The 115343-nt window shown below is 69.9% G+C and carries 100 protein-coding genes, 5 tRNA genes and 4 pseudogenes (2 of these 109 running past the window's edge); 78 read left to right on the top strand and 31 right to left on the bottom strand.

The window, feature by feature from the left end; translation table 11 throughout:
- Positions 1-257, bottom strand: the 5' portion of a protein-coding gene (locus B6R96_RS10835; protein ID WP_030708442.1) for a roadblock/LC7 domain-containing protein. The gene continues 157 nt to the left of window position 1, outside the view; only the first 257 of its 414 coding nucleotides appear in the window; it begins with the start codon at positions 255-257; the stop codon falls past the left edge of the window.
- 9 nt (positions 258-266) lie between these two features.
- Positions 267-3911 carry a sensor histidine kinase gene (locus B6R96_RS10830; RefSeq protein WP_081522359.1) on the bottom strand — a complete coding sequence of 1215 codons (3645 nt, stop codon included), beginning with the start codon at positions 3909-3911 and terminating at the stop codon, positions 267-269.
- Between the two features lie 578 nt (positions 3912-4489).
- On the opposite strand from B6R96_RS10830, the gene B6R96_RS10825 reads away from it, so the two are divergent.
- The 10 genes from B6R96_RS10825 to B6R96_RS10780 all read left to right on the top strand — a co-directional run bounded on the left by B6R96_RS10825 (position 4490) and on the right by B6R96_RS10780 (position 9155).
- A complete protein-coding gene (locus tag B6R96_RS10825) occupies positions 4490-4678 on the top strand; it encodes a hypothetical protein (protein ID WP_030009260.1) in 189 nt (62 codons plus the stop codon).
- A 97-nt stretch (positions 4679-4775) separates the two neighbouring features.
- Complete coding sequence (locus B6R96_RS10820; protein ID WP_053177543.1) at positions 4776-5564, top strand: fumarylacetoacetate hydrolase family protein; 789 nt, start codon at positions 4776-4778, stop codon at positions 5562-5564.
- The gene (gene gltX / locus B6R96_RS10815; RefSeq protein WP_053702005.1) at positions 5557-7032 is read left to right on the top strand and encodes a glutamate--tRNA ligase; all 1476 of its coding nucleotides are present in this window, start codon (positions 5557-5559) and stop codon (positions 7030-7032) included. Before B6R96_RS10820 ends, gltX begins: the two co-directional genes overlap by 8 nt.
- A 128-nt stretch (positions 7033-7160) precedes the next feature.
- Positions 7161-7832: a DUF4241 domain-containing protein gene (locus B6R96_RS10810; protein WP_053702004.1), complete on the top strand. Its 672-nt coding sequence runs from the start codon at positions 7161-7163 to the stop codon at positions 7830-7832.
- A 10-nt stretch (positions 7833-7842) separates the two neighbouring features.
- Entirely contained in the window at positions 7843-8571 is a 729-nt protein-coding gene (locus B6R96_RS10805; protein WP_081522358.1) for an HAD family hydrolase, read from the top strand.
- An 86-nt stretch (positions 8572-8657) separates the two neighbouring features.
- Positions 8658-8729: transfer RNA gene (locus B6R96_RS10800), tRNA-Gln, on the top strand.
- 27 nt (positions 8730-8756) lie between these two features.
- Positions 8757-8829 (top strand) — tRNA-Glu (locus B6R96_RS10795).
- Between the two features lie 61 nt (positions 8830-8890).
- Positions 8891-8963 (top strand) — tRNA-Glu (locus tag B6R96_RS10790).
- A gap of 24 nt (positions 8964-8987) precedes the next feature.
- Positions 8988-9059: transfer RNA gene (locus tag B6R96_RS10785), tRNA-Gln, on the top strand.
- Positions 9060-9082: 23 nt separating this feature from the next.
- A tRNA-Glu gene (locus B6R96_RS10780) sits at positions 9083-9155 on the top strand.
- 191 nt (positions 9156-9346) lie between these two features.
- Here the strand turns inward: B6R96_RS10780 and ndgR are convergent.
- Entirely contained in the window at positions 9347-10063 is a 717-nt protein-coding gene (ndgR, locus tag B6R96_RS10775; RefSeq protein WP_007266782.1) for an IclR family transcriptional regulator NdgR, read from the bottom strand.
- Positions 10064-10247: 184 nt separating this feature from the next.
- Here ndgR and leuC point away from each other — a divergent pair, with 184 nt between their 5' ends.
- The 4 genes from leuC (at position 10248) to B6R96_RS10755 (ending at position 13459) form a co-directional block, all read left to right on the top strand.
- Positions 10248-11672, top strand: coding sequence for a 3-isopropylmalate dehydratase large subunit (leuC, locus tag B6R96_RS10770; protein ID WP_030386443.1), 1425 nt, complete (start codon positions 10248-10250; stop codon positions 11670-11672).
- Between the two features lie 3 nt (positions 11673-11675).
- Positions 11676-12269: a 3-isopropylmalate dehydratase small subunit gene (leuD, locus tag B6R96_RS10765; protein WP_030386442.1), complete on the top strand. Its 594-nt coding sequence runs from the start codon at positions 11676-11678 to the stop codon at positions 12267-12269.
- Positions 12270-12406: 137 nt separating this feature from the next.
- Positions 12407-12634 carry a hypothetical protein gene (locus B6R96_RS10760; protein ID WP_030009267.1) on the top strand — a complete coding sequence of 76 codons (228 nt, stop codon included), beginning with the start codon at positions 12407-12409 and terminating at the stop codon, positions 12632-12634.
- 144 nt (positions 12635-12778) lie between these two features.
- Entirely contained in the window at positions 12779-13459 is a 681-nt protein-coding gene (locus B6R96_RS10755; protein WP_030386441.1) for an HU family DNA-binding protein, read from the top strand.
- 314 nt (positions 13460-13773) lie between these two features.
- On the opposite strand, the pseudogene cofC reads toward B6R96_RS10755, so the two are convergent.
- A pseudogene (gene cofC, locus B6R96_RS10750) lies at positions 13774-14448 on the bottom strand (2-phospho-L-lactate guanylyltransferase); the annotation flags it as partial.
- 166 nt (positions 14449-14614) lie between these two features.
- On the opposite strand from cofC, the gene B6R96_RS10745 reads away from it, so the two are divergent.
- From B6R96_RS10745 to B6R96_RS10735, 3 genes are read left to right on the top strand one after another with little or no spacing between them, the layout of a single operon-like run.
- The gene (locus B6R96_RS10745; protein ID WP_030386439.1) at positions 14615-15367 is read left to right on the top strand and encodes a lysophospholipid acyltransferase family protein; all 753 of its coding nucleotides are present in this window, start codon (positions 14615-14617) and stop codon (positions 15365-15367) included.
- A complete protein-coding gene (locus B6R96_RS10740) occupies positions 15364-16374 on the top strand; it encodes an NAD(P)H-dependent glycerol-3-phosphate dehydrogenase (protein ID WP_081522357.1) in 1011 nt (336 codons plus the stop codon). The genes B6R96_RS10745 and B6R96_RS10740 overlap by 4 nt, the downstream gene beginning before the upstream one ends.
- 39 nt (positions 16375-16413) lie before the next feature.
- A complete protein-coding gene (locus B6R96_RS10735) occupies positions 16414-17571 on the top strand; it encodes a D-alanine--D-alanine ligase family protein (protein ID WP_030386437.1) in 1158 nt (385 codons plus the stop codon).
- 97 nt (positions 17572-17668) lie between these two features.
- Here B6R96_RS10735 and B6R96_RS10730 read toward each other — a convergent pair whose 3' ends face one another.
- A complete protein-coding gene (locus B6R96_RS10730; RefSeq protein WP_053177533.1) occupies positions 17669-18160 on the bottom strand; it encodes a DUF3515 domain-containing protein in 492 nt (163 codons plus the stop codon).
- 23 nt (positions 18161-18183) lie between these two features.
- Positions 18184-18417 (bottom strand): Lrp/AsnC family transcriptional regulator, encoded by a 234-nt coding sequence (locus tag B6R96_RS10725; RefSeq protein WP_030386435.1) that lies wholly within the window; start codon positions 18415-18417, stop codon positions 18184-18186.
- 245 nt (positions 18418-18662) lie between these two features.
- On the opposite strand from B6R96_RS10725, the gene B6R96_RS10720 reads away from it, so the two are divergent.
- A complete protein-coding gene (locus B6R96_RS10720; RefSeq protein ID WP_030386434.1) occupies positions 18663-19646 on the top strand; it encodes a thiamine-phosphate kinase in 984 nt (327 codons plus the stop codon).
- The gene (gene thiD / locus B6R96_RS10715; RefSeq protein WP_053702002.1) at positions 19643-20443 is read left to right on the top strand and encodes a bifunctional hydroxymethylpyrimidine kinase/phosphomethylpyrimidine kinase; all 801 of its coding nucleotides are present in this window, start codon (positions 19643-19645) and stop codon (positions 20441-20443) included. Before B6R96_RS10720 ends, thiD begins: the two co-directional genes overlap by 4 nt.
- An 87-nt stretch (positions 20444-20530) precedes the next feature.
- On the opposite strand, the gene rpmB is transcribed toward thiD, so the two are convergent.
- The gene (gene rpmB / locus B6R96_RS10710; RefSeq protein ID WP_007266795.1) at positions 20531-20716 is read right to left on the bottom strand and encodes a 50S ribosomal protein L28; all 186 of its coding nucleotides are present in this window, start codon (positions 20714-20716) and stop codon (positions 20531-20533) included.
- Positions 20717-20956: 240 nt separating this feature from the next.
- Here rpmB and B6R96_RS10705 point away from each other — a divergent pair, with 240 nt between their 5' ends.
- The 9 genes from B6R96_RS10705 to mutM all read left to right on the top strand — a co-directional run bounded on the left by B6R96_RS10705 (position 20957) and on the right by mutM (position 29974).
- Positions 20957-22645, top strand: a complete 1689-nt coding sequence (locus B6R96_RS10705; protein WP_081522356.1) for a DAK2 domain-containing protein — start codon at positions 20957-20959, stop codon at positions 22643-22645.
- Between the two features lie 26 nt (positions 22646-22671).
- Positions 22672-24864, top strand: coding sequence for an ATP-dependent DNA helicase RecG (gene recG / locus B6R96_RS10700; protein ID WP_081522355.1), 2193 nt, complete (start codon positions 22672-22674; stop codon positions 24862-24864).
- A 73-nt stretch (positions 24865-24937) separates the two neighbouring features.
- Complete coding sequence (rsmD, locus tag B6R96_RS10695; protein WP_053177525.1) at positions 24938-25516, top strand: 16S rRNA (guanine(966)-N(2))-methyltransferase RsmD; 579 nt, start codon at positions 24938-24940, stop codon at positions 25514-25516.
- Positions 25517-25530: 14 nt separating this feature from the next.
- Positions 25531-26010, top strand: coding sequence for a pantetheine-phosphate adenylyltransferase (gene coaD / locus B6R96_RS10690; protein ID WP_030386429.1), 480 nt, complete (start codon positions 25531-25533; stop codon positions 26008-26010).
- A gap of 103 nt (positions 26011-26113) precedes the next feature.
- Positions 26114-27151, top strand: coding sequence for a DivIVA domain-containing protein (locus tag B6R96_RS10685; protein ID WP_081522354.1), 1038 nt, complete (start codon positions 26114-26116; stop codon positions 27149-27151).
- Positions 27152-27219: 68 nt separating this feature from the next.
- Positions 27220-27930 (top strand): YceD family protein, encoded by a 711-nt coding sequence (locus B6R96_RS10680; protein WP_081522353.1) that lies wholly within the window; start codon positions 27220-27222, stop codon positions 27928-27930.
- Positions 27931-27932: 2 nt separating this feature from the next.
- Positions 27933-28106, top strand: a complete 174-nt coding sequence (rpmF, locus tag B6R96_RS10675) for a 50S ribosomal protein L32 (RefSeq protein WP_003965982.1) — start codon at positions 27933-27935, stop codon at positions 28104-28106.
- Between the two features lie 19 nt (positions 28107-28125).
- Complete coding sequence (gene rnc / locus B6R96_RS10670; protein WP_053177518.1) at positions 28126-28974, top strand: ribonuclease III; 849 nt, start codon at positions 28126-28128, stop codon at positions 28972-28974.
- 115 nt (positions 28975-29089) lie between these two features.
- On the top strand, positions 29090-29974 hold the full coding sequence (gene mutM / locus B6R96_RS10665) for a bifunctional DNA-formamidopyrimidine glycosylase/DNA-(apurinic or apyrimidinic site) lyase (RefSeq protein WP_081522352.1): 885 nt from the start codon (positions 29090-29092) through the stop codon (positions 29972-29974).
- Here the strand turns inward: mutM and B6R96_RS10660 are convergent.
- Complete coding sequence (locus tag B6R96_RS10660; RefSeq protein ID WP_030386424.1) at positions 29947-30351, bottom strand: winged helix-turn-helix transcriptional regulator; 405 nt, start codon at positions 30349-30351, stop codon at positions 29947-29949. The two genes, mutM and B6R96_RS10660, sit on opposite strands and share 28 nt — an antisense overlap.
- Positions 30352-30478: 127 nt before the next feature.
- Between B6R96_RS10660 and B6R96_RS10655 the strand changes: the two genes are divergently transcribed.
- On the top strand, positions 30479-31090 hold the full coding sequence (locus B6R96_RS10655) for a flavodoxin family protein (RefSeq protein WP_052872277.1): 612 nt from the start codon (positions 30479-30481) through the stop codon (positions 31088-31090).
- Positions 31091-31122: 32 nt separating this feature from the next.
- Here the strand turns inward: B6R96_RS10655 and B6R96_RS10650 are convergent, their stop codons facing one another.
- Positions 31123-32091 (bottom strand): CAP domain-containing protein, encoded by a 969-nt coding sequence (locus B6R96_RS10650; RefSeq protein ID WP_081522351.1) that lies wholly within the window; start codon positions 32089-32091, stop codon positions 31123-31125.
- Between the two features lie 137 nt (positions 32092-32228).
- On the opposite strand from B6R96_RS10650, the gene B6R96_RS10645 reads away from it, so the two are divergent.
- The 4 genes from B6R96_RS10645 to B6R96_RS10630 all read left to right on the top strand — a co-directional run bounded on the left by B6R96_RS10645 (position 32229) and on the right by B6R96_RS10630 (position 38692).
- The gene (locus tag B6R96_RS10645; RefSeq protein WP_030386421.1) at positions 32229-32510 is read left to right on the top strand and encodes an acylphosphatase; all 282 of its coding nucleotides are present in this window, start codon (positions 32229-32231) and stop codon (positions 32508-32510) included.
- A 349-nt stretch (positions 32511-32859) separates the two neighbouring features.
- Complete coding sequence (locus B6R96_RS10640) at positions 32860-33078, top strand: hypothetical protein (protein WP_081522350.1); 219 nt, start codon at positions 32860-32862, stop codon at positions 33076-33078.
- Between the two features lie 206 nt (positions 33079-33284).
- Positions 33285-37046, top strand: a complete 3762-nt coding sequence (locus B6R96_RS10635) for an AAA family ATPase (RefSeq protein ID WP_081522349.1) — start codon at positions 33285-33287, stop codon at positions 37044-37046.
- Positions 37047-37261: 215 nt separating this feature from the next.
- A complete protein-coding gene (locus B6R96_RS10630) occupies positions 37262-38692 on the top strand; it encodes a sugar porter family MFS transporter (RefSeq protein ID WP_053701996.1) in 1431 nt (476 codons plus the stop codon).
- A gap of 41 nt (positions 38693-38733) precedes the next feature.
- Here B6R96_RS10630 and B6R96_RS10625 read toward each other — a convergent pair whose 3' ends face one another.
- Together B6R96_RS10625 and B6R96_RS10620 are read right to left on the bottom strand one after the other, a co-directional pair.
- Positions 38734-39720: an LLM class flavin-dependent oxidoreductase gene (locus B6R96_RS10625; RefSeq protein WP_081522348.1), complete on the bottom strand. Its 987-nt coding sequence runs from the start codon at positions 39718-39720 to the stop codon at positions 38734-38736.
- 62 nt (positions 39721-39782) lie between these two features.
- A complete protein-coding gene (locus B6R96_RS10620) occupies positions 39783-41237 on the bottom strand; it encodes a cytosine permease (RefSeq protein ID WP_081522347.1) in 1455 nt (484 codons plus the stop codon).
- 143 nt (positions 41238-41380) lie between these two features.
- On the opposite strand from B6R96_RS10620, the gene ftsY reads away from it, so the two are divergent.
- Entirely contained in the window at positions 41381-42592 is a 1212-nt protein-coding gene (gene ftsY / locus B6R96_RS10615; RefSeq protein WP_053177506.1) for a signal recognition particle-docking protein FtsY, read from the top strand.
- 99 nt (positions 42593-42691) lie between these two features.
- On the opposite strand, the gene B6R96_RS10610 is transcribed toward ftsY, so the two are convergent.
- Positions 42692-43363 carry a bifunctional DNA primase/polymerase gene (locus B6R96_RS10610; protein ID WP_081525059.1) on the bottom strand — a complete coding sequence of 224 codons (672 nt, stop codon included), beginning with the start codon at positions 43361-43363 and terminating at the stop codon, positions 42692-42694.
- A gap of 420 nt (positions 43364-43783) precedes the next feature.
- Here B6R96_RS10610 and nsdA point away from each other — a divergent pair, with 420 nt between their 5' ends.
- The 6 genes from nsdA (at position 43784) to ftsH (ending at position 53623) form a co-directional block, all read left to right on the top strand.
- On the top strand, positions 43784-45274 hold the full coding sequence (gene nsdA / locus B6R96_RS10605) for a transcriptional repressor NsdA (protein ID WP_030386414.1): 1491 nt from the start codon (positions 43784-43786) through the stop codon (positions 45272-45274).
- 379 nt (positions 45275-45653) lie between these two features.
- The gene (locus B6R96_RS10600; protein WP_030386413.1) at positions 45654-46997 is read left to right on the top strand and encodes an ammonium transporter; all 1344 of its coding nucleotides are present in this window, start codon (positions 45654-45656) and stop codon (positions 46995-46997) included.
- Entirely contained in the window at positions 46994-47332 is a 339-nt protein-coding gene (locus B6R96_RS10595; RefSeq protein ID WP_030009357.1) for a P-II family nitrogen regulator, read from the top strand. The genes B6R96_RS10600 and B6R96_RS10595 overlap by 4 nt, the downstream gene beginning before the upstream one ends.
- Positions 47333-47349: 17 nt before the next feature.
- Positions 47350-49776, top strand: coding sequence for a [protein-PII] uridylyltransferase (locus B6R96_RS10590; RefSeq protein ID WP_081522346.1), 2427 nt, complete (start codon positions 47350-47352; stop codon positions 49774-49776).
- A 207-nt stretch (positions 49777-49983) separates the two neighbouring features.
- Positions 49984-51555 (top strand): signal recognition particle protein, encoded by a 1572-nt coding sequence (gene ffh, locus B6R96_RS10585; RefSeq protein WP_030386411.1) that lies wholly within the window; start codon positions 49984-49986, stop codon positions 51553-51555.
- 91 nt (positions 51556-51646) lie between these two features.
- Positions 51647-53623, top strand: coding sequence for an ATP-dependent zinc metalloprotease FtsH (ftsH, locus tag B6R96_RS10580; RefSeq protein ID WP_081522345.1), 1977 nt, complete (start codon positions 51647-51649; stop codon positions 53621-53623).
- Between the two features lie 9 nt (positions 53624-53632).
- Here the strand turns inward: ftsH and B6R96_RS10575 are convergent, their stop codons facing one another.
- Complete coding sequence (locus B6R96_RS10575; RefSeq protein ID WP_030386409.1) at positions 53633-54319, bottom strand: SAM-dependent methyltransferase; 687 nt, start codon at positions 54317-54319, stop codon at positions 53633-53635.
- Positions 54320-54450: 131 nt separating this feature from the next.
- Here B6R96_RS10575 and proS point away from each other — a divergent pair, with 131 nt between their 5' ends.
- From proS to B6R96_RS10485, 18 genes and pseudogenes are all read left to right on the top strand, one after another.
- Positions 54451-55863: a proline--tRNA ligase gene (proS, locus tag B6R96_RS10570; RefSeq protein WP_030386408.1), complete on the top strand. Its 1413-nt coding sequence runs from the start codon at positions 54451-54453 to the stop codon at positions 55861-55863.
- A gap of 207 nt (positions 55864-56070) precedes the next feature.
- The gene (locus tag B6R96_RS10565; protein ID WP_030386407.1) at positions 56071-56667 is read left to right on the top strand and encodes a hypothetical protein; all 597 of its coding nucleotides are present in this window, start codon (positions 56071-56073) and stop codon (positions 56665-56667) included.
- 347 nt (positions 56668-57014) lie between these two features.
- Complete coding sequence (rpsP, locus tag B6R96_RS10560) at positions 57015-57455, top strand: 30S ribosomal protein S16 (protein WP_030386406.1); 441 nt, start codon at positions 57015-57017, stop codon at positions 57453-57455.
- Between the two features lie 2 nt (positions 57456-57457).
- A complete protein-coding gene (locus tag B6R96_RS10555) occupies positions 57458-57697 on the top strand; it encodes an RNA-binding protein (protein ID WP_030011889.1) in 240 nt (79 codons plus the stop codon).
- 125 nt (positions 57698-57822) lie between these two features.
- Complete coding sequence (rimM, locus tag B6R96_RS10550; protein ID WP_081522344.1) at positions 57823-58452, top strand: ribosome maturation factor RimM; 630 nt, start codon at positions 57823-57825, stop codon at positions 58450-58452.
- A complete protein-coding gene (gene trmD, locus B6R96_RS10545; RefSeq protein WP_030386404.1) occupies positions 58452-59273 on the top strand; it encodes a tRNA (guanosine(37)-N1)-methyltransferase TrmD in 822 nt (273 codons plus the stop codon). Before rimM ends, trmD begins: the two co-directional genes overlap by 1 nt.
- A 133-nt stretch (positions 59274-59406) precedes the next feature.
- Positions 59407-59757: a 50S ribosomal protein L19 gene (gene rplS, locus B6R96_RS10540; RefSeq protein WP_030386403.1), complete on the top strand. Its 351-nt coding sequence runs from the start codon at positions 59407-59409 to the stop codon at positions 59755-59757.
- Positions 59758-59801: 44 nt separating this feature from the next.
- Complete coding sequence (gene lepB / locus B6R96_RS10535; protein ID WP_081522343.1) at positions 59802-60539, top strand: signal peptidase I; 738 nt, start codon at positions 59802-59804, stop codon at positions 60537-60539.
- A pseudogene (gene lepB, locus B6R96_RS10530) lies at positions 60532-61578 on the top strand (signal peptidase I). Before lepB (B6R96_RS10535) ends, lepB (B6R96_RS10530) begins: the two are co-directional and overlap by 8 nt.
- Positions 61526-62434, top strand: coding sequence for a signal peptidase I (gene lepB, locus B6R96_RS10525; RefSeq protein ID WP_030386401.1), 909 nt, complete (start codon positions 61526-61528; stop codon positions 62432-62434). Before lepB (B6R96_RS10530) ends, lepB (B6R96_RS10525) begins: the two are co-directional and overlap by 53 nt.
- A 45-nt stretch (positions 62435-62479) precedes the next feature.
- On the top strand, positions 62480-63262 hold the full coding sequence (gene lepB, locus B6R96_RS10520) for a signal peptidase I (RefSeq protein ID WP_081522342.1): 783 nt from the start codon (positions 62480-62482) through the stop codon (positions 63260-63262).
- The gene (locus B6R96_RS10515; protein ID WP_081522341.1) at positions 63252-63758 is read left to right on the top strand and encodes an NUDIX hydrolase; all 507 of its coding nucleotides are present in this window, start codon (positions 63252-63254) and stop codon (positions 63756-63758) included. Before lepB (B6R96_RS10520) ends, B6R96_RS10515 begins: the two co-directional genes overlap by 11 nt.
- Before the next feature lie 55 nt (positions 63759-63813).
- Positions 63814-64122 carry a DUF2469 domain-containing protein gene (locus B6R96_RS10510; protein WP_005311352.1) on the top strand — a complete coding sequence of 103 codons (309 nt, stop codon included), beginning with the start codon at positions 63814-63816 and terminating at the stop codon, positions 64120-64122.
- A gap of 109 nt (positions 64123-64231) precedes the next feature.
- The gene (locus B6R96_RS10505) at positions 64232-64603 is read left to right on the top strand and encodes a YraN family protein (protein WP_081522340.1); all 372 of its coding nucleotides are present in this window, start codon (positions 64232-64234) and stop codon (positions 64601-64603) included.
- Positions 64603-64764 (top strand): annotated as a pseudogene (locus B6R96_RS10500) (magnesium chelatase); the annotation flags it as partial. The gene B6R96_RS10505 and the pseudogene B6R96_RS10500, both read left to right, overlap by 1 nt.
- A 181-nt stretch (positions 64765-64945) precedes the next feature.
- Entirely contained in the window at positions 64946-65494 is a 549-nt protein-coding gene (locus B6R96_RS10495) for a DUF6932 family protein (RefSeq protein WP_159396312.1), read from the top strand.
- Positions 65491-66456, top strand: a complete 966-nt coding sequence (locus tag B6R96_RS10490) for a hypothetical protein (RefSeq protein ID WP_081522337.1) — start codon at positions 65491-65493, stop codon at positions 66454-66456. The genes B6R96_RS10495 and B6R96_RS10490 overlap by 4 nt, the downstream gene beginning before the upstream one ends.
- Positions 66457-66659: 203 nt before the next feature.
- Positions 66660-67181 carry a hypothetical protein gene (locus B6R96_RS10485; RefSeq protein ID WP_081522336.1) on the top strand — a complete coding sequence of 174 codons (522 nt, stop codon included), beginning with the start codon at positions 66660-66662 and terminating at the stop codon, positions 67179-67181.
- Between the two features lie 240 nt (positions 67182-67421).
- On the opposite strand, the gene B6R96_RS10480 is transcribed toward B6R96_RS10485, so the two are convergent.
- From B6R96_RS10480 to B6R96_RS10455, 5 genes are all read right to left on the bottom strand, one after another.
- A complete protein-coding gene (locus B6R96_RS10480; RefSeq protein ID WP_159396311.1) occupies positions 67422-68636 on the bottom strand; it encodes a hypothetical protein in 1215 nt (404 codons plus the stop codon).
- Between the two features lie 21 nt (positions 68637-68657).
- A complete protein-coding gene (locus B6R96_RS10475) occupies positions 68658-71030 on the bottom strand; it encodes a CHAT domain-containing protein (protein WP_159396310.1) in 2373 nt (790 codons plus the stop codon).
- Between the two features lie 837 nt (positions 71031-71867).
- Positions 71868-73187: a UDP-glucose dehydrogenase family protein gene (locus B6R96_RS10465; protein ID WP_081522333.1), complete on the bottom strand. Its 1320-nt coding sequence runs from the start codon at positions 73185-73187 to the stop codon at positions 71868-71870.
- A 73-nt stretch (positions 73188-73260) separates the two neighbouring features.
- A complete protein-coding gene (locus B6R96_RS10460; protein WP_081522332.1) occupies positions 73261-73698 on the bottom strand; it encodes an NUDIX domain-containing protein in 438 nt (145 codons plus the stop codon).
- A 28-nt stretch (positions 73699-73726) separates the two neighbouring features.
- The gene (locus B6R96_RS10455; protein WP_081522331.1) at positions 73727-75493 is read right to left on the bottom strand and encodes an asparagine synthetase B family protein; all 1767 of its coding nucleotides are present in this window, start codon (positions 75491-75493) and stop codon (positions 73727-73729) included.
- Between the two features lie 335 nt (positions 75494-75828).
- On the opposite strand from B6R96_RS10455, the gene B6R96_RS10450 reads away from it, so the two are divergent.
- The 6 genes from B6R96_RS10450 (at position 75829) to B6R96_RS10425 (ending at position 85538) form a co-directional block, all read left to right on the top strand.
- Positions 75829-77220: a sporulation protein gene (locus B6R96_RS10450; RefSeq protein WP_107475493.1), complete on the top strand. Its 1392-nt coding sequence runs from the start codon at positions 75829-75831 to the stop codon at positions 77218-77220.
- Positions 77221-78080: 860 nt separating this feature from the next.
- Positions 78081-79148 carry an ABC-three component system protein gene (locus tag B6R96_RS10445; RefSeq protein WP_081522330.1) on the top strand — a complete coding sequence of 356 codons (1068 nt, stop codon included), beginning with the start codon at positions 78081-78083 and terminating at the stop codon, positions 79146-79148.
- On the top strand, positions 79148-79621 hold the full coding sequence (locus tag B6R96_RS10440; protein ID WP_081522329.1) for an ABC-three component system middle component 2: 474 nt from the start codon (positions 79148-79150) through the stop codon (positions 79619-79621). The genes B6R96_RS10445 and B6R96_RS10440 overlap by 1 nt, the downstream gene beginning before the upstream one ends.
- Positions 79614-81446, top strand: coding sequence for an ATP-binding protein (locus B6R96_RS10435; protein WP_081522328.1), 1833 nt, complete (start codon positions 79614-79616; stop codon positions 81444-81446). Before B6R96_RS10440 ends, B6R96_RS10435 begins: the two co-directional genes overlap by 8 nt.
- Before the next feature lie 502 nt (positions 81447-81948).
- Positions 81949-83883, top strand: coding sequence for an ATP-dependent nuclease (locus B6R96_RS10430; RefSeq protein WP_081522327.1), 1935 nt, complete (start codon positions 81949-81951; stop codon positions 83881-83883).
- Positions 83880-85538 carry an ATP-dependent helicase gene (locus B6R96_RS10425; RefSeq protein ID WP_081522326.1) on the top strand — a complete coding sequence of 553 codons (1659 nt, stop codon included), beginning with the start codon at positions 83880-83882 and terminating at the stop codon, positions 85536-85538. The genes B6R96_RS10430 and B6R96_RS10425 overlap by 4 nt, the downstream gene beginning before the upstream one ends.
- Positions 85539-85753: 215 nt before the next feature.
- Here the strand turns inward: B6R96_RS10425 and B6R96_RS10420 are convergent, their stop codons facing one another.
- Positions 85754-87223, bottom strand: coding sequence for a UvrD-helicase domain-containing protein (locus B6R96_RS10420; RefSeq protein ID WP_081522325.1), 1470 nt, complete (start codon positions 87221-87223; stop codon positions 85754-85756).
- A gap of 231 nt (positions 87224-87454) precedes the next feature.
- Complete coding sequence (locus tag B6R96_RS10415; protein WP_081522324.1) at positions 87455-87718, bottom strand: helix-turn-helix transcriptional regulator; 264 nt, start codon at positions 87716-87718, stop codon at positions 87455-87457.
- Between the two features lie 756 nt (positions 87719-88474).
- On the opposite strand from B6R96_RS10415, the pseudogene B6R96_RS10405 reads away from it, so the two are divergent.
- A pseudogene (locus B6R96_RS10405) lies at positions 88475-88805 on the top strand (DUF5713 family protein).
- 156 nt (positions 88806-88961) lie between these two features.
- On the opposite strand, the gene B6R96_RS10400 reads toward B6R96_RS10405, so the two are convergent.
- The 4 genes from B6R96_RS10400 to B6R96_RS10385 all read right to left on the bottom strand — a co-directional run bounded on the left by B6R96_RS10400 (position 88962) and on the right by B6R96_RS10385 (position 94769).
- Entirely contained in the window at positions 88962-89378 is a 417-nt protein-coding gene (locus B6R96_RS10400) for a hypothetical protein (RefSeq protein ID WP_081522322.1), read from the bottom strand.
- Complete coding sequence (locus B6R96_RS10395) at positions 89375-91513, bottom strand: integrase (protein ID WP_081522321.1); 2139 nt, start codon at positions 91511-91513, stop codon at positions 89375-89377. Before B6R96_RS10395 ends, B6R96_RS10400 begins: the two co-directional genes overlap by 4 nt.
- Complete coding sequence (locus tag B6R96_RS10390; protein WP_237291393.1) at positions 91510-93162, bottom strand: hypothetical protein; 1653 nt, start codon at positions 93160-93162, stop codon at positions 91510-91512. The genes B6R96_RS10395 and B6R96_RS10390 overlap by 4 nt, the downstream gene beginning before the upstream one ends.
- 77 nt (positions 93163-93239) lie before the next feature.
- Entirely contained in the window at positions 93240-94769 is a 1530-nt protein-coding gene (locus B6R96_RS10385; protein ID WP_081525057.1) for a site-specific integrase, read from the bottom strand.
- 34 nt (positions 94770-94803) lie between these two features.
- On the opposite strand from B6R96_RS10385, the gene B6R96_RS10380 reads away from it, so the two are divergent.
- The 4 genes from B6R96_RS10380 to B6R96_RS10365 all read left to right on the top strand — a co-directional run bounded on the left by B6R96_RS10380 (position 94804) and on the right by B6R96_RS10365 (position 99122).
- Complete coding sequence (locus tag B6R96_RS10380) at positions 94804-96294, top strand: YifB family Mg chelatase-like AAA ATPase (protein WP_081522319.1); 1491 nt, start codon at positions 94804-94806, stop codon at positions 96292-96294.
- Positions 96291-97466 carry a DNA-processing protein DprA gene (gene dprA / locus B6R96_RS10375; protein WP_081522318.1) on the top strand — a complete coding sequence of 392 codons (1176 nt, stop codon included), beginning with the start codon at positions 96291-96293 and terminating at the stop codon, positions 97464-97466. The genes B6R96_RS10380 and dprA overlap by 4 nt, the downstream gene beginning before the upstream one ends.
- A 209-nt stretch (positions 97467-97675) precedes the next feature.
- Entirely contained in the window at positions 97676-98512 is an 837-nt protein-coding gene (whiG, locus tag B6R96_RS10370) for an RNA polymerase sigma factor WhiG (RefSeq protein WP_030386395.1), read from the top strand.
- 52 nt (positions 98513-98564) lie between these two features.
- Positions 98565-99122, top strand: coding sequence for a TetR/AcrR family transcriptional regulator (locus B6R96_RS10365; RefSeq protein WP_030386394.1), 558 nt, complete (start codon positions 98565-98567; stop codon positions 99120-99122).
- Positions 99123-99155: 33 nt separating this feature from the next.
- On the opposite strand, the gene B6R96_RS10360 is transcribed toward B6R96_RS10365, so the two are convergent.
- A complete protein-coding gene (locus B6R96_RS10360) occupies positions 99156-99638 on the bottom strand; it encodes a M23 family metallopeptidase (RefSeq protein ID WP_081522317.1) in 483 nt (160 codons plus the stop codon).
- Between the two features lie 251 nt (positions 99639-99889).
- On the opposite strand from B6R96_RS10360, the gene rpsB reads away from it, so the two are divergent.
- The 9 genes from rpsB (at position 99890) to B6R96_RS10315 (ending at position 109726) form a co-directional block, all read left to right on the top strand.
- Complete coding sequence (rpsB, locus tag B6R96_RS10355; RefSeq protein WP_053177486.1) at positions 99890-100771, top strand: 30S ribosomal protein S2; 882 nt, start codon at positions 99890-99892, stop codon at positions 100769-100771.
- Positions 100772-100906: 135 nt separating this feature from the next.
- Positions 100907-101743, top strand: a complete 837-nt coding sequence (gene tsf, locus B6R96_RS10350; protein WP_030718538.1) for a translation elongation factor Ts — start codon at positions 100907-100909, stop codon at positions 101741-101743.
- 162 nt (positions 101744-101905) lie between these two features.
- Positions 101906-102685: a UMP kinase gene (gene pyrH, locus B6R96_RS10345; RefSeq protein ID WP_030386390.1), complete on the top strand. Its 780-nt coding sequence runs from the start codon at positions 101906-101908 to the stop codon at positions 102683-102685.
- Between the two features lie 92 nt (positions 102686-102777).
- Entirely contained in the window at positions 102778-103335 is a 558-nt protein-coding gene (gene frr, locus B6R96_RS10340) for a ribosome recycling factor (RefSeq protein WP_030016386.1), read from the top strand.
- Positions 103335-104411 (top strand): phosphatidate cytidylyltransferase, encoded by a 1077-nt coding sequence (locus tag B6R96_RS10335; RefSeq protein WP_030386389.1) that lies wholly within the window; start codon positions 103335-103337, stop codon positions 104409-104411. Before frr ends, B6R96_RS10335 begins: the two co-directional genes overlap by 1 nt.
- Positions 104412-104504: 93 nt before the next feature.
- The gene (rlmN, locus tag B6R96_RS10330; RefSeq protein ID WP_079406265.1) at positions 104505-105617 is read left to right on the top strand and encodes a 23S rRNA (adenine(2503)-C(2))-methyltransferase RlmN; all 1113 of its coding nucleotides are present in this window, start codon (positions 104505-104507) and stop codon (positions 105615-105617) included.
- Between the two features lie 253 nt (positions 105618-105870).
- Positions 105871-106968 carry a thiamine ABC transporter substrate-binding protein gene (locus B6R96_RS10325; RefSeq protein ID WP_081522316.1) on the top strand — a complete coding sequence of 366 codons (1098 nt, stop codon included), beginning with the start codon at positions 105871-105873 and terminating at the stop codon, positions 106966-106968.
- 113 nt (positions 106969-107081) lie between these two features.
- Entirely contained in the window at positions 107082-108698 is a 1617-nt protein-coding gene (locus B6R96_RS10320) for an ABC transporter permease (protein ID WP_081525056.1), read from the top strand.
- Positions 108698-109726, top strand: a complete 1029-nt coding sequence (locus B6R96_RS10315) for an ABC transporter ATP-binding protein (RefSeq protein WP_203351613.1) — start codon at positions 108698-108700, stop codon at positions 109724-109726. Before B6R96_RS10320 ends, B6R96_RS10315 begins: the two co-directional genes overlap by 1 nt.
- Here B6R96_RS10315 and B6R96_RS10310 read toward each other — a convergent pair.
- The 6 genes from B6R96_RS10310 to B6R96_RS10285 all read right to left on the bottom strand — a co-directional run.
- Positions 109723-110970 carry a cytochrome P450 gene (locus tag B6R96_RS10310; RefSeq protein ID WP_030386384.1) on the bottom strand — a complete coding sequence of 416 codons (1248 nt, stop codon included), beginning with the start codon at positions 110968-110970 and terminating at the stop codon, positions 109723-109725. The two genes, B6R96_RS10315 and B6R96_RS10310, sit on opposite strands and share 4 nt — an antisense overlap.
- A gap of 73 nt (positions 110971-111043) precedes the next feature.
- The gene (locus B6R96_RS10305) at positions 111044-112447 is read right to left on the bottom strand and encodes an NAD(P)/FAD-dependent oxidoreductase (protein WP_053701980.1); all 1404 of its coding nucleotides are present in this window, start codon (positions 112445-112447) and stop codon (positions 111044-111046) included.
- Positions 112444-112707, bottom strand: coding sequence for a ferredoxin (locus B6R96_RS10300; RefSeq protein ID WP_081522315.1), 264 nt, complete (start codon positions 112705-112707; stop codon positions 112444-112446). The genes B6R96_RS10305 and B6R96_RS10300 overlap by 4 nt, the downstream gene beginning before the upstream one ends.
- Before the next feature lie 111 nt (positions 112708-112818).
- Complete coding sequence (locus B6R96_RS10295; RefSeq protein ID WP_107475492.1) at positions 112819-113463, bottom strand: hypothetical protein; 645 nt, start codon at positions 113461-113463, stop codon at positions 112819-112821.
- Between the two features lie 96 nt (positions 113464-113559).
- A complete protein-coding gene (locus tag B6R96_RS10290; protein WP_081522314.1) occupies positions 113560-114489 on the bottom strand; it encodes a hypothetical protein in 930 nt (309 codons plus the stop codon).
- Positions 114490-114570: 81 nt separating this feature from the next.
- Positions 114571-115343, bottom strand: partial view of an LOG family protein gene (locus tag B6R96_RS10285; RefSeq protein ID WP_081522313.1) — the 3' portion only. 319 nt of this gene lie beyond the right edge of the window; only the last 773 of its 1092 coding nucleotides appear in the window; its start codon lies off the right edge, out of view; the stop codon is at positions 114571-114573.

The following is a 115343-nucleotide window of genomic DNA, read 5'->3' as shown; positions in this document are numbered from 1 at the left end:
AGGAAGAGGAATCCCCGGTCCATCTCGACAACGGTCTGGTTGACGGCGCCGCCCTCGAAGATGCGGGAGGCACCGGCGGTCAGCGAGGTCAGTCCGGAGGCCACGGCCGCCAGCTGATCGGCGCGGTCGCGGGGGAAACCTTCGGACATCGCCAGAAGGAGTCCGTCGGCGGAGACCACCACCGTGTGGGACACCCCGGGGGTGTTGTCCACGAAGTTGGTGATCAACCAGTTCAGGTTCTGTGCCGCCTGGCTCATCGAACTCAACTAACGCTCCTGCTGGTAAGTGGGGTCGATGTGGTAACTGCCGGTCGCCGGTCCGTTGTTGCCGGCCTGACGGCCCTGCTGGATACCGCGTCGGAGGTTGGTCAGACGGCCACGGACATCGTCCGGCGCCCGCGAGACCTGGGGACCCGCCTGCGCCTCGGACTGCTGCTGCGCGGTGCCGGCCACGAGGTTCGCCCGCGGGACCCGGCGGGGCAGCCCCGAGGTCGTGATGCCGCCGGCGGCGGGCTGACGGACGCGCTCGGCCTGGCGCATCAGCTCGTCGTTCGGCGAGGACCGCCAGCTGACGGTCGGCGTGACGCCGGTCGCCGTGACGGCGGATTCGGCCGCCTGCTCCTGGCCGCGCTGCGGCAGCGGCTGCTGCTGCGGGGCCGCCGGAGCGGACTGCGGCTGCTGCTGGCCCTGCTGGGGTATCGCCGTGGACGGTCCCTGCGCGGGGGCCTGCTGGCCCTCCTCGCGGAACCAGTTCGACTCCAGCGTGTCGAAGATCGGGCTGCGGGCGTCACCGGAGCTCTGCGCCGGGGGCAGTGCCTCCGGCCGGTGGCCCTGCGGCAGCCGCGGAGCCTCGGGGCGCGCGGGCGGTACGGGTGCGTACGCGTCGCCGGCCTGCGGAGCCTGGGGCTGCTGCGGGGCGTACCCGCCGACACCGGGGCCGCCCGGGCGCTGGGGCTGGTACCCCGGGCGCTCGAACTGTCCGGTGGTGGAGGGGTTCAGCGGGCCGCGTACGTCCGGACGCTCGAACTGGCCGGTCGTGCTGTTGCCGCCGTCCGCCTGGGGCATCGGGGCGTTGAAGTCCGGGCGGGCGAACTCGGCCGTCGAGCCGGGGCCCGAGAGCTCGTCGTGGCCGCGGGCCTGGTCGCTGCCCCAGCTGGTGGCCTGCGGGCCGGGGAGCTCCGGACGCGCGGCGCCACCGCGCGGCGGCAGCTGCGGGCGGGGGCCGCCCGGCGCCGGAGCCGCGGGAGCGGCCGGCTGCTGGGGCTGCTGGTTCTGCTGCTGAGGAGGCTGCGGCCGCTCGAAGCCGTTGCCCTGCGGGTATCCGGAGGGACCGGCAGCCGGACGGGCCTGCGGGCCGCCACCGAAGCCGGCACTGGCGACCGGACCGCGGGTCGGCAGCGGCGCACCGGTACCGAAGGCACCCTGGCCCTGGCCCGTGGTGGTCGGACCCTGCTGCGGACGGCCACCGGGAGCACCGGGACCACCCTGCTGGGGACGACCGCCCTGCGGACCCTGCGGGCCCTGCGGACGCTGGCCGGCACCGCCGTCGCGGCCCGGCAGGGCCGCGCGCTGGCCGCCTCCGGCGACCTGGCCGCGCTGCGGGCCCGAGCCCACGGACGGGCGTGCACCGGGACCGGCCACGGCACCCTGGGCGCCGGGCGCGCCCGGAGCCCCGCCGGGGCCGCCCTGACCGCCCTGGCCCGCCATCGGAGCCGGCTTCTTGCCGCCCTGGGCGACGTCCACCGGCAGCATGACGAGGGCCGTCGTACCGCCCGAGTCGGAGGGGCGCAGCTGGATCCGGATGCCGTGTCGCAGGGACAGGCGGCCGACCACGAACAGACCCATGCGTCGGGAGACGGAGACGTCCACGGTCGGCGGCGACGCGAGTCGCTCGTTGATCGCGGCGAGGTCCTCGGGGGAGAGGCCGATACCGGTGTCGTGGATCTCGACGAGCACGCGGCCGTCGGGCAGCGCGTGACCGGTGACCTTGACCTTGGTCTGCGGGGAGGAGAACGAGGTGGCGTTCTCCAGCAGCTCGGCGAGGACGTGCACGAGGTCGTTGACGACGCGGCCGGCGACATCGGTGCCGGGCACCGAGGACAGCTCGACCCGCTCGTACTGCTCCACCTCGGAGGCGGCGGCACGGAGCACGTCGACCAGCGGGACGGGGCGGGTCCACCGGCGGCCCGGCTCCTCGCCCGCGAGGACGAGGAGGTTTTCGCCGTTACGGCGCATGCGGGTCGCGAGGTGGTCGAGCTTGAAGAGCGAGGACAGCTGGTCCGGGTCGGCCTCGCGCGACTCCAGTTCGGAGATGAGCGAGAGCTGACGCTGGATGAGGCCCTGCGAGCGGCGCGAGAGGTTGGTGAACATCGCGTTGACGTTGCCTCGCAGGAGGGCCTGCTCGGCGGCGAGTCGGACGGCCTCGCGGTGCACGTCGTCGAATGCCGCGGCCACCTGGCCGATCTCGTCGCGGGTGTGCACACCGACCGACTCCACGGACGTGTCCACGTCCTGCGGGTCGGACTCGGACAGCTGCTTGACGAGCTCGGGCAGCCGGTCCTGGGCGACCCGCGTCGCGGTGTCCTGAAGGCGGCGCAGCGAGCGGATCATCGAGCGGGCCATGACGAAGGCGCCGACGAGGGAGACACCGAGGACGAGGAGGATCAGGGCACCGTTGATGATGGCGTCCTGCTGGGCCTCGTTCTTCAGCTCACGGGCCTTCTGCTCCATCTCCTCGAGCAGGGTCAGCTCGATGACCTTCATGGCCGTGAGCTTGGTGCCGTCGGCGTCGTACCAGTCGAGCCACGAGCGGTTCTTCTCGCGCAGGAAGGCGTCCTGGCTGGCCAGCACGCGGCGCGCGTAGTGGTCGGCGCTGGAGATCTCGGAGTTGCTGTCGCCCAGACCCGCGAGGAGTTCCTCGGTCTTGCCCTGGTAGACGAGCTCGAACGTCGTCTTCGCCTGCTGCTCGCCCTTCTGGGCGGAGAGGGCGTACAGACGGTCGTTCTCCTTGAGCTCACCCTGGCGCTCGTTGGTGTCCGGGAGCGAGGCGGCGATGATCGCGCGCTGGATGGAGGCGTACTCCTTGGCGGCGGAGAAGGCCGCCAGAGCACGCGTGCGCTTGATCATCTCCGGGTTGGAGGTGGCCTGCGCCATGTCCTGGGAGAGGGAGAGCAGCGAGACGATGAGCGAGTTGTACTCGCTGACGGTCTGCTGGGCACCGTTGACGTACGCCTTGGCGCGGATCGTCTCGATGTTCGTGAGCTGGCGGCCGATCTGCAGCACGTTGTTGCGGATCGACTTGAGCGTCTCGTCCTTCTCGCCCGTGCTGTCGACCTTGTCGGTCGCGGCGGCGAAGGACTCGGCGGCGGTGTTGGTCAGCTTGCGGGCGTTGTCGACGCTGCTGGTGGTCTTGCCCCTGGAGAGGGTGAGCGGACCCGCGGAGAGGTCACGCTCCTCCTGGAGCATGGCCGCCAGGTTGGTGGCCTGCCGCGTCATCGTCGTCAGCAGCTGCATGTGCTCCAGCTGCGCGATGTCGTTGAGCGAGTCGTTGATACGGAAACCACCGAGCGTGGTGGCGGCGACGACCGGCAGGGTCAGCAGCGACACCAGTCGCGTGCTGATGCGCCAGTTCTGCATGGCGAGGCGGGAACCGGGCCCACTGGGGGCCTTCGGTATCGCCACGTCCTGCTCAGCCGGTCCGGCAGGCGCGACGGATCCGGCTTTCGCCTTGACCCGGGCCTTGACGGACTTCCCACGGCCCTTCGCCTTCACCGCGGCGGAGGTGTCGGGGCCTGCGCCTTCGACAGCCGGCCCGCGGTTCTGGGCGTGCTGGGGCGAGGAGCCACGGTCGGTCCCGCCGCGCGGCTCCTGCTCCGCCGCAGCGCTGCCATCCCTCTTGAATCGTCCCTGCACTAGCGTCGCAACCTCTGGACCAGGCGTCCCGCCGGGCGACCGGTGGGACGGTGTCGAGTCGTGGGGCACTTGCCGCCCCATGGTGGTCGTCGGTGACCGGCGCGTCTTCCTCTCCATGCCGCCGCGCGCGGCGCTGAGTCGCGCCACCTGCGCACCGGCTGATTCCCGCGGCGGTCCCGCGAATTCCAGCACAGTGGAGGATCTCCAACAAGGTGCGAGCGTCGGCCCGGAGAGTCGATTACGGCTTGTGACAGATGGACTACGCGATGTGCGACTGCATTCGGTAGAAATCGGACTTACGTCATCCAAACAACGTGGCTGTCAAGGTGTCCCAGTCGAGATGATCAGGAGCGGAATGGCGCATTCAGTGGCGCAATGTCTGTTTTGACGGCTGAAGTTGACTGTCCATTATGTCTGGAATGTCGGGTCACGGGTGAGCAAACTCACACAGCCATGGCCATTACTTCCTGGTTCGCCGGGGGATTCAGATGTTTAGCCTTGCCACTTAAAGGGTTGACGCAAGGGTTGGGCATGCGGCAACCGACACTCACGGATCGAACCGAGGACCCCGAACTCCGATGAAGACGACGACGATGTTCCGCAACATAGCCAACCCCCGCCGCACCACCCTCGCGCACCTCAAGGACGCCGAGGACCTGCAGGCGGCACCGGCCACCCCGGAGCACGCCGTCGAGCTGCCGACGCAGACCGCGAACCCGCGCCGCACCGTCCTCATGAACGTGCCGGTCGCCGCCGCCGCGGAGTAGCCACCCCGCAAAGGAACGTGAAGCGCCGCTGCCCGCCGCGTTAGCCTGGGGTCCGCAGACTCCAGCCAGCGGAAATACAGAGGGGCAGACGCAACAGGTGCGCATCGCCAGGTTCTCGATCGACGGCAACGTCGCGTTCGGCGCGGTCGAGGGCGACGGCGCCCCCGGCGACGACTCCACGCTCGTGCTCGACATCATCAAGGGCATCCCCTTCGCGGACTTCGAGCTCTCCGGCACGAAGGTCCCGCTGAACAAGGTCCGGCTGCTGCCGCCCGTGCTCCCGAACAAGGTCGTGGCCATCGGCCGCAACTACGCGGAGCACGCGGCGGAGCTGGGCAACGAGGTCCCGGACGCCCCGATCACCTTCTTCAAGCCCTCCACCTCGGTGGTCGGCCCGGGCGACCCGATCACCTATCCGTCCTTCTCCCAGGACGTCCACCACGAGGCGGAGCTCGCCGTGGTCATCGGCCGCATGTGCCGGGAGGTCCCCAGGGAGCGCGTCAAGGACGTCATCCTCGGCTACACCTGCGCCAACGACGTCACCGCCCGCGACGTCCAGCAGCGGGAGAAGCAGTGGGCCCGGGCCAAGGGCTTCGACAGTGCCTGCCCCCTCGGCCCCTGGATCGAGACCGACCTGGACCCGAGCGACCTCACCATCCAGTGCACGGTCAACGGCGAACAGCGCCAGCTCGGCCGCACCAGCGACATGGTCCGCTCCATCGAGGACCTGATCGTCCACATCACCGAGGCCATGACGCTGCTCCCCGGCGACGTCATCCTCACGGGGACCCCGGCCGGAGTCGGCCCCCTCAACGTCGGCGACGAGGTCGCCGTCACCATCGAAGGCATCGGCACTCTCACCAACAAGGTGATCAAGCGTGGTTAACGGACCTGTCCGCGTACGTTTCTGTCCCTCCCCGACCGGCAACCCCCACGTGGGCCTGGTCCGGACCGCACTCTTCAACTGGGCGTTCGCCCGCCACCACGGCGGCACGTTCGTCTTCCGCATCGAGGACACCGACGCGGCCCGTGACTCCGAGGAGTCCTACGACCAGCTGCTCGCCTCGCTGCGCTGGCTCGGCTTCACCTGGGACGAGGGCCCCGAGGTCGGCGGCCCGCACGCCCCGTACCGCCAGTCCGAGCGCATGGACATCTACGCGGACGTCGCGAAGAAGCTGCTCGACGGCGGCTACGCGTACCACTGCTACTGCACCACCGAGGAGCTCGACGCCCGCCGCGCGGCCGCCCGCGCCGCCGGCAAGCCCTCCGGCTACGACGGCCACTGCCGCGAGCTCACCCCCGCGCAGGTCGAGGCGTACCGGGGCGAGCACCGCCCGGCGATCGTCCGCTTCCGGATGCCCGACGAGCCGATCACCTTCACCGACCTGGTCCGCGGCGAGCTGACCTTCACCCCGGAGAACGTGCCGGACTTCGGCATCGTCCGGGCCAACGGCGCCCCGCTCTACACGCTGGTCAACCCGGTCGACGACGCGCTGATGGAGATCACGCACGTCCTGCGCGGCGAGGACCTGCTCTCCTCCACCCCCCGCCAGATCGCCCTCTACGCGGCACTGATCGAGCTGGGCGTCGCCAAGAGCACCCCCGCCTTCGGCCACCTGCCGTACGTGATGGGCGAGGGCAACAAGAAGCTCTCCAAGCGCGACCCCGAGGCCTCGCTCAACCTGTACCGCGAGCGCGGCTTCCTCCCCGAGGGCCTGCTGAACTACCTCTCGCTCCTCGGCTGGTCCTTCTCCAAGGACCAGGACGTCTTCTCGATCGAGGAGATGGTCCAGAAGTTCGACATCGACGGCGTGAACGCCAACCCGGCCCGCTTCGACCTGAAGAAGGCCGAGTCGATCAACGGCGACCACATCCGCCTGCTCGACCCGAAGGACTTCGCGGACGCCTGCGCCCCGTGGCTGCAGGCCCCGCACGCCAACTGGGCCCCCGAGGACTTCGACGCCGAGGCCTGGGAGCGGATCGCCCCGTACGCCCAGACCCGGGTCACCGTCCTGTCGGACATCACGGCCAACGTCGACTTCCTGTTCCTGAAGGAGCCGGTGGAGGACCAGGCCTCGTGGGACAAGGCGATGAAGGGCGAGCCAGCCGCGCTGCTCACCACGGCGCGCGCCAACCTGGAGTCGGCGGACTGGTCGGACCCCGAGTCCCTCAAGCAGGCCGTGCTGACCGCCGGTGAGGCCCACGGCCTCAAGCTCGGCAAGGCCCAGGCTCCGGTCCGGGTGGCCGTCACCGGCCGCACCGTCGGCCTGCCGCTCTTCGAGTCCCTGGAGATCCTGGGCAAGGAGCGCTCGCTGGCCCGTATCGACGCGACGCTGGCCAAGCTCGCCGCGTAGCCCTCGACGTACGTCCCGCAGGGGGCGGTGACCGGAAGCCCGGTCACCGCCCCCTGCGGCGTTGTCGGAGGCGGGACCTAGGCTCCGGGAGAACGATCACCGCCCGCTCCCGCACTCCGGAGGCCCCCGTGCCGATGACCCCGCCCGACTACGCCTGGCACTTCACCCCGGGCTCCGCCTTCGCCTACGAGGACGGCATGACGGGGACCCTCGTCCCGGTCGTCGTCGGCGACGTGAGCCTGCCCACCGGCCGGGTCGTCGCCTGCGACCCCTTCGTCTGCCTCGGGCAGGGCGAGGTCGAGCCGTTCAGTGTCGCGGTGGAACCGGGCCGGTACCGGGCGGAAGCCGCGATCGCCACGCTGGTGCGCCCCGGCGTCCCGCAGGGACCCCGCCCGCACACCCGGGTCGCCGCCGCCCGCCTGGTGATCCGTGACACCCCGACCGCGAGCTGGGAGATGGCCGTCGACGAGGGCCAGGACCCCGCCGTCCTCGGCGAGGACGAGTTCTACGGCTACGGCGTGGACGCCGGCACCGGCTGCTTCTACGACGCCGCCGCCGACGGCTCCTTCCCCGGTACCGAGGACGAGGAGGGGGCGGTGTGGGCCGCCATGGAGGCGGTCGGCGACGGCCCGGACGTCTTCCTGGCCGAGGGAGAGGACGGTCACACCCTCGCCGGCTTCACCTCCGGGTGGGGCGACGGCTGCTACCCGACCTGGATCGGGCGCGACACCGAGGGCCGGGTCACCTGTTTCGTGACGGACTTCCTGGTCGTACCCACGGCGCTGGTGCCCGCGGCGTAGGCTCGGCCCCATGCCGATCCGCGCCGTGCTGTGGGACATCGACGACACCCTCTTCGACTACACGGGAGCCGACGCCGCCGGGCTCGCGGCGCAGCTGGAGGCGGTCCGGCTCGCGGAGCGGTACGGGACCCCCGCGCAGGCCCTCGCGCTGTGGCGGGAGATCACCGACCGGCACTGGGCCCGCTTCGCGGCGGGCGAAGGCACCTTCCAGGGTCAGCGGCAGGAGCGGGTGCGGGAGTTCCTGGAGCAGCCCGCGATGACCGCGGACGAGGCCGACGCCTGGTTCGACCAGTACGTGGAGCACTACAAGGCGGCCTGGACCGTCTTCCCCGACGTGGTGCCCGCCCTCGACGCCCTCGCGGCCGGCTACCGGCACGGGGTGCTCTCCAACTCCTCCACCGCCAACCAGGATCCCAAGCTGCGCCGGCTCGGACTGCGCGACCGCTTCGAGGTGCTGGTCTGCGCCGTCGAACTCGGGGTCAGCAAGCCCGATGCGGAGGCCTTCCTGGCCGCGTGCGAGGCGCTCGGGCTGCCGCCGGGCGAGGTGGCGTACGTGGGTGACCAGCCGGAGATCGACGCCCGGGGAGCCCGTGACGCGGGACTGCTGCCCATCTGGCTGGACCGTACCGGCGGCCGCGGCCCCGGGCCGGAGGGCGTGCACCGCATCGTGGGGCTTGACCGGCTTCCGGAGCTGCTGGCAGGGGATACCCGTTTTGGAGCACGGTCAGGCATCCGGTAATGTTCTTTCTGCGCCGCCGGAGCGGGCCGAAAGGCCGGACGGAGGCGCCACCCAAAGAAAAAGCCCCGCAAGGGGTTGACTTTTGGTGGGGTATAGTGTAATTGGCAACACGAGGGTTTCTGGTTCCCTTATTCTAGGTTCGAGTCCTGGTACCCCAGCGCAGTGCAGCAGTAACGCAGTGCTTTGCCCCCGTTGTGTAGCGGCCTAGCACGCCGCCCTCTCAAGGCGGTAGCGCCGGTTCGAATCCGGTCGGGGGTACAGATCCTTCCCGCGAGATCTCCTGGGTCGCACCCGGACGTCTCGAAGCAGGATCGCTAGGGCCCCCGTTGTGTAGCGGCCTAGCACGCCGCCCTCTCAAGGCGGTAGCGCCGGTTCGAATCCGGTCGGGGGTACTGTTGGTCTGGTCTAGACCACTTTGGGCTATAGTGTAATTGGCAACACGAGGGTTTCTGGTTCCCTTATTCTAGGTTCGAGTCCTGGTAGCCCAGCGCAGCAACAGCAACACCAGCTAGCCCCCGTTGTGTAGCGGCCTAGCACGCCGCCCTCTCAAGGCGGTAGCGCCGGTTCGAATCCGGTCGGGGGTACGCATCGAAGAGGCCCTCCGCGTTCATCGCGGAGGGCCTCTTTTGCGTGTGTGTGCGTACCGCCGTGCCCGACCGGCATGCAGATATGAGTACGGGCCCGGAGGCGCGTGTACAGGACGTGTGCGGCGTCGTACGCGCCCCCGGACCCGGGGGATCGGTGGGGGAAGGCCCTCGGCGGGCCGGGAGGTTGCTCAGCCCGAGCGGCGCAGCGCCTCCGTGAGCCGGGCGGCCGCGTCGATGACGGCCTGGGCGTGCATGCGCCCCGGGTGGCGGGTCAGGCGCTCGATCGGCCCGGAGACCGATACGGAGGCCACCACGCGGTTCGACGGCCCGCGCACCGGCGCCGACACGGAGGCCACGCCGGGCTCCCGCTCGCCGATCGACTGCGCCCAGCCGCGGCGCCGTACGCCCGAGAGCGCCGTCGCCGTGAAGCGCGCGCCCTGGAGGCCGCGGTGGAGCCGCTCGGGCTCCTCCCACGCCATCAGGATCTGCGCGGCCGAACCGGCCTTCATCGGGAGCGTCGAGCCCACCGGGACGGTGTCCCGGAGGCCGGACAGCCGCTCCGCGGCCGCCACGCAGATGCGCATGTCTCCCTGACGGCGGTAGAGCTGCGCGCTCTCTCCCGTCACGTCGCGGAGGTGGGTGAGTACCGGTCCCGCCGTGGCCAGCAGGCGGTCCTCGCCGGCCGCGGCGGCGAGTTCCGCCAGCCGCGGTCCGAGGATGAACCGGCCCTGCATGTCCCTCGCCACCATCCGGTGGTGTTCCAGTGCCACGGCAAGGCGATGTGCCGTGGGTCGTGCGAGCCCTGTCGCCGCGACCAGCCCGGCGAGGGTGGCCGGACCGGACTCCAGTGCGCTCAGTACCAGAGCTGCCTTGTCGAGAACGCCGACGCCGCTAGAGTTGTCCATGAAACGATATTCGCGTCTCACACTGTGAAACGCAAGTTCAATTTTTCCAAGAACCAGCGAGTCTGTATGTGCGGGTCCACGAACCACTGGGTCCGAGCCGTCGTCCGGGACGTGGGGTACGGACGGCACGGCGCACAAGATCTCTATGAAGCGCCGGCACAACCGGCCGGCCGGAGGGAAAGCGATGGGTAGGACACTCGCGGAGAAGGTCTGGGACGACCATGTCGTCCGGCGCGCCGAGGGCGAGCCCGACCTTCTCTTCATCGATCTGCACCTGCTGCACGAGGTGACCAGCCCGCAGGCCTTCGAAGGTCTGCGCCAGGCCGGCCGCAAGGTCCGACGCCTCGACCTCACCATCGCGACCGAGGACCACAACACCCCCACCATCGACATCGACAAGCCGATCGCCGACCCCGTCTCCCGGGCCCAGCTGGAGACGCTGCGGGCGAACTGCGCCGAGTTCGGAGTGCGCCTGCACTCGCTCGGCGACGTCGAGCAGGGCGTCGTCCACGTCGTGGGACCGCAGCTCGGTCTGACCCAGCCCGGCACCACGGTGGTCTGCGGCGACTCGCACACCTCCACGCACGGCGCCTTCGGCGCGCTGGCCTTCGGCATCGGCACCAGCCAGGTCGAGCACGTGCTGGCCACCCAGACGCTGCCGCTGGCCCGCCCGAAGACCATGGCGATCACCGTGACCGGCGCGCTGGCCGAGGGCGTCACCGCGAAGGACCTGATCCTGGCGATCATCGCCCGGATCGGCACCGGCGGCGGCCAGGGCTACATCCTGGAGTACCGCGGCGAGGCCATCGAGAAGCTGTCGATGGAAGCCCGCATGACCATCTGCAACATGTCCATCGAGGCCGGCGCCCGCGCGGGCATGATCGCCCCCGACCGGACCACCTTCGACTACCTCCAGGGCCGCGACCACGCCCCCACGGGCGAGGACTGGGACGCGGCGGTCGCGTACTGGAAGACCCTGCGCACCGACGACGACGCGGTCTTCGACGCCGAGGTCGTCATCGACGGCACCACGCTCTCCCCGTTCGTCACCTGGGGCACCAACCCGGGCCAGGGCGCGCCGCTGTCGTCGCACGTCCCCGACCCGGCTTCGTACGAGGACGCTTCGGAGCGCCTGGCCGCCGAAAAGGCCCTGGAATACATGGGGTTGACCGCCGGGCAGCCGCTGCGCGACATCAAGGTCGACACCGTCTTCGTAGGTTCCTGCACCAACGGCCGCATCGAGGACCTGCGCGCCGTCGCCGGGATCGTCGAGGGCCGCAAAGTCGCCGACGGCGTACGGATGCTGGTCGTCCCGGGCTCGGTCCGGGTCGCCCTGCAGGCGGTGGAAGAGGGCCTGGACAAGGTCTTCAAGGAGGCCGGCGCCGAGTGGCGGCACGCGGGCTGTTCGATGTGCCTGGGCATGAACCCCGACCAACTGGCGCCCGGTGAGCGCTCCGCGTCCACCTCCAACCGCAACTTCGAGGGCCGGCAGGGCAAGGGCGGGCGCACCCACCTGGTCTCCCCGCAGGTGGCCGCCGCCACCGCGGTGCTGGGCCATCTGGCCTCGCCCGCCGACCTGTCCGACGCCAACGCGACCGCCGGAGTCTGAACCATGGAAGCCTTCACCACCCACACCGGCCGGGCCGTCCCGCTGCGCCGCAGCAACGTCGACACCGACCAGATCATCCCGGCCCACTGGCTGAAGAAGATCACCCGTGACGGGTTCGAGGACGGGCTCTTCGAGGCCTGGCGCAAGGACCCGGAGTTCGTCACGAACCGCCCGGAGCGCGCCGGTGCGACCGTCCTGGTCGCCGGTCCCGACTTCGGTACGGGCTCCTCGCGCGAGCACGCCGTCTGGGCCCTGCAGAACTTCGGCTTCAAGACGGTCATCTCCTCCCGCTTCGCCGACATCTTCCGTGGAAACTCCCTGAAGAACGGCCTGCTGACCGTGGTCCTCCCGCAGGAGACCGTCGAGCAGCTGTGGAAGCTGACCGAGGCCGACCCGACCGCCGAGATCACGGTCGACCTGGTCGACCGCCAGGTGCGAGCGGAGGGTGTCGTCGCGGAGTTCGAACTCGACGACAACGCCCGCTGGCGTCTGCTGGAGGGCCTGGACGACATCTCGCTCACCCTTCAGAACGAAGCGGACATCGCCACGTACGAAAGCGCCCGACCCACCTTCAAGCCGCGCACGATTCAGGCCTGATTCCTGCCTGATCAGCGCTTATTCACCCTCGGGTGATCACATGGACAACACGGTGCCCCCCGCCCTCCGGCGGGGGGCACAGCCGTTTGTTGAGGCCCCGTGAGGCGACAACTCGCCCCAGATGGCACAATCTGTGCATGGAACGCGACAGTCAACTCGAGCTCTACGAACTCGTCGCGGACCGGCTGAAAGAAGCACACACACGGGTGCGCTCACTGCAAGTCCCGGAGGGCGTAAGGATGGCGCTGTCCCGGAAGCTGTTGGTCGTCACAGCCGCGGCGAAGCATGATCTCGCCGATGCGGCAAGGCGCCTGGACAGGTTGATGAAGGACCTCGACGAGGGTCGATTCCCTGAAGGCGACTGATGCGAAGGAACTCCGTAACGGACTACAGCGTTGCGGCACTAGGGTGATTAGCCCGTTTCGTGTTTGATTTGCGGTATATATCCGCCTAACGTGCGAAATAAGCTTGAACACATTCGTTCTGGCGAAGTCTCCGAAGGGGAAGACGTGAACAAGGCGCAGCTCGTAGAAGCGATTGCCGACAAGCTGGGCGGCCGCCAGCAGGCCGCGGATGCTGTCGACGCGGTACTGGACGCGATCGTCCGCGCTACCGTCGCGGGCGACCGGGTCTCGGTCACGGGCTTCGGCTCGTTCGAGAAGGTCGACCGTCCGGCCCGTTACGCCCGCAACCCGCAGACGGGTGAGCGCGTCCGGGTCAAGAAGACCTCTGTCCCCCGTTTCCGCGCCGGCCAGGGCTTCAAGGACCTGGTCAGCGGCACCAAGAAGCTGCCCAAGGGCGGCGAGGTGTCCGTGAAGAAGGCGCCCAAGGGCAGCCTCACCGGCGGTGCCTCCGCCACGGTCAAGAAGGCCGCCGCGAAGAGGGCCACCACCGCCAAGAAGGCCGCGGCGAAGACCGCGGTCGCGAAGAAGGTCGTGGCCAAGAAGACCACGGCCACCGCCAAGAAGGCGGCGGTGAAGAGTACCGCCACGGCGAAGAAGGCCACGGCCACCGCCAAGAAGACCACCGCCGCGGCCAAGAAGACCACGGCCACCGCGAAGAAGACCACCGCCGCGGCCAAGAAGACCGCGCCGGCGGCCAAGAAGGTCACCGCAGCGACGAAGGCGCCCGCCAAGAAGACGGCGACGCGCAAGGCCACCGCGAAGAAGACCACCGCCCGCAAGAAGTAGGGGCACGCGTCACACAGGCCGGGCCGGCTTTCCCCGCGTGGGGGAGCCGGCCCGCGGTGCGTTCGGCGCGCCGGCAGGACCCGTACGGGGCCGGCGGCGGCCGTGCGTCAGAAGGTCTGCAGCGTCACGAGGGTGATGCGCAGGCTCGCGCCCGCGCCGTCCGTCTCGATCCGGACCCGCTGCCCGGGCCGCAGCAGCCTCAGGCCGCCCGCGTCGAAGGCCGGGGCCTCGAAGGGCACCGGTGTGCCGTCGTCCAGCAGCACACTGCCGCTGCGGGTCTCGGAGTCGTACGTGTACGCGGTCGCCTGCATACGGGCACTGTATAGGGCGGTGTGGCGCCCCACGCCGAGGGTGAGCGCCGTCCTCAGATCCGCCGCCGTGTCCACGTCCCGGCGCACGCTGTCGACGTCCACCAGAGCGATTTCCACCGCTCCCGAGGCCGAATGCCTGGCCCGCGAGGGGCCACCGAAGGACGGCGCCAATTCCACGTCCGGCGCAGCGGAAAGCAGGGTCGTCCCGATTCCGGCCGCATCCGCCAGAAATGCCCGCGGAAATACCGAGGCGTTTTCGAGCACGCGTTGCAATTCCGGGGGCCGCAGTGCGGGCAGATCGGCGTTCAGCGCGGCCACCGCCGCCCCGGGCCGCCGCGAGCGCGCCGCCCGCGCCCCGTGGGCCAGCGCCGCGTTGAGCCCGGCCGCCGGGGCGTCCGCGACGATCCGCGCCCCGAGCCGCGCCAGTTCCGCACCGGCCTCGGCGTCGTCCGTGACGACCACCACATCCCCGACCGCCGCGCAGGCCAGGGCACCTGCGACGGTGTCCTGCGCGAAGGCCAGGGCGAGGCCCGGACGGGAGGCGCCCACGGCCCGCGCGAGGCGGCTCTTCGCCACCGCCAGAGGCTTCAGCGGGACCACCAGACTCCAGACGGCGTTCGTGACGGACCCCTTCCCTGCGGTGCGCTCCGGCACGTCCTTCTGCCATGGCCGGGTCATGGCCGGGTCATGTGTCGGCCCATTGTCGCCTCCACCCGGGCAACCCGGGAGTCCGGTGGCGTGAGCGGGGCGTACGGTGTTCTCGACAGAGACCGGGCGTGGGGTGACACTTGTCCGGCCGACGAGGTGCCCAAGCCGCGCACCGGTCCTAGAGGAAGGTGTCCGAGTGTCCCGCCGCAGAATCGGCTTCTGGTACCGCCTGGCGGCGGTCATCGCAAAACCGCCGCTGGTAGTGCTCTTCAAGCGGGACTGGCGGGGAATGGAGCACATTCCGGCCGAGGACGGCTTTATCACCGCCGTCAATCACAACTCGTATCTGGACCCGCTCTCCTACGCGCACTTCCAGTACAACACCGGCCGCGTGCCCCGATTGCTCGCCAAGGCCGCCCTCTTCAAGGTCCCCATTGTCGGGTCGATCCTGCGCGGTTCCGGGCAGATCCCCGTCTACCGGGAGTCCACCAACGCCCTGGACGCATTCCGGGCCGCCGTGGACGCCATCGAGCGCGGCGAATGCGTGGCTTTTTACCCGGAGGGCACCCTCACCCGCGACCCCGACATGTGGCCGATGGCCGGCAAGACCGGCGCCGCCCGCGTGGCGCTGATCACCAGGGCGCCCGTCATTCCCGTGGCCCAGTGGGGCGCAAATCTCGCGATGCCGCCCTACGCCAAGGAGAACAAGGTCCGGCTCTTCCCGCGCAAGACCCTCCAGGTGCTCGCCGGCCCGCCCGTGGACCTCTCCGCCTTCTACGACCGGGAGCCCACCCCGGACGTCCTGAGGGAGGCCACCGAGGTCATCATGGCGGCCATCACCGCGCTGCTGGAGGAGGTGCGCGGCGAGACCGCGCCCGAGCAGCCGTACGACCATCGCAACGCCAGGGCGGAACAGCGGCGCAAGGCCGCAGGGGAGGGCAACAAGTGACACGTCCCGTGAAGGCGACCGTCTTCGGAACAGGCTCCTGGGGCACGGCCTTCGCCATCGTCCTCGCCGACGCCGGCTGCGAGGTGACGCTGTGGGGCCGCCGCCAGGAGGTGGTCGACGCCATCAACACCGGCCGGACCAACCCGGACTACTTCCCCGGCGTCGAACTCCCCCCGAACCTCCGGGCGACCACCGACCCGGCCGAGGCCGCGGCCGGCGCCGACTTCACCGTCCTCGCCGTCCCGTCCCAGACCCTGCGCGACAACCTCGCCGCGTGGACGCCCCTGCTGGCCCCCGAGACCGTGCTCGTGTCCCTGATGAAGGGCATCGAACTCGGCACCGCCAAGCGGATGAGCGAGGTCATCGAGGAGGTGGCCAAGGTCCCCGCCGAGCGCATCGCCGTGGTCACCGGTCCCAACCTGGCCGCCGAGATCGCCGCCCGCCAGCCCGCCGCCTCCGTCGTCGCCTGCGTGGACGAGGGCGTGGCCCGGCGCCTCCAGGCCGCCTGCCACACCCCGTACTTCCGCCCGTACACGAGCACCGACGTCACCGGCTGCGAGCTCGGCGGCGCCGTCAAGAACGTCATCGGCCTCGCCGTCGGCATCGCGGACGGCATGGGCCTGGGCGACAACACCAAGGGCTCGCTCATCACCCGCGGACTGGCCGAAGCCACCCGCCTGGGCATCGCGATGGGCGCCGACCCGCTCACCTTCTCCGGCCTCGCGGGCCTCGGCGACCTGGTCGCCACCTGCTCCTCGCCGCTCTCCCGGAACCACACCTTCGGCACCAACCTCGGCCGCGGGATGACCCTGGAGGAGACCATCGCGGTCACCAAGCAGACCGCCGAGGGCGTCAAGTCCTGCCAGTCGGTGGCCGATCTGGCCCGCCGGCACGGGGTGGACATGCCCATCACCGACACGGTGGTGGACATCGTCCACCACGGCAAGCCGACCCTGGTCGCACTCAAGGACCTCATGGGCCGCAGCGCCAAACCGGAACGTCGCTAACTCCTTTCCGGACGCTTGAGCGGGTACTCTCGTGGCGATATGAGCAGCGAGAACCTCCCCCAGACCCCTGAGCAGCAGGGCCGCAAGCCCCGCGTGGCCGTCGTGTTCGGCGGCCGCAGCTCGGAACACGCCATCTCGGTCGTCACGGCGGGCGCCGTGCTGCGCTCCATCGACCGCTCCAAGTACGAGGTGCTGCCCATCGGCATCACCACGGACGGCCGATGGGCGCTGACCGCCGACGAGCCCGAGCGGATGGCCATCGCGGACCGCAAGCTCCCCAGCGTCGAGGAGCTCGCCGACTCCGAGGACGGCGCCGTCGTGCTCTCGGTCGACCCCGCCAGCCGCCAGGTCGTCTACACCGAACCGGGCGCCGTCCCCAAGGCCCTGGGCGAGGTCGACGTCGTCTTCCCCGTCCTGCACGGCCCCTACGGCGAGGACGGCACCCTCCAGGGCCTCCTGGAGCTCTCCGGCATCCCGTACGTCGGTTCCGGCGTCCTCGCCTCGGCCGTCGGCCAGGACAAGGACTACATGAAGCGGGTGTTCACGTCCTTCGGGCTGAGCGTCGGCCCGTACGTGACCATCCGCCCCCGCGAGTGGGAGGCCGACCGGGACGCCGCCCGCGGCCGGATCCTGGACTTCGCCGCCGAACACGGCTGGCCGCTGTTCGTGAAGCCCGCCCGGGCCGGCTCCTCCATCGGCATCACCAAGGTCGACGACGCCTCCGGCCTCGACGCCGCCGTCAAGGAGGCCCGGCGCCACGACCCGAAGATCATCGTGGAGGCGCTGCTGCGCGGCCGCGAGATCGAGTGCGGGGTCCTGGAGTTCGAGGACGGGCCGCGCGCGAGCGTCCCGGCCGAGATCCCGCCGGTCTCCAGCCACGACTTCTACGACTTCGAGGCGAAGTACATCGACTCCGCCTCCGGGATCGTGCCCGCCCCGCTGACCCCGGAGCAGACCGCCGAGGTGCAGCGGCTCGCGATCGAGGCCTTCGAGGCGGCGTCCTGCGAGGGCCTGGTGCGCGCAGACTTCTTCCTCACCGAGGACGGCAGCTTCGTCATCAACGAGATCAACACGATGCCGGGCTTCACCCCGATCTCCATGTACCCGCTGATGTGGCAGAAGACGGGCATCGAGTACCCGGAACTGGTGGACCGCCTGATCCAGGCGGCGCTGCGCCGCTCCACCGGCCTGCGCTGACAGCGTCCGACAAGCCGACCGCCCGCCGCCCGCCCCCGAAGGCGTGGACGGCGGGCGGCGGTGTGCCCGGTACCCGGTGGGCGGTGCCCGGTGGTGCTCAGTAGGAGGCGATGCCCTCGGGCACGGTCGCGGCGATCGCCTCGGACAGCCCGACGAGCATCCCGGCATCCGTGGCATGCTCCTTGTCGACCTGGACCTCGGTGTACGCCAGCCGCAGCCCGGTGGTGAAGCGGAAACCCCCGCCGGAGGCCTTGTCGCGCTCCTCCAGCAGCCAGGCCACCCCGTTCACATGGACTCCGTCCTGTTTCGGATCGGCCATCTCGGGGGGCTTGGGGATACCGCACCGCAGTACGATCGCCGAGCCGCCCCACGCGGCGGTCAGGTCGGACTCCGGTTCGGTCCTGGTCCGCGCCAGGCCGGCCACCGACTCCGGGAGCTCCTTGTGCAGCGCGGCACAGAGCCCCGCGACGGCGGCGGGCGGCGTGGGCGGAGGGCCGACCCGGGCAACGGAGCTGCCCGGGGAACAAGCTGCGAGGGCCAGTACGGCCGGCGCGGCGAGGACACGGAGGGGCCGGCGGTGGAGGGACATCACCGGCCAAGAGTAGACGGGGGCTACAGATGGACCACCGGGCAGGTCAAGGTGCGGGTGATCCCCTCCACCTGCTGGACCTTGGCGACGACCATGCGGCCGAGCTCGTCCACGGTGTCGGCCTGGGCGCGCACGATCACGTCGTACGGGCCCGTCACGTCCTCGGCCTGGATCACCCCCGGGATCTGGCCGATGGACTCGGCGACCAACGACGCCTTGCCCACTTCGGTCTGGATAAGGATGTACGCCTGTACCACGGAACCTCCAGGGCGGCCACGAGGATCATTTCCCCTAACCTTCGGGTGGGCCCCACACGATTGAACGGGCCGGGGGAAGAAGGGACGCCACGGTACCGCGTCGCCGTGCGCCACGGGGAGACCCGCGGGCCCGGCGCCACGCACAGCGGGGCGTACGGAGAGCACAAGTTGACGTATCTGTTGACGGTACCCAGAGCTGAGACGGCTCGCGACCGCAAGCGGACTGGGCAAGAAGGGGCACAGCGATGAAGGGCACTGTCGGCGAGCTGGGGGAGTTCGGGCTGATCAGGGAGCTCACCTCACGGCTCACCACCACCCCGGCGGTCCGGCTCGGACCGGGCGACGACGCCGCGGTGGTGTCCGCCCCCGACCGGCGGGTCGTGGCGAGCACCGACATCCTGCTGGAGGGCCGGCACTTCCGGCGCGACTGGTCCACGGCCTACGACGTCGGCCGCAAGGCCGCCGCGCAGAACCTCGCCGACATCGCCGCCATGGGCGCGGTGCCGACCGCGCTGCTCCTCGGCCTCGTCGTCCCCGCCGAACTCCCGGTCACCTGGCCCACCGAGCTGATGGACGGGATCCGCGACGAGTGCCAGGTCGCCGGCGCGGCCGTGGTCGGCGGGGACGTCGTCCGCGGGGACGTCATCACCGTCGCCATCACCGCCCTCGGCGACCTGCGCAACCACGAGCCCGTCCTGCGCTCCGGCGCCCAGCCCGGCGACGTCGTCGCCGTCACCGGCTGGCTGGGCTGGTCCGCGGCCGGCTTCGCCGTGCTCTCGCGCGGCTTCCGCTCCCCGCGGGCCTTCGTCGAGGCGCACCGGCGCCCCGAACCGCCCTACCACGCGGGCCCCGCGGCAGCCGGACTCGGCGCCACCGCCATGACCGACGTCAGCGACGGGCTGATCGCCGACCTCGGGCACATCGCCGAGGCCAGCAAGGTACGGATCGACCTGCGCTCGGCGTCCGTCGACATCCCGACCCAGATGCACGACATCGGGCAGGCCGTCGGCGTGGACCCGCTGCAGTGGGTGCTCACCGGGGGAGAGGACCACGCGATCGTGGCGACCTTCCCGCCCGACGTGAAGCTCCCCGCCCGCTGGAAGGTCATCGGCGAGGTCCTCAACCGCTCCGCGCTGCCCCAGGTGACCGTGGACGGCGCGCCCTGGACCAGCACCGGCGGCTGGGACCACTTCGGCGCCGACCCGGCCGCCCAGGACGGCACCCCGTGAGCACCGCCCCTCCGCTGTGCCTGACCGTCGCCGGATCCGACTCCGGCGGCGGCGCGGGCATCCAGGCCGACCTCAAGACGATGCTGGCGCTCGGGGTGCACGGCATGAGCGTGGTGACCGCCGTGACGGCGCAGAACTCGCTCGGCGTCCACGGGGCCTGGGAGCTGCCCGCCGAGGCCGTCACGGCCCAGTACCGGGCCGTCGTGGACGACATCGGCGTCCGGGCCGTGAAGACCGGGATGCTGTCCTCCGCCGTGCTGGTCGAGACGGTGGCCGCGCTGCTGGCCGACACCCCGGCCCCGGCCGTCGTGGACCCCGTGGGCGTCTCCAAGCACGGGGACGCGCTGCTCGCCGTCTCCGCGCTGGACGCCGTGCGCAAGGAGCTGCTGCCGCGGGCCGCCGTGGCCACGCCCAACCTGGACGAGGTGGCGCAGCTCACGGGCGTGGTGGTGGAGAGCGAGGAGGACATGCGGCGGGCCGCCGACGCGATCCTCGGCTTCGGGCCGCGGTGGGCGCTGATCAAGGGCGGACACCTCGCGGCCCACGGCCACGAGGCCGTCGACCTGCTCACCGACGGGACCGAGGAGCGGTGGCTGCGCGCCCCCCGCCACGACAACCGGCACACCCACGGCACCGGCTGCACCCTCGCCAGCGCGATCGCGGCGGGCCTGGCCAAGGGCCTGGAAGTGCCGGAGGCGGTCCTGGCCGCCAAGGAGTACGTCACGGGCGCCATCGCCGCCGGCTTCGCGCTCGGCGGGGGCATCGGCCCGGTGGATCACGCCTGGCAGTGGCGCTGAGCCCCGCCGGACAAGGCAAAAGGCCGGCTCACCAGAGGTGAGCCGGCCTTTTTGGCAACCGGAAGGGCTGCGCTACGACGGGAGGCGTCAGCGCGAGACCTTGCCGGCCTTGATGCACGAGGTGCAGGCGTTGAGGCGCTTCGGCGTCCCATTGACCACGGCACGGACGCGCTGGATGTTCGGGTTCCAGCGACGCGAGGTGCGGCGGTGCGAGTGGGAGATGTTGTTGCCGAAGCTCGGCCCCTTGGCGCAAACGTCGCAGTTGGCAGCCACAGGTCACTCCAAGACTTCAGATGCAATTACAGTGAAACCGGCGCACCGGATTCAGAGGTCTGAAGTGGTTTGCCGGGGGAATGGCCCGACTCTCATCGGGCAACCGGAGCAGCATACAACGACTGCGTCCGTCCAAGAAAACTACCATGTCCGCCGCTGCCCCCGCCCCGCGGTCCCGACGCCCGGGGGGTCCTTCGTTACCCTGCGGTGAACCCTGGCCCGCACAAGGAGGAACGCCCGGTGCCGCACGAGCCGCAGCCGCAGGCCCCTGACGAGCTCGACGCCGAAGCGGTGCGCACCTGGAGCTCGCTGGCCCTGGCCGCACTGGGCCGGGCCCGCGAGGACATCGACGCGATCAACGTCTACCCGGTCGCCGACGCCGACACCGGCACCAACCTCTACCTCACCGCCGAATCGGCCGACCGCGGCCTCGCCGAGGCGTTCCCCGAGGTGACCGACGGCACAGGGACCACCTCCCTGGCCGAGGCGGTACGCGCCTGGGCGCACGGGGCACTGGTGGGGGCCCGCGGGAACTCCGGGACGATCCTCGCGCAGCTGCTGCGCGGGGTGGCCGACGTACTCGGCGCCGAGCAGCCCGAGTGGTCCGACCCGGCGGAGCACGGCGGGAAGGACGGCCGGGGGACCGGCGGGCTGCTGGCCCGCGCCCTGACCCGGGCCGCGGAGGAGGCGTACGCGGCCGTCGCGCACCCGGTGGAGGGCACCATGCTCACCGTCGCCGGCGCCGCCGCCCGGGCCGGCGAGGCGGCCGGAGCCGCCGCCGGGACCGCCGTCGAGGTGGCCCGCGCCGCCTACGACGGGGCCCGTGCGGCCCTGGCCGAGACCCCCGGGCAGCTCGCCGCGCTGAGCCGCGCCGGGGTGGTCGACGCCGGCGGCTGCGGGCTCGTCGTCGTCTTCGGGGCCCTGTGGCAGGCGCTGTCCGGACAGGAGCCGGCCGCCGAACCGGTGCGCGGCCGGGCGGTGCCCGTCCCGCAGCCGCAGGACCCCTGCGCGCAGGAGGAGGACGGGCCCGCGTACGAGGTGATCTACCTGCTGGAGGCCACCGAGGCGGCCGTCGGCGAACTGCGCGAACGCCTCGACGGACTCGGCGACTCGCTGGTCGTCGTCGGAGGCGACGGACTGTGGAACGTCCACGTCCATGTCGACGACCCCGGCGCGGCCGTGGAGGCCGGAGTCGTGGCCGGACGGCCCTACCGGATACGGATCACCCACTTCGGGGACGAGCGCCGCCGGGCCCGCGGCGAGCGCGCCCAGCGGGCCGTGGTCGCCGTCGTCCCCGGCGAGGGACTGGCCGGACTGTGCGGGGAGGCCGGTGCGACCCCCGTGCTCGTGCGCCCCGGCGAGCTCCCGGCCGCCGCCGAACTCCTCGACGCCGTACGCCGTGCGCACGCCCGCGAGGTGGTGCTCCTGCCGGGCGGCGCCGAGCTGCGCGCCGCCGCGGCCGCGGCGGCCGAACAGGCCCGCGCCGAGGGCGTGCGCGTGGCCGTGATCCCCACCCGCTCCGCGGTCCAGGGACTGGCCGCCCTCGCCGTGCACGACCCCGAGGGCAGCTTCGACGAGGACGTGGTCGCCATGACGGCGGCGGCCGGCGCCACCCGGTACGGGGAACTGGCCGTCGCCGAACGGCAGTCCTTCACCTCGGCCGGCATCTGCCAGGCCGGCGACGTGCTCGGCCTCATCGACGGGGACGTCGCGGTCATCGGCTCGGGCCTGACCGAGACCGCCGAGGCCGTCCTGGACCGGATGCTGGGCTCCGGCGGCGAACTCGTCACCCTGGTCCTGGGACCCGACGTGCCGGACGCCGTCGCCGAGCGCCTGGAGGCGTACGTCCAGCACGGCCACCTCGCCGTGGACACCGTCACCTACCGCGGCGGCCGCTACTCGGCCCCGCTCCTCATCGGGGTGGAATAGCCGGCTTGTCAGCGCCATGGTGTGCAATGGAACACGTGCCCGCGCTCGACGAAGACCTCAAGAAGACGCTCGGTCCCGCCACCGCCAAGGTGCTGGCCGAGCAGCTCGGCCTGCACACGGCCCTGGACCTGCTCCACCACTACCCCCGGCGGTACGCCGAGCGCGGTGAGCTGACCTCGCTGGCCGAGCTCGCCGACCAGATCGACGAGCACGTGACCGTCGTCGCACAGGTCGCCGACGCCCGGATCCTGACCTTCAACGGGGGCCGCGGCAAGCGCCTGGAGGTGACCATCACCGACGGCAGCGGCCGCCTCCAGCTCGTCTTCTTCGGCGCCGGGGTCCACAAACCGCACAAGGACCTGCTCCCCGGCAGCCGCGCGATGTTCGCCGGCAAGGTCTCCAAGTTCAACCACAAGCTCCAGCTCGCGCACCCGGCCTACGAGCCGCTCGGCGCGGACGCCTCCGACCGCGACGCCGCGACCGCCTTCGCCAGTCAGCTCATCCCGATCTACCCGGCCTGCGCGAAGCTGGAGTCCTGGAAGATCGCCAAGTGCGTGGACGCGGTGCTGCCCAGCGCCCAGGAGGCCGTGGACCCGCTGCCGCCCGCCCTGCGCGAGGGCCGCGGGCTGGTCCCGCTCACCGAGGCCCTCCTGAAGATCCACCGGCCGGGCACCAAAGCCGACATCGAGGACGCCCGCCAGCGCCTCAAGTGGGACGAGGCCTTCGTCCTCCAGGTCGCCCTGGCCCGCCGCCGGCACGCCGACTCCCAGCTCCCGGCCGTCCCCCGCCGCCCGCTCCCCGGCGGCCTGCTCGACGCCTTCGACGCGAAACTGCCCTTCACCCTCACCCAGGGCCAGGAGACCGTCTCGAAGGAGATCTTCGACGACCTGGCCACCGACCACCCCATGCACCGCCTCCTCCAGGGCGAGGTCGGAAGCGGGAAGACGATGGTGGCCCTGCGGGCCATGCTCGCCGTCGTCGACAGCGGCGGGCAGGCGGCCATGCTCGCGCCCACGGAGGTGCTCGCCCAGCAGCACCACCGCTCCATCACCGAGATGATGGGGGAGCTCGCCGAGGGGGGCATGCTCGGCGGCTCCGACCAGGGCACCAAGGTCGTGCTGCTCACCGGCTCCATGGGCATGCCCGCCCGCCGCCAGGCCCTGCTCGACCTGGTCACCGGCGAGGCCGGCATCGTGATCGGCACGCACGCGCTGATCGAGGACAAGGTGCAGTTCCACGACCTCGGCCTGGTCGTCGTGGACGAGCAGCACCGCTTCGGGGTGGAGCAGCGCGACGCACTGCGCTCCAAGGGCAAGCAACCCCCGCACCTGCTGGTGATGACGGCGACCCCGATCCCGCGCACGGTCGCCATGACCGTCTTCGGCGACCTGGAGACCTCCGTCCTGGACCAGCTGCCGGCCGGGCGCTCCCCGATCGCGACGCACGTGGTGCCCTCCAAGGACAAGCCGCACTTCCTCGCCCGGGCCTGGGAGCGGGTCCGCGAGGAGGTCGAGAAGGGGCACCAGGCGTATGTGGTCTGCCCCCGCATCGGCGACGGCGAGGACGACCCCAAGAAGAAGGCCGCCGGGGACGACGGCGAACGGCGGCCGCCGCTCGCCGTCGTGGAGATCGCCGAGCAGCTCGCCCGCGGCCCGCTGGCCGGGTTGAGCGTCGAGGTGCTGCACGGCCGGATGGACCCCGCCGACAAGGACGACGTCATGCGCCGGTTCGCCGCCGGCGAGGTCAAGGTGCTGGTCGCCACCACCGTCATCGAGGTCGGGGTGAACGTCCCCAACTCCACGGTCATGGTGATCATGGACGCGGACCGGTTCGGCGTCTCCCAGCTCCACCAGCTGCGCGGACGCGTGGGCCGCGGCTCCGCACCGGGGCTGTGCCTGCTGGTCAGCGAGATGCACGAGGCGAGCCCCGCCCGGGCCCGGCTCGCCGCCGTCGCCGCCACCCTCGACGGCTTCGAACTCTCCCGGATCGACCTGGAACAGCGCCGCGAGGGCGACGTCCTGGGCCAGGCCCAGTCCGGAGTCCGCTCCTCGCTGCGCATGCTCGCCGTCATCGAGGACGAGGAGGTCATCGCCGAGGCACGGGAGGAGGCCACCCGCGTCGTCGCCGAGGACCCCGCGCTGGAGCGGCTGCCGGGTCTGCGGACCGCGCTGGAGGCCCTGCTCGACACCGAGCGCGAGCAGTACCTGGAGAAGGGCTGAGCGGCACGACCTATCGTTGGAGTGCCACGGCGACGCCGGGGCGCGCCCCTGCCGTCGTACCGAAGGACCCCAGATGACCCGCGTGATCGCCGGCAGTGCCCGCGGGCGACGGCTGGCCGTGCCCCCCGGCACCGGCACCCGGCCGACCTCGGACCGGATGCGCGAAGGCCTCTTCTCCACCTGGGAGTCGCTGCACGGCGTCGAAGGGGCCCGGGTGCTCGACCTGTACGGCGGCTCCGGCGCCGTCGGCCTGGAATCGCTCTCCCGCGGCGCGGCCCACACCCTGCTCGTCGAGGCGGACGCCAAGGCCGCCAAGGCGATCCGGGACAACATCAGGACGCTGGGCCTGCCCGGCGCCGAGTTCCGCGCGGGCAAGGCGGAGCAGATCGTGGCGGCCAGGGCCGCCGGGGACCCGTACGACATCGTCTTCCTGGACCCGCCGTACGCCGTGGACAGCGCCGACCTGCGGGAGATCCTCCTCACACTCCGGTCCAATGGCTGGATCACCGGCGATGCGCTCGTCACCGTGGAGCGCAGCACCAGGAGCGGCGCCTTCCCGTGGCCCGAGGGCTTCGAGCCGCTCCGGTCGCGCAAGTACGGCGAGGGCACCCTGTGGTACGGCCGCGCCGCCTCCACCAGCGAAGACTCATGAACGAGGGAGTTCAGTTGCGCCGCGCCGTCTGTCCGGGGTCCTTCGATCCCATCCACAACGGACACCTCGACATCATCGGACGCGCCTCCAGGCTCTACGACGTCGTGCACGTCGCCGTGATGATCAACAAGTCGAAGCAGAGCCTGTTCACCGTCGAGGAGCGGATCGAGCTGATCCGCGAGGCGACCGCCGACTACGGAAACATCCAGGTCGAGTCCTTCCACGGGCTGCTCGTCGACTTCTGCAAGCAGCGCGACATCCCGGCCATCGTCAAGGGCCTGCGCGCGGTCAGCGACTTCGACTACGAGCTCCAGATGGCCCAGATGAACATGGGCCTGTCGGGCGTCGAGACGCTGTTCGTCCCGACCATCCCCACCTACAGCTTCCTGTCCTCCTCGCTGGTCAAGGAGGTCGCGGCCTGGGGCGGCGACGTCGCCCACCTGCTGCCGGCGCACGTCCACGAGGCGCTTCTGGAGCGGCTGCGCAACCGCTGACCGCCTGACGGGCCGTCAGGCAGTGTCGGGGGGCCGCCCGGTGGCCTTACAGTCGTCCCGTCCGTCTCAGGAACCGCCTGAGGCCGAGAGAGTGCGAGCCCCCATGGACGTGCAGAAGAAGCTCGACGAGATCGTCGCGGCCGTCGGCGGCGCCCGGTCCATGCCCATGTCGGCCTCCTGCGTGATCAACCGCGCCGAGCTGCTGGCCCAGCTCGAAGAGGTGCGCCAGGCGCTGCCCGGCTCGCTCGCGCAGGCTCAGGAGCTCATCGGCGGCCGGGAGCAGATGGTCGAGGACGCCCGCCGCGAGGCGGAGCGGATCATCGATGCGGCCCACAACCAGCGCGGTTCGCTGATCTCCGACACCGAGATCGCGCGGCGCTCCCAGGCCGAGGCGGACCGGATCCTGGACGAGGCCCGCCGGGAGGCCGAGGAGATCCGGGCCGAGGCCGACGACTACGTCGACAGCAAGCTCGCGAACTTCGAGGTCGTGCTGACGAAGACCATCGGCTCGGTGGACCGGGGCCGGGAGAAGCTCCTGGGCCGCGGCCCGGGCCTGGACGAGCACGGCTACCCGGACATGGACGCGCCCGAGCGCAGCCACGACCCCGATACGCAGCGGCAGCAGGCGGACGCGTACGTCGACACCAAGCTGGCGACCTTCGAGGCGGTGCTCTCCAAGACCCTGGAGGCCGTGGGCCGCGGTCGCCAGAAGCTCCTGGGCCGGGTCCCGACGGACGACCTGGGCGCGCACATGGCCGCCCAGGACGCGGTCGGCGGACAGGCCTCCCGCTCGGCGAGCGACTCGGACTTCCTGGCGGGCCTGGCGGAACCGGAGCAGCTGCACGCGCAGGCCCCGATCCCGGCCCAGCCGGAGCCGCTGTACGACACGTACTCCTACCAGCAGCAGCCCGCCCAGCCGGCCGCCCAGCAGCAGGACGCGTACGCCTACCAGGACCCGTACGGCGGCTACCAGCAGCAGCCGGACCCGTACGCCGGTTACCAGCAGCAGAGCGACCCGTACGCGGCCTACCCCTCGCAGGACCAGCAGCAGGCCGGGCAGTCCTCGCTCGACGAGACCAGCCTCTTCGACACGAGCATGATCAACCTGGACCAGCTGCGCCAGTACGAACAGGGGCGCTAGACCGGATTGGGCGCTGGGCGCCGCGCCGGGTATCCTGGCTCTTCGGTCGCGCGTATGCACCGCGATCCATGCTGCCCCGGGGCGGCGGAATTTTTGATCTTCAGCGATCTGTGAAAGCAGGAACGGCCCTGAATACCCGCCTCGACCACCGCAACCCCCTCGTGTTCGACACGCACGAGCTGGGCCGGCGTCCTGGTGCCATGCAGCGGCTGTCCCGTGAGATCGCGGCACCGGCGGACTTCGGTCTCGTCGGCGTCATCGGAGTGCCGGAAGGCGCCGCGGTGAAGCTCAAGCTCCGCCTCGAGTCGGTCATGGAAGGGGTGCTTGTCACAGGCACCGCCCGTGCGCAGGCCGTAGGGGAGTGCGTAAGGTGTCTGGAGTCCGTCGAGCGCGAGCTCAAGGCGGACTTCCAGGAGATGTTCTCGTACCCTGACGCCGACGACCGGAGCCGCTCCAAGGCGGAACCGGCCGACGACGCCGAGGACGACGAGGACACGCTCTTCCTCGAGGACGGCTTGTTCGACCTCGAACCCGTGCTGCGGGATGTGGTGGTGCTCGCACTGCCCATGCAGCCGGTGTGCCGGGAGGACTGTCTCGGACTGTGCCCCGATTGCGGGCTCAGCCTGAACGACGACCCGGACCACCACCATGACGCCGTCGACATCCGTTGGGCGGCATTGCAAGGACTCGTCGTGACCGATCAGGACGACGAGAAGGACAACATGAGCGGCACTGCCTCTGACGGAGTTCAGGGCGCCGCCGAGAAGCAGGAGAAGTAGCCGTGGCTGTTCCGAAGCGGAAGATGTCGCGCAGCAACACGCGCCACCGCCGGTCGCAGTGGAAGGCTGCGGTCCCCACCCTGGTTTCGTGTGAGCGTTGCCAGGAGCCGAAGCTCCAGCACATTGCGTGCCCGAGCTGCGGCACCTACAACAAGCGCCAGGTCCTCGAGGTCTGAGCGGCTGGTGAGAGGCGCAATGTCTGAGCTGTCCAACGCTGAGAAGCAGGCAGACAGTAACAACGCGGCCTCGTCCCACACGCTTCTGGAAGGGCGGCTCGGGTATCAACTCGAGTCCGCCCTTCTGGTGCGTGCGCTGACCCACCGCTCGTACGCGTACGAGAACGGCGGTCTGCCCACCAACGAACGGCTGGAGTTCCTCGGGGACTCCGTGCTGGGCCTGGTGGTCACGGACACGCTGTACACGACCCACCCCGATCTCCCCGAAGGCCAGCTGGCCAAGCTTCGGGCCGCGGTGGTCAACTCGCGTGCACTGGCGGAGGTCGGACGCGGCCTCGAACTCGGCTCCTTCATCCGGCTCGGCCGGGGCGAAGAGGGCACGGGCGGCCGGGACAAGGCCTCCATCCTCGCCGACACCCTTGAAGCGGTGATCGGCGCGGTTTACCTCGATCAGGGCCTCGACGCGGCCTCGGAGCTGGTTCACCGGCTCTTCGACCCGCTCATCGAGAAGTCCTCGAACCTCGGGGCCGGCCTGGACTGGAAGACCAGTCTCCAGGAACTCACGGCGGCCGAAGGCCTTGGCGTGCCCGAGTACCTGGTCTCCGAGACAGGTCCGGACCACGAGAAGACCTTCACTGCTGCCGCCCGCGTCGGTGGTGTCTCGTACGGCACCGGCACCGGCCGCAGCAAGAAGGAAGCGGAACAGCAGGCTGCGGAGTCCGCATGGCGCGGTATCCGCGCCGCCGCGGACGAGCGGACCGCTGCGGCGGCAGCCGTCGCCGCAGCCGCTCCGGTCGAGGTCCCGGCTTCGGCCGAGACCGTGGACGGCGGGGTGCCGACGCCCGCCGATCCGGCGCCGGACGCCTGACCCTTCCTTCGGGACGTACCCGCCCGCCCCTGCCTCGCAGGGGCGGGCGATTCCGTTCACAGGGGGCCGGTACGCTCCCTGGGAGCGTCCAGATCCGCGTCCCCGGAGGTGCACCGTGCCCGAGCTGCCCGAAGTCGAAGTCGTGCGGCGGGGGCTGGAGCGCTGGGTGGCCGGGCGGACGATCGAGACCGTCGAGGTCCTGCACCCGCGAGCCGTACGCCGCCATGTGGGCGGCGGGGCCGACTTCGCGGAGCGGCTGCGCGGGGAGACCTTCGCAGTGCCGCAGCGGCGCGGCAAGTACCTGTGGCTGCCCCTGGCGGGGCGGGACCTGTCCGTGCTCGGGCACCTGGGCATGAGCGGACAGCTGCTCGTGCAGCCCGAGGACGCCCCCGACGAGAAACACCTGCGCATCCGGGTGCGGTTCACCGGTTCCGACAGCGGCTCCGCCGCGGAAGCCGCGGGGACGGAGCTGCGCTTCGTGGACCAGCGGACCTTCGGCGGGCTCTCCCTGCACGAGAACACTGCCGACGGTCTGCCCGACGTCATCGCGCACATCGCGCGCGACCCCCTGGACCCGCTCTTCGACGAGGTGTCCTACCACCTCGCGCTGCGCGCCCGGCGGACCACCGTCAAGCGGGCGTTGCTGGACCAGTCCCTGATCAGCGGGGTCGGCAACATTTATGCGGACGAGGCGCTGTGGCGCGCCCGACTCCACTACGAGCGCCCCACCGCCCACCTCACGCGCCCGCGGAGCGCGGAACTCCTCGGCCATGTCCGGGACGTCATGAACGCAGCCCTCGCCGTCGGCGGCACCAGCTTCGACAGCCTCTACGTCAACGTGAACGGCGAGTCGGGCTACTTCGACCGTTCGCTCGATGCCTACGGGCGCGAGGACGAGCCCTGCCGGCGCTGCGGTACGCCGATGCGCCGCCGCCCGTGGATGAACAGGTCGAGCTACTTCTGCCCGCGCTGTCAGCGGCCGCCGCGCGTGGCGTCGTAGGACTCACGGGCGGTCAGCACGGCCGGCATGCTCCCCTCCAGGCAGTGGATGAGCGCGAGGAGCCGGTCCGCGACCTCGACGCCGAGCGGGGTCAGTTCGTAGTCGACGCGCGGCGGGTTCGTCGGCTGTGCCTCGCGGTTGACTATGCCGTCGCGCTCCAGCGCGTGCAGGGTCTGCGAGAGCATCTTCTCGCTGACGCCCTCCACCCGGCGGCGCAGTTCGTTGAAGCGGCACGGACCTTCGCGCAGGGCGCCCACGGTGAGGCTGCCCCAACGGCCGGTGACGTGCTCCAGGGTTTCCCGGGACGGGCAGGCGCGCGCGAAGACGTCGAACGGTTGCTCGGTCTCGGCGGCATCGGTGCAGGCAGGGGTCTCCATGAGGGCAAGCGTACGCCCCTACAGCGCTAACTCGTGGGTTGCGCTTTCCAAAAGTTAGTGATTCTCTTTCTCTCGTCGCACCACGCCCCGTGCTGCGGCGGGAGTTTTTCCGAGGGAGAGATCAGCCTTGTCCGCAATCACGCACACCCCCGTCGTCTCGATCGCCTACCACTCCGGCTACGGCCACACCGCCGTCGTCGCGGAGGCGGTCCGCAGCGGCGCCGTGGACGCCGGGGCGACCGTTCACCTGATCAAGGTCGACGAGATCGACGACGCGCAGTGGGAGCTGCTCGACGCCTCCGACGCGATCGTCTTCGGCTCCCCGACCTACATGGGCACCGCCTCCGGCGCCTTCCACGTCTTCGCCGAGGCCTCCTCCAAGCGCTGGTTCGGCGACGCCTGGCAGGACAAGGTGGCGGCCGGCTTCACGAACTCGGCGTCCAAGAGCGGCGACAAGCTGCACACCCTGCAGTTCTTCCAGATCCTGGCCGCGCAGCACGGCATGAGCTGGATCAACCTGGGTCTGAAGCCGGGCTGGAACTCCAGCACCGCCTCCGAGAACGACCTGAACCGCCTCGGCTTCTTCGCCGGCGCCGCCGCCCAGACCAACTCCGACGAGGGTGCGGACGCGGTCCACAAGGCCGACATCGCGACCGCCGAGCACCTGGGCCGGCGCGTCACCGAGCAGACCCGCATCGTCATCGCGGGCCGTGCGGCCCTGGCCGCCGCCGCGGTCTGAGCGTACGGGCCCCCTCGCGGGGGCCGTACGTACTAGAAGCCGAAGTCCTGGGTCCACCAGGGACCGCCGGCGGCGAAGTGGGCGCCGACGCCCAGGGTGCGGAACTCGCAGTTGAGGATGTTCGCCCGGTGCTCCGGGCTGTTCATCCAGGCCTTCATCACGGCCTCGGCGTCACCCTGGCCGCGGGCTATGTTCTCGCCGCCGAGGCCCGAGAGGCCGGCCTTGGTGGCGCGGTCCCAGGGGGTGTTGCCGTCGGGGTCGTCGTGGCTGAAGAAACCGCGGGTGGCCATGTCCAGGCTGAAGGCCCCGGCCAGTGCCGCGAGCGGCGGATTGGCCCGGACCGGGCCGCACCCGGCCAGGGCGCGCTCCTGGTTCACCAGCTCGACGACGGCCGCCTCCTCCGCGGAGTGGCCGTCCAGCGGCGGCCGCGGCGCGGGAGTGGCCGGCTTCGAGGGGGTGGCCGGCTTCGACGGGGTCGCCGGCTTCGAGGGGGCCGGGGCGGCCGTGCTCCTGGAGGGGACCGGAGCGGGCGGCGCGGCCGGGCTCGTGCGCGGGGCCCTCGGGGAGGGCGCCGTCGTGGCCGGCGCCGGTGCCGACGGTGAGGGCGAAGCGCTCGAAGGGGCGGGGGTGCTCGGCGAGGCCGACGGGGAGCTGCTCGGCGAGGGGCTCGCGGACGCCGAGGGCGACGGGGAGGGGGAGGCCGGCCTGCTCGGGGACGCGGTGCCCGGGCCGGTGCTCGCGGAGGCGCGGCCGGACAGGTTCGCGAGGCCGCGCAGTGCCGCATCCGGGTCGGCCGAGGCCTTGGCCCGGGGCGCCGCGGTGGGGGCGTCCGTACCGCTGACACCCACATAGGGGAAGGAGCCGCCGACCGGCACCATGCCGGTGGTGACGGCTGCCGTGCCGAGGGCAACGGCCACGGAGACGCCCAGCAGGCCGGTGCGCAGGGCGGTGCCGCGCTTGCCGCCGCTGTGCGGCGCGGTGGGGAGTCGATGACGTCCCATCGGAGCGTGCCTTCCTGTGCCGGATCAAGATCATCCCTTACCCACCCAAATGGGTGAGTTCATTGGTGCGCGACTGTACGCCATGGGCCCAGGGGGGCGATGTGTCCCGAAAGTGCTCGCCCGGTTAGCGTTCACGCATGAATGAAGACGTCCGGCTGACCGCCTGGGTGCGCGGCCGAGTGCAGGGAGTGGGCTTCCGCTGGTTCACCAGGGAGAACGCCCTGGAGATCGGCGGGGTCGTCGGCTTCGCGCTCAACCTCGACGACGGGCGAGTACAGGTGGTCGCCGAAGGTCAACGTGAGAATTGCCACCGGCTCCTCGACTGGCTGCGCTCCTGCGACACGCCCGGCCGGGTGGACGGAGTGACAGAGATCTGGGGCACACCGCGCGGTGGCTACGACGGATTCGGCATGCGATGACCGATCGACTGATCATGCACTCATCACATCTCTGAGCTGCCGCACATGGTCGGAACTGCACATTCCTCGTCGACGCGTTGCCGACGGGGGTGATCCGTGGAAGGCTCGGAGACGAGGATGATCTCCACATCCCTTGCGGGGACCGGGGACGCCCGCCGATACGGGGCGTGATCGTGTTGACCGTCAAACTTTTTGGTGAGACGCTGGAAGCCCCGCGCACCTGAGCTGTTTGGCAGTGTTGGCAGTAGTAAGCGCAGTGACTGACAGTCGCTGCCGGACATCCGCGGGTGCGATTCCCTCACGACCCACACCGCTACGGTCGGTCACTCAGTGTGGAGGACCATCCATCATGGCAAAGGCGCTTCTCGGTTACGTCGGCGGTTCTGACCCGCGACTCCTCGCCGAGATGCGACGGCTTCAGCAGCGCGTCCAGGACCTCGAGTCCGAGCTCGTACGGATTCAGTCCGAAAATGACGCGCTGAACGCGGCCGCCGCTCAGCACGACCGAGACTCGCTGCTCGGCAGCATCGACATCGACGTACCCCAGGCGGAGCCTGCGCTCACCTGACCTGTTCAATCCGTCGCTCGACTCCAGCCCCGCATGATCTGCAAGGGACGCTTCGGCGTCCCTTCTTTCTTTCACCGGCCTCTTCTCAGGACTTCCACGCCACGCCACGGACCACAGGGCCAGGTGGGGGGCCTGTGGCCCTTGGCGTCAGTTGTGCCCAGCACCTTCATGGGTGAAACCGAACGCGAAAGGTAGAGTCCGGCGGCGTGCACCTCAAGTCCCTGACCCTGCGTGGCTTCAAATCCTTCGCGTCCGCCACCACCCTGCGCTTCGAGCCCGGCATCACCTGCGTCGTGGGCCCGAACGGCTCCGGCAAGTCCAACGTGGTCGACGCGCTGTCCTGGGTCATGGGCGAGCAGGGGGCCAAGTCCCTGCGCGGCGGGAAGATGGAGGACGTCATCTTCGCCGGGACCACCGGCCGCCCGCCCCTCGGGCGCGCCGAGGTGTCGCTGACGATCGACAACTCCGACGGCGCGCTGCCCATCGACTACGCCGAAGTCACCATCACACGGATCATGTTCCGCGGCGGCAGCAGCGAGTACCAGATCAACGGTGACACCTGCCGGCTGCTCGACATCCAGGAGCTGCTCTCCGACTCCGGCATCGGCCGCGAGATGCACGTCATCGTCGGCCAGGGCCAGCTGGACTCCGTACTGCACGCCGATCCCATGGGCCGCCGAGCCTTCATCGAGGAGGCGGCCGGAGTGCTCAAGCACCGCAAGCGCAAAGAGAAGGCGCTGCGGAAGCTGGACGCGATGCAGGCCAACCTCGCGCGCGTCCAGGACCTGGGCGACGAACTGCGGCGCCAGCTCAAGCCGCTCGGACGGCAGGCGGCGGTCGCCCGGCGCGCGGCCGTCATCCAGGCCGACCTGCGCGACGCCCGGCTGCGGCTGCTCGCGGACGACCTGGTCGTGCTGCGGCGCGCGCTCGACGCGGAGATCGCGGACGAGGCCGCACTCAAGGGGCGCAAGGAGGCCGCCGAGGCCCAGCTCGCGGGGGCACTGCGGCGCGAGGCGGAGCTGGAGGAGGCGGTACGGGAGCTCGCACCGCGGCTGCACCGTGCCCAGCAGACCTGGTACGAGCTGTCGCAGCTCGCCGAACGCGTACGGGGGACCGCGTCCCTCGCGGACGCCCGGGTCAAGAGCGCGACGGCTCCGGCCGAGGAGGAGCGCCGCGGCCGCGACCCCGAGGACATGGAGCGGGAGGCGGCGCGGATCCGCGAGCAGGAGGCGGAACTGACGGCGGCTCTGGAGGCGGCTTCGCGGGCGCTGGAGGACACGGCCGAGCACCGGGCCGAGCTGGAGCGGGCGCTCGCCGACGAGGAACGGCGGCTGCGGGACGCCGCGCGGGCCATCGCCGACCGCCGCGAAGGACTCGCCCGGCTGACCGGGCGGCTCGGCGCGGCCCGCTCCCGCGCGGGAGCGGCGCAGGCCGAGATCGACCGGCTCGTCACGGCGCGGGACGCCGCGCAGTCCCGGGCCGCGGCCGCGCAGGAGGAGTACGAGGCGCTGGCGGAGGAGGTCGGCGGGCAGGACGACCCGTCGGCCGACACGGACCACGAGGCCGCCCGGGCCGGGCTCGCGGCGGCGGAGACGGCGCTGTCCGCCGCGCGGGACGCGCTGTCCGCGGCGGAACGCTCACGCGCGGCCGTCTCGGCGCGGCGGGAGGCGCTGGCGCTCGGGCTGCGCCGCAAGGACGGTACGGGCGCGCTGCTCGAGGCGCGGGAACGGCTGGCCGGGCTGCTGGGGCCGGCGGCGCAGCGGCTGTCGGTGAGCCCCGGGTACGAGATCGCCGTGGCCGCGGCACTGGGCTCGGCGGCGGACGCGCTGGCGGTGGCCTCCCCGGCGGCGGCCGTCGGGGCGATCCGGCACCTGCGCGGGGCCGACGCGGGCCGCGCCACCCTGCTCATCGCTCCGGCGCCGCCCGTGCTCCCGGGCCAGGGAGCGGCCGGGGGAGCGGCCGGGGGAGCGGGAGTGCCCGGGGACGCGGCGGGGGGTGCGGCGGGGAGCGCCGTCCCCCGTCCGGCCCCGTCCCGGGACGGGGATCCGGCCGTACCGGCACCGCATGTGCCGGCGGGCGTCGCCCCGTCCGCCCCGGCGGCCGTGACCCCGGCCCCGGCTCCGGCCCCGGCGTCCGCGCCGGTCACCGGGGGCGGACCCGCGGTCCCGCCCGTACCCGCCGCCGGGCTGGTCGGCGGGGACGCCGAGGTGCGGCGGGCCGTCGGATGGGTGCTGCGGGACCACGTCGTGGTCGCGACCCTGGACGAGGCCGAGGCGCTCGTCGCGCAGCGCCCCGACGCGGTGGCCGTGACCCTCGACGGCGATGTGCTCGGCGCCCACCTCGCGCACGGCGGCTCCGCCGGGGCGCCCAGCCTGATCGAGGTACAGGCCGCCGTCGACGAGGCCACGGCAGAGCTGGACCGGCTGGGCGTGCAGTGCGAGGAACTCGCCGGGGCCCAGGCCGCCGCGCAGGCCCACCGCCGGGACGCGGCCACCCGGGTCGACGAGCTCGCCGAGCGGCGGCGCGCCGCGGAGCAGGCCCGGGCCGGGGTCGCCCAGCAGCTCGGGCGGCTCGCCGGGCAGGCCAAGGGCGCCGCGGGTGAGGCGGAGCGCAGCGCCGCCGCCGCGGCCAGGGCCCAGGACGCGCTGGAGCAGGCACTGGCCGAGGTGGAGGAGTGCGCGGAGCGGCTCGCGACGGCCGAGGAGATGCCCGTCGACGAGGAGCCGGACAGCTCCCGGCGGGATCGGCTCGCCGCGGACGGGGCCAACGCCCGGCAGACCGAGATGGAGGCCCGGCTCCAGCTGAGGACCCACGAGGAGCGGGTCAAGGGGCTGGCCGGGCGGGCGGATTCGCTCGACCGCGCGGCCCGGGCGGAACGCGAGGCCCGGACCCGGGCCGAGCGGCGCCGGGCGCGGCTGCGCCACGAGGCGGAGGTGGCCCGGGCGGTCGCCGACGGCTCCCGCCAGCTCCTCGCGCACGTGGAGGTCTCGCTCCGCCGGGCCGACGAGGAACGCGTGGCGGCCGAACGGGCGAAAGGTGTCGCCGAACGGGAGCTCGGCGAGGCGCGCAACCGGGGACGGGAACTGAAGGGCGAGCTGGACAAGCTCACCGACTCCGTCCACCGCGGCGAGGTGCTCGGCGCCGAACAGCGGCTGCGCATCGAGGCGCTGGAGGCCAGGGCGCTGGAGGAGTTCGGCATGGCGGCCGCCGGCCTGATCGCCGAGTACGGCCCTGACCAGCTGGTTCCCCCGTCCCCGCCCGCCGAGGGGGAGGAGCTGCCGCAGGATCCGGAGCATCCGCGCAACCGGCCCGGTCCCTTCGTCCGGGCCCAGCAGGAGAAGCGCCTCAAGGCGGCCGAGCGCGCCTACCAGCAGCTGGGCAAGGTCAATCCGCTCGCTCTGGAGGAGTTCGCGGCGCTGGAGGAGCGCCACCAGTTCCTCAGCGAGCAGTTGGAGGATCTCCGCAAGACGAGGGCCGATCTCCTTCAAGTGGTGAAGGAGGTCGACCAGCGGGTCGAACAGGTCTTCACCGAGGCCTACCGGGACACGGCCCGGGAGTTCGAGGGGGTCTTCTCGCGCCTGTTCCCCGGTGGCGACGGCCGGCTGATCCTGACCGATCCCGACAACATGCTGACCACCGGCGTCGACGTGGAGGCCCGTCCGCCGGGGAAGAAGGTCAAACGCCTGTCACTGCTCTCCGGCGGCGAGCGCTCGCTGACCGCCGTGGCGCTGCTGGTGTCCATCTTCAAGGCGCGCCCCAGCCCCTTCTACGTGATGGACGAGGTCGAGGCCGCGCTCGACGACACCAACCTGCAGCGGCTCATCCGGATCATGGAGGAACTCCAGGAGAGCTCGCAGCTCATCGTCATCACGCACCAGAAGCGGACGATGGAGGTCGCGGACGCGCTGTACGGCGTTTCGATGCAGGGCGATGGCGTCTCCAAGGTGATCAGCCAGCGACTCCGCTAGGCCGACTGTTCAGATAGTGAAGGCAAATCTCGACAGCTCATGGGGCAATCGCACTCACTCCGAGTCTTGACTTCAGAAAGTGAACCCATAGGCTCTGCTCTGGCGTGTTGACGTTCAGGTGGTGGTGCGCAGTTTGCTGTGCGCCACTAGAGGAACACGCGCAACGACGAATCCCCCACACAGCCCGTCGTCGCCGCCGGGCCCAGGAGCGCACCTTGACCAGCACAGCGAACGCACCCGCGTCAGGCGGTGGAAACCCGGCTCACCCCGACCACCTCGGCCACGTCATCTTCATCACCGCGGCCGCTGCCATGGGCGGTTTCCTCTTCGGCTACGACAGCTCCGTCATCAACGGCGCCGTGGAGGCCATCCGCGACCGCTTCGACGTCGGATCGGCGGCACTCGCCCAGGTGATCGCCGCGGCGCTGATCGGCTGCGCCATCGGCGCCGCCACCGCGGGCCGCCTCGCCGACCGGATCGGCCGAATCCGCTGCATGCAGATCGCCTCCGTCCTGTTCACCGCGAGCGCCATCGGATCCGCGCTGCCGTTCGCCCTGTGGGACCTCGCCATGTGGCGCGTCATCGGCGGCTTCGGCATCGGCATGGCCTCCGTCATCGGCCCCGCCTACATCGCCGAGGTCTCGCCGCCCGCCTACCGCGGCCGGCTCGCCTCCTTCCAGCAGGCGGCCATCGTCATCGGCATCGCCGTCTCGCAGTTGGTCAACTGGGGCATCCTCAACCTCGCCGACGGCGACCAGCGCGGTGAGATCGGCGGACTCGAAGCCTGGCAGTGGATGCTCGGCGTGATGGTCGTCCCGGCCGTGCTCTACGGCCTGCTCTCCTTCGCCATCCCGGAGTCCCCGCGCTTCCTCGTCTCGGTCGGCCGTACGGACAAGGCCAAGGAGGTCCTGCGCGAGGTCGAGGGCTCCGGCATCGACGCCGACGCCCGCATCCGCGAGATCGACCACTCCATGCGATCCGAGGTGAAGTCCACCTTCAAGGACCTGCTCGGCGGCCGCTTCGGCTTCCTGCCCATCGTCTGGATCGGCATCGGCCTCTCGGTCTTCCAGCAGCTGGTCGGCATCAACGTGATCTTCTACTACAGCTCCTCGCTGTGGCAGTCGGTCGGCATCGACGCGAGCTCCTCCTTCCTGTACTCCTTCGAGACCTCGGTCGTGAACATCATCGGCACGGTGATCGCGATGATCTTCGTGGACCGGCTCGGCCGCAAACCGCTCGCCCTCATCGGCTCCGTGGGCATGGCGCTGTCGCTGGGCACGGCGGCCTGGGCCTTCTCGTTCAAGACCGGTACCGGCGACGACATCTCCCTGCCGCACGCGCAGGGCATCACCGCCCTGGTCGCGGCCAACCTCTTCGTCCTCTTCTTCGCCCTCTCCTGGGGCGTGGTGGTCTGGGTGCTGCTGGGCGAGATGTTCCCCGGCCGCATCCGCGCCGCCGCCCTCGGTGTGGCCGCCGCGGCCCAGTGGATCGCCAACTGGGTCATCACCGTCACGTTCCCGTCGCTGTCCGACTGGAACCTCTCGGGCGCCTACATGATCTACACGTTCTTCGCCCTGCTCTCGATCCCCTTCATCCTCAAATGGGTGCCGGAGACCAAGGGCAAGGCGCTGGAGGAGATGGGGTAACCACCCCCGCCACCACCCCTTCTCCTCGATACTGCCCCGGCTCAGTCCTTGAGCCGGGGCAGTACCTGTTCGCAGAGCAGGTGCAGGCTGCGCCAGCCCTCGTCCAGCGGCATACCGCCGCACAGCGGGTGCAGGACCAGGTTCCCCGCCTCGCCCGCGGCCCGGCCGTACGCGACCGCCTCGTCCGGGGTGAGGATCCGGTACACGCCCTCCGCCCGCAGTTCCGCCACCGAGCGCGCGGCCGACCGTACGGCGCTGCGGATGTCCTTGGACTGCCAGGACGCGTACCTGCCCGCCTCGTGCAGGAAGCGCTCACCGTGCTCGGCCCAGACCCGGTCCGGGTCCTCCGCGATGTGCAGCAGCGGGGTCTCGGCTGCGGGCATCATGCAGAAGCCCTCCGTGCCGTACTCCGCCAGCCGCGCGGTGTAGTACGCCTCCAGCTCCGGCAGGTGCGCGCTGGGGAAGAACGGCAGCCCCAGGCGCGCCGCGCGGCGGGCCGCCGCCTCGGAGCTGCCGCCGACCAGGAGCAGCGGGTGCGGCCGGGTGAACGGCACCGGGGTGACCCGTACCGTACGGCCGCGGTACTCGAAGGGCTCGCCGGTCCACGCCTTCAGCAGGGTCTCCAGCAGCTCGTCCTGGAGGCGGCCGCGCCGGCCCCACTCCACTCCGTGCTGCTCGTACTCCTCGGGCCGGTAGCCGATGCCCGCGACCGTCACCAGGCGGCCGCCGCTCAGCAGGTCGAGGACGGCGATGTCCTCGGCGGCCCTCAGCGGGTCGTACAGCGGGCCGATGATCGCCGAGACGGTGACGGCGATCCGGCGCGTGGCGCCGAAGACCGCGCCCGCGAAGGCGAAGGGTGAGGGCAGCCAGTTGTTGTCGGTGCCGTGGTGCTCCTCGGTCTGGATGGTGTCGATCCCGCGGTCGTCCGCGTACCGGGCCATCTCCAGCGCCGCCTTGTACCGGGCGGAGAGGGACTCGGGGGTGCCGTCGGGGTCGACGAGATTGAACCGGGCCACGGTGATGGGCATGGAGAAGTCCCCCTTCGCCGGATGGGGTGGGTGGGCGAAGGGGGACGTTAGCTGACGTGGCGTCAGTTGGACAGGGATCCGGCGAGCTCGCGCTCCCCGGCCGGGGCGGGCTGCGCCGGCGCCGTGCGCGGCAGTACGGCGTACAGCAGGGCCGAGGTGAGGATGCCCGCCGCCCAGCCCAGGCCGTTCTCGCCGATCCAGGTGGAGGCGAGGGGTCCGGCGAACCAGTCGACCTTGGTGAACAGCAGGCCCACGACGAGGGCGAGGGCCCAGGCGGTCATCGCCTGCCACGCGAAGCCGCCCCGGTACCAGTAGGCGCTGGTCCGCGTGGTGTCCAGCAGCGCCCGGCCGTCGTAGGCGGGGCGGCGCAGCATGTCCACGCCGAAGACGCCGATCCACGCGGAGAAGGCCACGGCGAGCAGGGTCAGGAAGGAGATGAACGAACCGAAGAAGCTGGTCGCGACCACCATCAGCAGGAAGCCGAAGATCAGGCTGATGATCGCGTTGACGCTGACCGCCCACGCGCGCGGAACCTTGATCCCCAGGGTCTGCGCGGTGAAACCGGCCGAGTACATGGACATCGAGTTGATGAGCAGCATGCCGACGAGCGCGATGAGCAGGTACGGGACCGCGATCCAGGTCGGCAGCAGCTCGCCGATGAAGGAGACCGGGTCCTGGGCGGTGGCCAGGTCCGGGGTGCCGACGGCCATGACCGCGCCCATCAGCACCATCGGGAGCACGACCACGCCGGCGCCGCCGATCGTCGCGCCGACCATGCCCCTGGAGGAGGCGGTGCGCGGCAGGTACCGGGTGAAGTCGGGGCCCGAGGGCACCCAGCTGATCCCGCCGGCCGCGATCGTGCCGATGCCCGCGATCATCATCGCGCTGGAGCCGGCCGGCTTGCCGAAGACGGCGGACCAGTCGGTGGTGAAGAGCAGATACCCGAGGATGAGCACGCTGAAGGCGCCGAAGAGGTACGTCGACCAGGTGGAGCAGACGCGCAGCGCGTTGATGCCGAGGCCGGACACCACGAAGGTGCAGCCCACGAAGAACAGCAGGGTGACGACGATGAGCGGGGTGCTGCTGCGCACCCCGAACAGCAGGTCCAGCACGGTCAGCACGGCGTAGGCGCCGCTGACCGCGTTGATCGTCTCCCAGCCCCACCGGGCCACCCAGATCAGGGCCCCCGGGAAGAGATTGCCCCGCTGCCCGAACACCGCCCGGGAGAGCGCCATGCCGGGAGCGCCGCCGCGCTTGCCCGCGATTGATATCAGGCCGACGATCCCGTACGAGACCACGGGCGCGGCGATCGCGACGACGAGCACCTGCCAGATGTTGAGCTTGTTGAAGATCACCAGCCCCGCACCCATGGTCAGCAGCAGCACGCTGATGTTGGCGGCGACCCAGGTGGGGACGAGCTCGCGGACCCGGCCGGAGCGCTCGCTGTCCGGGACGGGCTCCAGGCCGCGGGTCTCGATGGCGGTTTCGGCTGCGCCGTCGGCAGGCTCGGCAGGCATGCGATCGCTCCGTGGGGAGGTTATGAGGGGAAGTTGCCCATCATCATCGATTTGCCGCTAAAACCACAAACAGCGGCTTAAGCCCTGCTCCCCGGGTCCGGGTTCCCGGCTCCCGGGCGGCCGTGGCCGATACTGGGGGGGTTATGGACATCCTCATCCTTGCTGTAGTCATCGCCCTGGTCGCGGTCGGCGCGATCAGCGGGCTCGTGGTCAGCAGCCGCAAGAAGAAGCAGCTGCCGCCCCCGGCACCGCCGAGCACGCCGACCATCACTGCCCCGCCTGCCGAGCCGCAGGTGGGGGAGGACGCCGTAGAGACGGCGGAAGAGCCGCGCCGCACGATCGAGGAGGTCGGGCTCCCGGAGGCCGAGGCCCCCGCCCCGGCGCCGGTGGCCGAGCCGGAGGCCCCGGCCGCGCCCGAGATCGAGGTGCCCGAGCCCACCGCCGGCCGCCTGGTCCGGCTGCGCGCCCGCCTCGCCCGGTCGCAGAACTCCCTCGGCAAGGGGCTGCTCACGCTGCTCTCCCGGGAGCACCTCGACGAGGACACCTGGGAGGAGATCGAGGAGACCCTCCTCATCGCCGACGTCGGTGTCGTGCCGACCCAGGAGCTCGTGGACCGGCTCCGCGAGCGGGTCAAGGTGCTCGGCACCCGCACCCCTGCGGACCTGCGCGCCCTGCTCAAGGAGGAGCTGCTGACCCTGGTCGGCACCGACTTCGACCGCACCGTGAAGACGGAGAGCGGCGAGGACACCCCCGGCGTGATCATGGTCGTCGGTGTCAACGGCACCGGCAAGACCACCACCACCGGCAAGCTGGCCCGGGTGCTCGTCGCCGACGGCCGCAGCGTGGTGCTCGGCGCCGCCGACACCTTCCGGGCCGCCGCCGCCGACCAGCTCCAGACCTGGGGCGATCGGGTCGGGGCGCGCACCGTGCGCGGCCCCGAGGGCGGCGACCCGGCCTCGATCGCCTACGACGCGGTCAAGGAGGGCATCGCCGAGGGCGCCGACGTGGTGCTCATCGACACCGCCGGCCGCCTCCACACCAAGACCGGCCTGATGGACGAGCTCGGCAAGGTCAAGCGCGTCGTGGAGAAGCACGGCCCGCTGGACGAGATCCTGCTGGTCCTGGACGCCACCACCGGGCAGAACGGCCTGACCCAGGCCCGGGTCTTCGCCGAGGTCGTGGACATCACCGGCATCGTGCTGACCAAGCTCGACGGCACGGCCAAGGGCGGCATCGTCGTCGCCGTCCAGCGCGAGCTGGGCGTACCGGTCAAGCTCATCGGCCTCGGCGAGGGGCCGGACGACCTGGCGCCCTTCGAGCCGGAGGCGTTCGTGGACGCCCTGATCGGCGACTGAGCGCAGTTCCTACGGACACCAGCGCCCCCGCGTTCCGCCGGAACGCGGGGGCGCCGTCATGGCCGGGGCATCCCCGGGGTGGGGCTCCCCGAGCGCTCGTCAGCGGCGGAGCCGGTGGCAGATGTACGCGAGGGTGCCCAGCAGCAGCCGGGCCTGCGGCGGGCCCCCGGCGGAGTCGAGCGCGGGCGGCCGCAGCCAGCCGACCTGGCCCAGCCCGGCCCGGTCGGAGGGCGGGGCGGTCACGAAGGCGCCCCGGCCCAGGGCGTGCAGGTCGAGATCGGCATCGTCCCAGCCCATCCGGTACAGCAGCTGCGGCAGCTCGGCCGCCGCCCCGGGGGCCACGAAGAACTGGGCCCGGCCGTCGGCGGTGACGATGACCGGGCCGAGCGGCAGGCCCATCCGCTCCAGCCGGACCAGCGCGCGCCGCCCGGCCTCCGCGGAGACCTCGATGACGTCGAAGACGCGGCCCACGGGGAGCAGTACGGCCGCCCCGGGGTACTCGCTCCAGGCCTCGGTGACCTCGTCCAGGGTGGCCCCGGCCGGGACCGTGGGGGCGAAGGGCAGCGGATGCGCCCCGGGCGCGGGGCACTTCGTGTCCCCGCAGGAACAGTCGCGGGCGGGCGCCGCGGCGCGGGCGCCGGGGACCACGTCCCAGCCCCACAGCCCGGTGTACTCCGCCACCGCCGTGCACTCCGAGGTCCGGCCGCCGCGGCGCCGGGTGCCGGAGCGGAACTCCTTGGTGCTGCGGCTGCCGCCGATCGTGAAGCCCATGCCCATGCCCCCTCCAACGGGTCGGACGTGCCGGTGGTTACGAAGCCGGTGGCGACGACCTCGGCGGGACCTCTGCCGGCAGCCCGCCGCGGGGTGTCCCGCGAAGCCGCCCGGCGCACTCCTCGCCGCGCGCGCCCCTGGCGCACCCCAGTCCAACCGATCCGCTTTCACCTCGGTGTCAAGTGAATCGCGCCTGGCGGGTAGCGAGTTCATTCGAAGGGGTGGCGAATGGTGGCGTTTCTGGAATCGACCTCGCCCCAGGGGTGATCGTAGGATTACTTTCGGTACACGAAACCGAAGGCGGCCCATCCGTGGGTATGCCGGAGGCAATACGTGAAGGACCTGTGAAGGTCCGTGGTGGCGCACGGCGCCCCGGCCAAGGTTTCGTGTGGAAGATGCTGAGCGGATGGGGGCGTTCCAGTGAGCGGCAACGGCGCAAGCGGAACGATCGAGGATGCTGCTGCGCGCAATGACCAGCTGACCTCGTGGTTCGTCCGCAGCGGCTGGTCCAAGGGCGAGCTCGCCCGGCAGGTCAACCGCCGGGCCCGCCAGATGGGCGCCCACCACATCAGCACGGACACCTCCCGGGTGCGCCGCTGGCTCGACGGCGAGCAGCCCCGCGAGCCCGTCCCGCGCATCCTGTCCGAGCTGTTCTCCGAACGCTTCGGTTCCGTCGTCGCCATCGAGCAGCTCGGTCTGCGCACCGCCCACCAGACCCCATCCGTCTCCGGGGTCGACCTGCCCTGGGCCGGCCCGCAGACCGTCGAACTGCTCGGCGAGTTCTCCCGCAGCGACCTGATGCTGGCGCGCCGAGGCTTCCTCGGGACCTCGCTCGCGCTCTCCGCCGGTCCCGCCCTCATCGAGCCCATGCAGCGCTGGCTCGTCCCGGCACCGGCCGCCGACCCGGGACCGCGCGGGCCGGGGTCGACGGGGGCCCTCGGCGGCCACCGCCCGCCCCGGCTCTCCGAACCGGAACTCGACCTCCTCGACGCCACCACCGTCATGTTCCGCCAGTGGGACGCCCAGTGCGGCGGCGGACTGCGCCGCAAGGCCGTCGTGGGCCAGCTCCACGAGGTCACCGACCTGCTCCAGGAGAACCACCCGGCCCCGGTCATGAAGCGGCTCTTCAAGGTCGCCGCCGAACTGGCCGAACTGGCCGGATGGATGAGCTACGACATCGGCCTGCACCCCACCGCCCAGAAGTACTTCGTGCTCGCGCTGCACGCCGCCAAGGAGGGCGGGGACAAGCCGCTGGGCTCGTACATCCTCTCCAGCATGAGCCGCCAGATGATCCACCTGGGACGCCCCGAGGACGCGCTGGAACTCGTCCACCTCGCCCAGTACGGCAGCCGCGACTGCGCCGGCCCGCGCACCCAGGCCATGCTGTATGCGATGGAGGCCCGCGCGTACGCCAACATGGGCCAGCCCAGCCGCTGCAAGCGGGCCGTGCGGATGGCCGAGGACACCTTCTCCGACGTCGGCTTCGCGGAGGAGCCCGAGCCCGACTGGATCCGCTTCTTCTCCGAGGCCGAACTCAACGGCGAGAACTCCCACTCGTACCGGGACCTGGCCTATGTGGCCGGGCGCAGCCCCATGTACGCCTCCCTCGCCGAACCCGTCATGGAACGGGCCGTCGAGCTCTTCGAGAAGGACGAGGAGCACCAGCGCTCCTACGCCCTCAACCTCATCGGCATGGCCACCGTGCACCTGCTCCAGCGCGAGCCCGAGCAGGCCGCCGCCCTCGTCGACCGGGCCCTCGACGTGGCGGGAAAGGTGCGGTCCGAACGGGTGAACACCCGCCTGCGCAAGACCGTCGACACCGCCGCCCGTGAGTACGGCGACGTCGCCGAGGTGGTCCGGCTCACCGACCACCTCGCCTCCCGGCTCCCCGAAGCCGCGGAGGCCGTCTGACGGCCCGCGCGGCCGTCCCGAAGGCCCCGGCCGCGGCAGTCACCCCGTGAAGCCCGATCAGGCTCCCCCAGCCAGGACATCCGGGTACTGCCGCGGCCGGCCCACCCCTCCCGCGCCCGAACCGGCGCCCCTCCCGCGGACGTGGTCGCGCCCGCCGTCGTGAGGGAGCGATCGACGGTTCCCGCGTTCATCGCGTCGTAACAACCCGGACGCCTTCGTCATCGGAGCGAAACACCCAGCGGCGCCGCCGGAAACCGGCCTGCGCGAATCTCGGGGTCATTAACCGGCCAGCTTCCCCGGCCCGGCCGGACACCCCTTTACGCCGCTCAGGTTTTCACGATCGCCCGCACGCGAACGTACCGACGACGAGGAGACGCCGATGGCATCAGCCATCACGACCCTCGCGGCAGACGCCCCGACGCTGTCTGCCGCGAACACCGGGTTCATGCTCATCTGCTCCGCCCTGGTCATGCTGATGACCCCGGGGCTCGCCTTCTTCTACGGAGGCATGGTCCGCGTCAAGAGCAGCCTCAACATGCTGATGATGAGCTTCATCAGCCTCGGGATCGTCACGATCCTGTGGGTCCTCTACGGCTTCAGCCTCGCCTTCGGCACCGATTCCGGCTCCCTCATCGGCTGGAACTCCGACTACGTCGGCCTCAGCGGCATCGGGATCACCGAGCTGTGGGACGGCTACACCATCCCGGTCTACGTCTTCGCCGTCTTCCAGCTGATGTTCGCCGTGATCACCCCCGCCCTGATCAGCGGTGCGCTGGCCGACCGCGTGAAGTTCGGCGCCTGGGTCCTGTTCACCGGCCTGTGGGTCACCGTCGTCTACTTCCCGGTCGCCCACTGGGTCTGGGGAGCCGGCGGCTGGCTGTTCGAGCTCGGCGTCATCGACTTCGCGGGCGGCACCGCCGTCCACATCAACGCCGGCGCCGCCGCCCTCGGCGTGATCCTGGTCATCGGCAAGCGCGTCGGCTTCAAGAAGGACCCGATGCGCCCGCACAGCCTCCCCCTCGTGATGCTCGGCGCCGGCCTCCTCTGGTTCGGCTGGTTCGGCTTCAACGCAGGATCCTGGCTCGGCAACGACGACGGCGTCGGCGCGGTCATGTTCGTCAACACCCAGGTCGCCACCGCCGCCGCCATGCTCGCCTGGCTCGGCTACGAGAAGCTGCGCCACGGCTCCTTCACCACCCTCGGCGCGGCCTCCGGTGCGGTCGCCGGCCTCGTCGCCATCACCCCCGCGGGCGGTGCCGTCAGCCCGCTCGGCGCGATCGCCGTAGGCGCCATCGCCGGTGTGCTGTGCGCCATGGCCGTCGGCCTCAAGTACAAGTTCGGCTACGACGACTCCCTCGACGTCGTCGGCGTCCACCTCGTCGGCGGTGTCGCCGGCTCCCTGCTCGTCGGCCTCTTCGCCACCGGCGGGGTCCAGTCCGACGTGGCCGGCCTCTTCTACGGCGGCGGCCTGGAGCAGCTCGGCAAGCAGGCCATCGGGGTCTTCGCGGTCCTCGCCTACTCTCTCGTGGTGTCCGCGGGTCTCGCCTTCCTCCTCGACAAGACGATCGGGATGCGGGTCACCGAGGACGTCGAGGTCGCCGGTATCGACCAGGTCGAGCACGCCGAGACCGCATACGACTTCAGCGGAGCCGGTGGCGGAGCCGCCTCGCGGAACACCGCCGCACCCACCCCCTCCGCCGCGAGCAAGAAGGTTGACGCATGAAGCTGATCACCGCGATCGTCAAGCCGCACAAGCTGGACGAGATCAAGGAAGCCCTCCAGGCCTTCGGGGTACAGGGACTCACGGTCACCGAGGCCAGCGGCTACGGCCGCCAGCGCGGCCACACCGAGGTCTACCGCGGTGCCGAGTACCAGGTCGACCTCGTCCCGAAGATCCGCATCGAGGTCCTCGTCGACGACTCCGACGCCGAGGAACTGATCCGGGTCATCGTGAGCGCGGCGGCCACCGGCAAGATCGGTGACGGCAAGGTGTGGAGCGTCCCCGTGGACTCGGTCGTCCGGGTCCGCACCGGCGAGCGCGGCGCTGACGCGCTCTAGCTGACAGGAGCTCCTGGGTGACGAGCGTCGAAGAGAACACGGACCACACGGCCGACTCGGGACCCAGCGGATACGCCGCGGCCCGGCTGCGACTCCTCCAGGAGGAGTCGCAGTCCGGGCCTTCGCGGCGTTCCGCCCTGGCCGGGTTGACCGACACATGGCTGAACGCCCTGTTCGCGACCGCCGTACGGGAGACCGGCGTCCGCGGCGCCACCCTGGTGGCCGTCGGAGGCTACGGACGGGCCGAACTCTCCCCGCGCAGCGACCTCGACCTGCTCCTGCTGCACGACGGCAGAGCGGAGCCGCGGGCCCTGAGCGCCCTGGCCGACCGCGTCTGGTACCCGGTGTGGGACCTCGGCGTCGCCCTCGACCACTCGGTGCGGACCCCCGCCGAGGCCCGCAGGACCGCCGGCGAGGACCTCAAGGTCCACCTCGGCCTGCTCGACGCCCGTACGGTCGCCGGTGACGCCGGACTCCTCGCCGGCCTGCGCACCTCCGTACTGGCCGACTGGCGCAACCAGGCGGCGAAGCGGCTCCCCGAGCTGCACTCCCTGTGCCGGGAAAGGGCGGAGCGGGCCGGGGAACTCCGCTTCCTGCTCGAACCCGACCTCAAGGAGGCCCGCGGGGGCCTGCGGGACGCCACCGCGCTGCGGGCGGTCGCCGCGTCCTGGCTGGCCGACGCCCCGCGCGAGGGCCTCGCCGAGGCCCGCCGGCGGCTCCTGGACGCGCGGGACGCCCTGCACCTGGTGACCGGCCGCGCCACCGACCGGCTCTCCCTCCAGGAACAGGACCAGGTCGCGGACCGGCTCGGCCTGCTCGACGCGGACGCGCTGCTGCGGGAGGTGTACGAGGCCGCGCGGGTCGTCTCGTACGCGGGCGACGTCACCTGGCGGGAGGTCGGGCGCGTCCTGCGGGCCCGCGCCGCCCGCCCCAGGCTGCGCGGGCTGCTGGGTGCCCGCGGCGACCGGGCGGGCACCCGGGCACCCCTGGCCGAGGGCGTGGTGGAGTCCGACGGCGAGGCCGTACTGGCCCTGGCCGCGCGCCCGGACCGGGACCCCGTACTGGCCCTGCGGTTCGCCGCGGCCGCGGCCCAGGCGGGCCTGCCCGTGTCCCTGCACGCCGTCCGCAGACTCGCGGCGCAGGCCAAACCCCTCCCGGTGCCCTGGCCGGCCGAGGCGCGCGAGCAGCTCCTCACCCTGCTGGGGGCGGGGGAGCCGACGGTCGCCGTCTGGGAGGCCCTGGAGGCGGAGGGCCTGATCACGCGGCTCCTCCCGGACTGGGAACGGGTCCGCTGCCGCCCGCAGCGCAACCCGGTCCACACCTGGACCGTGGACCGGCACCTGATCGAGACGGCCGTGCGGGCCTCGGCTCTCACCCGCCGCGTCGGCCGCCCCGACCTGCTGCTGATGGCCGCGCTCCTGCACGACATCGGCAAGGGCTGGCCGGGCGACCACTCGGTGGCCGGCGAGACCATCGCCCGCGACGTCGCCACCCGGATCGGCTTCGACCCGCAGGACATCGCGGTCCTGGGCACGCTCGTACGCCACCACCTGCTGCTGATCGACACCGCGACCCGCCGCGACCTGGACGACCCGGCCACCGTCCGCACGGTCGCCGACGCCGTGGGCTCGGTGGGCACGCTGGAGATACTGCACGCCCTCACCGAGGCGGACGCCCTGGCCACCGGACCTGCTGCGTGGAGCGCGTGGCGCGGATCGCTCGTCGCGGACCTCGTCGCGCGCGTCGCCTCGGTACTGCGCGGCAGCGCCCCGGCGGCCGGCGAACCGGAGATCCCGACCACCGAGCAGGAACGCCTGGCGGTGGAGGCCCTGCGCACCGGGGAGCCGGTCCTGGCGCTCCAGGCCCGCCAGGAGGAGGACGCGGTCGGCGTGGACCTCGTCGTCGCCGTCCCCGACCAGCCCGGGGTCCTCCCCGCGGCGGCCGGGGTGCTGGCCCTGCACCGGCTCACGGTACGGGCGGCCGACCTGCGCTCCATGGAGCTCCCGGACCGGCTGGGGGAGGTCCTGGTGCTGCGCTGGCGGGTGGCGGCGGAGTACGGCGCGCTCCCGCAGGCCGCCAGGCTCCGTACCGACCTGGTCCGCGCCCTGGACGGCTCGCTGGACGTCCCGGCGAAGCTGGCGGACCGCGAGGCGGCCTACCCCAGGCGGCGCGGGGTGGTCCCGCCGCCGCCCCGGGTCACCGTGGTCCCGGAGGTCTCCTCCCTGGCGACGGTCCTGGAGGTGCGGGCACCGGACGCGGTGGGCCTGCTGCACCGGATCGGACGGGCCCTGGAGGCGGCGGGCGTCAGGGTGCGCAGCGCCCACGTCTCCACCCTGGGCGCGAACGCCGTCGACACGCTGTACGTCACCACGCCCGAGGGCAAGCCCCTGGACCCGGCGGCCGCGAGCGCCCTTGCCGCCTCGGTGACGGCAGCCCTTTCGTAGCCGGGCGCGGCGCCGCTGCCGGGGGCGCTGTCCCGTGACCCGCGCGGGTCCGGGACAGCACCCCGGAAACGGCGATAGGGCGGGCCGGGGAGGAGCTGCGCACAGCGGTGGACCCGCACCGGTTGCAGGCAGGTCCCCGGATGGGGGAAGGGCCCGATACCCTGGGGGACGACCACAACGCCCCCGACCCGAGGAATCGCGACCACCGTGTTCGATACGCTCTCCGACCGCTTGGCGAATACCTTCAAGGGCCTGCGCGGCAAAGGCCGGCTGTCCGAGGCTGACATCGACGTAGCGGCCCGGGAAATCCGTATCGCGCTCCTCGAGGCCGACGTCGCCCTCCCGGTCGTCCGCTCCTTCATCGCGAACGTCAAGGAACGCGCCCGCGGTGAAGAGGTCAGCAAGGCCCTGAACCCGGGCCAGCAGGTCCTGAAGATCGTCAACGACGAACTCGTCACCATCCTCGGTGGCGAGACCCGGCGGCTGCGCTTCGCCAAGACCGCCCCCACCGTGATCATGCTGGCCGGTCTCCAGGGTGCGGGTAAGACCACCCTCGCCGGAAAGCTCGGCCTCTGGCTGAAGGGGCAGGGCCACGCCCCGCTCCTCGTCGCCTGCGACCTGCAGCGCCCCAACGCCGTCAACCAGCTGAGCGTCGTCGCCGAGCGCGCCGGCGTGGCCGTGTACGCGCCCCAGCCCGGCAACGGCGTCGGCGACCCGGTCCAGGTCGCGAAGGACTCCGTCGAGTACGCGCGGACCAAGCAGTACGACATCGTCATCGTCGACACCGCCGGTCGCCTCGGTATCGACGCCGAGCTGATGCAGCAGGCCGCGGACATCCGCGACGCCGTCAGCCCCGACGAGATCCTCTTCGTCGTGGACGCCATGATCGGTCAGGACGCGGTCAACACCGCCGAGGCCTTCCGTGACGGCGTCGGCTTCGACGGCGTCGTGCTCTCCAAGCTCGACGGCGACGCCCGGGGCGGTGCCGCTCTCTCCATCGCGCACGTCACCGGCAAGCAGATCATGTTCGCCTCGAACGGCGAGAAGCTCGACGAGTTCGACGCCTTCCACCCCGACCGCATGGCGGGCCGGATCCTCGACATGGGTGACATGCTCACCCTCATCGAGCAGGCCGAGAAGACCTTCTCGCAGGCCGAGGCCGAGAAGATGGCGGCCAAGCTCGCCAAGGGGCCCAAGGAGTTCACGCTCGACGACTTCCTGGCCCAGATGGAGCAGGTCCGCAAGATGGGCTCCATCTCCAAGCTGCTCGGCATGCTGCCCGGCATGGGGCAGATCAAGGACCAGATCAACAACATCGACGAGCGCGACGTCGACCGCACCGCCGCGATCATCAAGTCGATGACCCCGGCCGAGCGCCAGGACCCGACGATCATCAACGGCTCGCGCCGCGCCCGTATCGCCAAGGGTTCCGGCACCGAGGTCAGCGCGGTCAAGTCGCTGGTCGAGAGGTTCTTCGACGCCCGCAAGATGATGTCCCGCATGGCCCAGGGCGGCGGCATGCCGGGCATGCCCGGCATGCCCGGGATGGGCGGCGGCCCCGGCCGGCAGAAGAAGCAGGTCAAGCAGGCCAAGGGCAAGCGCAAGAGCGGCAACCCGATGAAGCGCAGGGAAGAGGAGGCCGCAGCCGCGGCCCGCCGCGAGCAGGGCCCGCAGGCGATCGAGCCCGCGGCCGGCGGCAACCCCTTCGGCCTTCCGGCCGGCGGCCAGGACGGTCAGGACTTCGACCTCCCGGACGAGTTCAAGAAGTTCATGAAGTAACCCGCGCAGGTGGGTGAGGAGGGCCCCGGCCGTGTTCGCACGGCCGGGGCCCTGCTGTTTCCTGCTGGGGCGAGGGCCTGATTTATCCCTTATGGTCGGCCGGGAGGACGGCAGAAGGAGGCGCCCGGTGCCCAGCCCCACCCCCGTACCTCCGCGTGACAGGGCCGACACCCCCTGGCGCTCGGAAGGCGCCCCGCCCACCCCTCCGCCGAAGAAGAAGGGGCTGCCGGGCGGCTGGCGGGGGCTGGTCCTCGCGGCCCTGATCGTCTATCTGGTGGCCAACCTGGTGCTGTCCTTCTTCAACGAGGGGGACGAGCCGACGATCTCGTACACCGCGTTCAGCAAGCAGGTCGCCGACGGCAACGTCTCGAAGATCTACTCCAAGGGCGACGCCATCCAGGGCGAGCTGAAGGCCAAGCAGCCCCTGCCCGACGGCGACAAGGGCGACTACACCAAATTCGTCACCCAGCGGCCGGCCTTCGCCGACGACGAGCTGTGGGCCGAGCTCACCAAGCAGAACGTGACCGTGACCGCCTCCCCGGTCGTCGTCCAGCGCAGCTTCCTCTCCAACCTGCTGATCTCGCTCGCGCCGATGCTGCTGCTGGTCCTGCTGTGGGTGGTCATCGCCCGCCGGATGGGCTCGGGCATGGGCGGCATGGGCGCGCTGGGCCGCAAGGCGCCGCCCAAGCCGGTGGAGCTGGAGACGGGCGCCGAACGCACCACGTTCGAGGACGTGGCCGGCATCGACGAGGTCGAGGGGGAGCTCAACGACGTCGTCGACTTCCTCAAGAACCCGCAGGAGTACCGGAAGATGGGCGCCCGGATGCCGGGCGGGGTCCTGCTGTCCGGGCCGCCCGGCACCGGGAAGACCCTGCTGGCGCGGGCGGTCGCGGGCGAGGCCGGGGTGCCCTTCTTCTCCGCCTCCGCCTCCGAGTTCATCGAGATGATCGTCGGCGTCGGCGCCTCCCGGGTGCGCGAACTGTTCACCGAGGCGCGCAAGGTGGCCCCCGCCATCATCTTCATCGACGAGATCGACACCATCGGACGGGCCCGCGGCGGCGGCAGCGCCATGGGCGGCCACGACGAACGCGAACAGACCCTCAACCAGATCCTCACCGAGATGGACGGCTTCTCCGGCTCGGAGGGCGTGATCGTCCTCGCGGCCACCAACCGCGCGGACGTGCTCGACCCCGCCCTCACCCGCCCCGGCCGCTTCGACCGCATGGTGGTCGTCTCCCCGCCCGACCGCGCCGGCCGCGAGGCCATCCTGCGCATCCACACCCGGGACATCCCGCTCGCCGAGGGCGTGGACCTGGCACAGGTGGCCCGCACCACCCCCGGCATGACCGGAGCGGACCTGGCCAACCTGGCCAACGAGGCCGCGCTGCTGGCCGTCAAACGCCAGCAGACCCAGGTCACCCAGGCGGACCTGTCGGACGCGCTGGAGAAGGTCCAGCTGGGAGCCGAGCGCCCGTTGGTCATGCCGGAGGAGGAACGCCGCCGCACCGCCTACCACGAGAGCGGCCACGCACTCCTGGGCATGCTCCAGCCGGGCGCCGACCCGGTCCGCAAGATCACGATCGTCCCCCGCGGGCGCGCGCTGGGCGTCACGCTCTCCACCCCGGACGCGGACCGGTACGCCTACACCGAGGAGTACCTGCGCGGCCGCATCATCGGCGCGCTGGGCGGCATGGCGGCCGAGCACGTGGTCTACGACGTGATCACCACCGGGGCCGAGAACGACCTGGAGCAGGTGACCAACATCGTCCGCGGCATGGTCGGCCGCTGGGGCATGAGCGAGCGGATCGGCCGCCTCACCGCCATCCCCTCCGACGGGCAGAGCCCCTACGGACTCTCCGCGGCCCCCGCCACCCTCGACGCCGTCGACCACGAGATGCGGCGCATCGTCGACGAGTGCTACCTGGAGGCCTGCCGCCTGCTGCGCGAGCACCGGCCCCAGCTGGACGCCCTCGCGCAGGCCCTCCTCGCCAACGAGACCCTGGACGAAGCGGCCGCCTACGCCGCCGCGGGCATCATCCGGATGACCAAGGCGCACGGCACCGACTGAGGACGGCCGTCAGTCCACCCGGGCGATCACGTACCGGAAGATGTTCGGCAGCCACACGGCGCCGTCGGACCGCTCGAACGGGTGAAGCGCCTCGGCCAGCTCCTTCTCCGCCAGGACCGGATCGCCCGTGCCGTCGTAGAGCCCGGTCGACAGCAGTCCGCGTACCGCGCTGTCCACATCCGCGTACCCGAACGGGCAGAACACCCGCCCCGAACCGTCCGGGCGCAGGCCCGCCCGCTCCACCAACACGTCCAAGTCCCGCGGCGCGGGACCACCGCCCAGCACCGAGGGCGCCGTGCAGCGCTCCGCGGGCCCCCAGTCGGCCAGCACCACCGCCCCGCCGCGGCGGACCGCGGGCAGCGCCGCCGCCAGGGCCTCCGGGGCCGGGGAGAAGGCGAGCAGGGCGTCGTACGGGCGCGGCGGGGCCGGCGGCTGCGGCGGAGCCGCCAGAACCTCCAGCAGCCGCTCACGGGCCAGTGCCCGCCGGGCCGGATCCGCCTCCACGCCCGTGGCCACGGCTCCCCGCCCGGCCGCGAGCAGCAGGGGCAGGCCGGCCCCGCAGTCGAGGTCCAGCAGCCGGTCGCCCGGCCCGACCTCCAGCCGGTCGTAGACCGCTTCGTACAGCGGTACCAGCATTCGTTCCTGGATCTCCGCCCAGTCCCGGGCGACGAGCGTCGCCGTCGGCGTCGGTGTCATCGAAAGAGCGCTCCTGATTCCGTGTCGCCCCCTTGCCCCCGTTGCCAGAGAACTCCCCATTCGCCCCCGCGTCCAGAGGAGCGCGGCACCCGATTCACGTATCGCGTGCCCGGCGCCGTACGATTCGCGGCATGGCAAAGGCACCCGTTCTCACCCCGCAGGCGGAGGATTTCCCCCGCTGGTACCAGGATCTGATCAACAAGGCCGAGCTGGCCGACAACGGTCCGGTCCGCGGCACCATGGTCATCCGACCGTACGGCTACGGCCTGTGGGAGCGGATGCAGCAGGAGATGGACGCGCGCATCAAGGACGCGGGCGCGCAGAACGCGTACTTCCCGCTGTTCATCCCGCAGTCCTACCTGACGAAGGAAGCGGAGCACGTCGAGGGCTTCGCCCCCGAGCTCGCGGTCGTCACGCACGGCGGCGGCAAGGAGCTGGAGGAGCCGGTCGTCGTCCGGCCCACGTCCGAGACGATCATCAACGACTACTTCTCCAAGTGGGTCCAGAGCTACCGCGACCTGCCCCTGCTCATCAACCAGTGGGCGAACGTGGTCCGCTGGGAGATGCGCCCGCGCGTGTTCCTCCGTACGAGCGAGTTCCTCTGGCAGGAGGGCCACACGGCCCACGCCACCTACGAGGACGCCCGCGACTACGCCGCCCGCATCCACACGGACGTCTACGGCGACTTCATGACGAACGTGCTCGGCATCGACGTCGTGCTCGGCCGCAAGACCGCCAAGGAGCGCTTCGCCGGCGCCATCAACACCCTCACCCTCGAGGGCATGATGGGCGACGGCAAGGCCCTCCAGCTGGGCACGAGCCACGAGCTCGGCACCAACTTCGCCAAGGCCTTCAACACCCAGTACCTGTCGAAGGAAGGCAAGCAGGAGCTCGTCTGGCAGACCTCGTGGGGCGTTTCGACCCGCATGGTCGGCGGCCTGATCATGTCCCACGGCGACGACAACGGCCTGCGGGTGCCGCCGCGCCTCGCGCACATCCAGGTCGTCGTCATGGCGATCAAGGGCGACGAGGCCGTGGCGAAGGTCCGCGAGCTGGGCGCCCAGCTCAAGGCCGCGGGCCTGCGCGTCCAGGTCGACGACCGCGTCGACACCCCCTTCGGCCGCCGCGCCGTGGACTGGGAGCTCAAGGGCGTACCGGTCCGCATCGAGATCGGCCCCCGCGACCTGGAGGCCGGCACCGCGATGCTGGCCCGCCGGATCCCGGGCGGGAAGACCCCGGTGCAGATCGACGCCCTCGCCGACCTGCTGCCCAAGGTGCTGGACGAGGACCAGGCGCAGCTGCTGCGCGAGTCCCGCGAGCGCCGTGAGGCCCGTACGTCCGACGTCTCCACCATCGGTGAGGCCGCCGAAGCCGCCATCGCCGGTGGCTGGGCGCGGATCCCGTGGGCCGACCTCGGTCCGGAGGGCGAGGCGAAGCTGGCCGAGCAGGCCGTCTCCGTACGCTGCCTGATCGCCGCGGACGGGTCGGTTCCGGAGGCGGACGACGCCCCGGGTACGCTCGCGATCGTCGCGCGCTCGTACTGACGGGCCGACAGGCTTCCCGGCCCCGGCGTGCGGCATGTGCCGCACGCCGGGGCCGGTTCGGTTTGGTCGCCGTTACGTACCGACTCCTCCTGGGATCGGCGCACCCGTCCTCGTCAGGACGCATGAGACTGAACTGACTGGTACGTGCAAAAAATTTGGAATGGCCCGGAATCGGAACACCCGGGCACTCCGGCTCGTTGTCACGACGTGAGCACGACACCACCTGTTCTCGCCGCAGAGCTGGCGCAGGCGTGGGCCGATATTCAGCGGTACCACCCCGAGCTGCCTGACCTTGCCGCGCCCGAGTCCCTGATCGGAGAGTCCTCGTCCGCCTGCGGCGCCGAACTCTCCTTCGAGCGACTGCTGCACGAGGCAGTCCACGGCATCGCCGCCGCCCGCGGTGTCCGTGACACCTCGCGCGCCGGCCGCTACCACAACCGCAGATTCCTCGCGATCGCCGAGGAGATGGGGCTGGACCACTCCGAAGAGCCGCACGCGAGCAGCGGCTTCTCCCTGGTCACGCTCAATCCGGAGGCGAAGCGGCGCTACCGGGCCACCATCGAGCGCCTCCAGCGCGCGCTGAAGGCGCACACGGCCGCCACCGCGGCCGACACCAAGCGCAGCTTCCGCGGGCCGGCGGCCCGGCACGGCTCCTCCGGCGGCGGGGTGCGCGTCAAGGCGGTCTGCGACTGCGGGCGCAACGTACGGGTGGTCCCCTCCGTGCTGGCCCAGGCGCCGATCGTGTGCGGTGGCTGCATGAAGCCTTTCCGCATCCCCGACGTGGCCATCGCGGCGGCCTCCTGACCGCCGCCGCCGTCGCCGCCGGGGCCACCGCCCCACGGCGAACCGGCCGCCGGGCCGCCGCTCCCACCGGGGCGGCCGCCGACGGCGCGGGCGCGGGCGGCCCCCGCGCGGGCGGCCCGCACACGGGTGACCGGTACCCCCGCACGCCGGTGGGGCGTGCCCTGCGCCCGGACCTGCCCGCCCGGCCGACGCCGCCGCAGGCGTATGGCACAATGGCTAGCTGTACTCGACAGTCGCATAGGACCCCTCTCTCCTCCGGCTGACGCGTCCATCGGGCACCCGAGTACCGCAACCCCACGTGGCATCTCATGTGCCCAACCACGTCAAGTTCAGGAGACACCACTCCAGTGGCAGTCAAGATCAAGCTCAAGCGCCTCGGCAAGATTCGCCAGCCGCACTACCGCATCGTCGTCGCCGACGCCCGCACCCGCCGGGACGGTCGCGCGATCGAAGAGATCGGTATCTACCACCCGACGTACAACCCGTCGCGCATCGAGGTCAACGCCGAGCGTGCGCAGTACTGGCTGTCCGTCGGCGCCCAGCCCACCGAGGCTGTGCTCGCCATCCTGAAGCTGACCGGTGACTGGCAGGCCCACAAGGGTCTCCCCGCCCCCGCGCCGCTCCTGCAGCCGGAGACGAAGGAGAGCAAGCGTCGCTCCTTCGACGAGTTCGCCAAGGCCCTCGAGGGCATCGGCGAGGGCAAGGGCGAGGCCATCACGCAGAAGGCGAAGAAGGCCGACAAGAAGGCGGACGAGGCTGAGGCCGCCGCCGAGTCGACCGAGGCCTGATCATGCTCGAGGAGGCTCTTGAGCACCTCGTAAAGGGCATTGTGGACAACCCCGACGAAGTGCAGGTCGCCTCGCGCAACCTGCGCCGCGGGCAGGTGCTCGAGGTCCGGGTCCACCCCGACGACCTCGGCAAGGTGATCGGCCGCAACGGCCGCACCGCACGTGCTCTGCGTACCGTCGTGGGCGCCATCGGCGGCCGGGGCATCCGCGTCGACCTCGTCGACGTGGACCAGGTCCGCTGAGCAGTTGAATCACCGGCACGGGCCGGGGAGGGCGTAGGTCGCCCGCCCCGGCCCGAGTCGTTTCTGCCCCCGGGCAGGAGCGACCATTGATCTGAGCAACCACGCCGCAGCAAGGGAAGAGCACAGTGGAGTTGGTAGTCGCGCGGATCGGCCGCGCCCACGGCATCAAGGGTGAGGTCACCGTCGAGGTGCGCACGGACGAGCCGGAGCTGCGGCTCAGCCCCGGCGCCGTGCTCAAGACGGAACCTGCGACGGTGGGACCGCTGACGATCGAGACCGGCCGCGTGCACAGCGGGAGGCTCATGCTCCGCTTCGCGGGCGTCAAGGACCGCACCGGCGCCGAGGCGCTGCGCAACACCCTCCTGATCGCCGAGGTGGACCCCTCCGAGCTGCCGGAGGAGGAGGACGAGTACTACGACCACCAGCTGATGGACCTGGACGTGGTGCTGGAGGACGGCACCGAGATCGGCCGGATCACCGAGATCTCCCACCTGCCCTCGCAGGACCTCTTCATCGTCGAGCGGCCGGACGGCTCCGAGGTGATGATCCCCTTCGTGGAGGAGATCGTCGCCGAGATCGACCTGGAGGAGCAGCGCTGCGTCATCACCCCGCCGCCCGGGCTGATCGACGAGCGCGAGGCGATCGTCGTCTCGACCCGTGACGAGGAAGCCGCGGGCGCCGGCGATGCGGCCGACGCGGGCGATGCCGCCGACGCCACCTCCACCGACGCCGCGGACTCCGGGGACAAGGCCTGATGCGACTCGACGTCGTCACGATCTTCCCCGAGTACCTGGAGCCGCTGAACGTCTCCCTCGTCGGCAAGGCCCGGGCCCGCGGGCAGCTCGACGTACACGTGCACGACCTGCGGGACTGGACGTACGACCGGCACAACACGGTGGACGACACCCCGTACGGCGGCGGTCCCGGCATGGTCATGAAGACCGAGCCGTGGGGCGAGGCCCTGGACTCCGCGCTGGCCGACGGCTACGAGGCCGGCGCGCACGGGCCCGTCATGGTCGTCCCCACCCCCAGCGGCCGGCCCTTCACCCAGGAACTGGCCGTCGAGCTCTCCGAGCGGCCCTGGCTGATCTTCACGCCGGCCCGGTACGAGGGCATCGACCGCCGGGTCATGGACGAGTACGCCACGCGCATGCCGGTGTACGAGGTCTCCATCGGCGACTACGTGCTGGCGGGCGGTGAGGCCGCCGTACTGGTGGTCACCGAGGCCGTGGCCCGGCTGCTGCCCGGGGTGCTCGGCAACGCCGAATCGCACCGGGACGACTCCTTCGCGCCGGGCGAGATGGCGAACCTGCTGGAGGGGCCCGTCTACACCAAGCCCCCCGTGTGGCGCGGCCGGGACATCCCCGAGGTGCTGCTCAGCGGCCACCACGGGAAGATCGCCCGGTGGCGCCGGGACGAGGCCTTCCGCCGGACCGCCGAGAACCGCCCCGACCTGATCGAGCGCTGCGAGGCGGCCGGCTTCGACAAGAAGGACCGGGAGATCCTCTCCGTCCTGGGCTGGCAGCCCTCCGCCGACGGCCGATTTTGGCGTAGGCCGCAGGCCGTGGAAGAATAGGCGGCTGTTGTGTGCTCGCGGGCGCCCCTGCCACAGGGGGACCGTCGTCCGCCGGGACCCACAGCTCCCGAATTCTCTACGGAAACCCGCACTGGCGACCTGTGGCGTCATGCGAAGAAAGCAGACGAAGAACATGTCTCACCTGCTCGATGGCGTCAACGCCGCCGCGCTCCGCTCGGACGTCCCGGCCTTCCGCCCGGGTGACACGATCAACGTGCACGTCCGCGTGATCGAGGGCAACCGCTCCCGTATCCAGCAGTTCAAGGGTGTCGTCATCCGCCGCCAGGGCGCCGGTGTCTCCGAGACCTTCACGGTCCGCAAGGTCTCCTTCAGCGTCGGCGTGGAGCGTACCTTCCCGGTCCACTCCCCGATCTTCGAGAAGATCGAGCTCGTCACCCGCGGTGACGTTCGCCGTGCGAAGCTGTACTACCTCCGTGAGCTCCGCGGCAAGGCCGCGAAGATCAAGGAGAAGCGCGACCGCTGAGGTCGTCTCCGGAGTCCGGGGGTGGCCGGATAGGCTCGCCCCCGATGGACACCGAAGCACCTCACACGCAGCGCGGCCACTCTTCCCCCGTCGAGGGGGACGAGCGGCCGCGTTTTGCGTTCTCCCGGACCGGGCGGACCGCCGGTCGGCGACCCCTGACGTGGCGTCGTGCGGGACTGCTCGGTGTGCTCTGCACCGTGTTCCTGCTGCTGTTCAGCAATTTCGTCGTCCAGCCCTTCCTGATCCCGAGCCGCTCGATGGAGCCGACGCTCCGGGTCGGGGACCGGGTGCTGGTCAACAAGCTGGCGTACCGGTTCGGCGAGCAGCCCCGCCGGGGGGACGTGGTGGTCTTCGACGGCACGGGCTCCTTCGTACGGGAACGCCCCGCGGGCAATCCGGTCGGGAGCCTGCTGCACGGCGGGGCCTCGGCGCTCGGGCTGGCGGAGCCGTCCGACACCGACTTCGTGAAGCGGGTCGTGGGTGTCGGCGGCGACGACGTGGTGTGCTGCGACGCGGGCGGGCGGGTGGCGGTGAACGGCGTGCCGCTGGAGGAGCCGTACGTGTACCCCGGCGACGCCGCCTCGGTGGTGCCCTTCCGGATCGTCGTACCGCTTGGGACCCTGTGGGTCATGGGCGATCATCGTTCCCAGTCCCGCGACTCGCGGGACCACCTGGGGGAGCCGGGCGGGGGGATGGTGCCGGTGGAGAAGGTGATCGGGCGGGCCGACTGGATCGGCTGGCCGTTCTCGCGCTGGGACTCCGTAGGCGGTGGCCATGGGTAGCCGGGGGCGGCCGAAGGGCGGACGGGACTGGGACGATTTCGAGCCCGAACCCGAGCCGGAGCCCACCCCGGCCCGGCCGGTGCAGGGTGGCCGGGTGGAGGGCGGCCGGGCCGAACGGCGCCGGACGGCCCGCAAGGTGCGCCGGCGCCGCCGCACGCGCCGGGCCGGCGAACTGCCGCTGCTGGTGGTCGTGGCCCTGTGCATAGCGCTGCTCCTGAAGACCTTCATGGTGCAGGCCTTCTTCATCCCGTCGGGCTCGATGGAGCAGACGATCCGGATCGGCGACCGCGTCCTCGTGGACAAGCTGACCCCCTGGTTCGGCTCCAAGATCGAGCGCGGCGACATCGTCGTGTTCAAGGACCCCGGCGGCTGGCTGCGCGGCGAGGCGGCCCGCCCGGCCAAGGATCCGGTCGTGATCAAGCAGGTCAAGCAGGGGCTGACCTTCATCGGCCTGCTCCCCTCGGCCGACGAGCAGGATCTGATCAAGCGGGTCATCGGCGTCGGCGGGGACACCGTCAAGTGCTGCGACAGCAGGGGCCGGGTCACCGTCAACGGCTCGCCGCTCGATGAGCCGTACGTGAACCCGGGCAACACCCCCTCCGACATCCCGTTCGAGGTGCAGGTGCCCGAGGGCCGGCTCTTCGTGATGGGCGACCACCGGGCGAACTCGGCCGACTCCCGCTTCCACCTCGACGAGGGGTTTCAGGGCACCATCGCCGAGAGCGGGGTCGTGGGCGAGGCCGTCGTGATCGCCTGGCCGTTCGGGCACTGGACCAGGCTGGAGCAGCCGGCGACCTTCCGGATGGTGCCCGATCAGGCGCGGCGCGAAGGACGCGGCCGTCGGCGGCGCCGACGGGGCGTGCCGTTCGCATAGTGTGTCCTCGGTCTCCCGAGCCTTAGGGAACTCCCGCTCGTTAAGGGAGGGGAGGGCCCGTGTCGGATTCGACGTGGGCGGCAATCGCGAGTGAGGAGTGGATGTGGGGGACGTGGCGGTAGGCGCACGATCCGGACGCGACGAGGGCGAGGAGCGTCCGGGTGACGACGCCGTCGAGCGCGAGGCCGGGATCGAGGAGGACGGCGCCGCCGAAGAGCGCACGCACCGTTCCTTCTGGAAGGAGCTTCCGCTCCTCATCGGCATCGCGCTGCTGCTGGCCCTGCTGATCAAGACCTTCCTGGTCCAGGCGTTCTCGATCCCGTCCGACTCGATGCAGAACACCCTGCAGCGGGGGGACCGGGTCCTGGTGGACAAGCTGACCCCGTGGTTCGGCTCCGAGCCGGAGCGCGGCGAGGTCGTCGTCTTCCACGACCCCGCGAACTGGCTGTCCGGGGAGCCCACCCCCGAGCCGAACATCTTCCAGCAGGTGCTCAGCAAGATCGGCCTGATGCCGGACGCCGCCGAGAAGGACCTGATCAAGCGGACCATCGCGATCGGCGGGGACACGGTGGAGTGCAAGAAGGGGGGACCGGTCGTCGTCAACGGCAAGGAGCTGGACGAGCCGTACATCTACCCCGGCAACACCCCGTGCGACGACGCCCCGTTCGGCCCGATCACCGTGCCCAAGGGCAAGATCTGGGTCATGGGCGACCACCGGCAGAACTCCCAGGACTCCCGCTACCACATGCAGGACTCCACCGGGGGCTTCGTGCCGGTCGACAAGGTCGTCGGGCGGGCCGTCGTGGTCGCGTGGCCGCTGACGCGCTGGTCCACGCTCCCCGTTCCGGAGACCTTCGACCAGCCGGGCATCAACAACCAGGCCGCGGCGACCGCGCTCGGCCTCGGGGCCTCCGGGCTGGCGCCGGTCGGGCTCGGCCCGGCCGCGCTGGGGCTCGCCGGAGCGGTCCCGCTCGTCATGTGGCGCCGGCGGAAGCTGACCAGCGGCCGTACCGACGGGTAGGGTGCCGCCCAGGTCGACGATCCCGAAGTGTGTGGGGGCGCTGGAATGGGCGGAACACAAGCAATACGCAGGGGCAGTGATGGCCGCGGCGGTCTTGGCAACGTGTTGTCGGGAATCGCCGTGGCCATCGGCTTTGCGCTCTTCCTGGGCGGTTTCGTGTGGGGGGCGGTCGTCTACCGGCCCTACACGGTGCCCACCGACTCGATGATGCCCACGGTGCGGCCCGGGGACCGGCTGCTGGCGCAGCGCATCGACGGCACCGAGGTGCGCCGTGGCGACGTCGTCATCTTCACTGATTCCATGTGGAGCGATTCGCCCATGGTCAAGCGGGTCGTCGGCATCGGCGGCGACACGGTGAAGTGCTGCGGCGCGGGCGGCGGGCTGACGGTGAACGGAACCCCGCTGGACGAGCCGTACGCGGACACCACGCGGCCCGACACGGGCCTGGCCATGCCGCCCGGACAGACCGCGCCCACCGGGACCCCCTTCGAGGTGACCGTCCCGGAGGGCAACCTCTTCCTGCTGGGCGACCGGCGGGCCGCCTCCCTGGACTCCCGGGCCCACCTCCAGGAGGCCGGGCAGGGCACGGTGCCCCGGTCGGCCGTCAGTGCCCGCGTCGACGCCCTGGCCTGGCCCTCCATGACGATGGTGGAGCGGCCGGCGACGTACGCGGCCCTGCCCGGCGGGATCTCGCGGCCCGGGCCGCTGCGCCTCCAGGTGGTGGCGGTGCTGGCCGGGGCCGCTCTGGTGGTGCTGGGAGCCGCGTACGGGCCCGTCGCGCGGGTCCTGGGGCGCGGGCGGCGCAAGGAGGCCGCCGGTGTCCGCTGACCCGCCCGGGGAACAGGGCGGCCGGAAGGTGTCGCGGGTGATCCTGCTGGACCCGGCCGACCGGATCCTGCTGCTGCACGGCTTCGAGCCGGCCGACCCCTCGGACGACTGGTGGTTCACCCCCGGCGGCGGGCTGGAGGGGACCGAGAGCCGGGAGCAGGCGGCCCTGCGGGAACTGGCGGAGGAGACCGGGATCACCGACGTGGAGCTGGGCCCGGTGCTGTGGCACCGCTACTGCTCCTTCCCCTTCGCCGGGCGGCGCTGGGAGCAGGACGAGTGGTACTTCCTGGCCCGTACCACCCAGACGGCCACCGAGATGGGCGGTCTCACCGAGCTGGAGCGGCGCAGCGTCACCGGAGCGCGGTGGTGGACCTCCGAGGAACTTCTCGCAGCACATGAGACGGTGTACCCGACCAGACTCGCCGAGCTGCTCCGTACGCTGCTCGACGACGGTCCTCCGGGTGAGCCGGTGGTCCTGGCCCCGGAAATCGTTTAGGGGCACATGGCCCTGGCGCACAATAGGGGGACGCACGGCTGAAGGGGAACATGCCATGAGTGCCGAGGACCTCGAAAAGTACGAGACCGAGATGGAGCTGAAGCTCTATCGGGAGTACCGCGACGTCGTCGGGCTGTTCAAGTATGTGATCGAGACGGAACGCCGTTTCTACCTCACGAACGACTACGAGATGCAGGTGCACTCGGTTCAGGGGGAGGTGTTCTTCGAGGTCTCGATGGCCGACGCGTGGGTGTGGGACATGTACCGACCGGCCCGCTTCGTGAAGCAGGTGCGGGTGCTGACCTTCAAGGACGTGAACATCGAGGAGCTCAACAAGAGCGATCTCGAACTGCCCGGCAGCTGAGCGGCCTCACCCGCAGGGGTGAGGCCGTTGTCCACAACAGCCGGATTGTCCACCAAGATCCACAGGGTGGGCGGGGGCGCGGGACATTCGGTGCCGGAGGTGGTGCCGGATGAACGCGAAGGGCGTGGCACAGCAGGCATTGGGGCGGTACGGCGAGGACCTCGCGGCGCGGCGGCTGACCGAAGCCGGGATGACCGTGATCGCGCGGAACTGGCGGTGCCGCGGCGGGGAGATCGACATCGTCGCCCGGGACGGGGACGCCCTCGTCGTGTGCGAGGTCAAGACCCGCCGGGCGGGTGCGTTCGAGCATCCGATGGCCGCCGTGCGGCCCGCCAAGGCCGAGCGCCTGCGCGGGCTCGCCGGCCGCTGGCTCGCCGACCACGGCGGACCCCCGTCGGGCGGGGTGCGCATCGACCTCGTCGGGGTGCTGCTGCCGCGGCGCGGTGCTCCCCTGGTGGAACACGTCAGGGGGGTGGCCTGATGGGCTTCGCGCGCGCCTGCTCGGTGGCCCTGGTCGGCGTCGACGGCGTGGTGGTCGAGGTCCAGGCCGACCTGGAGCCGGGGGTGGCCGCCTTCACCCTCGTGGGCCTGCCGGACAAGACCCTGGTCGAGAGCCGGGACCGGGTGCGGGCGGCCGTGGTGTTCCCTGTCAAGTTCTTGTGTTCAGGATCTTGGGTGCCTGACTGAGGAGGCGATGCATGCCGCTAGGTGGCCAGCTCCTCCATGCACGAGCTCTGGGGGCAGCTCTGAGTTCGTGTCCCCCTCGCGATACTGATGTTCCTATTCCTGGCGATGGCGTCCCTGGATAGGGTGGCTGCCTGGGATGGGGACGGTCGGCGTTGAGCCGGTGCGAGGGGGAACTTTGATACCAGCGCTCACGGAAAGTGGTCTTCTGCCGCCTGGCCGTCACGCAGCGACGATAGAAGAGATCAAAGAGCTTTTTGTGGAACAGGCGCCGCATGCCGAGCACCGCAGGCGCATCTTCCGAGGCTTCGAGCTGTATGTCGACATGATCAAAGATGTTCTTGAGCGAGGAACGTTTTGGGTGGATGGTGGGTTCTGCTCCCATAAGGCTGCCCCGCCAGAGGATCTCGATCTTGCCGTCCTCGTCGATCCGACGCTGTCTCTGACGGACAAGGACTGGGAACGGCTCGTGCCCCTGTTCACGCTTCAGGGTGTCGAGGCTCAAGGTGGCCCTGTGTCCTGGGCAAAGAGGGTGCAGCCCATGGGAGGCTTGATAGACAGCTTCCTTTTGGTCGCTGGTGTTCCTGAGCAGGAGGCTGTTTGGGATGCGACTTGGTCTAGCGTGAAGGGGTCCGACGGGGAACTCATTCCCGGAGCCGTGAAGGGATATCTGGAGGTGAGCTGGTGAGTAACGATCTTCGTGACAAGTATGTCCGCGCCCTTCAGACGACCGAGGGTGACGATCCGCTCTCCCGGCTTGCTCGGGCGAGCCTGCAGGCCGCCGCAACCAAGTTCAGTGGCTTGGGCCTGCTGGAGGTCGCTGCTGGTCCGGGTTTCAAATTCCGGCTCTCGGATCCCGACAGCGGGGGGCTGATCGCCGCTCACGAGGTGGGCGACTTCCTTCAGCGCGTGCAGAAGGCTGTGGCTCGTCTGGCCAAGGCCCGCCGCGTCCGTCGCGCCGATGTCGTGAGGTTGCAGCCGTCGGACCTTGAGATCGCTCGGTTCGACGTCGCTGCGTCCATGGCTGGCTCGATCATCGTTGATCTGAAGCCTCACGCGCCGACGGCAACACCAGAGGAAGACCAAGACGACCTAGCGCCGGCCGGTGTGTCGTGGGCTGAGATCGGTGCGGTCGAACTGGTCCGAGCTCTGCCGGAGGGTCCCGACGACGAAGCCTCAATGGACTCCCTGTTCAGCGCCTCACCGGTCATGCGGCGAGCGGTAGCGGACCTGATCTCCGACTTGCCCAACCCGAACCTTGACATCAGCCTGGCTGTCCAGCGTGGCACCGGTGAACGGATCTCCTCCGTGCTTTCCTCCGGACAAGCTGCAACGCTCCGCGAGCGTCTGGGTGTCATCCGGGAGGAACGGGAGATCATCCGCCTCCAGGGGCGTCTCGACGGGTTGCGCACCCGTCGGCAGATCTTCTATTTCGAGCCCCCGACAGGCAGCGAGATTCACGGATTCGTCGACGATTCCCTCGTCAGCGTGGTGAAAGAGCATCTGGATCAAGAAGTTGAAGTCGCACTTGAAAGCTTCGTCCTTGGCTCAGCCGCCGGGAAGCGGAGCCAGCGGCGCTATCGACTCATCGAGGTTGCCGGACAACAGTCCCAGCTCCCGCCCGGCAGCGAACTTGACGAGGACGAGTAGCAGGCCAGCAGGCGGGAGGCCATGGCGGCGAGGAGCGCTTGGTGCCTCAGCGTGTTCCGGTTTGCGGTGTGTTGGCTTCCTCCGCCCAGGGCATCGCTTGGCCCGTAGGCAGTTCCAGCGACGCTCCGGTGGGTCCTGGTGCGCGTGCCATCCTGATGGGACGAGCGAGAGCACCGTCATGGTGCGGACGAGTTGGGGGCCTGATGAGCGATTGGCTTAACCGCACGATCCGAGAGGGGCACCGCGCCAAGGGTGAGCTGCACGAATACGTGTATGAGATCCCGGTTCCGGCCGTGCCCGAGGAGACTGATCCCGCCGGGATGGTGCTGTTGCGCCTGACCTCCGAGCCGGTCCCGTTCTTTGGCCAGCAGCTGGGCGAGGGAGGCCCGAAGCAGCCTGAGACAGATTGGAAGTACTTTCTGCGGACTCGGCTCAGGGCGGGTGATCGCCACGTGGTCGTCGCGGAGCCGTTCGGCGGTGGGCTGCCGTTCGTCGTGTCGGGGATCGGTCCGTGGGATCCGGAACCTGACGGCGGGTTTGAGCCGAACGTGCTGGCCGCCCGGCTGTTGGCCTTCGTCTCGGACTGGCGTGGCCCAGATGGACCGCTCACTGATGATCAGCGTGAGTGGTTCAGCTGGCTCGGCCCAGAGCTCAACGCCATGCTGCCCCGCGAGGAGGCGGCCGCGGTGGAGTGGATGAAGGGGCGGCGAGTCGCGGACTCGTAGGGATCCAGAACGCGGGGTGGCCCTCCAGCAATGCTGGCGGGCCACCCCGCGTTTCGAGGGCTCGGCGCCTACCGTGAGGACCAGGCTGTCGAGGTCCCCGATGCCTCCCCAGATCACCGGCTGCCACGTATTTCGGCGTCGAAGAAGGGCCCCGATGAGTCGGCCGCACAGACACCACGCGCCGAGCCCTGATGGAAAGCTCATGCTCATACGGCGGCGGATCCGCCGTCGTATGAGGAGTCACTTGGCCATGGCTCTGATCCGATCAGCGAGGATGGGTAGGTCCCAGTAGACCGAATGTGTCCAAAGACCGGCGGTAGCTTCATGGCCGACCGCAACGTCCATCGGGAATGTGCCGTCATGGAGGCGGAAGACACTGGCAGCGATGAACGCCAACATGTCCAAGGGCTCCCACAGGTTCGTCCACTCGCCCACGGAAGCCGGTAGCTGCGTGAGCTGCTCTGGCAGGTAGGGAGCCAACTGCCCGCCGCGGGGATCGCAAACGTGGAAGAAAGCGGATTGCGACCCGAACGTCAGCAGCGAGGAGACCCATAGCGGGTCCAGCGAGGTGGCCATGTCGACCGCGATGACCCCACCAAGGCTGTGTGCCACCACGCGAGCTGGGTGCGCCTGACTTCGGCCGAGCTGTGGATCTACCCGCTCAATGCATGAGCGGATCCTCGCGTGAATGGCCGCCTGATGGCGTTGGTACACGAGAACATCCCCGAAGAACCGTGTTGTACCTGGGATGAACCGTGTACGCAGGGACTGGTTGAGCCGACCCGCCACGGCCTGCACGGCCGCACCCACAACACGGTCGAGATCCCGAAGCCGTTGCCGTATTACCACCCGCAGCCACCCCGGATCCTCGCCGTCACGCAGCGTCCCGCTGTCCGGATCCGTCACCGACTCTGGTGCGGTTGTGACAGCCGATGCGAGTGCGGCGCCTGTTTGACGCATCAGCTCGGCGTCTGGCAGCAGTGAGAGCCACTCTGTCTCCGGCCACTCCTGCCCGACAGCGCTCATAATCTCCTCAATATCGTGCTGGGCAGCCGGGCCACGCAATTCGGGCTCCCCTCCGTCGCCCTCCTCGCACTGCTCCTCCAGGCCAAGCCGAACCCATTCCAGTTCCAGGTCGCCCAAGGGATCCCTGGCGGCGCGGAGCACCTCCGCCGGCATCTCGACCAAGAGCGCGCGGAGCACTCTGTCGGCGTCCGGGTCGATTGAACGTTCAGTGCTCGATCGAAGCTGCGCAGCTTGCTTCTTTGCCGTACGAGCTGAAGCCGGAGGGATTGTCTCCTGTATCCACTGGTCTTGCGCCCCAAGGTCACCCCAATACACCGGAACCAATTCCGACTCTGCGCCGACTCTGCCTTGGAGCGCGTCTACTCCCTTCCGGAACTCGGCCTCGTCTCGATTGCCCACGCCATGGATGACGAACACTGGCTCTGCCATGTCAGCTCTCCGATCCTGGCTTCACGACTCGGGGCCACTGGCATCTGGCACGACGGCCACTGTTCCAGGGCTTCCGTATACCGCGTAGGCCAGCCACGTTGGGTCCCCGGCTCGGTCGCTGATCGTGCTCCGCGCTTGCCTGGATGCCTCGCCCAAGGGCAGTGGCGGCTGTGTCGCTGTCAGCTGGTGGTAGAACGCCTGGGCGAACTCCAGAGCCGAGTCGGATCGCACGGGCCACAGGGTTCCGACGAAGGCACCTGCTCCCGCCTCCATGAACTTGGAGGCCCAGCCTGTGCGCTGTCCACACCAGTCGATCGCTCCAGCGCTGCGGCATGCATTGAAGAACACCAGTGGACGGGTGGCTTGCAACGATTGCATCTGGGCAGCAGTAGCGAGATCGACGGGGTCAAAATTTCCGTCAGCCATCTTTACCTGCGAGCCAGTGCTGCTGAACTTGTTGTGGCAGGCGAAGTGCAGGAGACCCGCACACCCCTGCTCGACAAGTGTCTGAACCTCTGCGCCGCGTGTTAGGACTTCCCCGTCTGTGGCACATGATCCCAATGAACGTCGCAGCGCTGTAACCTCGGCTTCGGCTTCAGGAGGGGATTGAGGTGGGACTACGAAGGCGGCTCGGGGCAGCTCGATCTTTGCTGTGCGCCCCTGTCCGTGTGACTGCCGCAGAACCGGAAGCAATTCGCACAGGAAGCCGTCTCCGTCAAGCCCGCCCTTGTCTTTTGGATACAGCAGCTCCCACGGGACGGCATCTTGTTCACCAACGATGGTGAAGGATTTGATGACGTTGAGTTCATCCCAGAACTGCCTGTGAACCTGCTCCGGGACCACGTCCCAAAGCGTCACGCCATGATTACGCATACGTGTAAGTGCTCGCACTGGATCAAGTTCTCCACCTGCGGCCTTTGCCATCTGTTTCAGTTCCTCGTAGATCCTCTCCACAGAAATGCTCGGATCTCCCGTACGCCCTTTCTGTGGGAGATTAAAGGCGTCGGAAATGAGTTGGAAGCTGTAGGTGCCGTCGTCATTCTTTAGCACCTGCAACGTGGCCTCTCCCGGTTCCATCCGTCCGACCAGTGGAGCGTCGCGCTGAGGGCCTGCCCGCGTGCCGACGCCTTGCTCGACCGATATCTGCAGCGGCAGCTGACCGAGACAGGAGCCGCCTACGTAGGCGCGGACCGTTACCGTGTGCAGCCCCAGGCGCGCAGTGCGGAGGCCGAAGCGCAGCACCTCAGAGTCCCCCGAGTGGGGGATGTTGAGGGTTTGTTCGAGGTCGCCAAGCGCCTCCAGGCCCGGGGCGTGGACTGTGATGTATGCGTGGGCTCCGGTCGACGGGATATCGAACGGCTGAAGTAGCACGCCCGAACCGGTGCCGGCAACAATCTGGACCTGCAAAGGCACTCTCTGACCAAGGCCAGCCTGCTCTACCAGTTCCCCAATTAGTCTTCGAGGGTCGGAGCCCCCGCGTCCCTCGTCCTCATTTCCGCCGCCTGCGAACTCCTCAATTTCCAAACGTATGAGCCTATCCCCCTCGTCTTTAGATATGAGGCCGGAGTCCCGGGCCGCTATGATCCGTTCGAGCGTCGATGGCGTCGGTGGCATATTCATTTCCATCGGGTAGCTCTTGCGGCGATAACCCTCCTGCCTAGACAGAACGTTCGGGGTGGGGGGTGTCGGGGATGCGAAGATATCGAGCGGAGGTGCGGCATCCTCCCCCTTTTCTGATGTCGTCTCCACAGCGGCAATCAGCGCTTCATATGCTCTATTGCGCACGACTCGCACGTATAGAAGCTCGGTATACAACAGGATGCCCAGATCTATCTCCCCGGCCTCACGGGGATCAGCCTCGCGCAGATGTCGTGCGAACTGCTCCTGGATGCTTACAACGGCAGGAGAGGTTCTCTCAAGCCATTGGAACTCCGGCGGAATATGATCCATTTCGCGCAGGATGAGTTCCTCGACAGGGGCGAGATCATCTGTTGGCGCCCGGGCCACCTCACGAGCGAGCTGAGCGCCTACTTCGCTGAGGGTTCGGCTCCGGCGCCGTGAGGCACGTGCGTCGATCAGGAGGTTGCTCAGAAGTTGCTTTGTCTTTGGGGGGAGGGTGACCCTTCCATGCTGCTCAGTGACCTCGATCAGACGTACTACTGCCCGTTTCGGCGGTACGCGGACGCCACGTAGGTATTGGGACAACGTGCGTGCCGGCAGGCCGGATCTCCGTGCAACCTCTCGCGGTGGCAGGCGGGCCTGGCGTAGCAGGTCCTGCAGGCTGGCAGTGAATGTCACGACCTCGGGGACGGAGCCGCGGATTTTCCTTGGGCGCATCGTTTGACCTCCGCCCGCTTCCAGCAGAACTGCCGCGCGGTCAGGGAAGTGACGCATATCCATTCTCCTGCGGAAGGACTCCCGTTGCAGGGCGAGGAAGCGACAATCTCCCTTGCGCCCAGGGACGCACGGCACCGACCCCCCAAGCCGGCACCGCGAGATGCCTGGTACGGGGCTTCCGGCGAACCACCAGCGGCGGCGGCCACTGGCGATGACGACATCGCACGGATGGGCGGCAGCGGGAGGGACGCAAGTGGGCGGACTGCACCCAGTTCAGGCCGGTCCTGGAGAAGATCCGCGTCCCGAAGCCAGGGCCGGCAGGCCCCGCAATAAGCCGGACAGCGTCGCGGCCGACAAGGCCTACAGCAACGGACCCTGCCGCCAGTACCTGCGCAGTCGCGGCATCCGGCACACCATCCCCGAGAAGGCCGACAGCCAGGCCGCCCGCCTGCGCAAAGGCTCACGCGGCGGACGGCCACCGGGCTTCGACGAAGAGCGCTACAAGAAACGCCACACCATCGAACGGGCCATCAACCGCCACCCGACCTGCACCGGGCAGTCGCCACCCGCTACGACAAACGCCGCTACGTCTACCTCGGCACCGCAACCGCCGCAGCCCATACCATCTGGCTCCGAACGTGATCGGCCGGACAAGTCCGTGGGCATGAACGACGACCTCCCCCTCCTCGAGGAGGGGGAGGTCGCGGTCCGGCGGCGGGAGCCTACGGGGTGGGCTTCTCCGGGACGTTTCTTCTTTTGCCCCTAGGTGGGCCGTCCGCCGACGGTTTCCTAGGAATCTGTCCCTTTCAGTCCCTTCAGTCCCGTGATGGAGGCCGCCGCAGCTCCGCGCCTAGGGATTCGGCCTGGTCACGGGCCTCCGGCGGTCTGCGGGACTCAGGGACGTCCGAGGACCCGGGTGATCCAGCCGGCCTTGCGCCACTGGTCCGTGCTGAGAGTGCCGCGGGCGTCGATGAGCTTGGGGCTGGTGGTGCGGGCCGCGAGCCGCTTGGGGTCGATCGTGGAGAACTGGTGCCACTCGGTCAGGTGTAGCAGCAGGTCCGCGTCATCGACGGCCGCGATCGGGTCTTCGACGTAGTCGAGTTCGGGGTGGAGCTTGCGGGCGTTGTCGAGGGCCTTGGGATCGGTGACGGTGACGGTGGCCCCGAGGTCGTGCAGGGCCTGGGCGACGGCCAGGGCGGGCGAGTCGCGGATGTCGTCGGTCTCAGGCTTGAAGGCGGCGCCCCAGACGGTGATCCTCTTGCCCCGCAGGTCGGGGCCGAGTTCCTCGCGGGCCAGGTCGATGACCCGCTGGCGGCGGCGGGCGTTGACCGTGGCGGCTTCACGGAGCATGCCGACGGCCTCGCCAGCGTCGAGCTCGTCGGCGCGGGTGATGAACCCTCCCAGGTCCTTGGGCAGGCAGCCGCCGCCGAACCCGAGACCGGGCCGCATGCCGTGGCGACCGATGCGGTGGTCGTGACCGAGGATGTCGGCGAGCTCGGCGACGTTGGCGCCGGACTTCTCGCAGACCTCCGCCATCGCGTTGACGAAGGAGATCTTGGTGGCGAGGAAGGAGTTCGCGGCGCCCTTGGCGAGCTCGGCGGTGGCCCAGTCAGTGACGATCGTCGGCGTCCCCGACTCGATGATCTTGGCGAACGCCTGCCGCAGCAGGGCCTCGGCCCAGGAGTGGTCGCTGTTGAAGCCGAGGACGAGCCGATCCGGGCGGAGGGTGTCATCGACCGCGAAGGACTCGCGGAGGAACTCCGGGTTCCAGGCCACCTCGATGAGGTCCCCGGCCGGAGCCATGTCCCGGAGGAGCTCGGCGACGCGGGGTGCGGTGCCGACCGGGACCGTGGACTTAACCGCGACGACGGCCGGGGTCGTCAGGCCGGGGGCCAGGCGGGTGATGGCGTCGAAGAGATGGGTGAGGTCGTAGGCGTCGGTGCCGGGCTGAGGCGGGGTGCCGACCCCGATGAAGTGCAGGTCGGCGAACTCGGCGGCCTCACCGTAGGAGGCGGTGAAGCGGAGCCGGCCGGAGGCTGTGTGCTTGGCGAGAAGGTCATCCAGGTCGCGTTCGAAGAACGGAGGCTTGCCGGAGCTGAGGGTGTGGACCTTGTCGATGTCCAAGTCCATGCCCAGGACCTCGTGGCCGAGCTCGGCCATGCAGGCGGCGTGGGTGGCGCCGAGGTAGCCGCATCCGATGACTGTCATCTTCATGCTCGGGGTGTCCCTTCGGGTGGGGCCGCCGCTGGCGGCCCCACCCTTCCCCTCGCCCGGAAGGGCGGGGTGATCAGGAGGGCCTGGCGGCCAGATAGCGGTAGATCCCGTCCCGGATGAACGGTGGGATCGTGAGGATGTCGAGGTAATCGGGGGCGAAGAACTGCAGCTTCACGCCCTCGGCGAGAAGGAGGTCCGTCTCGTCGCCGTCCCAGGAGGCAGCGAAGAAGGTGATGATCTGCCCGGAGCCGCGGTGGTCAGGGATCTCGAACAGCTCGGTCAGGTTCTCGGGGATCAGACCCGCTTCTTCATCAAGCTCGCGGATGATCGTGTCGGCTGGGGATTCCCCGGGGTCGCAGCCGCCACCCAGGACGGACCAGTGGGCGGGCCAGGCGATCTCGGGGAGGTCGTCGCGGAGGTGGAGGAGGACTTCGCCGCGGCGGTTGGTGATGATCGCGACGGCTCCCCGGGGGGCGGCCGGCTCCTCGGTGGCGGGGGTTTCGGAGTGCATCCCCTCACCGTAGTAACGGAGTTAGGGATCATGCGGCAGCCCTCACCGTCTGGTCCGAAAACCAGGCGGCTGCCATGAGGGCCTGCATGCGGGTGCGGTCGAACCGGCCGCCGGGCTTCAAACCCCCCTCGAGGAGGGGGCGGAACGGAGGCGGAGCATCGGTGAGGGCCATGCGGATCTGGGTGTCGGCCCAGGCCTCGAGGTCGCCGTTGAGCCACGAGGGGACTGGGGAGGCGAACCCGAGCTTGTCCCGGCTGGCCCAGACCTCCTTCGGCAGGCCGAGAGCCTTGGCGGCGTCCCGCAGGATCCGCTTGCCCTGGGCCGGGTCGGCGATCTTGTGCTCGACGGGCAGCCGGTAGGAGAACTCGACCATGTCGCGGGCGAGGTAGGGGGACCGGCGTTCGAGCGCGTAGGCGGAGGCCAGCTTGTCGCTGGTCATCACCAACGGCCTCCAGGCCGTCGCCAGGTCCGCGAGGGTCAGGCCGCGGGCCAAGTCCCCGCCCGCGCGGGCCATCGCGTCCGCGACCAGGTCGCGGAGACGGCCGTCGGGGTCCGGGCCCCGCAGGATCAGCCGGGTCACCGCCTCCGCCGGGTCCAGGGGCTCGTCGGCGGCGTGCATGAGCTTGGCGGCCAGCGGCCGGTAAGCCTCCAGGCCGGCGTTCAGGACGGCGTCGGGCCCGAAGAGGACCAGGGCCTGGCGGACGTAGCCCATCAGGAACTCGTCCGGCCCGAGGCCGCCGATCGCGACCCGGAGGCCGAGGTCGGAGATCTTCCGGTAGGCCATGTGCTCGGAGAACGTGGACGCGTTGCCCATCGGGTAGTCCAGGGCTCGCATCATGTGCGGCAGCGCGGTGGTGAAGTCGACGTGGTTGGGCTCGACCACCACCAGCTCGGCCTTGATGTCCCGGGCGATCACGGCCGCCGTGGACGATTCGTCCAGGCGGTCCTGGCCGGGGTAGCGGACGGTGACGCAGACCGGGGGCCGCATGAGGTAGGCCAGCACCGCCGAGTCCAGCCCGCCGGAGAGGAGGAGGGCGAAGTCGCAGGCCGGGGACCTGAGCGGGATCTGGTCGGCCAGGATCGTGGAAAACTTCGCCAGGGCCTCGTCGTAGGTGCCGGTGAACGGGGCCCGGTCCTCCAAATGCCACCAGGTCATCTGGTCGATTGAGCCGGTGGTGACGTCGAAGGACAGCAGCGTGGCCGGCGCCAGCAGCTGGATCCCCTGGAACGGGGTGTCGACCCCGGTCGGGGTCTCGATCGCGGTGACCTCCGGCCGTAAGACCAGCGGCGCCGCCCCGTAGCCGGTCAGGGTGGTCACCTCGGAGGCGAACGCGAGCCGGCCCCCGTCGAGTCGCCAGTAGAGCGGCTTCTCGCCCAGCCGGTCGCGGGCCAGGAACAGCTTCGCGCCCCGCGGGTCATAGACGGCGAGGGCAAACATGCCGTCCAGTCCGTCCAGGCAGGACGGGCCGATCTTGGCCCAGGCCCGCAGCAGGAAGTGGGCGTCCGACTCCCGGTCGTGGACCTCGATGCCCCAGGCGGCTGCCTGCCGCCGCCAGTTGTAGATCTCGCCGTTGAAGGCAAGCAGGACCCCGGTGGCCCGGTCGAGGTAGGGGCCGGGCATGGCCTGTGGGTCGACGATCAGCAGCGTGTTCATGGCCAGCACTGCCCGCCCGTCGCTTGTGGCGGCGTGCATGGTGCCGTCCGGGCCGCGGTAGTGCTGCGAGGCGCCCATCGCGGCGACGGTCCTCTCGTGCCGGATGGCATCGCCTCCGGCCAGTCCTGCGATTCCGCACATCTGGTTCACCCCCGAGCGTGAAGTCGTGGTGCCTGGCGGCGGCCACCACCGGGAGCTCTTCCTCGCGTCCCGGCGGTGGCCTGAGCCCTCATCACACCGGCCGGGGGATCAGGCGGGGAGGGCTCGCAGGGGGGCTCACAACTCGCGAACCAGGTTCACCCAGGGTCCGCAGGGCAATACCCTCAGTGCCTCACGATGCGGGAAGCCGTACGACTTTCCGTGCCCAGCCGGAATCGGTACGACTGAAAATGCTCCAGCCGCCGCCGATCCGGCCCCATAGCGTTTCCTCGTCAGCAGCCACCGTGCTGCTGACCTGGTGGAAAAGGGGACTGAAGGTGGCGTCGACCAGCCGTCGGAAGCGTCCGCCGAACGCGGACCTTGCCCGGCTCATCGAGACCTGCGGCGCGAGCCACAAGTCCCTGGCCCTGCGGATCAACCAGCTCGCCAAGAACGCCGGCGTCGAGACCGACTACTCGCATACGTCCATCGCGAACTGGTGCCTGCGGGGCATGATCCCCAAGTGGCCGGTTCCCACCTTCCTCGCCCAGGCAATCGGGGAACGGCTGGGACGCCCGGTGGCACTTGGTGAAATCGGTATGGGCGAGGCTGAGACACCGGATACGAGTGTGGGGTTGGATTTCCCCAGGGACCGTGCAGAGGCGGTCCGTGTGGCCACCTCGTTCTGGAGCTTCGTGAACCGCCGCGACTTCCTGGCCGGATCCGGCTTCGCCGTATCCGCGTTCACCACCCCCGTGACCCGCTGGCTGGTCACCCCCGCCGACGACGGCGCCGACCACAACGGCGGCAAACAGGTCGGCCGCGCCGACCTCGACGAACTCCGAGAGGCTGCCGACGAGGCCCGCCGCTGGGACTCCAAATACGGCGGCGGGAACTGGAAAGCCAACTCCGTCACCGTCTGCCTCCAGGAACGGGCCGCCCCGCTCCTGCGGGGCTCCTTCAGCGACGACGTCGGCCGCGACCTGTTCTCCGTCACCTCCGAGCTCTCCCGGCTGGCCGGCTGGACCGCCTTCGACGTCGGCCAGCACGACGTCGCCCAACGGCACTTCATCCAGGCCCTCCGCCTCGCCCGCGCGGGCGGCGACGTCCAGCTCGGCTGCTATGTCCTGACGACGATGGCCATGCAGTCGCTGCTGCGGGGCTTCCCCTCCGAGGCCGTCGATATGGCCCAGGGGGCCTTCGAACGCGCCAAGGGCCAGGCCGCCCCGCGTGTCCTGGCCTTCACCAAGCTCATCGAGGCCCGCGCTCACGCCCGCGAGAACAACGCCAGGGCTGCCTCACGGGCCCTGGCCGCGTCCGAGGACCTCATCAGCCAGGCCGACCAGACCGCCGGGGACGAGCCGGCCTGGATCGACTTCTATCACCACGCGAGGCTGTCCGCCGATGCCGCCGAAGTCTTCCGGGACCTGAAGAACCCCAAGGCGTCCTTGGCCTGGAACCAGCGGGCCGCCGCCATGCCCTCCGGCGTGTTCACCCGTTCCGTCGGGATGCGGCTCGCGATCGTGGGGACCGCCCACCTCCAGGCGCGCCAGCTCGACCATGGCCTCGAGCTGGGCCACCGCTCCGTAGACATCCTCGCCCGCGTCCAGTCCAGCCGGGCCAAAGACTACGTCCGCGAGTTCAACACTGCCCTCGCCCCCTGGCGCCGCGAACCCGCCGTCCGCGAGTTCATCCACCGCACCCGCACCGAACTCGGCGTCGCCGCCTGAGCAGGTTTCCCTGTGCTTCCCCTCACGTTCCCGAGGGAGAAGTGCACGTAAATGAGCCCAACCGTGTCCCTCAAGCGTTGGGGGGTCGGATTGGGAAGACGTTGTCGGGGACCGGAGTGGGGCGTGCGGCGCGGGCCGTCATCCCTCGGTTGGGTGAAGGCTGATCACGTTGTCCGGCGCGTCTTCTGTGTGGCTCTGGGTCCCCTCGCGGGCTTAATGGGTGAGGACGGCATTCACCAGGGCGAGCTCCGTCACCTGTCGGCGGAGGTCTTCGATCTCGTCCTTTTGCGAGGAGACGGTCTCTTGCAGGCGGGTGACCTTTTTGCGGAGTCGGATTTCCGACTCGGGGATCTGTTTCGCCTCCGTGCGGACCCGGTCGTAGAACTGGTTTTCCCCGTCAAGTTGAAGTGTTCAGAAACCCCGCGCACGCCTGCTGCGGGGAGCCAGAGGTACTGGGGTGAGCGGCTTGCTGGGTGTGCTTTGGGTCGCTCATCCGGGTTAGCCATCCCGATGCGCTGAAGAGTGGAGGGGAAGCGGCCTGTGCCCGCCCCCTGGCGGCACGTGGGCTCCATATGGCCTCGGCACGCCTGGTGGGCTTCTGGCGGCGCTTCTGACGACGCGAGGAGGTGTGCTTGGGCGCGGCCGCGGCCGCGCCAGTTACGGGATCAACCGGCTTGCCTTCCCGGTACGCCGCCAACGGCCGAATCCGGAGCCCTCGCTGAGCTCCTGTGCAGGCGCCCTGTCCCACGACGATCTCTGATGGTAGAAGTGGGCAGCGGCGTGTATTTGGGGAAACGGCGCACCGGGGGGTTGGGGTGGACGGATCACCGCAGGGCGGTGGCCAGAGCAGCACGGACGGTGTGTCCGTCTCGCAGTATGTGCCGCCACCATCGGTCGTGCCGCACAACCAATTCGACACCCGGACACCCCTACAGCAGGTCTTCTACTGGACGCCGGAACAGTGGGAGCAGTTCACCTGCGAGTGGGTCCGTATGCGCAGGGGCGAGTTCGGCTACCTCGGCGTGGAAGTCCTGGGTGGGACCAACGACCGTGGTGCCGACGTCGTCGCCTTCATGAGCGAGCAGCGGCTGAACGGAATCTGGCATTGCTACCAGTGCAAGCACTACACCGACGACCTCACGCTCGACGACGCGCTGCCCGAGATGATCAAACCGTTCGCGGCGGCGCTGGAGACGAGCCGGACGCTTCCCTCCAGGTACATCTTCGTGGCGCCTAGGATCCATCCCCGGCTCAAGGACATGGTGCTCACCCCGGCCGCGTTGAAGGACCGGTTTCTCACGTACATGGACGGGCGGACTAAGCCGGTCGCTGCGTTGTCCTCAGAGACCCGGGCGGCTGTGCGGGCGTTGGCGGAGAGCACGGACTTCTCGATGTTCTGGACCGTGAACCTGGACGAGGTCTTGGAGGTCTACAGCAAGTCGCCGCTGTTCGCGTCCCGTTTCAATCTGCCGCCTACCGGCAAGCCCCGGAAACTACTTCCCCCTCTGGAGCCCCAGGTCAGCGAAGCGCGCTACCTCCAGCAGCTCCTGGACGTTTACCAGGAGAGGTTCGGCGAGGACATCGCCACCGTGCAGCACGCCTTCGAGCACCCCGATTCGGGAGAGCATCTTGGGCGACAGCGAGTGGCGTTCTTCGACGCAGAGGCCCTCCGCATGTATGCACGAGAGAGCATCGCGGGGGACACCTACGAGGAGCTACAGGACGACGTGCTGACCAACCTCATCGAGGTGGCCGCGATCGACTACCCCTCCGGGTGGGATCGCCTTCAACAGGTCCTCAAAGCCTCCGGGCAGATGACCCTCACCGGGTCGCCCCTGCTGCACCTGTTCCGTAACAGCCAGCGTCAGGGCATGTGCCACCAGCTGGCGAACGTCGACAAGCTGCACTGGTGCAAAGGAGGTTGCTGATGAACCCGCTCAACAGTCCCGTCGAAGTGGGGATGCGTACGTTGGTCCTGCTAGCCCGCAGCCATCCTCACCCACTGGACCTCTCCTGGCTGGTGGTCCTGGACCACGCCATGCTGCACAGCAGCCAGTTTGACGGCCCGCCCAGCCTCCATCCCCGCCTACCCGCCCAGCCAGGTGAGCTCGGCATGAAGCGGCAGATGATGCAGGAAGGGTTGGAGGTCCTGCTGCGTGCCGGCCTGGCCACGGTCGAGGCGACCGAGAGCGGCATCACCTACCAGGCGACCCCACGCGGCTCGGGGTTCGTCGGCATTCTGGAGGCCCCGTATGTTGGCGAACTGCGTCGGCGCGCGCAGTGGGCCGTAGAGCAGTTCGCCTCGACCACGGACGCAGTGGCGGCCACACGCGACATCACGACCCGTTGGCACAACGAATTCACCACCGACATGCAGCACCTGGGAGTCGGCCGTGGCTAACTTCACCCTGACCCATTTGACGTACGCCGGTGCTGGCCTGCCGACGGCCACAGTGGAGTTCGACCCCAAGTTCACGGTGATCTACGGCTCCTCCAATACGGGCAAGACCTTCCTGGTCGACTCCATCGACTACATGCTCGGCGGTCATGTCCGTCCCTCAATCCCGCGCGCCGAAGGATACGGACAGATCCTGCTCGGCCTGCTGCTTCCCGACGGCAGGCCTCTCACGCTGGTACGCAGGCCCGGTGGCAAGAGCATTCACGTACACCAGGACGACCTGAGGGAGCTGTCCCACGCCACCCCAGACGCGATCGTCTCGGCGCGCATGATCCGCAGTCGTCGTGACATCTCGCACTATCTGCTCAGCGAGCTGGGACTGGATGACACGTACGTTCGTACCAACGAGGGAGGCAACACCGAACTGCTCAAACTTGCCGACCTGACCCACCTCAGTGTGGTCACCGACACCCGCATGATCGATCCGAGTCCGCCCTCGCAGCGCACCCGCGGCACCGCAGCCCGGACCACCGCACGCTCGGTCATGAAACTGATGCTGACCGGCGAGGACGAGCCCCCGGCGGCCAAACTCCCCAATGCAGCTCAACGCCGCGTTCAGCGGGGCAAGATCAATCTGATCGATTCGCTGGCCCTGGACCTGCACGCCAAAATCTCCCGAGACCAGACCCCCGACGAGCTGCGAGATCAACTGGCTCGGCTAGAGGACAGCCTCAACGACATGGCCCGCTCGCTCGCCGGCGAATCCGAGCAACAGGCCCGCGCCGTCGCCGCCCGCGCACACCTGGCCGAGACAGACGCAGAGCTTGAGGCACGCCTGGGTGAGGTACTCGACCTGCTGGGACGATTCGACACCCTGCGCCAGCAGTATGAGACTGACCTCGCTCGGCTGGAGATGGTCAGCGAGGCGGGCAATCTGCTGGGCTACTTCCAGGTCGGCCGCTGCGTCTTCTGCGGAGCGGACCCTGAACATCAGCAGGCCTTGCACGGCCATCATGAGACCACCCAGTTACACGAGGCCGTGCTCGTCGAGTCCGCAAAGACACACTCCCTTCTTGCCGACCTACTGCTAACCATTGAGGGGCTGGAGGACCAGCGCGACGAGCTGAAGGAACGCCGCACCGCCCTGAGAGTGCAGGCTGCTGAGGCCGACCAGTCCCTGGCACAGATCGAAGTGCGACTGGCCCCTCTCCGAGACGCGCTGCAGGACACTGTCAACGAGCGCCTGCGTGTCGAACGCGACCTGGAACTGCGGGCCCGGCTCGATGAACTGGAAGAGCACCGCTCACAGCTGGTGGCTCAGGGCGCTCTGCCGTCTAAGCGGCGGGAATCCCTGATCGCGGGCAGGATTCTGTCCTCGTTCGACGAGCTCTTCCAACGCACCCTGGATTCTTGGCGGATCCCCGACGTGGAAGGCGCTGGCTACGACCCCTACAGCGGGGATGTCAGCGCAGGTGGAACGACGCGCGCCGGCCATGGTCGGGGCATGCGCGCTCTGCTGCATGCCGCCTTCTCCATTGCCCTGGCCCGCTTCTGCCTGGACCGCAGACTCCCGCATCTCGGCTTCCTTGTATTGGACTCGCCCCTGGTGACATACAAAGAGCCGGACTTTGACGCCGACCGTATCCCTCCCAACGTGATTGACCATTTCTACCGCTCGTTCCTGACCTTCCCTGGCCAAGCCATCGTCGTCGAGAACGCGGCACCGCCCCCTGACGTTCTTGAGCATGGACGGATCGTCACTTTCAGTGGCAGCGGCGCACGTCCTGGCTTCATCCCCGCACGTCCCAACGCCGCCAACCGGACCTGAGCCGCACCGAGCCAGCGGGTGGTGAAGCGTCAGATGACCGGCATGCCCCTACCGTGCTGATCGGCCGGCCCTGACGTGGATCGGCGGAACACTATGTGCCCTCATCGCCGCGAAGCTGTGACGTGCACCTGCCTACCACCACGCCGGAGAGATAGCTGGCAACCGCCGAGCGACACGTTCATGGGAGCAGCAGCCCTGGTTCGGGGCCTCGCATCGGACAGGAGGCCGTCGCCCGCGGCTCAAGCCTCCACGGCTCCGTTGCTACGGGGATGGGAGGCCTCACCAACGGCTGCCTCGCCCTCTCGGCGGCACGTTGAGCGAACTTCGGCGAGCGGCCACAGCCGCCGCCACAACAACACAGCGTGATCACCTGCTGTGTGTCGCGGATCGCACCGTCCGACCGCCGGGTGCCGAAGTACGCATGGATTTCGCCCTTTGCATGGTGCAGGTGGTCACTGCTGCGTAAAGTGATGCGCAGGAGTCGGCGGGGAGGGCGGAGTCGATGAAGATTACGAAGTTGCGGCTGAGTAACTTCCAGTCATTTGGCCTGGGGCCGACGGAAATCGATCTCGAAGACCTGATGTACGTCCTCGGCCCCAACGGCGCCGGTAAAACCACTGTCCTCGAGGCGCTGTCGCGGCTATTCAGCCCGCTGGAGGCGCAGCGTAAGATTCGCCATGAGGATTTCCATGTGCGCGCCGGCGAATCCGTAGCAGATTCGCAAGTGGAGGACCCGGTACTGTGGCTAGAGGTGGATGTCGAATTCCCGGAAGCGGGAGCTGATAAGGATCACGCATCGGTTCCACCAAATTTCTCGCATATGGCGATCGCCTCCGCCGACGGGATTCCGAGAACCCGTATCCGATTGACGGCATTGCTGGCGGCAGACGGTGTCGTCGACGAGAAGATCGAGTACGTGCTGGAGTCGGATGATTCAGGTGAGCCGACTCGCCGATCAGACTTGTCTCGGTATGACCGTGGGCATATTGAGGTGCACTACCTTCCGGCCCGTCGCGACCCCGCCGATCATGTCTCGTACACGACGGCATCGCTCATCGGGCGCGTCATGCGAGCCACTGACTGGACTGCCGAGCGCGAGACGCTGAGCGGCCTTACTGCTCAGATCACCTCATCGCTGGGCGAGAACGCCACAGTAGCGAGCATCGGTGCTCGACTAGCTGACGAGTGGCACGGGCTGCACCGCGGCGCGTACTTCAGGGAGCCCTCGATCGCTTTCGGGCGGGGCGAACTAGAGAGTATTTTGCGCCTACTCACCGTGACCTTCTCGCCGACGCCCGGTGGGTCACCACTGCCTTATGAGCGGCTAAGCGACGGACAGAAATCCTTGCTGTACATCTCGCTCGTGCTTGCGTGGCAGTCCCTTGCCCGGCGGGTTCTCAATGGCGAGGAGCCCTCCATCGACGCCGACCGTCTGCGCCCGCCCGTGCATACAATCATCGCGCTGGAGGAACCCGAGAACAGCCTTGCGCCGCAGTATCTCGGTCGAATCATCCGCCAACTACGGGGCGCCTGCACACACGGGGACATGCAGGTCCTCATCGCCACGCATGCGCCCACGCTCCTCCGTCGTGTCGATCCCCGCTCAGTCTGCTTTCTCAGGTTGAACGCTGCCCGGGAGACAACAATCCACCGCATCGTCCTGCCTGAAGGGGAGGAGGCAGCCGCCAAGTACGTCCGGGAGGCAGTTGAGGCCTATCCCGAGCTGTACTTCTCTCGATTGGTCGTGCTCGGTGAAGGCGATAGTGAGCAGGTTGTTTTGCCTCGTGTCCTAACGGCTTTCGGGCTCATGGAGGACGACGCATCCGTTTCTGTAGTCCCCCTGGGTGGTCGGCACGTAAATCACTTTTGGCGCCTTCTGAACGAACTGCAGATTCCGCACGTGACGCTGCTTGACCTCGACGCTGGCCGCTACCAGGCCGGCTGGGGGCGGGTGCGCTACGCGCTGAGACAGATCAACGCAGTTCGCCCGGAGACCTATACAGAAGACCAGATCGACCAGCTCCCAAAGTGGAAAGACGACTGCGATTTCCCAACCCTCGTGGAATCTCGCTTCAACGGGCGCAGCCCTGTGGAGGCGCTGGAGGAGCAAGGGGTCTTCTTTTCGCACCCAGTCGACCTTGACCTGATGTTGATGGCGGCTTACCCAGACGCCTACGGCGTCAGTCCTACCGAGCCGGATGAGACCACCATCGTGGCTGTACTCGGTAAGAGCCACGCGAACGAAGGCCGCCTCCCTGCCGACATCCGCGAGCTCTTCGCTGATTACCACAGGATTTTCGATCTCGGAAGCAAGCCTGCCGCCCACCTGTCCGCTCTAGCAGACCTGAATGACCAGCAGCTGCTGAAGAACCTACCCGACGTACTCGTTCGGCTGGTCGAGCAGGTACGAAGGAAACTAGCGGAGCTGCCGGAATGATGCGCCCCGACCAATGGCGTACCGTCGACGGCCTGGTCCTCGAACCCAATGCATTGTCAGCCGTCACCACGCCGGATAGGAACGTGGTTGTTTCCGCGGGACCAGGGGCCGGGAAGACCGAACTGCTCGCTCAGCGGGCCGACTTTCTATTGCGCACCGGCAATTGCCCGTACCCGCGTAGGATCCTGGCAGTTTCGTTCAAGGTCGATGCCGCCCGCAATTTGCGCGAGCGTGTTCGCCGCCGCTCCGGCGCCCGGCTAGCAGCCAGGTTCGACAGCTTCACCTTCCATGCCTTCGCCAAGCGATTGATTGATAATTACCGTCCCACATTGACCGGATATAACGAACTCAACCCGGACTATCGGATTGATCCTGCCATCCGGATCGCGCGCGAGCAGATCACCTTCAGCGACCTCGTCCCCCTTGCGCTGGAGATTATCGAGAATAACATTTACGCCCGAGGGGGCATCCGTCAGACGTACAGCCATGTCTTCCTCGACGAGTTTCAAGATTGCACCGACCAGCAGTATCGATTGATTAAAGCGGCATTCGGTCCGACCACGGCTTTCCTCACTGCAGTCGGTGATAGCAAGCAGCGAATCATGGCTTGGGCAGGCGCACTGGACGGAGTGCTGCAAACCTTCGCCGCCGACTTTTCGGCCCAACCGCTGCCGCTGTACCAGAATTTCCGTTCCGCCCCCCGGCTGCGACGGATGCAGAACCGAATGATCGCTCGTATGGACCCGGGAGCAGTCAGTCCCTACGAGGAGCTGACAGGAGACGAAGGCGTCATCGAAGTGCTGCCCTTCGCAACTGGGCAGGAAGAGGCGCAAGCCGTCGCGCAGCTCGTTGACAGCTGGCTCCACGAAGGGACGCCACCAAGCGAGATCGCCATTCTGGTGCGCCAGCAGCCACACCTGGTCGCTGCCGACCTCGGCCTTGCACTCGCGGCTCGAGGCATCCCTTTTCGTAACGAACAAGACAGCCAGGACCTCACGGCGGAGCCAGCAGCTGCGCTCGTTTTCAACTTTATTCGAGTGATCGCCGGCGGAAAGCAGCCCGAGGCGTACGTCGAACTCATGCGGATCACTAGTCGATCGAACAGGCCCGACGACGAGGCATCACACTTCGACGGCCAGTTGAAGCGGATGCTCAGCGAGGCTCAAGCGGTAGTACGTGACCCTACGTTCAAGGAAACAGACCCCGCGGCGTGGAGGATCCTTGTCCACGAGTTTCTGCAACTGGTGTCGCGGCCGACACTGACCGCGTTGTCAACCGGGTACCAGCAGGGTACCTGGCTCGACGATGTGATCGAGCAAGCGCTTGACGCATTCGACCGGGAGCTTGCCGTTGACGGGGATGCCGTCCAAGCGCTCCGGCGTCTTTCGGAGATGGACGCCATCCGGTTCTTGACCATCCACAAGTGCAAGGGTCTTGAGTTCGAGAAGGTGGTTGTGCTCGGGGTCGAGGAGCAGCTCTTTTGGGGTGATGCCACTGCAGCGATATCCGCATTCTTCGTTGCCATCTCTCGCGCTAAGCAACATCTCGTGTTGACCCATGTTGGGCATCGTGATAGGCCAGAAGAGCCCGTTAAAGTCTGGAGCGAGTCGCGTACGCCTCATCAGGGCTTCTTGCAGTTCGCCTACGAGGGGTAAGTTAGATCTCGTGCTTTCGGATTAGTGTTGGAAATTCTGTCCGGATCGGCGCGCTACCCCACGTATATTTCTTCAGTCCACTTGCTCGACCGGAAAAGCTCGATCGCCTAGCGATCCATTTCGGAGCCGCCTGTCAGGAACATTAGTCCCGGACCCAGGCGCCATGGTTCAGGAGCAAGTAAGTCGGCTGTGGCGAGTATCGGGGCCGGTCGGGTTCAGGCAAGGGTGTAGGGGTGCCGGCTGATCCAGGTCAGACCGATGGGGTCCAGGTGGTGGCGCGCCCGAGTGACGGCGACGTACGCCAAGCGGGCCTCTGCCTCATCGACGGGTTTGGGAAAGGGGTGATCTTGGGCGCTGACCGTATCGCTGTCGGCAGGCGGCGTGAAATCGGCTGCGATGCGAACCCGGGCCCATTCCCGACCCTTGGCCTTGTGGGCAGTGGAGACGGTGACCTCGGCCGCGTCTTCGGGAACGAGCTGGTCGACGGCCTGAAGGATAGCTTCGGGGCCGTGCTCGTCGACGAGGTTGGCGAACGGCTGGAGATCGCTTCCGGCGGGGTCGTACTCGGCAAAGTCGCGTAGTGATGGCCAGTTGGTGAACAGCACGAGTTCGGGGTGATGGGTGCGGCGTCCTTGGAGGAGGTCGCGGGCGGCCCGTGCCAGGGCACGCAGCGAGTCACCGCCGCCGACTAGTGCCGTTGCGGTCCCTGCGGCCACGAGTGCGAGAACCTCAGTCATCGCACCGATGTTGGTCCTGCACAGGATCGCATTTGGGTACCCGGCACGGGGTCCGATCGTGGTGGGAATGTCAGGCGTCCCGGTTAGCCGGATAGGAGCGTTGCTGAGGGCGAGCCAGCGGTTGGCCTCGATGGCGAGCGCGGGGCCGAAGCGAAAGGACCGCGTGAGCGTGAGGTGGTGGCCGGTGAACCGTGCCATCACATCCCGAGCACCGCGCCAGCCGTAGATGGCCTGCGCCGAGTCACCGACCATGACAATCTGAGTGTGCTCCTGCTGGGCCAGAACGATTTGCTCAAGGACAGGGTTAGTGTCCTGGGCTTCGTCCAGCAAGAGGAAGTCGCCGTGCAGCACCGGCTCGGTCAAAGCCCACATCTTCAGGTAGTGGTCGTGCTCGAAACGGACCGCGCCACCATAGGGGTCCTGCAGATCAGCCCATGCCTTCGCCGCGTACGGCAGAATCAGATCGGCCAGTTCCGCATGATCATCGTCGTCCAGGCCCCGCAGCTGCGGAACGTGATGGTTGGCCAGTCGCATATCGGCCGACTGGCAAAAGCGAGTCAGCGTCCGCAGCATGGCGTTGGACAGCGTGGCTGGCAGCAACCCCACCGGGCCGATGTCGGCTGGGGTGCTAAGGCCTAGGTCCTGCCCAATCTGCCAGCCGGGCCGCCTAGGAGCATTCAGGCGGCCTCGGAAGCGGTGGCCGAGCGCGGCGTAGGCCAGTGAGTGGGCCGTCTTGCATTGGACCGCCGAGGGGAAGCGGGCGGCGGCGTCCAGGGCGATAGCCCGGTTGAAGGCAAGGTATCGCCCACGCTGCAGCGGCATCTGTTCCGTGAGGAAGGCAAGCGTGGACGTTTTGCCTGTGCCTGCCCCCGCCTGGATGGCGAGATGGCCACCGCTGCGGAACGCCTCCAGGGCAGCGGCTTGTTCATCGGTAGCGGGAAAGGGCATGGAACAGATCTCTCCGGAAGCTCGAAGCCCGCGCCACAGGCATGTGGGTGCAGGGGAAGGGCCGCACCCTGGGCAGGTGCCGGAGTCAAAAAGTGCCAACGTATCCGCCCGTGTCTTGCGTACGCGCCGCCCGGTCCGCCCGATGTGGTGACACGATGGCGACAAGAATCCGAATACAGCACGCGCGTACGAGAGCGCCACCACGTTCGGGTGGCCAACGGCTGGCCGTGCTCAGCCGCCGGCCGCTGGAGGCTCGTGCCCCGAGCACAGCGGATCCAGGAGCTCGCCCAGGGGGATGGAGAAGGAGTGGGCGAGAGCGTGCCAAGTCGCAAGCGTGCCGATCGTGCGACCCTGTTCGATCTCGATCAGGGTCCGGCGAGAGAGGCCGCTGCGGGCAGCGAGCTCGTCATAGCTCCAACCGTGCTGCGCACGCAGGCGAGCGAGCGAGTGCCTGAGTGCCGTCGGGTCAGGCTCCGGCGGCGGGATGATCGTCACGGACCCATCCGACGGTGCAGACCCCTGCCCTGGCAGTGCAGACCTCTGCCCTATTTATGTCGGTACGGGCCGACCCCGGCGGGGCAGGGGTCTGCACTACGGTGTCCGCGCCCGTAGCCGCCCGGACGCATTGCCGGCGGCTGATTGCTCACGGTTTGGAGGGACCGATGTCCATCGCCATGTCTGCACGCGCCTGGACCGTCACGATCGGCAGTTCGACCGGGCGGCCCGTGCTGACGTGTAGTGCCTGCCCGCAGCCGGTCGTGGCCGTGGGCGCCGAGGGGGCTGTGCAGGTCCGCCGGCATCTCGTGGGGCACCTCGTCGAGTCCCAGCTGCCGGCGTACCTGCGTACCTGTCAGTGCCGAGAAAGGGCTTGTGGGTGGCACGGGCGCCAGGGTCCCTGTTCTGGTGTGCTACGGCTCCTGCTGATCCGAGCGGACCGAGGCCTCACCTGGCATCTTGCAGATGCCTGCGCCTCGTGCGCGGCCGCCATCCCCTGCGCCGCCGCCGTTCCCGAACTTCCGCAGGAGACCGCCGTGCGTCATGTGGGAGCGCCCGCGGGTGAGGCGGTTGCGGACCTCACGTGTGAGCCCGTCGAGTGGGTGGAGGCGCTCTGAGACCGGCTCCGTCCCTGGTGTGCTAGGCCGTGCTGTGAAAGTCCTGGTCGTGGGGGGTCGGCCCTGCAGAGGTGGTGTCGTTGTCAGTGGTGCTGTGCATGATCGGCGCGTCAGTTCAACGCGGAGGTAGGAGGGCACCATGCCGACCACAAGCCAGCAGGTAGCGGGACACGCGTTCCTGCGGCCGCCCGTACTTCCCTAATCAGGTGGTCGACAGGGGGAAGATGATCCTGCTGCGGTTGTGTGAGCGGATTGAGGCCGGGCAGCCGTCGGAACTGGGAACCCTGTATGGGCTCACCCAGGCTGCGACGGAGGAGTTCAACCTCGTGGACAGGGAGTTCGTCGCGGCCGGAAGCGGGATCGAGACGGTCGCGCGCGAGTGGATCTGCGACGAGTTCTGTTTCGCCGCGCCGGCATACGGGTTCACGGACGCGGATGCGGAGGTTCTGACCGCCGGCCGGGACTGGTGAACGAAGACGCGAAGGCCACCTCCGTTCAAAGCCATTCGTTGAGAACTGCGATCAGGCAGTGCTGGTCGCCGTGCGGTCGAAAGCGGAGCCAGCCAGCCGGCCCAGGCCACGTAGCTTGGCTCCACGCCGTCTGGCCGCACCGCGGCGGAGGGAGCATCAAGAGTCGAGCGGGCGGAACGGGATGACGTTGTCCGCAGCTAGGAGGTCCGGCGACGGCTGTGGTGCATGCTGCTGATGGGTGAGGACGGCGTTGGCCAGCGTCAGATTGGTCACCAGCTGACGCAGCTCTGTAAGTTCCTTCTCCTTGTTCTTGAGGGTCTTTTTGAGCTTGGCGACTGTCTCCCGCAGTCGCTGCTCCGGCTCTGGCACCTGCTGGGTTTCGGTGCTGACTCGCTGGTAGAACTCATTCTTCAGGTCGACGTGGCGCTTGAGCAGTGCCATGCGGTGGACGCCCGCTTCTACCGCGAGTGCGGTGGCGGTGAGGCCGCCGTTGGAAGCGGTGGCCTGTCCGGCAAGAAGCCGGTTCATTGCCTCGCGAATGCGGGTGCGTTCGTCGTGGTGCTGTGGGTTCATGCGAGGTCCTCGGGGCTCTGGGCGGTGGCGTCGTGTGCGTCGGCGGCGACGCGGAGGTTCTCGGCGTTGCGCCGAAGACGCCTGGCGATCTTCGCGGGCAATGCGGAAGCCAACTGGTCGATCTCATCCGCCCGTTCCCGCATACCACGGGCATGGCCATCGGTGCGGACGCTGTTTCCGCAGCCTGTCTGACAGGCGTACTGCCTCGGTGCAGTGGCGTCCGGTTCGGGCTCACAGAGTGCGTTGTCATGCTTGAACGCGCAGATCAGAAACGCGTCCGGATTGTCGTAGAGCACGACACCGTCACGGGCCAGGAACTTGGCCGCCTTCTTTGCGAACGTGCGAGGGACGATCCGCCCTTCGAACCGAGGGGTCGAGGCAGCAGCGGTGATGGCCCGGCGGGCGGCGGGGCCAGAGATCTTCTCTCCGTCGGCGAGACGGTCGCGCAGGTGAGCGGCGGTGTCTGCGGCAGCCAGCGCAGTTTCGACGTCGAGAACGCTATGGACGCCGCCCCGGCTACGGGATCCGTAGGCACTGGACGTGCGGGCGTCCAGGACAGTGCGCATGTGCCCGTACTGAATCGCCAGCGCGATCAACCCGCCCGGGCGGCGGGCAATATGCCAGGCCAGAGTCCTCCTGAACCGTCCCATCCCGATGGCTCCGTGCGGATCTTCGGGGATGACCTGGCCGGGCAAGTCGTGGACGTTCGCCTCGTGGTTCGCCCATGCCACGAAGTCTTCAATCCGGTCCCTCAATGACGAACCTTTCAGTACTCCGTGAAGGCTGCGCCGGTAGATGTGGTCGTGGTGGGAGGAGCTCAGCAGCATTTCCCCCGGGGGCACCATGCGTTCGAGGACACGGATGGAGTGAACGACGGGCGTGATGGCAACCCATGGAACTTCCCGTTCCTCGCCTGCTGAGATGTGGTTGCCGTCATCGTCGGTGACGTTCTTGTAATGATGGCTGCGGATCAGGTGACGACCGGGCGTGCCGTCGGCGGCAGGCTCCGGGTCAGGGCAGCAGCCAGACCGCAGACCCTGCACTTCCTGCGGACGCATTCCTGTGAGGTAGAGGCAGATGATCACCGCTGCGGTGCCGAGGTGCCGCATGAGCTCGCCGGCCTCGTCGAAGTCGATGTGCTCGCGCCAGGGATTCCCGTTGATCTGCCCAGTAACCGGCACCGGCAAAGGACAGGGACCCGGCCGTGCGTCCGCCAGCTCCGAAAGGCGATGCCGCTCGTTGAACCGGTCGACCTGGCTCAGGCTCGCACCGGTGAGGGCGGCCACGTATGTGCGCGCCAGACTGCGCCGGCCGTGCATCTGCACGGAGGGAAGCGGCTCGTCTGACCGGGCCGCAGGAAGCAGAAGCTGGGCGAGGGCTGCCAAGCCCTCTGGGCTGGCCTCGTTGTTCGCGGCCGTGGCGAGCAGGCGCTCACGCGCCTGCCAGGACGCGAGGATGTCGTCGGCGAAGTCGTCAACAAACCGGATCGCCCAGACCAACAGGGGGCCGAGGACCTTCGGGTCGAGCGGTTCCGTGCTGTTCTCTGCGCGTGAGCCATCAGCCGAGGGCAGGTAGTCGTCAACCCCCTCCTCCTCCCAGGGAGGCCGGGTGATGCCCGCAGGGCTGGCACTGAGCTGATCGAATGCCCAGAGATCCGTCAAGCGCGCGCAGATCCTTTCCGCACTGTCACGGTTCACGCCGTCGGCCAAGCGCTCGGATATATAGGCGCGCCACACATCCTCGGTGCAGGCGTCGAGGCTCGTGATGCGGCGTTTGTGCATCCAGCACGCCAGCCTCAGCCACTCGTAGCAGGTGTCCCGCATATCCGCGGCGGACGTTCTGCCTCGGGCACGGACCCCGCGGTCCTTGAGGTAGGTCGGCCGGAGCCGGCCGTTGATCATCGTCCAGGCGACAAGTTTGACCTGATCGAGGAAGGGCGCCGGGCAGCCCCTCCAGTAGATCGTGAACAGCCTGGTACCGGGATTGTCGATGAGCGGGGCCAGCGGCCAGACGGCTGCGCCGTAGCGGGCATTGGTGTGCACATTGCCTGGCTTGATCCACTGCGGCAGGATTGCTGGGCTTTCCAGTCCGGGCAGGGGCAGGACGTAGGGGTCGGCTTCGGCAAGGCTGGTCATGGCGCGAGGTCTTCCTTCAGCAGAAGCCGGACAATCGTGCGGTCGTTGTCGTTGACCCGGCCGGGGTCTGCCGTCCAGGCGGTCAGACCGATCTTGTCGCGCAGGTTCTCCAGCCGGAGCACGTGATCGCCCCAGCGCTCATGGAACCTGCGATCGTCCGTAACGGACCGCAGACTCAGGATCTGCTGGTGCAGGTACGCGAGCCGTGGGTGATGCCCAGGGTGGACATGGGCGTTTGGACAGGCCAGACAGAGCAGAAAGTCTGCCCCGCAACCGCCCTCGGGAGCTGGCCAAGGACTGGAGTCCTCGTCCTCGCAGTCCGCTGTTGCCGTCTCTTGATGGCTCGGGTCCGGCGAGTCCGCGATTTTCCCGCCGAAGGCAGTGGAACGGGCTTGAGCCAGAGCATCCAGAGCACCAGCTTCGAAGACACCACGAGAGGTCTCCTGAACCTGCGGGTCGGGCAGAACGTAGATGCTCTCGTGGGTGCCCTGCGTGTGCTGCAAGGGGCGGCCCGCACGGGTCACCGTGGTTCGGCGAGCCCGCTGGAACGGCGACCCGCCCAGCCCCTGGCCGCGCGCCCACCACGACGCCAGATCATCCGGGATCCCGAAGTCCAGGGGGCCTAGCGAGGCGGGCCGGTCCAAGTCCCTATGCTTTTTCTCGGGTCGGTGGCTTCGAGCGACCATCAGCAGGTCAGTCCCCGGCACCAGCGTGTTGGCGAGGGCGCGGCCGTGAGCCGTGGCTATCAGAGCCTGGGTAACCAGCCTCCCGGGGGAGTCTGCCCCTGAATCGGTCACGTTCTCGGTGGAGAACCACCGCCCTTTACCGGCTCGGTGCTTTTCGACCTGAATCTGGTAGGTCACCGAGGTTGCCTCACCGGCCGACGGCGCCGCAGTCGGCACTGGCATGCGGTCGTACTGGGACAGATTCCATCCGAACCGGTCGGTCAGCAAGACTGCTAGCGCCGTGAGCTCTGAACGGTCGAGGAACAATCGGCCCCAGGTCTTCTCCGAACGGTTGCCCCCCAGCAGCTTGCGATGGGTCACGTGGACCTGCCCGCCCGGATAGGCCGTGCGCGGCACGTCCCCCGTGCGGGCAGTGTGATCGAGAATCTTCCCGATCTTCCACTCACGGCTGCCTGCAACAAGATGACCCGCCCGCCACTCCTCCAGCAGTCGAGTGTTCTCACTGATTCGGAGAAGGGCCGCGCGGAACTGGCGCCGAGCGGTCAGTACCACCTGCTCCCGTTCGGCCTGCTGGTAAGACTGTCTACTGGGTGCCGGCGCTGGAATCCGGCGGGCCAGTTCTTCAGCCGCCGGCCCGACAGCCAGCCGCGGATCCTGCCGCAGCAGGGCCCGTACTGCGCTGAGCAGGCCTTTGCCGCTGTTTGTGTCAATGTGCTTGTCCCGCCAGCTCTGCAGCGCGGCGCCCGTCAGACCGTCAAGGTCGTCGGGCGGGCATTCCAACGAGCCGATGAACTGAGCGAACACCCCGAGCTTGTTCCAACAGGTTTGCGCTGTCCGGTGACTCGTCCAGTTGCGAGACTGTGCGGCGAAAGCTGCGGCCAGCGACCGCTGCATTGGCCCAGCCACCTGAAGGCCGCCGAAGTCGTACTCCGCTCTCTGACCGGCCTTGTTGGTGACCGTCACGACTACAGACCCTGGGGCCAGGGCCGACTCGACACGATGGTTGGGAGGCGGTGGCTGGGCCCTGTGCCCCCGCCTGCTCACGACACTGCCCCAAGGAGCAGGTCGATGTCCTGGATGCCCGCGGTCTCCCGGGCCAGCCGGGCGAACACGCCATCCAGATCATCGACACCCTCGCCCTCATCAGTGGTCTCTGCAGCAGCGAGGATCGACTCGAGCTGTAGATGCGCGACCGGCGCGAGGTAGTGCCGCTTTGTAGTCTCGACGTCCGCATGCCCCAGCAACGTCTTGACCAGCCACCACGGGTCGCCGAACAGCAGGGCGAAGTCCCGCCGGTCCTTCTCGGTGAGCCCGTAGCGCTTCTCGAACAGCTCGTTCAGCAAGATCAGCATGTAGAGCGCCATCGAGTGCCGGCAGGAGTGAGGCGTCACGTACGGGGTCTTGCCCTGTACCTCGGCCAGCCTGAACTGTCGCCGGACCTTCCGCTCTCCCTCCGTCAGAAGGGTCTCCTCGCAGCGCAGATTGGCCATCCGGAAAACACCGTTCCATCGGTCCGGGGCCATCGGCAGACCCTGTTCCGTCAGCCACAACCACGCCGGCTCCGGCCCCTCCGGTCCATCAATGAACAACCACTGACGCTCACGCCACCCCATACGGCTGAGCTCCTGACCACCGACAACGCCGTCCGAATCCACCCACTCGACCTTCGGTTTCAGGCCATGCGTCACCCCTGTGACCAGCCGCATCGTCGGCAGGCGCTCATAACGGCCGGCCTCTTGGGCGCGTTGCACCACCCAGGCCCGCTCCGATTCGACGTATGCCTCGACCTGGCCGACGGAATCAACTGACGCGTAGTACGTCCGGCTGTTCTTCGACCTTGTCACCGCGCCTGCGATGCGGCCATGCATGTAACGGCCATGGCGCAGGCGCTGAGCTGGCAGCTCGAAGACGAGCAGCGAACCGCCTTCTTGCCGCCGCAGGCCCGAGCTCAAGAGCAGCTGCACGAAGCTCGTGTTCCGCAGCTCAGTCCGTGATTCCCACATCGGCGCCGCGACACCGGCGCGAGTGTGACCGCGCAACCCGATGTCAGACCACAAGCCCCAGGTTCGAGGGGTCCCCCACGACACCCGCGAGCTGACCGAGTCCGCCGCCCGGTCCTCACTTCGCGAGACATCCACCGGCAGGGGATAGACCTTGCCCCACTTGAACAGTTTCGTGAACGCCGCAGCCTCGCGGTTCCACTTTGTACCGCTAATCCGGACGGGATTCTCCGGGGCATCGCACCGCCAGTCTCTGTAATCCTCCAAAACCCGCGGCGTCGCTTCCCTCCACGACAGCCCACGCGAGGACAGATAGTTCAGCAGTAGCCGGTAGTCCGTCGCATAATTCCTCTTCGTCTCCCGTTCCAGGTTCCGGAAAACTGTGGACCGTACGAGATTCAAGAGATCGAGGTCCACGATGCCGTCGGGCCTGATGTACACCGGATCGCCCGGCCTCAGGCCGATGCGGGCCACTGCCCCGGGCAGATCATGTACCCCGAAGCTACCGTCTGCGGGCTGCGTCCCCCAGTGCCCTGGATCTGGAACCCATACCACGTGCCACTCGCTCAACCTGAGCTCCTCTGTACGTGTTTGAACAGATGACATCATCAGGGAAGTACAAAACTCGGGCGCGGCCTGGCCGCAGAAGAAGCTCACGGTCGGGCTGAGCCCGGCCTCCGTACCCAAATCCGGTGCGGGTTTCGACCTGGCCGTCGCGGCGGCAGTGCTCGGGGCCGCCGAGGTGGTGGACCCGGGCCTGATCGCCGACCTCGTCCTGATCGGCGAGCTGGGGCTGGACGGCCGGGTGCGCCCGGTCCGGGGGATCCTGCCCGCCGTCCTCGCCGCCGCGGAGGCCGGCTACCGGCAGGTGGTGGTCCCTCAGCAGTGCGCCGCCGAGGCCGCCCTCGTCCCGGACGTCTCGGTGCTCGGCGTACGCAGCCTGCGCCGGCTGATCGCGGTCCTCACCGGCGGCGAGGTCCCCGAGGAGGAGCCCGGCGACCCGCCGGGCCGGCCCGATCCGATGCTCGCCGGGCTGCTCGTCCCGGGGGCGGGTCTGGGGACGGGGCTGGCCCGCGCCCGTCCCGGGCGGGAGGACGGCGGCGGCTTCCCCGACCTCGCCGACGTGGCCGGACAGCACACCGCCCGCCGCGCCCTGGAGGTCGCGGCCGCCGGAGGACACCACCTCTTCCTCAGCGGACCGCCCGGAGCGGGCAAGACCATGCTGGCCGAGCGGCTGCCCTGGCTGCTGCCGCCGCTCACCCGCCAGGACTCCGTGGAAGTCACGGCCGTCCACTCGGTCGCGGGAATCCTGCCGCCCGGCGAACCGCTGGTCGCAAGGCCCCCGTACTGCGCGCCGCACCATTCGGCCACCATGCAGTCCCTCGTGGGCGGCGGGACCGGGATCCCGAGGCCCGGGGCGGTCTCCCTGGCCCACCGCGGCGTGCTCTTCCTCGACGAGGCCGCCGAGTTCCACAGCCGGGCCCTGGACGCGCTGCGCCAGCCCCTCGAATCGGGACACGTGGTCATCGCCCGCGCCGCCGGAGTGGTGAGGCTGCCCGCCAGATTCCTGATGGTGCTCGCCGCGAACCCGTGCCCGTGCGGACGGCACACCCTGCACGGAGCCGGCTGCGAGTGCCCGCCCTCGGTGATCCGGCGTTACCAGGCGCGCCTGTCCGGGCCGTTGCTCGACCGGGTGGACCTGAGGGTCGAGGTCGAGCCCGTGACCCGCGGCGACCTGCTGGGGCAGGGCGGCCGCGGGGAATCCACCGCCGTGGTCGCAGACCGGGTGCGGGAGGCCCGGGAACGCGCCGCGGCCAGGCTCGCCGACACGCCCTGGCGGCTCAACTCCGAAGTGCCCGGGCAGGAACTGCGCACCCGGTGGCAGGCCGGCCCGGGGGCGCTGGCCCCCGCCGAACGCGATCTGGAACGGGGGCTGCTCACCGCGCGCGGGCTGGACCGGGTGCTGCGGGTCGCCTGGACCGTGGCCGACCTGCGCGCGCGGGACCGGCCCGACGCGCTGGACGTCGCCGTGGCACTGGAGCTGCGGACCGGGATCGCCCGCGGGGCGATGTCGCTGCCGGGGGCCGGAACATGACCGGCGCCGGGGACGCGGAACTGCTGGCGCGGGCCGCGCTCACCCGGGTGCTGGAGCCCGGGGACGCACACGGCGGGCGGTGGCTGCGGGAGTTCGGCGCGGTGGGGCTGATGCGGCTGCTCACCGACCCCGGGGCCGAACCGGGCACGCCGTCGGGCGTGGGACCGGAGCGGCTCGCCGGATACCGCAGACGGGCCATACTGGCCGACCCCGAGCGGGACCTCTCACTGGCCGCCGCGGCGGGCGGCCGGTTCGTGTTCCCGGGGTCGGCCGAGTGGCCGACCCAGCTCGACGACCTCGGCGACGAACGGCCCGTCGGGCTGTGGCTGCGGGGCCGGTCGAACCTGCGTACCTGGGCCCTGCGTTCGGTCTCCGTGGTCGGGGCCCGCGCCTGCACCCCGTACGGCGCGCACATGGCGCAGACCCTGGCCGCCGGGCTCGCCGAACGGGGCTGGGTCGTGGTCTCCGGCGCCGCCTTCGGGATCGACGGCGCCGCCCACCGGGGCGCCCTCGCCTCGGGCGGCGCGACCGCGGCGGTGCTCGCCTGCGGAGTGGACGTCGCCTACCCGCGCGGACACGCCGGGCTCCTCGGCCGGATCGCCGGGCAGGGGCTGATCGTGGGGGAGTTGCCACCGGGCAGCCATCCGACCCCCAGCCGGTTCGTCCTGCGCAACCGCGTCATCGCCGCCCTCACCCGGGGCACGGTCGTCGTCGAGGCCGCGCACCGCAGCGGCTCCCTGGTCACGGCCCGGCGGGCACAGCGCCTCGGGCGGTTCACGATGGGCGTCCCCGGGCCCGCCACCAGCGGACTCTCCGCCGGGGTGCACGAGCTGCTGCGCGGTGAGGCCGTGCTCGTCACCGACGCGGCCGAGGTGGTCGAGCTGGTCGGGGCCATGGGCGAGCTGGCTCCCGAGCGGCGCGGCCCGGTGCTCGCCCGGGACCTGCTGGACCCGGACACCGCCCGCGTGCTCGAAGCGCTGCCGGCCGCCCGCCCGGCGGACGTGGGCGAGTTGGCACTTGCCTCCGGCACCGGCGCAGATGAAGTCATCGGCAGACTGTACGAACTTCACTCTCTGGGGTTCGTCGAACGGCAGGGCGACGGCTGGCAGTTGAGCAGACAAACGGCTGGAGGAGGCACACAAACCGGCGGTACCCGGCGAGGCGGTCGTTGACCTGGGGTGTTCCGGTGAAAGAGTGAAAGCGATGAGAGACGCGGTCTTCCCGGTGGCGGTCACCGGGACCGAGCGCCAGGCGCCGGTCCCGGGTCGTCCGCGCGAGTCGGGGCGCCCATCGGGCCCCGCGCCATCCCGTACTCTTCGCGCACCGCGACTATCTCGTCACGCTACGCTCCCAAGGAATCCGGCTCCGGCAAAGGCGAAGCATGCCCCAGCACACCTCAGGGTCCGACCGCGCTGCGGTGCCCCCCGCTGCCCGCGGCGGCGTGCGGTCCACCGCGCCCTCGTCCCTGGAGGTGCTGTGGCGCTCGTACAAGGAGTCGGGTGACGAGCGGCTGCGGGAGCAGCTGATCCTGCACTACTCGCCGCTGGTCAAGTACGTCGCCGGCCGCGTCAGCGTGGGCCTGCCGCCCAATGTGGAGCAGGCCGACTTCGTCTCCTCCGGGGTCTTCGGGCTGATCGACGCCATCGAGAAGTTCGACATCGACCGGTCGATCAAGTTCGAGACCTACGCGATCACCCGGATCCGCGGCGCGATGATCGACGAGCTGCGGGCACTGGACTGGATCCCCCGCTCGGTCCGGCAGAAGGCGCGCGCCGTGGAGCGGGCCTACGCCACGCTGGAGGCCCAGCTGCGGCGCACCCCCACGGAGAGCGAGGTCGCCGGGGAGATGGGGATCGGGGTGGAGGACCTCCACACCGTCTTCAGCCAGCTGTCGCTGGCCAATGTGGTCGCCCTGGAGGAGCTCCTGCACGTCGGCGGGGAGGGCGGCGACCGCCTCTCCCTGATGGACACCCTGGAGGACACCGCCGCCGACAACCCGGTGGCGGTGGCCGAGGACCGTGAACTGCGGCGCCTCCTGGCACGGGCCATCAACACCCTGCCCGAGCGGGAGAAGACCGTGGTGACCCTCTACTACTACGAAGGCCTCACGCTCGCCGAGATCGGCAACGTCCTGGGCGTCACCGAGAGCCGGGTCAGCCAGATCCACACCAAGTCCGTTCTGCAACTGCGCGCGAAGTTGGCGGATGTGGGGAGGTGAGCTTGCGGTACCTCCGTAGAGTGGATGCGTGCCCAGGATTCGAGCGGCCTCCGTGGCCGAGCACCGGTCGATGCAGCGCGGCGCCCTCTTGGACGCTGCGCGTTCCCTGCTGTCCGAAGGCGGGACGGAGGCGCTGACCTTCCCCGCCCTCGCGGAGCGGACCGGCCTGGCCCGGTCCTCCGTGTACGAGTACTTCCGCTCCCGCGCCGCCGTGGTCGAAGAGCTGTGCGCCGTGGACTTCCCCGTATGGGCCGCCGAGATCGAGGCGGCGATGGAGCAGGCGCAGTCGCCGGAAGCGAAGATCGAGGCGTACGTGCGGAGCCAGTTGGTGCTGGTGGGGGACCGCCGCCACCGCGCGGTGGTGGCCATCTCGGCCAGCGAGCTGGACGCGGGCGCGCGGGAGAAGATCCGTGCGGCCCACGGAGGGCTGGTGGCCATGATCGTCGAGGCGTTGAGCGGGTTGGGACAGGCCGAGCCGAGGCTGGCCGCGATGCTGCTGCAGGGCGTCGTGGATGCGGCCGTCCGCCGGATCGAGCTCGGCGCCGCGGAGGATCCCGCCGTCGTGACGGAGGCCGCCGTCGCCATGGCCCTGCGGGGCGTCCGGGGCTGAGGCCCCCGGGGCCCGACTTCCGGAGCCCGCACCTCACCCGCCGGCGGGGCCGGAATCCGCCGGGTGTCCGTCCGGCAGGAGGCGCGGGGTCGGGCGGGGCAGGAGGGCCAGGGGGTTGAGGTAGGTCTCGCCCGCCAGCAGGCCCCAGTGCAGACACGGCGCCGGGCAGTGCGAGCCCTCCATCAGGACCGCCACCACCTGGCCCGCACTGACCTGCTCGCCCTCCGCGACCAGGGGCCGGACCGGCTCGTACGTCGTGCGCAGGCCGTTCGGCAGGGCCAGCGAGAGGACCCCGCGGCCGGCGACGGGGCCGGCGTGGTGGACCCGGCCGGACGCGACCGCCCGGATCTGCGCGCCCACCGGCGCCGACAGGTCCACGCCGCGGTGCCCGGCCGCGTACGGCGTCGGCGGCGGGTCCCACCAGCGGGCCACCGACAGCGGCGCGGGCAGCGGGCGGACCCCCGGAACGGCCGACGGGGCCAGGGCCAGGAGCAGGCTGAGCAGCAAGGTCGTCATGGGCCACAGCGTCCCGCGCCCGCCCCGGCCGCTGCCCGGGCCTGTGGACGACCGGGCCGCTGTGGACAGCGGCGTCACCCGGCATACCGCCGGGTCCCGTACACTTCTTGTGGCGATCCGGGTCACCGGGTCGACTTCGCACGCCCCGGCGCCAGGCTGAAACAGCCAGGTGACAGCGTCTCTCGGTCCCCTCATGGGGGCAGGGCGCGGTGGGGCGTCAGGAACCAAACCGAGAAAACAAGGAGATGGCCATGGCCGTCGTCACGATGCGGGAGCTGCTGGAGAGCGGCGTCCACTTCGGTCACCAGACCCGCCGTTGGAACCCGAAGATGAAGCGCTTCATCTTCACGGAGCGCAACGGCATCTACATCATCGACCTGCTGCAGTCGCTGTCGTACATCGACCGCGCCTACGAGTTCGTGAAGGAGACCGTCGCGCACGGTGGCTCCATCATGTTCGTCGGTACCAAGAAGCAGGCCCAGGAGGCCATCGCCGAGCAGGCGACGCGCGTTGGTATGCCGTACGTCAACCAGCGGTGGCTGGGTGGCATGCTCACCAACTTCTCCACCGTCTACAAGCGCCTTCAGCGTCTGAAGGAGCTTGAGGCGATCGACTTCGAGGACGTCGCCGCCTCGGGTCTCACCAAGAAGGAGCTCCTGGTCCTCTCCCGCGAGAAGACCAAGCTGGAGAAGACCCTCGGTGGTATCCGCGAGATGTCGAAGGTTCCCAGCGCCGTCTGGATCGTCGACACCAAGAAGGAGCACATCGCCGTCGGTGAGGCGCGCAAGCTCCACATCCCGGTCGTCGCGATCCTCGACACCAACTGCGACCCCGACGAGGTCGACTACAAGATCCCGGGCAACGACGACGCGATCCGTTCCGTCACCCTGCTCACCCGCGTGATCGCCGACGCCGTCGCCGAGGGCCTCATCGCCCGCTCCGGCGCTGCGACCGGCGACTCGAAGCCGGGCGAGAAGGCCGCCGCCGAGCCGCTCGCCGAGTGGGAGCGCGACCTGCTCGAGGGTGACAAGAAGGCCGACGAGACCGAGGCCGCCCCGGCTGCCGAGGCTGTCGCCGAGGCCCCGGCCGCCGAGGCTGTCGAGGCCCCGGCCGCCGACGCCGAGCAGGCCTGACCCACTGAGAGCGCCCGGTGTTCACGCGCCGGGCACTCGCAGCACGGACGATGACGGCGGGGGAGCCGCGCCTCAGGCGCGGCGCCTCCGCCGTTCACCCGTAGATCTACGACTTCGAGAGAGAATCACAGACTCATGGCGAACTACACCGCCGCTGACGTCAAGAAGCTCCGCGAGCTCACCGGCGCCGGCATGCTGGACTGCAAGAACGCGCTCGTGGACGCCGACGGCGACGTCGACAAGGCCCAGGAAGCGCTCCGCATCAAGGGTCAGAAGGGCGTCGCCAAGCGCGAGGGCCGTTCTGCCGAGAACGGTGCGGTCGTCTCCCTCATCGCCGACGACAACACCTCCGGTGTCATCGTCGAGCTGAAGTGCGAGACCGACTTCGTCGCCAAGGGCGAGAAGTTCCTGGCCGTCGCCAACCAGCTGGCCGCCCACGTGGCCGCCACCTCCCCGGCCGACATCGAGGCGCTGCTCGCCTCCGAGATCGAGCCCGGCAAGACCGTCACCGCTTTCGTCGACGAGGCCAACGCCAACCTCGGCGAGAAGATCGTCCTGGACCGCTTCGCGCAGTTCACCGGCGGCTACGTGACCGCGTACATGCACCGCACGATGCCCGACCTGCCGTTCCAGATCGGCGTCCTGGTCGAGCTCGACAAGGAGAACGCCGAGGTCGCCCGCGGCGTCGCGCAGCACATCGCCGCGTTCGCCCCGCAGTGGCTGTCCGCCGAGGACGTCCCGGCCGAGAAGGTCGAGTCCGAGCGTCGCATCGCCGAAGAGGTCACCCGCGCGGAGGGCAAGCCCGAGGCTGCCATCGCGAAGATCGTCGAGGGTCGCGTCAACGGCTTCTTCAAGGACGCCACGCTGCTCGGCCAGGCGTACGCCCTGGACAACAAGAAGTCCGTCCAGAAGGTTCTGGACGAGGCCGGTGTCACCCTGAAGCGCTTCACCCGCATCAAGGTCGGCATCTGAGTCCGTCCGTACGCGACGGACACCGGACCCCGGTAGGGTCTGAGGCAGTCGTCCGCGCTTGCGCGAGGCGACCGCAGATCTGACGAGGAGGCCATTGCCGTAGAGGGAACCGCAAGGACCCACCGGCAATGGCCTTCTTCGTATGTGCACGAGGAGATCTCCATGAATCAGGGCGTGGACCCCCACACCGCATCCGACCACAAGAGCGACCAGGACAAGAAGGGCCGCCGCTTCATGCTGAAGCTGTCGGGCGAGGCCTTCTCCGGTGGCGGAGGACTGGGCGTCGACCCCGACGTCGTCCACGCCATCGCGCGCGAGATCGCCGCGGTGGTCCGCGACGGCGCGGAGATCGCCGTCGTGATCGGCGGCGGCAACTTCTTCCGCGGCGCCGAACTCCAGCAGCGCGGCATGGACCGGGCCCGGTCCGACTACATGGGCATGCTCGGAACCGTCATGAACTGCCTCGCGCTCCAGGACTTCCTGGAGAAGGAGGGCATCGACTCCCGCGTGCAGACCGCCATCACCATGGGCCAGGTCGCGGAGCCGTACATCCCGCTGCGTGCCGTCCGGCACCTGGAGAAGGGCCGCGTCGTCATCTTCGGCGCCGGCATGGGCATGCCCTACTTCTCCACCGACACCACGGCCGCCCAGCGTGCCCTGGAGATCGACGCCGAGGCCCTGCTCATGGGCAAGAACGGTGTCGACGGGGTCTACGACTCCGACCCCAAGAAGAACCCGGACGCGGTGAAGTTCGACGCGCTGGAATACAGCGAGGTCCTCTCCCGCGACCTCAAGGTCGCCGACGCCACCGCCATCACGCTCTGCCGCGACAACAAGCTGCCGATCCTCGTGTTCGAGCTGCTTGCCGAGGGCAATATCGCCCGCGCCGTCAAGGGTGAGAAGATCGGGACGCTCGTGAGCGACCAGGAAACCCGGGCCTGAGCAGTCCGCTTCCGGACCAGCGGGCCCCGCACCGGCTCGCCAGACCCGCCCGCCCGCCTGAACCATCCATTTCTGACATGCAGGAGCACGTGGTGACCGAAGAGATCCTCCTCGAGGCCGAGGAGAAGATGGAAAAGGCCGTCGTCGTCGCCAAGGAAGACTTCGCCGCGATTCGCACCGGCCGTGCGCACCCGGCGATGTTCAACAAGATCGTGGCGGAGTACTACGGCGCCATCACGCCCATCAACCAGCTCGCCTCCTTCTCGGTGCCCGAGCCGCGCATGGCGATCGTGACCCCGTTCGACAAGAGCGCCCTGCGCAACATCGAGCAGGCCATCCGCGACTCCGACCTCGGTGTCAACCCGAGCAACGACGGCAGCATCATCCGGGTGACCTTCCCCGAGCTGACGCAGGACCGCCGCAAGGAGTACATCAAGGTCGCGCGCACCAAGGCCGAGGACTCGAAGATCTCGCTCCGCGCCGTCCGCCGCAAGGCCAAGGACGCCCTCGACAAGCTGGTCAAGGACAAGGAGGCCGGCGAGGACGAGGTGCGCCGCGCCGAGAAGGAGCTCGACGACACCACCGCGAAGTACGTCGCGCAGGTGGACGAGCTCCTGAAGCACAAGGAAGCCGAGCTCCTCGAAGTCTGATGAACGACTCTTCCTGGCAGCCGGAGCCGGTTCCGGCGGGTCCCGCATACGATGCGCAGGTGGGCCCGCACACTCGGCCCATGCCCATCGTGCCCGATGCCGCCGGCCGTGACTTCGACGACCGGGAAGCACGCGATCGGGGGGTCGCCGCCGACAGCGACCCCCTCTTCCGCGCCGAGACGCCGCCGCAGGAGCCCATGCCCAGCCCCCCGCCTCCGCATGCCCAGCAGCCGCAGGACGCCTCGCCCCCGCCGCCGAAGAAGCGCGCGGGCCGGGATCTGCGTGCCGCCATAGGGGTCGGCGTGGGCCTCGGCGCGGTCATCTTCGCCTCGCTGCTGATCGTCAAGGCCGTCTTCGTCGGCGTCATCGTCGTCGCCGTCGTGGTCGGCCTGTGGGAGCTCACCTCCCGGCTGCAGGAGCAGAAGGGCATCAAGGCCCCGCTGGTCCCGCTCGCGGTCGGCGGCGCCGCCATGGTCATCGCCGGATACGTCCGCGGGGCCGAGGGCGCCTGGGTCGCCATGGCCCTGACCGTGCTGGCCGTCCTGGTGTGGCGGATGACCGAGCCGCCCGAGGACTACCTCAAGGACGTCACGGCGGGCGCCTTCGCGGCGTTCTACGTGCCCTTCCTGGCCACGTTCGTCGCGATGCTGCTCACCGCCGACGACGGCCCCCAGCGCGTGATCACCTTTCTGCTGCTGACCGTGGTCAGCGACACCGGGGCCTACGCGGTCGGCTGGCGCTTCGGCAAGACCAAGCTCGCGCCGCGCATCAGCCCCGGCAAGACCCGCGAGGGACTGTTCGGCGCGGTGGCCTTCGCGATGGCCGCCGGCGCGCTCTGCATGGAGTTCCTGATCGACGGGGGCTCCTGGTGGCAGGGCCTGCTGCTCGGCCTCGCGGTCGCGGTCAGCGCCACCCTGGGCGACCTGGGCGAGTCGATGATCAAGCGGGACCTCGGCATCAAGGACATGGGCACGCTGCTGCCGGGACACGGCGGCATCATGGACCGGCTGGACTCCCTGCTTCCGACGGCCCCCGTGGTCTGGCTGCTGCTGGCGGCCTTCGTGGGCACCGGCTGACCTGCGGAAAGGCGTCGTAGGACGCCGGGCGGTTACTCTTGGAGGGCGCGCTGCTTCTGCGGCGCGCCTTTCGTCTTACAAGGAGTACCTGCCATGGCCCGCCCCGTTCCGGGAGAGCTCACCTTCGTCGCCCCCCGCGGGGCCAAGAAGCCGCCCCGGCACCTCGCCGACATGACCCCGGCCGAGCGCCGCGAGGCGGTCGCCGCGATCGGCGAGAAGCCGTTCCGGGCCAAGCAGCTCTCCCAGCACTACTTCGCGCGGTACGCGCACGACCCGGCCGAGTGGACCGACATCCCGGCGGGCTCGCGGGAGAAGCTCCAGCAGGAGCTGCTGCCGGACCTCATGAGCGTCCTCCGGCACATCTCGTGCGACGACGACACCACCCGCAAGACCCTGTGGAAGCTGCACGACGGCACCCTCGTCGAGTCCGTGCTGATGCGCTACCCCGACCGGGTCACCATGTGCATCTCCTCGCAGGCCGGCTGCGGCATGAACTGCCCGTTCTGCGCCACCGGCCAGGCGGGCCTCGACCGCAACCTCTCCACCGCCGAGATCGTGCACCAGATCGTCGACGGCATGCGGGCGCTGCGCGACGGCGAGGTCCCCGGGGGCCCGGCACGCCTGTCGAACATCGTCTTCATGGGCATGGGCGAGCCGCTCGCCAACTACAACCGCGTGGTCGGCGCCATCCGCCGGCTCACCGACCCGGAGCCCGACGGCCTGGGCCTGTCGCAGCGCGGTATCACCGTCTCCACCGTCGGTCTGGTTCCGGCCATGCTGCGCTTCGCCGACGAGGGGTTCAAGTGCCGCCTCGCCGTTTCGCTGCACGCGCCCGACGACGAGCTGCGCGACACCCTGGTCCCGGTCAACACCCGCTGGAACGTCCGCGAGGTGCTCGGCGCGGCCTGGGAGTACGCGGAGAAGTCCGGCCGCCGGATCTCGATCGAGTACGCCCTGATCCGCGACATCAACGACCAGGCCTGGCGCGGTGACCTCCTGGGCAAGCTGCTCAAGGGCAAGCGTGTGCACGTCAACCTGATCCCGCTGAACCCGACGCCGGGCTCCAAGTGGACCGCCTCGCGGCCCGAGGACGAGAAGGCCTTCGTGGAGGCCATCGCCCGCCACGGCGTGCCCGTGACCGTACGGGACACGAGGGGCCAGGAGATCGACGGCGCGTGCGGCCAGCTGGCGGCCTCGGAGCGCTAGATTTCGCTTCTGTTCGACGCTATTCGGCCACGGGGTACCCTGTGGCCGAACCAATTTCATATTCCGACAGGGGAGCGCCACAGCGCTGAGAGTGCGGTATCCGTCATCCGCAGACCCTCTGAACCTCGCCCCGGTCATTCGGGGTAGGAAGTTCGGTCACCACTCTTGCTGTTGCGCCCTGCCCGGCGCCCGCTCGCACAGAGCGCCGGGCAGGGCCGCGTCTTCTCCTGGACATCCCAGGAGGAATTCACCAATGAGCACCACCAAGAAGATCGCGGGCGCCGCGCTCGCGGCCGCGCTGGGCGTCACCACGCTCAGCGCCTGTGGCGGCGACGCCAAGGACAAGAACGACGGCGCGAGCGACGCCCCGAAGTCCAAGACCGTCACGCTCGTCTCCCACGACTCCTTCAACGTGACCGACACGGTCCTCAAGGAGTTCGAGGCGCAGAGCGGCTACACCGTCAAGGTGCTGAAGTCCGGGGACGCGGGCACCGCGCTGAACCAGGAGATCCTCACCAAGGGCTCCCCCCGCGGCGACGTCTTCTTCGGCGTGGACAACACGCTCCTCTCGCGCGCCCTCGACAACGGCATCTTCACTCCGTACGAGGCCAAGGGCCTGGCCGAGGTGAAGCCCGAGTACGTGCTCGACAAGGAGCACCGGGTCACCCCGATCGACTCCGGTGACATCTGCGTCAACTACGACAAGGCCTACTTCGCCGAGAAGAAGCTGGCCCCGCCGCAGACGCTGGACGACCTGATCAAGCCGGAGTACAAGAACCTGCTGGTCACCGAGAACGCCGCGACCTCCTCGCCCGGCCTCGGCTTCCTGCTCGCCTCCGTCGGCCAGTACGGCGACGAGGGCTGGAAGGACTACTGGAGCAAGCTGAAGGCCAACGGCGTCGAGGTCGTCGACGGCTGGGAGCAGGCCTACAACGAGCGCTTCTCCGGCTCCGCGGGCGGCAAGAAGGCCAAGGGCGACCGCCCGCTGGTCGTCTCCTACGCCTCCAGCCCGCCGGTCGAGGTCCTGTACGGCGAGCCGCAGCCGGCCGAGGCCCCCACGGGCGTCTCCACCGGCACCTGCTTCCGCCAGATCGAGTTCGCGGGTCTGCTGAAGGGCGCCGAGAACGAGGAGGGCGGCAAGGCCCTCGTGGACTTCCTGGTCAGCAAGAAGTTCCAGGAGGACATGCCGCTCCAGATGTTCGTGAACCCGGTGACGAAGGACGCCGTCCTGCCGGAGCTGTTCACCAAGCACGGCGTGGTCGTCGAGAAGCCCGTGAACGTCGCTCCGGAGACCATCGCCAAGAACCGTGAGCAGTGGGTCAAGGCATGGACCTCGCTCGTCGTGAAGTAAGCGGTACCAAGGAGCCGGGCGCGGCGTCGGGGGGCGCCGCGCCGGGCCCCGGCCCGGGCCTTGGCCCCGGCCCCCGCGAGGGGGCGCGGGCGACGGCCGTGCGGCTCGCCCTGATGGTCCTGCCCCTCGTCTTCTTCGGGCTGTTCTTCGCCTACCCCGTCGCCGCGATCGTGGGGCGCGGCCTCAGGACCGACGAGGGGTGGCAGTTCGGCCGGTTCGCCGAGGTGCTGACCCGGCCCGACATCGCCGACGTGCTGTGGTTCACCACCTGGCAGGCGTTCGCCTCCACCCTGCTCACGCTCGTGATCGCCCTCCCCGGTGCGTACGTCTTCGCCCGCTTCGAGTTCCCCGGCAAGCAACTGCTGCGGGCCGTGGTGACCGTTCCCTTCGTCCTGCCCACCGTGGTGGTCGGCACCGCCTTCCTCGCGCTGCTGGGGCGGGGCGGACTCACCGACGAACTGCTGGGCTTCCGGCTCGACACCACCGTCTGGGCGATCCTGCTCGCCCACGTCTTCTTCAACTACGCCGTCGTCGTCCGCACGGTCGGCGGGCTGTGGGCCCAGCTGGATCCGCGCCAGGAGGAGGCCGCCCGGGTCCTGGGCGCCGGGCGGTTCACCGCGTGGCGGCGGGTGACGCTGCCCGCGCTGGTCCCGGCGGTGGCCGCCGCCTCGCTGATGGTGTTCCTGTTCACCTTCAGCTCCTTCGGCGTCGTACTGATCCTGGGCGGACCCGCGTACTCCACCCTGGAGGTGGAGGTCTACCGGCAGACCGCGCAGCTCCTGGACCTGCCGACGGCCGCCGTGCTGACGATGGTGCAGTTCGCCGCGATCGGCGGGATCCTCGCCGTGCACGCCTGGACCGTGCGCAGGCGCGAGACCGCGCTGCGGCTGGTGGACCCGGGCCGCACCACGCACCCGCCGCGCGGCTGGGCCCAGCGCGCCCTGCTGGGCGGCGTGCTCCTGACCGTCGCCCTGCTGATCGTGCTGCCGCTGGGCGTATTGGTCGAACGATCGTTCGACGCCCCCGGCGGCTACGGCCTCGGCTTCTACCGCGCGCTGCAGGACGCCGGCGCCGGCGGCGGGACCTTCCTGGTGGCGCCCCTGGAGGCGATCTGGAACTCCCTGCAGTACGCGCTGGCCGCCACCGCGATCGCCCTGTTCGTCGGGGGCCTCGCGGCCGCGGCACTCACCCGGCGCGGTGGCCGCTTCGTACGGGGCTTCGATGCGCTGCTGATGCTCCCGCTCGGGGTGTCCGCCGTGACGGTGGGCTTCGGCTTCCTGATCACCCTCGACAAGCCGCCGCTGGACCTGCGGACCTCGTGGATCCTGGTCCCGCTGGCCCAGGCGCTGGTGGGCGTGCCCTTCGTCGTACGGACCATGCTGCCGGTACTGCGCGCGGTGGACGGGCGGCTGCGGGAGGCCGCCGCGGTGCTCGGCGCCTCACCCCTGCGGGCCTGGCGGGAGGTGGACCTTCCGCTGGTGCGGCGGGCCCTGCTGATCGCGGCCGGGTTCGCCTTCGCCGTGTCGCTGGGGGAGTTCGGCGCGACCGTGTTCATCGCGCGGGCGGACCGGCCGACGCTGCCGGTCGCCGTGGCGCGGCTGCTGGGGCGGGCCGGGGAGCTGAACTACGGGCAGGCGATGGCCCTGAGCACGATTTTGATGCTGGTGTGCGCGGCGTCCCTGCTGGTGCTGGAGCGGCTGCGCCCCGACAAGACCTCCGGAGAGTTCTGATGACACTGCTTCAGCTGGAAGGGGTGTCGGTCCGCTTCGGTGAGCGCGCGGTCGTGGACGCCGTGGACCTCGCGGTCGCCGACCACGAGGTCGTGTGCGTGCTGGGACCGAGCGGGAGCGGCAAGTCCACGCTGCTGCGGGTCGTCGCCGGGCTCCAGCGGGTCTCCGCCGGCCGGGTCCTGCTGGGCGGGGCCGACCAGTCCGGCGTACCGGTGCACCGGCGGGGCGTGGGCCTGATGTTCCAGGACCACCAGCTCTTCCCGCACCGCGACGTCGGCGCGAACGTCTCCTTCGGGCTGCGGATGCGGGGGGCCGGGCGGGCTTCGTACGCGGCCGAGGTCGCCCAGTTGCTGGAACTGGTCGGGCTCCCCGGGGCCCAGGGCCGGGCGGTGGCCTCCCTGTCGGGCGGCGAGCAGCAACGGGTGGCACTGGCCCGGGCGCTGGCTCCCTCGCCGCGGCTGCTGATGCTCGACGAGCCGCTGGGCCAGCTGGACCGGGGGCTCCGGGAGCGGCTCGTGGTGGAGCTGCGGGGGCTGTTCTCCCGGCTGGGCACGACCGTACTGGCCGTCACGCACGACCAGGGCGAGGCCTTCGCCCTGGCCGACCGGGTGGTGGTGATGAAGGACGGGCGGATCGCGCAGGCCGGCACCCCGCTGGAGGTGTGGCAGCGGCCCGCGTCGGAGTTCGTGGCGCGGTTCCTCGGCTTCGAGAACGTGGTCCCGGCCGTGGTCTCGGGCACCGCGGCCGCCACGGCGTGGGGCAAGGTGCCGGTACCGGCCGGATCCCCCGACGGGGAGCAGCGGCTGCTGATCCGCCCGGCGGGGGTCGTGCTCTGCGCGGCGGGCCTGCGGTGCGAGGTGGTGTCCCGCACCTTCCGCGGCACGCACGTCGCGCTGCTGCTGCGGCCGGAGGCCGGTCCGGTACTGGAGGCGGAGTGCGGGCTGGCGGGGGCGCCGGCCGTGGGGGACCGGGTCGAGGTGACCTTCACCCCCGCCGAGGTGGTCGTCCTTCCGCCGCAGACGGTCTAGGGCCGGATGCCGTCGCAGGCGATCGGCAGGTGGCGCGGGCCGCGCAGGACCGAGTTCTGGCGGTACTGCGGCGGGTCCTCCAGCAGCCGCGGGTTCTCCAGCCGGCGGGCCAGCTCGCTCAGTGCCAGCTGGGCCTCCTGCCGGGCCAGCGGCGCCCCGAAGCAGCTGTGGATGCCGCTGCCGAGGCCGAGGTGCTGGATGTCCTTGCGGTCCGGGTCGAAGCGGTCCGGGTCCTCGAACCGCTTCGGGTCGCGGTTGCCGGCGGCCAGCATCAGCCACACGGACGCGCCCTTGGGGATGGTGACACCGGCGACCTCGATGTCGGAGAGGGTGGTGCGCTGGGGCAGCAACTGCACGGGCGGCTCGTAGCGCAGCAGTTCCTCGACGATCGGGACCGCCAGGTCCGGGTCGTTGCGCAGCCGGTCGAGGACCTCCGGGTGGCGCAGCAGCGTCAGCATGCCGTTGGTGATGAGGTTGACCGTGGTCTCGTGGCCCGCGATCAGCAGCAGCGCCGCGGTGCTGAGCGCCTCCATGGTGGTCATCGCGCCGTCCGGGCCGTCCGCCGTCGCCAGCTGGGACAGCATGTCGTCGCCGGGGTTCTTGCGGCGCTCCTCGATCAGCCCGGCCAGGTACATGCCCAGCTCCATGCGGGCGTCCATGGAGCCCTTGCCGTGCTGCGTGGGGTCGGCGTCCGGGTCGGGGTCCAGGCTGGCGGCCAGGGTCTCCGCCCACACGTGGAAGCGCGGCTCGTCCTCGCGGGGCACACCGAGGAGCCGGCAGATGACCGTGACCGGGAAGGGGTAGGCGAACTGGTCGACCAGGTCGATCCGGTCCAGCTGCCCGCTCTCCACGATGCCGTCGATCAGCCCGGAGACGATGCCGCCCAGCTCGTCGCGCATGTCGTGCACCCGGTGGGGGGCGTGCGGCGGGCCGAACGGCCGGTTCGTCATCCGCCGCAGCCGGTCGTGGTCCGGCGGGTCGAGCTTGAGGAACGACGGGGGCAGCGTGGTCCCCTCCTCGTCGGACTGGCCCGCCAGCGGATCGTCACCGGTCGCCTTCAGGTTCTTGGCGTCGGAGCTGATCCGCGGGTCGTGCAGCAGGCTGTGGATCTCGTAGTACGTGCTGACGACGTACGGGCCGTCCCCGTCGTGGGACACCGGTGTCTTGCGGAGCTCCTCGTACAGCGGGTACGGATTCGCGCGGTTCGCGTAGTCGATGATCTCCCGCAGGATGGCTTGTGTCATGACGGGTCCTCGTGATCCTCGGGTGAGGGCGCGGTGCGGTCGCGGCGCGGCCGGGGGTGCGCGGGGATGAAGGTCATCTGCCTGGGGTGAAGGTCATCTTCCGGTCGGCCGGCGAGTAGCCGCTCAGCGTGATGGTCGGTCCGTGCGTCGGGACCGACGGGTCGGGGAAGTCGGCCGGCAGCGGCTTCGCCCCGTCGGACCTGCGGTCCACCGTGGAGAACGGCGGCGGGAACGGCGCCGTGGACTCGATCTGCTGCTCGTAGAACGGCAGCCAGCGGCAGTTGTCGAAGGTGACGGCGGCGATCACGCGGCCCTGGTACCCGTACACGGCCGCGAACCGACGCTCGGCGAGCGAGCCCTGCGTGATCAGGATCTCGGTCCCCATCGGCGGCACCCCGACCGACTTGATGTTCACGCCGAACTGGGAGGACCAGAACGCCGGAACCCACAGGTGGGGACGGCGGTCGGCGCTCTCGCTCAGCATGTTGTGCGCGGCGGTGTCGGCCTGTGCGACGGCATTGCCCCAGTGCTCCAGCGACAGGAACTGGTAGCCGAACAGGGCGTGCGGGGAACGCGCCACGTCACCCGCCACATAGATGTCGTCGGTGACGATGCCCCGGACGTCGAAGGCCCGGCAGCCCGCGTCGCAGGCGATGCCCCGCGGGCCGGCGCCCAGCCCGGAGCCGGCGAGCCACTCGGTGTTGCGCTGCGCGCCCAGCGAGACGACCACGACGTCCGCCTCCACGGTGGACCCGTCGGAGAGGTGCGCGGCGCGGACCCGCCCGGAGGGGTCACCCTCCAGCGAGGTCACCATGACCCCGGTGCGCAGGTCGACGCCGTTCTCGCGGTGCATCTCGGCCGCCACCGCGCCGATGACCCCGCCCAGCGCACCGACGAGCGGTGCCCCGCCCCGTTCGGCGACGGTGACCTCCAGGCCGCGCTCGCGGCAGGCGGAGGCGATCTCGGATCCGGTGAACCCGGCGCCGATGACCAGGACCCGGCGGGGGCCGGCGGCGAGGGCCCGTTCGAGTGCCTCGCCGTCGTCGCGGGTGCGCAGGACGAAGACGCCCTGTAGGGCGCCCTCCTCGGCGTTGGGCCAGGGCCGGGCGCGTACACCGGTGGCGATCAGCAGCCGGTCGTACTCGACCTCGTCGCCGTTGCCGAGCCGGACCCGGCGGGCGGACATGTCCAGGCCCGTGGCCGGGACGCCCAGGCGCCAGTCGGCGTCGATCGCGCGGCGGCGGGGGAGCGCCGTGTGGTCGGCGACCGCGTTGCCCAGCAGGACCTGCTTGGACAGCGGAGGCCGGTCGTACGGCTCGTACGGTTCGTCGCCGATCATGGTGAGCGAACCGGCGAAGCCCTTCTCGCGCATGGTCTCGGCGGCCCGCAGCCCGGCCAGTGAAGCGCCGACGACGACGATGCGGCCCTCGCGCTTGAGGTGCTCCAGGGATCCGTCGTGCGTTCCTGCTGCGGTCACTGCGCGCCTCCGGAAGCAGACCCGGCTGCGGCCACGGCGTCCGGGGCAGCCATCTTCGCCATGTCCTCGTCCGTGATCTCCAGGAGGATGGCCTGGACCGGACAGGCGGCCACGGCGCGCAGGACGTCCTCGCGCTGCTCGGGATCGGCGTTCGGGTTGTAGAGCAGCGACTCGTCCCCGTGCATGGAAAAGACATCGGGAGCGAGGAATGCGCACTGGGCGTATCCCTGGCAGCGGTTGAGGTCGACGACAAGCCTCATGACGGTTCTGCCTTTCCCTCGGCCGTTCCTCCCCGTCACCCACGGTTCCTCCCCATCACCCAGCATGCATGCGGCACCCGGAGGGCGCCTGCCGGAGTAGGAAGGCGCAGGTCAGAGCGGATCAGTGGGGTTGGGGGCGGGGCGGCGGGCGGTACCCCGCCGGGCGCGCAGGATGTACAGGCTGATCACCAGCGCCCAGGCCGGGAACACCAGCTCGGTCCAGGGCACTCCGGCGGCGACCACGAGCAGGACCAGACCGACGACGGTGCCCAGCAGCGCCAGCGACTTGGGGAAGACGCCGAGCATCCGCCCGATGGTCGAGGTCGCGAGCACGAAGACGGCCGCCATCCGCATGGCGTACGTCGCGAGGAGGGTGTAGGCGTAGTGGCGGCCGAAGGCGGAGGGCGTGCTTTCGGCGAGCACCGTGCCCGCCGCCGCGGCGGAGGCGAAGAGGGTGGCCACGAAGACGAATCCGCTGCCGAGGAACACGGTGGCGACGAACCGGTCCTCGGCCTCGCCCGTGTGCGCGCGCAGGGCGCCCATGAACCAGAGGAAGAAGATGCCCGCGAAGGGCACGATCTCCAGCGCCACTTGGATCGCCCAGCGCTTGTCCGGGTCGATGGGCGCCTCGGCGGCGTCGCCCGACGGGACGGCGATCCGCATCAGGACGATGGCCGCCGCGAGCAGCAGGGCGAAGGCGATTCCCGCCATCCCGGCCGCGCGCGGCGTGTTGAGCCGATCGGTGTTGGCGTTCACGGGCCCTCACTCTCTCCCCCGGTCCAGCAAGCGGCAGGCGCCGCCGCGCCACCACCGGGGGCGGCCGACCGGGTGAGGAACCGGTCGGCCGACGGGTCAGCCGACCCGTTCCGGCACCGGCTCGGTTCCCGCCGGGGTGGCGCTGTCGCCGGCTCCCTCGTCGGAGCCCTCGTGCTTGCCGTACCAGGCGACCGCGACCGCGCCGGCGACGGCCATGACGAACCCGAGCACCGCCAGCCAGCCCAGGCCCTGCCGGGAGGCGTCGCCGAGCCACAGGACGCCGATCGCGCCCGGCAGGACCGTCTCGCCGACGACCAGGGCCGCCGTGGCGCCGTTCACCGAGCCGATCTGGAGGGCGACCGTGTGCAGGTACATGCCCCCGATGCCCGCCACCAGGATGGCGTAGAGCGCCGGGTCGGTGAGCAGGGCGGTGAGGTCGAACGGGTCGACGCCGTTCAGGATCCGGACGCCGACGCCGAGCGCGCCGAAGCCCAGGCCCGACAGCAGGCCCGCCAGGATCGCGGCTCCGCCGCCGAGGAGGCGTACGGCCACCGTGCCGCCCACCATCAGCAGCAGGGTGATCCCCAGCAGCCACCAGTGCGTGGACATCGGCGCGTGGTGGCCGCCCTCGTGGCCCGCGGCGGTCGCCAGCAGCACCAGCGCGGTGCAGACGACCCCGATCGAGGTCCACTCCTTGCGGCTCAGCCGGATGCCCAGCATCTTCACGCTCAGTACGGCGGTGATCACCAGGTTGGCGCTGATCACCGTCTGGGAGAGGAAGAGGGGAAGGAGGCGCGCTGCCAGCGCCCCGAGCCCGAAGCCCACGAAGTCCAGGATGGTGCCGACGATGAACTCCCAGGTCATCGCCGCCTTGGCGGTGGACGACAGGTTGGGGCCGCCGTGGGCGGTCGTCCCGGCGGCGGTCGGGGACATCCGTGCGGCGCGGCGCGAACCGACAGCTTGCAGCACGGATCCTGTGCCGTAGCAGATGGATGCCGCGATGGCGGTCAGCAGGCCTATGAGCACGAAGGGCTCCGATCACGTCTGGCAGGGTTTGCGGTACCTCTCCTGAGACGTGAGAACCGACCGGTAAGTTGCTTCCGGAGCTCAGCTCATTGAAGCGAGGACGTCCGCAACCTCGTCCACCGAGTCGACGAGGGCGATCCGGGACTCCATCGCACGGCCGCGGGCCAGCGCCCGCAGCAGGGGCCATGCCGGGAGGTGCTCGGTCCAGTGGGTGCGTCCGACCAGCACCATCGGGGCCGGCTCGCCCCGGGACCCGTAGTAGTTCGGCGTCGCGCTGTCGAAGATCTCCTGGAGCGTTCCCGCCGCGCCGGGCAGGAAGACCACGCCCGCGGTGGACCGGGCCAGCAGCCCGTCCTCACGGACGGCGTTCGCGAAGTACTTCGCGACGTGTCCCGCGAAGGCGTTCGGCGGCTCGTGCCCGTAGAACCAGGTCGGGATGCCCACCGAGTCACCACCGGCCGGGAAGCGCTCGCGCACGTCGAAGGCCGCGCGCGCCCACTCGGACACCGACGGGGTGAAGGAGGGGGCCTTGGCCAGCAGCTCCAGGGCCTCCGGGAGGGCCTCGTCCGGGGCCGGCGCCAGGTAGGCGCCCAGGTTCGCGGCCTCCATCGCGCCCGGGCCGCCGCCGGTGGCGACCGTCAGCCCGGACCGGGTCAGCGCCCGTCCCAGCTCGGCCGCACCGCGGTAGTCCGCAGCGCCGCGGGCCATGGCGTGGCCGCCCATCACCCCCACGACCCGGGCGCCCGCGAGGTGCTCGTCCAGGGCGTCGGAGATGGCGTCGTCGTGGATGGACCGGAGCATCGAGGAGAAGACGTCGCCGTCGGACTTCGTTTCCTGGAACCAGGCGTACGCCT

It is taken from the genome of Streptomyces sp. Sge12, from assembly GCF_002080455.1.
Lineage (GTDB): Bacteria > Actinomycetota > Actinomycetes > Streptomycetales > Streptomycetaceae > Streptomyces.
The sequence above is the reverse complement of the archived record's forward strand: the minus strand, read 5'-3'. Positions and strand labels throughout refer to the sequence as shown.

Excerpts from the sequence above, each read along its gene's own strand:
- B6R96_RS10825 (WP_030009260.1), top strand. The coding sequence starts at position 4,490 with ATGAAGACGACGACGATGTTCCGCAACATAGCCAACCCCCGCCGCACC.
- B6R96_RS10805 (WP_081522358.1), top strand. The coding sequence starts at position 7,843 with ATGCCGATCCGCGCCGTGCTGTGGGACATCGACGACACCCTCTTCGAC.
- ndgR (WP_007266782.1), bottom strand. The coding sequence starts at position 10,063 with ATGGACAACTCTAGCGGCGTCGGCGTTCTCGACAAGGCAGCTCTGGTA.
- leuC (WP_030386443.1), top strand. The coding sequence starts at position 10,248 with ATGGGTAGGACACTCGCGGAGAAGGTCTGGGACGACCATGTCGTCCGG.
- leuD (WP_030386442.1), top strand. The coding sequence starts at position 11,676 with ATGGAAGCCTTCACCACCCACACCGGCCGGGCCGTCCCGCTGCGCCGC.
- B6R96_RS10760 (WP_030009267.1), top strand. The coding sequence starts at position 12,407 with ATGGAACGCGACAGTCAACTCGAGCTCTACGAACTCGTCGCGGACCGG.
- B6R96_RS10735 (WP_030386437.1), top strand. The coding sequence starts at position 16,414 with ATGAGCAGCGAGAACCTCCCCCAGACCCCTGAGCAGCAGGGCCGCAAG.
- B6R96_RS10730 (WP_053177533.1), bottom strand. The coding sequence starts at position 18,160 with ATGTCCCTCCACCGCCGGCCCCTCCGTGTCCTCGCCGCGCCGGCCGTA.
- B6R96_RS10720 (WP_030386434.1), top strand. The coding sequence starts at position 18,663 with ATGAAGGGCACTGTCGGCGAGCTGGGGGAGTTCGGGCTGATCAGGGAG.
- recG (WP_081522355.1), top strand. The coding sequence starts at position 22,672 with ATGGAACACGTGCCCGCGCTCGACGAAGACCTCAAGAAGACGCTCGGT.
- rsmD (WP_053177525.1), top strand. The coding sequence starts at position 24,938 with ATGACCCGCGTGATCGCCGGCAGTGCCCGCGGGCGACGGCTGGCCGTG.
- B6R96_RS10685 (WP_081522354.1), top strand. The coding sequence starts at position 26,114 with ATGGACGTGCAGAAGAAGCTCGACGAGATCGTCGCGGCCGTCGGCGGC.
- B6R96_RS10680 (WP_081522353.1), top strand. The coding sequence starts at position 27,220 with ATGCTGCCCCGGGGCGGCGGAATTTTTGATCTTCAGCGATCTGTGAAA.
- rnc (WP_053177518.1), top strand. The coding sequence starts at position 28,126 with ATGTCTGAGCTGTCCAACGCTGAGAAGCAGGCAGACAGTAACAACGCG.
- B6R96_RS10660 (WP_030386424.1), bottom strand. The coding sequence starts at position 30,351 with ATGGAGACCCCTGCCTGCACCGATGCCGCCGAGACCGAGCAACCGTTC.
- B6R96_RS10650 (WP_081522351.1), bottom strand. The coding sequence starts at position 32,091 with ATGGGACGTCATCGACTCCCCACCGCGCCGCACAGCGGCGGCAAGCGC.
- B6R96_RS10645 (WP_030386421.1), top strand. The coding sequence starts at position 32,229 with ATGAATGAAGACGTCCGGCTGACCGCCTGGGTGCGCGGCCGAGTGCAG.
- B6R96_RS10640 (WP_081522350.1), top strand. The coding sequence starts at position 32,860 with ATGGCAAAGGCGCTTCTCGGTTACGTCGGCGGTTCTGACCCGCGACTC.
- B6R96_RS10625 (WP_081522348.1), bottom strand. The coding sequence starts at position 39,720 with ATGCCCATCACCGTGGCCCGGTTCAATCTCGTCGACCCCGACGGCACC.
- B6R96_RS10620 (WP_081522347.1), bottom strand. The coding sequence starts at position 41,237 with ATGCCTGCCGAGCCTGCCGACGGCGCAGCCGAAACCGCCATCGAGACC.
- ftsY (WP_053177506.1), top strand. The coding sequence starts at position 41,381 with ATGGACATCCTCATCCTTGCTGTAGTCATCGCCCTGGTCGCGGTCGGC.
- B6R96_RS10610 (WP_081525059.1), bottom strand. The coding sequence starts at position 43,363 with ATGGGCTTCACGATCGGCGGCAGCCGCAGCACCAAGGAGTTCCGCTCC.
- B6R96_RS10600 (WP_030386413.1), top strand. The coding sequence starts at position 45,654 with ATGGCATCAGCCATCACGACCCTCGCGGCAGACGCCCCGACGCTGTCT.
- B6R96_RS10595 (WP_030009357.1), top strand. The coding sequence starts at position 46,994 with ATGAAGCTGATCACCGCGATCGTCAAGCCGCACAAGCTGGACGAGATC.
- ftsH (WP_081522345.1), top strand. The coding sequence starts at position 51,647 with ATGGTCGGCCGGGAGGACGGCAGAAGGAGGCGCCCGGTGCCCAGCCCC.
- B6R96_RS10575 (WP_030386409.1), bottom strand. The coding sequence starts at position 54,319 with ATGACACCGACGCCGACGGCGACGCTCGTCGCCCGGGACTGGGCGGAG.
- proS (WP_030386408.1), top strand. The coding sequence starts at position 54,451 with ATGGCAAAGGCACCCGTTCTCACCCCGCAGGCGGAGGATTTCCCCCGC.
- B6R96_RS10555 (WP_030011889.1), top strand. The coding sequence starts at position 57,458 with ATGCTCGAGGAGGCTCTTGAGCACCTCGTAAAGGGCATTGTGGACAAC.
- trmD (WP_030386404.1), top strand. The coding sequence starts at position 58,452 with ATGCGACTCGACGTCGTCACGATCTTCCCCGAGTACCTGGAGCCGCTG.
- rplS (WP_030386403.1), top strand. The coding sequence starts at position 59,407 with ATGTCTCACCTGCTCGATGGCGTCAACGCCGCCGCGCTCCGCTCGGAC.
- lepB (WP_081522343.1), top strand. The coding sequence starts at position 59,802 with ATGGACACCGAAGCACCTCACACGCAGCGCGGCCACTCTTCCCCCGTC.
- lepB (WP_081522342.1), top strand. The coding sequence starts at position 62,480 with ATGGGCGGAACACAAGCAATACGCAGGGGCAGTGATGGCCGCGGCGGT.
- B6R96_RS10510 (WP_005311352.1), top strand. The coding sequence starts at position 63,814 with ATGAGTGCCGAGGACCTCGAAAAGTACGAGACCGAGATGGAGCTGAAG.
- B6R96_RS10505 (WP_081522340.1), top strand. The coding sequence starts at position 64,232 with ATGAACGCGAAGGGCGTGGCACAGCAGGCATTGGGGCGGTACGGCGAG.
- B6R96_RS10495 (WP_159396312.1), top strand. The coding sequence starts at position 64,946 with ATGGGGACGGTCGGCGTTGAGCCGGTGCGAGGGGGAACTTTGATACCA.
- B6R96_RS10485 (WP_081522336.1), top strand. The coding sequence starts at position 66,660 with ATGAGCGATTGGCTTAACCGCACGATCCGAGAGGGGCACCGCGCCAAG.
- B6R96_RS10480 (WP_159396311.1), bottom strand. The coding sequence starts at position 68,636 with ATGGCAGAGCCAGTGTTCGTCATCCATGGCGTGGGCAATCGAGACGAG.
- B6R96_RS10475 (WP_159396310.1), bottom strand. The coding sequence starts at position 71,030 with ATGCGTCACTTCCCTGACCGCGCGGCAGTTCTGCTGGAAGCGGGCGGA.
- B6R96_RS10465 (WP_081522333.1), bottom strand. The coding sequence starts at position 73,187 with ATGAAGATGACAGTCATCGGATGCGGCTACCTCGGCGCCACCCACGCC.
- B6R96_RS10460 (WP_081522332.1), bottom strand. The coding sequence starts at position 73,698 with ATGCACTCCGAAACCCCCGCCACCGAGGAGCCGGCCGCCCCCCGGGGA.
- B6R96_RS10455 (WP_081522331.1), bottom strand. The coding sequence starts at position 75,493 with ATGTGCGGAATCGCAGGACTGGCCGGAGGCGATGCCATCCGGCACGAG.
- B6R96_RS10440 (WP_081522329.1), top strand. The coding sequence starts at position 79,148 with ATGAACCCGCTCAACAGTCCCGTCGAAGTGGGGATGCGTACGTTGGTC.
- B6R96_RS10430 (WP_081522327.1), top strand. The coding sequence starts at position 81,949 with ATGAAGATTACGAAGTTGCGGCTGAGTAACTTCCAGTCATTTGGCCTG.
- B6R96_RS10425 (WP_081522326.1), top strand. The coding sequence starts at position 83,880 with ATGATGCGCCCCGACCAATGGCGTACCGTCGACGGCCTGGTCCTCGAA.
- B6R96_RS10420 (WP_081522325.1), bottom strand. The coding sequence starts at position 87,223 with ATGCCCTTTCCCGCTACCGATGAACAAGCCGCTGCCCTGGAGGCGTTC.
- B6R96_RS10400 (WP_081522322.1), bottom strand. The coding sequence starts at position 89,378 with ATGAACCCACAGCACCACGACGAACGCACCCGCATTCGCGAGGCAATG.
- B6R96_RS10395 (WP_081522321.1), bottom strand. The coding sequence starts at position 91,513 with ATGACCAGCCTTGCCGAAGCCGACCCCTACGTCCTGCCCCTGCCCGGA.
- dprA (WP_081522318.1), top strand. The coding sequence starts at position 96,291 with ATGACCGGCGCCGGGGACGCGGAACTGCTGGCGCGGGCCGCGCTCACC.
- whiG (WP_030386395.1), top strand. The coding sequence starts at position 97,676 with ATGCCCCAGCACACCTCAGGGTCCGACCGCGCTGCGGTGCCCCCCGCT.
- B6R96_RS10360 (WP_081522317.1), bottom strand. The coding sequence starts at position 99,638 with ATGACGACCTTGCTGCTCAGCCTGCTCCTGGCCCTGGCCCCGTCGGCC.
- rpsB (WP_053177486.1), top strand. The coding sequence starts at position 99,890 with ATGGCCGTCGTCACGATGCGGGAGCTGCTGGAGAGCGGCGTCCACTTC.
- tsf (WP_030718538.1), top strand. The coding sequence starts at position 100,907 with ATGGCGAACTACACCGCCGCTGACGTCAAGAAGCTCCGCGAGCTCACC.
- pyrH (WP_030386390.1), top strand. The coding sequence starts at position 101,906 with ATGAATCAGGGCGTGGACCCCCACACCGCATCCGACCACAAGAGCGAC.
- B6R96_RS10335 (WP_030386389.1), top strand. The coding sequence starts at position 103,335 with ATGAACGACTCTTCCTGGCAGCCGGAGCCGGTTCCGGCGGGTCCCGCA.
- rlmN (WP_079406265.1), top strand. The coding sequence starts at position 104,505 with ATGGCCCGCCCCGTTCCGGGAGAGCTCACCTTCGTCGCCCCCCGCGGG.
- B6R96_RS10325 (WP_081522316.1), top strand. The coding sequence starts at position 105,871 with ATGAGCACCACCAAGAAGATCGCGGGCGCCGCGCTCGCGGCCGCGCTG.
- B6R96_RS10320 (WP_081525056.1), top strand. The coding sequence starts at position 107,082 with ATGGTCCTGCCCCTCGTCTTCTTCGGGCTGTTCTTCGCCTACCCCGTC.
- B6R96_RS10315 (WP_203351613.1), top strand. The coding sequence starts at position 108,698 with ATGACACTGCTTCAGCTGGAAGGGGTGTCGGTCCGCTTCGGTGAGCGC.
- B6R96_RS10310 (WP_030386384.1), bottom strand. The coding sequence starts at position 110,970 with ATGACACAAGCCATCCTGCGGGAGATCATCGACTACGCGAACCGCGCG.
- B6R96_RS10300 (WP_081522315.1), bottom strand. The coding sequence starts at position 112,707 with ATGAGGCTTGTCGTCGACCTCAACCGCTGCCAGGGATACGCCCAGTGC.